General features: G+C 43.9%; 111 protein-coding genes, 3 pseudogenes and 1 riboswitch (2 of these 115 running past the window's edge). Of the genes and pseudogenes, 86 read left to right on the plus strand and 28 right to left on the minus strand.

What is annotated here, in order from left to right; genetic code table 11:
- The 6 genes and pseudogenes from AOU00_RS19345 to AOU00_RS19375 form a co-directional block, all read left to right on the plus strand.
- On the plus strand, positions 1 to 1,449 hold the 3' portion of the coding sequence (locus AOU00_RS19345) for a histidine kinase (RefSeq protein ID WP_069291390.1). The gene continues 879 nt to the left of window position 1, outside the view; 1,449 of the gene's 2,328 nt are visible here — the last part of the coding sequence; its start codon lies off the left edge, out of view; its stop codon occupies positions 1,447 to 1,449.
- Between the two features lie 537 nt (positions 1,450 to 1,986).
- On the plus strand, positions 1,987 to 3,144 hold the full coding sequence (locus tag AOU00_RS19355) for a P-loop NTPase family protein (protein ID WP_069291392.1): 1,158 nt from the start codon (positions 1,987 to 1,989) through the stop codon (positions 3,142 to 3,144).
- A 15-nt stretch (positions 3,145 to 3,159) separates the two neighbouring features.
- Positions 3,160 to 4,026 (plus strand): annotated as a pseudogene (locus AOU00_RS19360) (CpaF family protein); the annotation flags it as partial.
- A 368-nt stretch (positions 4,027 to 4,394) separates the two neighbouring features.
- Positions 4,395 to 4,637 carry a hypothetical protein gene (locus AOU00_RS19365; RefSeq protein WP_069291393.1) on the plus strand — a complete coding sequence of 81 codons (243 nt, stop codon included), beginning with the start codon at positions 4,395 to 4,397 and terminating at the stop codon, positions 4,635 to 4,637.
- Between the two features lie 25 nt (positions 4,638 to 4,662).
- The gene (locus AOU00_RS19370) at positions 4,663 to 5,604 is read left to right on the plus strand and encodes a DUF5677 domain-containing protein (RefSeq protein ID WP_069291394.1); all 942 of its coding nucleotides are present in this window, start codon (positions 4,663 to 4,665) and stop codon (positions 5,602 to 5,604) included.
- A 116-nt stretch (positions 5,605 to 5,720) separates the two neighbouring features.
- Positions 5,721 to 6,323, plus strand: coding sequence for a hypothetical protein (locus tag AOU00_RS19375; protein ID WP_069291395.1), 603 nt, complete (start codon positions 5,721 to 5,723; stop codon positions 6,321 to 6,323).
- A gap of 204 nt (positions 6,324 to 6,527) precedes the next feature.
- Here AOU00_RS19375 and AOU00_RS19380 read toward each other — a convergent pair whose 3' ends face one another.
- Positions 6,528 to 6,743: a helix-turn-helix domain-containing protein gene (locus AOU00_RS19380; RefSeq protein ID WP_069291396.1), complete on the minus strand. Its 216-nt coding sequence runs from the start codon at positions 6,741 to 6,743 to the stop codon at positions 6,528 to 6,530.
- A 161-nt stretch (positions 6,744 to 6,904) separates the two neighbouring features.
- Here AOU00_RS19380 and AOU00_RS26695 point away from each other — a divergent pair, with 161 nt between their 5' ends.
- The 14 genes from AOU00_RS26695 to AOU00_RS19445 all read left to right on the plus strand — a co-directional run bounded on the left by AOU00_RS26695 (position 6,905) and on the right by AOU00_RS19445 (position 20,821).
- Positions 6,905 to 7,552 carry a hypothetical protein gene (locus AOU00_RS26695; protein ID WP_172828304.1) on the plus strand — a complete coding sequence of 216 codons (648 nt, stop codon included), beginning with the start codon at positions 6,905 to 6,907 and terminating at the stop codon, positions 7,550 to 7,552.
- A 43-nt stretch (positions 7,553 to 7,595) separates the two neighbouring features.
- A complete protein-coding gene (locus tag AOU00_RS27500) occupies positions 7,596 to 7,730 on the plus strand; it encodes a hypothetical protein (RefSeq protein ID WP_257785349.1) in 135 nt (44 codons plus the stop codon).
- Between the two features lie 232 nt (positions 7,731 to 7,962).
- Positions 7,963 to 8,598, plus strand: a complete 636-nt coding sequence (locus AOU00_RS19390) for a restriction endonuclease (protein ID WP_069291397.1) — start codon at positions 7,963 to 7,965, stop codon at positions 8,596 to 8,598.
- A gap of 49 nt (positions 8,599 to 8,647) precedes the next feature.
- Positions 8,648 to 9,217, plus strand: coding sequence for a hypothetical protein (locus AOU00_RS19395; protein ID WP_069291398.1), 570 nt, complete (start codon positions 8,648 to 8,650; stop codon positions 9,215 to 9,217).
- A 47-nt stretch (positions 9,218 to 9,264) separates the two neighbouring features.
- Positions 9,265 to 10,173: a restriction endonuclease gene (locus AOU00_RS19400; protein ID WP_069291399.1), complete on the plus strand. Its 909-nt coding sequence runs from the start codon at positions 9,265 to 9,267 to the stop codon at positions 10,171 to 10,173.
- A gap of 42 nt (positions 10,174 to 10,215) precedes the next feature.
- A complete protein-coding gene (locus AOU00_RS19405) occupies positions 10,216 to 10,692 on the plus strand; it encodes a hypothetical protein (RefSeq protein ID WP_069291400.1) in 477 nt (158 codons plus the stop codon).
- A 663-nt stretch (positions 10,693 to 11,355) separates the two neighbouring features.
- Entirely contained in the window at positions 11,356 to 12,783 is a 1,428-nt protein-coding gene (locus AOU00_RS19410) for a 3'-5' exonuclease (protein ID WP_069291401.1), read from the plus strand.
- The gene (locus AOU00_RS19415; protein ID WP_069291402.1) at positions 12,773 to 13,459 is read left to right on the plus strand and encodes a DarT ssDNA thymidine ADP-ribosyltransferase family protein; all 687 of its coding nucleotides are present in this window, start codon (positions 12,773 to 12,775) and stop codon (positions 13,457 to 13,459) included. Before AOU00_RS19410 ends, AOU00_RS19415 begins: the two co-directional genes overlap by 11 nt.
- A gap of 4 nt (positions 13,460 to 13,463) precedes the next feature.
- Positions 13,464 to 15,134: an ADP-ribosylglycohydrolase family protein gene (locus tag AOU00_RS19420; RefSeq protein WP_069291403.1), complete on the plus strand. Its 1,671-nt coding sequence runs from the start codon at positions 13,464 to 13,466 to the stop codon at positions 15,132 to 15,134.
- A gap of 843 nt (positions 15,135 to 15,977) precedes the next feature.
- A complete protein-coding gene (locus tag AOU00_RS19425) occupies positions 15,978 to 16,304 on the plus strand; it encodes a hypothetical protein (protein ID WP_237166210.1) in 327 nt (108 codons plus the stop codon).
- Positions 16,305 to 16,539: 235 nt separating this feature from the next.
- Complete coding sequence (locus tag AOU00_RS19430; RefSeq protein WP_069291404.1) at positions 16,540 to 17,154, plus strand: recombinase family protein; 615 nt, start codon at positions 16,540 to 16,542, stop codon at positions 17,152 to 17,154.
- Positions 17,155 to 17,703: 549 nt separating this feature from the next.
- On the plus strand, positions 17,704 to 19,122 hold the full coding sequence (locus tag AOU00_RS19435; RefSeq protein WP_069291405.1) for a helix-turn-helix transcriptional regulator: 1,419 nt from the start codon (positions 17,704 to 17,706) through the stop codon (positions 19,120 to 19,122).
- 476 nt (positions 19,123 to 19,598) lie between these two features.
- Positions 19,599 to 20,459 (plus strand): nuclear transport factor 2 family protein, encoded by an 861-nt coding sequence (locus AOU00_RS19440; protein WP_069291406.1) that lies wholly within the window; start codon positions 19,599 to 19,601, stop codon positions 20,457 to 20,459.
- A 95-nt stretch (positions 20,460 to 20,554) separates the two neighbouring features.
- Complete coding sequence (locus tag AOU00_RS19445) at positions 20,555 to 20,821, plus strand: hypothetical protein (protein WP_069291407.1); 267 nt, start codon at positions 20,555 to 20,557, stop codon at positions 20,819 to 20,821.
- 324 nt (positions 20,822 to 21,145) lie between these two features.
- Here AOU00_RS19445 and AOU00_RS19450 read toward each other — a convergent pair whose 3' ends face one another.
- Positions 21,146 to 22,060 carry a TIGR01777 family oxidoreductase gene (locus AOU00_RS19450; protein WP_069291408.1) on the minus strand — a complete coding sequence of 305 codons (915 nt, stop codon included), beginning with the start codon at positions 22,058 to 22,060 and terminating at the stop codon, positions 21,146 to 21,148.
- Between the two features lie 300 nt (positions 22,061 to 22,360).
- Between AOU00_RS19450 and AOU00_RS19455 the strand changes: the two genes are divergently transcribed.
- The 4 genes from AOU00_RS19455 to AOU00_RS19470 all read left to right on the plus strand — a co-directional run bounded on the left by AOU00_RS19455 (position 22,361) and on the right by AOU00_RS19470 (position 27,375).
- Positions 22,361 to 23,488 carry a deoxyribonuclease IV gene (locus AOU00_RS19455; RefSeq protein WP_069291409.1) on the plus strand — a complete coding sequence of 376 codons (1,128 nt, stop codon included), beginning with the start codon at positions 22,361 to 22,363 and terminating at the stop codon, positions 23,486 to 23,488.
- 22 nt (positions 23,489 to 23,510) lie between these two features.
- Positions 23,511 to 24,410, plus strand: a complete 900-nt coding sequence (gene purU, locus AOU00_RS19460; protein WP_069291410.1) for a formyltetrahydrofolate deformylase — start codon at positions 23,511 to 23,513, stop codon at positions 24,408 to 24,410.
- Positions 24,411 to 24,801: 391 nt separating this feature from the next.
- Positions 24,802 to 26,847, plus strand: a complete 2,046-nt coding sequence (gene tkt / locus AOU00_RS19465; protein WP_069291411.1) for a transketolase — start codon at positions 24,802 to 24,804, stop codon at positions 26,845 to 26,847.
- A gap of 213 nt (positions 26,848 to 27,060) precedes the next feature.
- Positions 27,061 to 27,375 (plus strand): pyrimidine/purine nucleoside phosphorylase, encoded by a 315-nt coding sequence (locus AOU00_RS19470; protein ID WP_013309288.1) that lies wholly within the window; start codon positions 27,061 to 27,063, stop codon positions 27,373 to 27,375.
- A gap of 108 nt (positions 27,376 to 27,483) precedes the next feature.
- Here the strand turns inward: AOU00_RS19470 and AOU00_RS19475 are convergent, their stop codons facing one another.
- Complete coding sequence (locus tag AOU00_RS19475) at positions 27,484 to 28,383, minus strand: NAD(P)-dependent oxidoreductase (RefSeq protein ID WP_069291412.1); 900 nt, start codon at positions 28,381 to 28,383, stop codon at positions 27,484 to 27,486.
- Positions 28,384 to 28,633: 250 nt separating this feature from the next.
- On the opposite strand from AOU00_RS19475, the gene AOU00_RS19480 reads away from it, so the two are divergent.
- From AOU00_RS19480 to AOU00_RS19490, 3 genes are all read left to right on the plus strand, one after another.
- Positions 28,634 to 29,989 carry a glucose-6-phosphate isomerase gene (locus AOU00_RS19480; protein ID WP_061829551.1) on the plus strand — a complete coding sequence of 452 codons (1,356 nt, stop codon included), beginning with the start codon at positions 28,634 to 28,636 and terminating at the stop codon, positions 29,987 to 29,989.
- Between the two features lie 148 nt (positions 29,990 to 30,137).
- Positions 30,138 to 30,770 carry a YigZ family protein gene (locus tag AOU00_RS19485; protein WP_029516377.1) on the plus strand — a complete coding sequence of 211 codons (633 nt, stop codon included), beginning with the start codon at positions 30,138 to 30,140 and terminating at the stop codon, positions 30,768 to 30,770.
- Positions 30,771 to 30,775: 5 nt separating this feature from the next.
- Positions 30,776 to 31,357 (plus strand): TetR/AcrR family transcriptional regulator, encoded by a 582-nt coding sequence (locus AOU00_RS19490; protein ID WP_061829550.1) that lies wholly within the window; start codon positions 30,776 to 30,778, stop codon positions 31,355 to 31,357.
- Positions 31,358 to 31,529: 172 nt separating this feature from the next.
- On the opposite strand, the gene AOU00_RS19495 is transcribed toward AOU00_RS19490, so the two are convergent.
- On the minus strand, positions 31,530 to 31,931 hold the full coding sequence (locus AOU00_RS19495; RefSeq protein ID WP_069292090.1) for a secondary thiamine-phosphate synthase enzyme YjbQ: 402 nt from the start codon (positions 31,929 to 31,931) through the stop codon (positions 31,530 to 31,532).
- 219 nt (positions 31,932 to 32,150) lie between these two features.
- Between AOU00_RS19495 and AOU00_RS19500 the strand changes: the two genes are divergently transcribed.
- Both AOU00_RS19500 and AOU00_RS19505 read left to right on the plus strand, forming a co-directional pair.
- Entirely contained in the window at positions 32,151 to 33,212 is a 1,062-nt protein-coding gene (locus AOU00_RS19500; protein ID WP_061829549.1) for a sulfate/molybdate ABC transporter ATP-binding protein, read from the plus strand.
- Between the two features lie 165 nt (positions 33,213 to 33,377).
- On the plus strand, positions 33,378 to 34,148 hold the full coding sequence (locus tag AOU00_RS19505; RefSeq protein WP_069291413.1) for an MBL fold metallo-hydrolase: 771 nt from the start codon (positions 33,378 to 33,380) through the stop codon (positions 34,146 to 34,148).
- A gap of 15 nt (positions 34,149 to 34,163) precedes the next feature.
- Here AOU00_RS19505 and AOU00_RS19510 read toward each other — a convergent pair whose 3' ends face one another.
- Positions 34,164 to 35,657, minus strand: a complete 1,494-nt coding sequence (locus tag AOU00_RS19510) for an aminotransferase-like domain-containing protein (protein ID WP_069291414.1) — start codon at positions 35,655 to 35,657, stop codon at positions 34,164 to 34,166.
- Between the two features lie 132 nt (positions 35,658 to 35,789).
- Between AOU00_RS19510 and AOU00_RS19515 the strand changes: the two genes are divergently transcribed.
- Positions 35,790 to 36,701 (plus strand): DMT family transporter, encoded by a 912-nt coding sequence (locus AOU00_RS19515; RefSeq protein WP_013309297.1) that lies wholly within the window; start codon positions 35,790 to 35,792, stop codon positions 36,699 to 36,701.
- A 140-nt stretch (positions 36,702 to 36,841) separates the two neighbouring features.
- On the opposite strand, the gene AOU00_RS19520 is transcribed toward AOU00_RS19515, so the two are convergent.
- On the minus strand, positions 36,842 to 37,642 hold the full coding sequence (locus tag AOU00_RS19520; RefSeq protein WP_061829546.1) for a Cof-type HAD-IIB family hydrolase: 801 nt from the start codon (positions 37,640 to 37,642) through the stop codon (positions 36,842 to 36,844).
- 162 nt (positions 37,643 to 37,804) lie between these two features.
- Positions 37,805 to 38,806, minus strand: a complete 1,002-nt coding sequence (locus AOU00_RS19525) for a lipoate--protein ligase (RefSeq protein WP_069292091.1) — start codon at positions 38,804 to 38,806, stop codon at positions 37,805 to 37,807.
- A gap of 159 nt (positions 38,807 to 38,965) precedes the next feature.
- Here AOU00_RS19525 and cobD point away from each other — a divergent pair, with 159 nt between their 5' ends.
- From cobD to AOU00_RS19575, 10 genes are all read left to right on the plus strand, one after another.
- A complete protein-coding gene (gene cobD / locus AOU00_RS19530; protein WP_069291415.1) occupies positions 38,966 to 40,069 on the plus strand; it encodes a threonine-phosphate decarboxylase CobD in 1,104 nt (367 codons plus the stop codon).
- A complete protein-coding gene (cbiB, locus tag AOU00_RS19535) occupies positions 40,059 to 41,030 on the plus strand; it encodes an adenosylcobinamide-phosphate synthase CbiB (protein ID WP_069291416.1) in 972 nt (323 codons plus the stop codon). The genes cobD and cbiB overlap by 11 nt, the downstream gene beginning before the upstream one ends.
- A gap of 44 nt (positions 41,031 to 41,074) precedes the next feature.
- Positions 41,075 to 41,833, plus strand: coding sequence for a histidine phosphatase family protein (locus AOU00_RS19540; protein WP_155765253.1), 759 nt, complete (start codon positions 41,075 to 41,077; stop codon positions 41,831 to 41,833).
- Positions 41,834 to 41,955: 122 nt separating this feature from the next.
- A riboswitch (cobalamin riboswitch) is annotated at positions 41,956 to 42,150 on the plus strand.
- 207 nt (positions 42,151 to 42,357) lie between these two features.
- Positions 42,358 to 43,365, plus strand: a complete 1,008-nt coding sequence (locus AOU00_RS19545) for an ABC transporter substrate-binding protein (RefSeq protein WP_069291417.1) — start codon at positions 42,358 to 42,360, stop codon at positions 43,363 to 43,365.
- A complete protein-coding gene (locus AOU00_RS19550) occupies positions 43,362 to 44,408 on the plus strand; it encodes a FecCD family ABC transporter permease (protein WP_069291418.1) in 1,047 nt (348 codons plus the stop codon). The genes AOU00_RS19545 and AOU00_RS19550 overlap by 4 nt, the downstream gene beginning before the upstream one ends.
- Positions 44,405 to 45,238: an ABC transporter ATP-binding protein gene (locus AOU00_RS19555; RefSeq protein ID WP_069291419.1), complete on the plus strand. Its 834-nt coding sequence runs from the start codon at positions 44,405 to 44,407 to the stop codon at positions 45,236 to 45,238. Before AOU00_RS19550 ends, AOU00_RS19555 begins: the two co-directional genes overlap by 4 nt.
- A gap of 43 nt (positions 45,239 to 45,281) precedes the next feature.
- Complete coding sequence (gene cobT, locus AOU00_RS19560) at positions 45,282 to 46,352, plus strand: nicotinate-nucleotide--dimethylbenzimidazole phosphoribosyltransferase (RefSeq protein WP_069291420.1); 1,071 nt, start codon at positions 45,282 to 45,284, stop codon at positions 46,350 to 46,352.
- The gene (cobU, locus tag AOU00_RS19565; RefSeq protein ID WP_069291421.1) at positions 46,349 to 46,909 is read left to right on the plus strand and encodes a bifunctional adenosylcobinamide kinase/adenosylcobinamide-phosphate guanylyltransferase; all 561 of its coding nucleotides are present in this window, start codon (positions 46,349 to 46,351) and stop codon (positions 46,907 to 46,909) included. The genes cobT and cobU overlap by 4 nt, the downstream gene beginning before the upstream one ends.
- Positions 46,906 to 47,775: an adenosylcobinamide-GDP ribazoletransferase gene (gene cobS, locus AOU00_RS19570; RefSeq protein ID WP_069291422.1), complete on the plus strand. Its 870-nt coding sequence runs from the start codon at positions 46,906 to 46,908 to the stop codon at positions 47,773 to 47,775. Before cobU ends, cobS begins: the two co-directional genes overlap by 4 nt.
- Before the next feature lie 38 nt (positions 47,776 to 47,813).
- Positions 47,814 to 49,433 (plus strand): cobyric acid synthase, encoded by a 1,620-nt coding sequence (locus tag AOU00_RS19575; RefSeq protein WP_069291423.1) that lies wholly within the window; start codon positions 47,814 to 47,816, stop codon positions 49,431 to 49,433.
- Positions 49,434 to 49,530: 97 nt separating this feature from the next.
- Here the strand turns inward: AOU00_RS19575 and AOU00_RS19580 are convergent, their stop codons facing one another.
- Complete coding sequence (locus AOU00_RS19580; protein WP_069291424.1) at positions 49,531 to 51,231, minus strand: methyl-accepting chemotaxis protein; 1,701 nt, start codon at positions 51,229 to 51,231, stop codon at positions 49,531 to 49,533.
- Positions 51,232 to 51,728: 497 nt separating this feature from the next.
- Between AOU00_RS19580 and AOU00_RS19585 the strand changes: the two genes are divergently transcribed.
- The 3 genes from AOU00_RS19585 to AOU00_RS19595 all read left to right on the plus strand — a co-directional run bounded on the left by AOU00_RS19585 (position 51,729) and on the right by AOU00_RS19595 (position 55,526).
- On the plus strand, positions 51,729 to 52,964 hold the full coding sequence (locus AOU00_RS19585; protein ID WP_069291425.1) for a PTS transporter subunit EIIC: 1,236 nt from the start codon (positions 51,729 to 51,731) through the stop codon (positions 52,962 to 52,964).
- Positions 52,965 to 53,181: 217 nt separating this feature from the next.
- Entirely contained in the window at positions 53,182 to 54,579 is a 1,398-nt protein-coding gene (locus AOU00_RS19590; protein WP_061829066.1) for an L-cystine transporter, read from the plus strand.
- A gap of 248 nt (positions 54,580 to 54,827) precedes the next feature.
- Positions 54,828 to 55,526 (plus strand): queuosine precursor transporter, encoded by a 699-nt coding sequence (locus AOU00_RS19595; RefSeq protein ID WP_069291426.1) that lies wholly within the window; start codon positions 54,828 to 54,830, stop codon positions 55,524 to 55,526.
- Positions 55,527 to 55,593: 67 nt separating this feature from the next.
- Here AOU00_RS19595 and AOU00_RS19600 read toward each other — a convergent pair whose 3' ends face one another.
- Both AOU00_RS19600 and AOU00_RS19605 read right to left on the minus strand, forming a co-directional pair.
- The gene (locus AOU00_RS19600; protein ID WP_069291427.1) at positions 55,594 to 56,682 is read right to left on the minus strand and encodes a M24 family metallopeptidase; all 1,089 of its coding nucleotides are present in this window, start codon (positions 56,680 to 56,682) and stop codon (positions 55,594 to 55,596) included.
- A 72-nt stretch (positions 56,683 to 56,754) separates the two neighbouring features.
- Positions 56,755 to 57,483 carry an MBL fold metallo-hydrolase gene (locus AOU00_RS19605; protein ID WP_069291428.1) on the minus strand — a complete coding sequence of 243 codons (729 nt, stop codon included), beginning with the start codon at positions 57,481 to 57,483 and terminating at the stop codon, positions 56,755 to 56,757.
- 197 nt (positions 57,484 to 57,680) lie between these two features.
- On the opposite strand from AOU00_RS19605, the gene AOU00_RS19610 reads away from it, so the two are divergent.
- Positions 57,681 to 58,193, plus strand: a complete 513-nt coding sequence (locus AOU00_RS19610; protein WP_061829070.1) for a GNAT family N-acetyltransferase — start codon at positions 57,681 to 57,683, stop codon at positions 58,191 to 58,193.
- Between the two features lie 121 nt (positions 58,194 to 58,314).
- Here the strand turns inward: AOU00_RS19610 and AOU00_RS19615 are convergent, their stop codons facing one another.
- The 3 genes from AOU00_RS19615 to AOU00_RS19625 all read right to left on the minus strand — a co-directional run bounded on the left by AOU00_RS19615 (position 58,315) and on the right by AOU00_RS19625 (position 60,493).
- Positions 58,315 to 58,749, minus strand: a complete 435-nt coding sequence (locus AOU00_RS19615) for a threonine/serine exporter family protein (protein WP_061829071.1) — start codon at positions 58,747 to 58,749, stop codon at positions 58,315 to 58,317.
- A gap of 20 nt (positions 58,750 to 58,769) precedes the next feature.
- Positions 58,770 to 59,525, minus strand: a complete 756-nt coding sequence (locus AOU00_RS19620) for a threonine/serine exporter family protein (RefSeq protein WP_061829072.1) — start codon at positions 59,523 to 59,525, stop codon at positions 58,770 to 58,772.
- Positions 59,526 to 59,638: 113 nt separating this feature from the next.
- Complete coding sequence (locus AOU00_RS19625) at positions 59,639 to 60,493, minus strand: hypothetical protein (protein WP_069291429.1); 855 nt, start codon at positions 60,491 to 60,493, stop codon at positions 59,639 to 59,641.
- Between the two features lie 358 nt (positions 60,494 to 60,851).
- Between AOU00_RS19625 and AOU00_RS19630 the strand changes: the two genes are divergently transcribed.
- Both AOU00_RS19630 and AOU00_RS19635 read left to right on the plus strand, forming a co-directional pair.
- Positions 60,852 to 61,583, plus strand: a complete 732-nt coding sequence (locus AOU00_RS19630; protein WP_069291430.1) for an HAD family hydrolase — start codon at positions 60,852 to 60,854, stop codon at positions 61,581 to 61,583.
- Between the two features lie 137 nt (positions 61,584 to 61,720).
- Positions 61,721 to 62,401: a protein kinase family protein gene (locus tag AOU00_RS19635; RefSeq protein WP_069291431.1), complete on the plus strand. Its 681-nt coding sequence runs from the start codon at positions 61,721 to 61,723 to the stop codon at positions 62,399 to 62,401.
- Between the two features lie 85 nt (positions 62,402 to 62,486).
- Here the strand turns inward: AOU00_RS19635 and AOU00_RS19640 are convergent, their stop codons facing one another.
- Together AOU00_RS19640 and speD are read right to left on the minus strand one after the other, a co-directional pair.
- On the minus strand, positions 62,487 to 63,905 hold the full coding sequence (locus tag AOU00_RS19640; protein ID WP_081330736.1) for an NAD-dependent malic enzyme: 1,419 nt from the start codon (positions 63,903 to 63,905) through the stop codon (positions 62,487 to 62,489).
- A gap of 272 nt (positions 63,906 to 64,177) precedes the next feature.
- A complete protein-coding gene (speD, locus tag AOU00_RS19645) occupies positions 64,178 to 64,984 on the minus strand; it encodes an adenosylmethionine decarboxylase (protein WP_013309324.1) in 807 nt (268 codons plus the stop codon).
- An 815-nt stretch (positions 64,985 to 65,799) separates the two neighbouring features.
- On the opposite strand from speD, the gene AOU00_RS19655 reads away from it, so the two are divergent.
- The gene (locus tag AOU00_RS19655) at positions 65,800 to 66,648 is read left to right on the plus strand and encodes a hypothetical protein (RefSeq protein WP_069291434.1); all 849 of its coding nucleotides are present in this window, start codon (positions 65,800 to 65,802) and stop codon (positions 66,646 to 66,648) included.
- 86 nt (positions 66,649 to 66,734) lie between these two features.
- Here AOU00_RS19655 and AOU00_RS19660 read toward each other — a convergent pair whose 3' ends face one another.
- On the minus strand, positions 66,735 to 67,748 hold the full coding sequence (locus tag AOU00_RS19660) for an RluA family pseudouridine synthase (RefSeq protein ID WP_061829078.1): 1,014 nt from the start codon (positions 67,746 to 67,748) through the stop codon (positions 66,735 to 66,737).
- Between the two features lie 223 nt (positions 67,749 to 67,971).
- Here AOU00_RS19660 and recQ point away from each other — a divergent pair, with 223 nt between their 5' ends.
- From recQ to AOU00_RS19675, 3 genes are all read left to right on the plus strand, one after another.
- Entirely contained in the window at positions 67,972 to 69,870 is a 1,899-nt protein-coding gene (gene recQ, locus AOU00_RS19665; protein WP_061829079.1) for a DNA helicase RecQ, read from the plus strand.
- Positions 69,871 to 69,926: 56 nt separating this feature from the next.
- A complete protein-coding gene (locus AOU00_RS19670; RefSeq protein WP_069291435.1) occupies positions 69,927 to 71,795 on the plus strand; it encodes a B12-binding domain-containing radical SAM protein in 1,869 nt (622 codons plus the stop codon).
- A 185-nt stretch (positions 71,796 to 71,980) separates the two neighbouring features.
- Positions 71,981 to 73,294 (plus strand): alkaline phosphatase, encoded by a 1,314-nt coding sequence (locus AOU00_RS19675; protein ID WP_061829081.1) that lies wholly within the window; start codon positions 71,981 to 71,983, stop codon positions 73,292 to 73,294.
- A 209-nt stretch (positions 73,295 to 73,503) separates the two neighbouring features.
- On the opposite strand, the gene AOU00_RS27730 is transcribed toward AOU00_RS19675, so the two are convergent.
- The 4 genes and pseudogenes from AOU00_RS27730 to AOU00_RS19685 form a co-directional block, all read right to left on the minus strand.
- Positions 73,504 to 73,593 (minus strand): putative holin-like toxin, encoded by a 90-nt coding sequence (locus AOU00_RS27730; protein WP_367988533.1) that lies wholly within the window; start codon positions 73,591 to 73,593, stop codon positions 73,504 to 73,506.
- Between the two features lie 173 nt (positions 73,594 to 73,766).
- Positions 73,767 to 74,056 (minus strand): annotated as a pseudogene (locus tag AOU00_RS27170) (hypothetical protein).
- A gap of 990 nt (positions 74,057 to 75,046) precedes the next feature.
- On the minus strand, positions 75,047 to 75,652 hold the full coding sequence (locus AOU00_RS19680; RefSeq protein ID WP_069291436.1) for a DedA family protein: 606 nt from the start codon (positions 75,650 to 75,652) through the stop codon (positions 75,047 to 75,049).
- A 15-nt stretch (positions 75,653 to 75,667) separates the two neighbouring features.
- On the minus strand, positions 75,668 to 76,243 hold the full coding sequence (locus tag AOU00_RS19685) for a class I SAM-dependent methyltransferase (protein ID WP_061829083.1): 576 nt from the start codon (positions 76,241 to 76,243) through the stop codon (positions 75,668 to 75,670).
- 287 nt (positions 76,244 to 76,530) lie between these two features.
- On the opposite strand from AOU00_RS19685, the gene AOU00_RS19690 reads away from it, so the two are divergent.
- The 17 genes from AOU00_RS19690 to AOU00_RS19765 all read left to right on the plus strand — a co-directional run bounded on the left by AOU00_RS19690 (position 76,531) and on the right by AOU00_RS19765 (position 87,422).
- Positions 76,531 to 76,932, plus strand: coding sequence for a hypothetical protein (locus tag AOU00_RS19690; protein WP_069291437.1), 402 nt, complete (start codon positions 76,531 to 76,533; stop codon positions 76,930 to 76,932).
- A gap of 54 nt (positions 76,933 to 76,986) precedes the next feature.
- Positions 76,987 to 77,340, plus strand: a complete 354-nt coding sequence (locus AOU00_RS19695; protein WP_069291438.1) for a FlxA-like family protein — start codon at positions 76,987 to 76,989, stop codon at positions 77,338 to 77,340.
- Between the two features lie 295 nt (positions 77,341 to 77,635).
- On the plus strand, positions 77,636 to 78,064 hold the full coding sequence (locus AOU00_RS19700; RefSeq protein WP_069291439.1) for a GNAT family N-acetyltransferase: 429 nt from the start codon (positions 77,636 to 77,638) through the stop codon (positions 78,062 to 78,064).
- A gap of 65 nt (positions 78,065 to 78,129) precedes the next feature.
- Positions 78,130 to 78,537 (plus strand): hypothetical protein, encoded by a 408-nt coding sequence (locus AOU00_RS19705; protein WP_237166211.1) that lies wholly within the window; start codon positions 78,130 to 78,132, stop codon positions 78,535 to 78,537.
- A 36-nt stretch (positions 78,538 to 78,573) separates the two neighbouring features.
- On the plus strand, positions 78,574 to 79,386 hold the full coding sequence (locus AOU00_RS19710; RefSeq protein WP_069291441.1) for a helix-turn-helix transcriptional regulator: 813 nt from the start codon (positions 78,574 to 78,576) through the stop codon (positions 79,384 to 79,386).
- 105 nt (positions 79,387 to 79,491) lie between these two features.
- Complete coding sequence (locus AOU00_RS19715) at positions 79,492 to 80,448, plus strand: aldo/keto reductase (RefSeq protein WP_069291442.1); 957 nt, start codon at positions 79,492 to 79,494, stop codon at positions 80,446 to 80,448.
- Complete coding sequence (locus tag AOU00_RS26365; RefSeq protein WP_155765254.1) at positions 80,441 to 80,620, plus strand: hypothetical protein; 180 nt, start codon at positions 80,441 to 80,443, stop codon at positions 80,618 to 80,620. The genes AOU00_RS19715 and AOU00_RS26365 overlap by 8 nt, the downstream gene beginning before the upstream one ends.
- An 83-nt stretch (positions 80,621 to 80,703) precedes the next feature.
- Positions 80,704 to 81,195: an 8-oxo-dGTP diphosphatase gene (locus AOU00_RS19720; RefSeq protein ID WP_028542993.1), complete on the plus strand. Its 492-nt coding sequence runs from the start codon at positions 80,704 to 80,706 to the stop codon at positions 81,193 to 81,195.
- Between the two features lie 36 nt (positions 81,196 to 81,231).
- A complete protein-coding gene (locus AOU00_RS19725) occupies positions 81,232 to 81,429 on the plus strand; it encodes a hypothetical protein (RefSeq protein ID WP_069291443.1) in 198 nt (65 codons plus the stop codon).
- A gap of 41 nt (positions 81,430 to 81,470) precedes the next feature.
- On the plus strand, positions 81,471 to 81,992 hold the full coding sequence (locus AOU00_RS19730; protein WP_069291444.1) for a GNAT family N-acetyltransferase: 522 nt from the start codon (positions 81,471 to 81,473) through the stop codon (positions 81,990 to 81,992).
- 28 nt (positions 81,993 to 82,020) lie between these two features.
- Positions 82,021 to 82,470, plus strand: coding sequence for a hypothetical protein (locus tag AOU00_RS19735; RefSeq protein WP_069292093.1), 450 nt, complete (start codon positions 82,021 to 82,023; stop codon positions 82,468 to 82,470).
- Positions 82,471 to 82,494: 24 nt separating this feature from the next.
- The gene (locus AOU00_RS19740) at positions 82,495 to 82,851 is read left to right on the plus strand and encodes a hypothetical protein (RefSeq protein ID WP_237166212.1); all 357 of its coding nucleotides are present in this window, start codon (positions 82,495 to 82,497) and stop codon (positions 82,849 to 82,851) included.
- A 133-nt stretch (positions 82,852 to 82,984) separates the two neighbouring features.
- Entirely contained in the window at positions 82,985 to 84,019 is a 1,035-nt protein-coding gene (locus AOU00_RS19745; RefSeq protein WP_069291445.1) for an NAD(P)/FAD-dependent oxidoreductase, read from the plus strand.
- A 250-nt stretch (positions 84,020 to 84,269) separates the two neighbouring features.
- Positions 84,270 to 84,935: an HD domain-containing protein gene (locus AOU00_RS19750; RefSeq protein ID WP_069291446.1), complete on the plus strand. Its 666-nt coding sequence runs from the start codon at positions 84,270 to 84,272 to the stop codon at positions 84,933 to 84,935.
- Positions 84,936 to 85,105: 170 nt separating this feature from the next.
- Positions 85,106 to 86,167: an SPFH domain-containing protein gene (locus AOU00_RS19755; protein ID WP_069291447.1), complete on the plus strand. Its 1,062-nt coding sequence runs from the start codon at positions 85,106 to 85,108 to the stop codon at positions 86,165 to 86,167.
- Entirely contained in the window at positions 86,164 to 87,165 is a 1,002-nt protein-coding gene (locus AOU00_RS19760; RefSeq protein WP_069291448.1) for an NAD(+)/NADH kinase, read from the plus strand. The genes AOU00_RS19755 and AOU00_RS19760 overlap by 4 nt, the downstream gene beginning before the upstream one ends.
- Positions 87,166 to 87,242: 77 nt before the next feature.
- Positions 87,243 to 87,422 carry a hypothetical protein gene (locus AOU00_RS19765; RefSeq protein ID WP_013309345.1) on the plus strand — a complete coding sequence of 60 codons (180 nt, stop codon included), beginning with the start codon at positions 87,243 to 87,245 and terminating at the stop codon, positions 87,420 to 87,422.
- Between the two features lie 75 nt (positions 87,423 to 87,497).
- Here the strand turns inward: AOU00_RS19765 and AOU00_RS19770 are convergent, their stop codons facing one another.
- Positions 87,498 to 88,589 carry a LuxR C-terminal-related transcriptional regulator gene (locus AOU00_RS19770; protein ID WP_069291449.1) on the minus strand — a complete coding sequence of 364 codons (1,092 nt, stop codon included), beginning with the start codon at positions 88,587 to 88,589 and terminating at the stop codon, positions 87,498 to 87,500.
- 172 nt (positions 88,590 to 88,761) lie between these two features.
- Between AOU00_RS19770 and AOU00_RS19775 the strand changes: the two genes are divergently transcribed.
- The 11 genes from AOU00_RS19775 to AOU00_RS19825 all read left to right on the plus strand — a co-directional run bounded on the left by AOU00_RS19775 (position 88,762) and on the right by AOU00_RS19825 (position 97,500).
- Entirely contained in the window at positions 88,762 to 89,529 is a 768-nt protein-coding gene (locus AOU00_RS19775) for a class I SAM-dependent methyltransferase (protein ID WP_069291450.1), read from the plus strand.
- On the plus strand, positions 89,516 to 90,601 hold the full coding sequence (locus tag AOU00_RS19780) for a saccharopine dehydrogenase family protein (RefSeq protein WP_069291451.1): 1,086 nt from the start codon (positions 89,516 to 89,518) through the stop codon (positions 90,599 to 90,601). The genes AOU00_RS19775 and AOU00_RS19780 overlap by 14 nt, the downstream gene beginning before the upstream one ends.
- Positions 90,602 to 90,902: 301 nt before the next feature.
- On the plus strand, positions 90,903 to 91,460 hold the full coding sequence (locus tag AOU00_RS19785) for an SMI1/KNR4 family protein (RefSeq protein WP_069291452.1): 558 nt from the start codon (positions 90,903 to 90,905) through the stop codon (positions 91,458 to 91,460).
- Positions 91,461 to 91,504: 44 nt separating this feature from the next.
- Positions 91,505 to 91,675 carry a hypothetical protein gene (locus tag AOU00_RS26700; protein ID WP_172828305.1) on the plus strand — a complete coding sequence of 57 codons (171 nt, stop codon included), beginning with the start codon at positions 91,505 to 91,507 and terminating at the stop codon, positions 91,673 to 91,675.
- Positions 91,676 to 91,708: 33 nt separating this feature from the next.
- Positions 91,709 to 92,422 (plus strand): HAD family hydrolase, encoded by a 714-nt coding sequence (locus AOU00_RS19795; protein ID WP_069291454.1) that lies wholly within the window; start codon positions 91,709 to 91,711, stop codon positions 92,420 to 92,422.
- Complete coding sequence (locus AOU00_RS19800; protein ID WP_061829102.1) at positions 92,419 to 93,006, plus strand: GNAT family N-acetyltransferase; 588 nt, start codon at positions 92,419 to 92,421, stop codon at positions 93,004 to 93,006. Before AOU00_RS19795 ends, AOU00_RS19800 begins: the two co-directional genes overlap by 4 nt.
- 222 nt (positions 93,007 to 93,228) lie before the next feature.
- Positions 93,229 to 93,711, plus strand: coding sequence for a ribosomal maturation YjgA family protein (locus AOU00_RS19805; protein ID WP_069291455.1), 483 nt, complete (start codon positions 93,229 to 93,231; stop codon positions 93,709 to 93,711).
- 60 nt (positions 93,712 to 93,771) lie between these two features.
- Positions 93,772 to 94,983, plus strand: coding sequence for a rhamnogalacturonan acetylesterase (locus AOU00_RS19810; protein WP_069291456.1), 1,212 nt, complete (start codon positions 93,772 to 93,774; stop codon positions 94,981 to 94,983).
- A 115-nt stretch (positions 94,984 to 95,098) separates the two neighbouring features.
- Positions 95,099 to 96,043: a class I SAM-dependent methyltransferase gene (locus tag AOU00_RS19815; protein ID WP_069291457.1), complete on the plus strand. Its 945-nt coding sequence runs from the start codon at positions 95,099 to 95,101 to the stop codon at positions 96,041 to 96,043.
- 309 nt (positions 96,044 to 96,352) lie between these two features.
- On the plus strand, positions 96,353 to 96,910 hold the full coding sequence (locus AOU00_RS19820) for a hypothetical protein (RefSeq protein WP_069291458.1): 558 nt from the start codon (positions 96,353 to 96,355) through the stop codon (positions 96,908 to 96,910).
- A 29-nt stretch (positions 96,911 to 96,939) separates the two neighbouring features.
- Complete coding sequence (locus AOU00_RS19825; RefSeq protein ID WP_069291459.1) at positions 96,940 to 97,500, plus strand: GNAT family N-acetyltransferase; 561 nt, start codon at positions 96,940 to 96,942, stop codon at positions 97,498 to 97,500.
- 2 nt (positions 97,501 to 97,502) lie between these two features.
- Here AOU00_RS19825 and AOU00_RS19830 read toward each other — a convergent pair whose 3' ends face one another.
- A complete protein-coding gene (locus AOU00_RS19830) occupies positions 97,503 to 97,844 on the minus strand; it encodes a GIY-YIG nuclease family protein (protein ID WP_069291460.1) in 342 nt (113 codons plus the stop codon).
- A 33-nt stretch (positions 97,845 to 97,877) separates the two neighbouring features.
- On the minus strand, positions 97,878 to 98,636 hold the full coding sequence (locus tag AOU00_RS19835) for a DUF2087 domain-containing protein (RefSeq protein WP_069291461.1): 759 nt from the start codon (positions 98,634 to 98,636) through the stop codon (positions 97,878 to 97,880).
- A 208-nt stretch (positions 98,637 to 98,844) separates the two neighbouring features.
- On the opposite strand from AOU00_RS19835, the gene AOU00_RS27175 reads away from it, so the two are divergent.
- The 5 genes and pseudogenes from AOU00_RS27175 to AOU00_RS19855 all read left to right on the plus strand — a co-directional run bounded on the left by AOU00_RS27175 (position 98,845) and on the right by AOU00_RS19855 (position 105,025).
- Positions 98,845 to 99,372: a hypothetical protein gene (locus AOU00_RS27175; protein WP_061829110.1), complete on the plus strand. Its 528-nt coding sequence runs from the start codon at positions 98,845 to 98,847 to the stop codon at positions 99,370 to 99,372.
- Between the two features lie 407 nt (positions 99,373 to 99,779).
- The gene (locus tag AOU00_RS19845) at positions 99,780 to 100,994 is read left to right on the plus strand and encodes a hypothetical protein (RefSeq protein ID WP_061829111.1); all 1,215 of its coding nucleotides are present in this window, start codon (positions 99,780 to 99,782) and stop codon (positions 100,992 to 100,994) included.
- A 614-nt stretch (positions 100,995 to 101,608) separates the two neighbouring features.
- Positions 101,609 to 102,475 carry a hypothetical protein gene (locus AOU00_RS19850; RefSeq protein ID WP_061829112.1) on the plus strand — a complete coding sequence of 289 codons (867 nt, stop codon included), beginning with the start codon at positions 101,609 to 101,611 and terminating at the stop codon, positions 102,473 to 102,475.
- Between the two features lie 422 nt (positions 102,476 to 102,897).
- Positions 102,898 to 103,118, plus strand: a pseudogene (locus AOU00_RS27735) (hypothetical protein); the annotation flags it as partial.
- A 530-nt stretch (positions 103,119 to 103,648) separates the two neighbouring features.
- Entirely contained in the window at positions 103,649 to 105,025 is a 1,377-nt protein-coding gene (locus AOU00_RS19855; protein ID WP_069291462.1) for an AlbA family DNA-binding domain-containing protein, read from the plus strand.
- Between the two features lie 605 nt (positions 105,026 to 105,630).
- Here the strand turns inward: AOU00_RS19855 and AOU00_RS19860 are convergent.
- The gene (locus tag AOU00_RS19860; protein WP_069291463.1) at positions 105,631 to 106,902 is read right to left on the minus strand and encodes an MFS transporter; all 1,272 of its coding nucleotides are present in this window, start codon (positions 106,900 to 106,902) and stop codon (positions 105,631 to 105,633) included.
- A 664-nt stretch (positions 106,903 to 107,566) separates the two neighbouring features.
- Between AOU00_RS19860 and AOU00_RS19865 the strand changes: the two genes are divergently transcribed.
- From AOU00_RS19865 to AOU00_RS19875, 3 genes are all read left to right on the plus strand, one after another.
- Positions 107,567 to 110,458, plus strand: a complete 2,892-nt coding sequence (locus tag AOU00_RS19865) for a 2-oxoglutarate dehydrogenase E1 component (RefSeq protein WP_069291464.1) — start codon at positions 107,567 to 107,569, stop codon at positions 110,456 to 110,458.
- A 5-nt stretch (positions 110,459 to 110,463) separates the two neighbouring features.
- The gene (odhB, locus tag AOU00_RS19870; RefSeq protein ID WP_069291465.1) at positions 110,464 to 111,762 is read left to right on the plus strand and encodes a 2-oxoglutarate dehydrogenase complex dihydrolipoyllysine-residue succinyltransferase; all 1,299 of its coding nucleotides are present in this window, start codon (positions 110,464 to 110,466) and stop codon (positions 111,760 to 111,762) included.
- Between the two features lie 139 nt (positions 111,763 to 111,901).
- The gene (locus AOU00_RS19875) at positions 111,902 to 112,432 is read left to right on the plus strand and encodes a YfiT family bacillithiol transferase (protein ID WP_061829117.1); all 531 of its coding nucleotides are present in this window, start codon (positions 111,902 to 111,904) and stop codon (positions 112,430 to 112,432) included.
- Positions 112,433 to 112,528: 96 nt separating this feature from the next.
- Here the strand turns inward: AOU00_RS19875 and AOU00_RS19880 are convergent, their stop codons facing one another.
- From AOU00_RS19880 to AOU00_RS19895, 4 genes are all read right to left on the minus strand, one after another.
- Positions 112,529 to 113,536 (minus strand): alpha/beta fold hydrolase, encoded by a 1,008-nt coding sequence (locus AOU00_RS19880; protein ID WP_069291466.1) that lies wholly within the window; start codon positions 113,534 to 113,536, stop codon positions 112,529 to 112,531.
- 25 nt (positions 113,537 to 113,561) lie between these two features.
- A complete protein-coding gene (locus AOU00_RS19885) occupies positions 113,562 to 114,536 on the minus strand; it encodes a type I phosphomannose isomerase catalytic subunit (protein WP_023987749.1) in 975 nt (324 codons plus the stop codon).
- 169 nt (positions 114,537 to 114,705) lie between these two features.
- Positions 114,706 to 115,287 (minus strand): tRNA 5-(aminomethyl)-2-thiouridylate-methyltransferase MnmM, encoded by a 582-nt coding sequence (locus AOU00_RS19890; RefSeq protein WP_069291467.1) that lies wholly within the window; start codon positions 115,285 to 115,287, stop codon positions 114,706 to 114,708.
- Positions 115,288 to 115,343 carry the final stretch of a tRNA modification radical SAM protein MnmL/YtqA gene (locus AOU00_RS19895; RefSeq protein ID WP_061829120.1) on the minus strand. 898 nt of this gene lie beyond the right edge of the window, so only the last 56 of its 954 coding nucleotides appear in the window; its start codon lies beyond the right edge, outside the window; it ends in the stop codon at positions 115,288 to 115,290.

Here is a 115,343-nt window from a genome sequence, read left to right on the forward strand (position 1 = left end):
AAGCGTTCGATTGAGCAGTTGGCTGACAAGATCGGATCAACATTTGAAGAAATCCCGCTTTTTTCCCGCAGAAGGTTGCCTCGTCAACTGATTCATTATGCGGTGACGCACAATGTTACCCGAATTGTTATGGGGCATTCTCGGCAGACTCCGTGGCAGGAGCTGATGAAAGGATCGCTGGTGAACGGGATTTTAAAACGAATGAAAAATATGGATTTGCTGCTGATTGCGGACCGGGCCGAGCAGGAGGGTGAGCGGATCTTGCCAACAATGAGACAGGAAGAGGGAGATAATGATCCGTATCATCGTTTGAGCGTTGAGGAAGCACAGGCTGAGGCAGCCAAAATCCTGCGGGGCAAGCTCAAGGTATACATTGGCGCTGCTCCGGGGGTCGGTAAAACATACACGATGCTGAGAGAGGGGAATGATCTGCTGGAAAGCGGGATCGATGTAGTTATCGGACTGCTGGAAACGCATGGGAGAGCAGAAACATTGGCCCAAGTAGGCTCTCTGGAAATGATTCCCCGTCAGTCCATCGAGCGTCATGGTGCACATTTGGAAGAAATGGACACCGAAGCCATTCTCCGGCGTAATCCCGAGGTAGTGCTTATTGATGAGCTGGCACATACCAACGTGCCTGGAAGTATGAGATCTAAGCGCTATGAGGATGTGCTTACCATTTTGGAACAAGGTATTTCTGTGATATCCACAATGAATGTACAGCATCTGGAGAGCCTGAATGATGCGGTGGAACAGATTACTGGTATACGAGTGAGAGAGACTGTTCCCGACCATATGATGCGTCTGGCCGATGAAGTACAGCTTGTGGATGTGGCTCCTAAATCGTTGCAGCAACGCATGCGTGAGGGCAAAATATACGATCCTGCGAAGGTGGAACAGGCACTTAGCCACTTTTTTAAACTGGGCAATCTGATTGCGCTGCGTGAACTTGCTTTGCGGGAATTGGCAGATGACGTAGATGAGCGGCTGGAATCCTGGGATCGACACGAATCACTTCGGGGACCGTGGCGCAGGGAGGAAGTGATCTTCGTAGGCGTGACGCTAAGCGAAAATGCTGAAAGGTTGATTCGCCGTGGTTTTCGTATCGCCTTTCGTCTGAAGGCTGTGTGGATTGTGACTTATGCTCATGTCGGTGAGCGTATACCTGAGAGACTGAACCCTCGTCTGGAACAACTAAAGTTGCTGACCCACCGACTGGGGGGGACCTTTGAGATACGGCTTGTTTCCAGCCGACGCGAAATTGCCGACAGTTTGATTGCTCCGGTGGAAGGATATTCAGGTACACAGCTCATCGTGGGGCAGTCTTCCCGAAGTAGCCGTTGGGGTAAGGCTGCGGTTGTGCCGAGGATTCTCCGTCAAGCACGTCATATGGATGTTCTCATTGTGGCGGATTATGATCCGGATATTAAGCTGGAGGTAGATCATTAATTAGCCCAGTAAATTCATAAATAGTCATATGCTGGTTACCGATGGTTCGCTGCTTCCATAGTATATTCTATCTCAAAGAAATGGAGGCGAATTTGAATGTATAAACATCGTAAGCATGATTGTCATTTTCCAAAGCCAAAAAAACGTGTCTTTAAGAAGATCATTAAGGTGACTGTCATTAAGTTTAAACCTAAATTTAAACGTGATCACTGGAAACATGAAGATTTTGATAAGAAATGTCATTGCCGGAAACGTCGCCATCATCGCCATCATCGCCATCATGACTGTCATCGTCGTCACCACAAATTCTACTAAGATGAAGATAGTAGGAGGCGGGGCTAGACTGCCCGCCTTCTCCTAGTACGAGGATTTTGGAAGATACTTGCACAAAAAATACTTGCTCTAATATAAGCGCTATGCTATTCTACCAGTAAATAGATTGCACGTGACGGAAGCACCGTTCACCAACCGTATGTACTTACGGATGGATGAACGGTGCTTTTTTGCGTTGTTGTGTTAGGGAAAGGGATGAGCGTTATGATTCCAGTGAAAGTGGTATTGGCTGTAGAAGGCCGGGATTATATTGAGCCGCTGCTGAATTATGTTCACGGAAGCGAGTACGCCAGAAGGCTGAGAATAACGGCTTTTTCGCAACCGGAGGCATTTCATCAATACATGATGGAAACCAGCGGAATGAAAAGACCGGACGTGGTGGTTGGTGAAGCGGCTTTTTTGAATCTATGGACAGATAGGGAAGCTGCTGATATTCCTTGTTTGGTATTACATGAGGGAGAACAAGTGAGCGAATATGGACAGCCTTTATTAAAATATCAGCCCTTATCTGAGCTGGTCGGTTTTATTTTGGAAACGGCGAGACAGAAGTCGAACGGTCGGAAATGTGTAAACAGCCGGGAAGGTGGACTGATTATCGGCATGGTAGCAGCTTCCGGCGGACTGGGCAAGACAACGGCCGCACTCAATATGTCCAAACAGCTGGGGAGTGAGGGATATTCGGTATTCTATCTGAATCTGGAGACGGTGGATTCAAGCTCGTTGTTCACTGGTTCAGGCAGTGCTAGCGGAGCAGAAGGAGAAGGGCTGTCCAGGCTGCTCTATGATCTCAAGGCGGAGGGGAATGAGGGCATTCCATTATCCGTGGCAGCCTATTGTGTTCGCCGCCCTGAAATTCAGTCGGATACTTTTCAGCCTGTCTATAACCGTAAGGAACTGACGGACATGACTTGTGATGAAGCGAAAGAACTGATTCGAACGGTTGCCGAAAGCGGACAGTATGATGTAGTGATCGTAGATGGCGATTCTGAAAAAGGTGACCGGGCTCAAGCTGTGCTTGAAGCTAGCCATAAGCTGATCTGGCTGCTGGCAGACGATTTAATGAGCATGCACAAGTGCGGATTATGGCTGGATGTTTTAGAAACCACGCAGCCTGAAGGGCTTGAAGATATGATATGCAAAACCAGCTTTGTGGTGAACCGTTATATGGGAACTATGATCAACTCGTTACCTCGTGACTTCATGGAGCTAAACGGAGCGTTACCCTATATACCTTCATGGAAGCAGATGCAGCACCGTGAGCTACTGCTTAGTTCACCGATTTATCAGCGGGAAATTCGTCATCTGTGCCACGAGCTGCTGAATGTGGACAGTGTAACACATCCGCCCGCCGTTTGGTCTTAAAAGGGGCTGATGAACATGAATGAGGAACGGTTTAAGGCATTGCGAGCAGATATCCGAAACGGGCTGGACGTAACGTCTTCGGTAAAGGATGCCGATCTGGTACGGCATATTGAAAATCGAATTTTACACGATGTAGAGCTGGCGGGCTTAACTTCCCGTGAGAAGCACGCACTTGTCCGCAAGATTTTTAACTCTTTCCGTGGGCTAGATGTACTCCAGCCATTGATTGACGACCCGACCGTTACGGAAATTATGATCAACAGTCACCGGGAAATCTTTGTGGAGCGGGCTGGTGAGGTGATGCAGGTACCCGATCAATTTGAGTCCCGCGAGCGACTGGAGGATTTAATCCAGACGATTGTAGCCGGGGTGAACCGAATTGTGAATGAGGCTTCTCCCATTGTGGATGCCCGGTTAAAGGATGGGTCACGCGTAAATATTGTGCTGCCTCCAGTTGCTCTCAAGGGTCCGACGATGACAATACGGAAGTTTCCCGAGCGTCCTATGACGATGGATGACTTGATACGAATGGGTGCGCTGGATGCAGAAACCGCTGCTATGCTCAAGGACTTGGTACGTAGCAAGTACAACATTTTTATCAGCGGGGGAACGGGTTCTGGTAAAACAACTTTTCTGAATGCATTATCCCAGTTTATCCCGTCGTCTGAACGGATTATTACTATTGAAGACTCAGCAGAGCTACAAATTGTGACGGTCCCTAATCTGGTTTCCATGGAAACAAGGAATGCGAACACCGAGGGAAAGGGAGAAATCACAATTCGTGATCTGATTCGTTCCTCCCTGCGTATGCGGCCCAACCGCATTGTGGTGGGTGAGGTCAGAGGGAGTGAGGCGTTGGATATGCTGCATGACAAATCTATTAAAAGGTTATTAAAAAGGAGACAGATGTTTATGAGCAAAATGATTGTACGGTATAGCATTCTCCGTAACAATGGCTTTGGAAAGTTTATTCTAGAGAAAAAAACTGCAACTATGAATTATGAAATGAGATTAAAAGATTACGAATTTGAACAGCAGCGAATAGTCAATGAGATAAGCTCAAAGGAAAGCGTTAAGCCAACACAGGTTAGAGTTACGGGGATTTTGAGACTTCCCTATTCATAATGTGAATAATAGCCTTAAAACGAATGTGAGAGCCTCTGACATGCAAAAGAAAATACCGTGTTATAATATACTATAAATTAACGAACAACATCTTGTTTAAAGTAATTATTGCGGAGGATAAGAAAATGCCCAATAGAAAGAAGTATTTATTGGCTTTGGGTCAAATCTGGACTATTGGAAAAAAGACACATGATAATGTTGAGAATGGATTTAATCGTTGGTATATTTCTACTAACAAGCCTTTAATCAGTCTTGGGTACGAATGTGAAATACTTAAAGTCAGCGGTGTTCACATTGATGTGAAAGATATTAGTTCAGGTTTAGCTTATAGTGTTAAAACTCAGAATCTTGGTAAGAGAATCAAATGATTATTCTATAGGTGAGGGATTTAAAATGACAAATGCTAATAAGTTGATTGTAAAAAGAAGAATAGAGAACAAGGAACTTAGAGGTTTTTTTCATAATTCTGGGATTATGTTTGACGATATTGTCGATTACGGTTCTAACCTACTCGAAAAGTGCCAAGTTAATTTTAAGTTCAATGAGTTCCATGCTCCATTTCAAACAATGTTTATTCAATTTTTAAGTTTGATCGATGGGTTGTCAATTCTTATTAAACAGGGGCACGGGGATGCAATAAAGCCAGTTTTGCGTTCAATACTTGAATTGTATTTAAATCTTCAGTTTATGATAAACAATGATTTTGAGGATAGCTGTATTGCATATCAAGTTGTAGATGCTCATGAAAGAATTAAGGCTTACAAAAAATTCTCAGATACCTCCAAAGTAGGCAAAGAATACAGACAGATATTCAGAAACGTAAATCTATCTATTGATAGCATAAAGACTGAAGCTCCAATTCTAAATTTAGAGACACTCTTAAAAAGAGGTAAGTATAAAGATATGAACGAGCGTTATGAGGAGTTAAAGAAACAAAGGAAGAAACAGAAACGAAAAATGGGATTAAAGTGGTATTCAGTTATTAATCAAGATATAGAAGGGATAAGAGATTTAGCAAAATCTTTAAATAGGGAATTGTATTATGAGATTTTCTACAAAGATTTTTCGAACTATTCTCATGGAGGGAACTCTTTAAAACGGATTTCTGTTACTTATAATAAAGAGGCAGTACTACCACATATTCGTCATTTTGATGATATACCTTCTAATTCTAATATTGCAGTTGATTTAGCGATCACGTTGTTTGAAAAAATGCTTGAATTATTTAACAAAGAAGAGTTACGTGAATTTTGGGAGTGGTATAATAAAAAAATCGCAAAACCATACAAGTTACTTTGCCATGCTGAAGTAACAACAGATTATCAGGGTAAGTAAAAGCTGCTTCTCAAATTTCTTAAGATTCAATGTAGCTCATAGAAAGGCCAATCAAACATCAAATGTATTGCCTCTTTATGCGATATATAATTGAAAATGACAAAGGAGTTAAATACGTGATTTTATTTAAAATTCTTAGTATTATTTATCTTATTCATCTTTATTTCATAGTAAAGAAAGAATTCGCAGAGAAACCAACACAAAAACTGCTCGACGAACTACAGAATGTTCATCTAACCCGTTATACTAAATCAGATATTATAATAGGGCCAAATTTGGTACACATTAAACCGACCGATAATTGGGAAAGAAATATAACAGCTAAGTTTAAACCTGTAACATGGTTTTTTATAGGAACACCAAGTGCAAAAAATATTTCTAAGAACAAAATATCATCTAATGAAATCATGATAAGAATCCCTTTTTGTAACTTAGAACAAGATAAAATAATATATCGTAAGCATGATAATGTTATAGGATATCTAACTGAATATAGGGGCTATGCTGAAATAGAAGAAAGTAATATACCGCCAATAAAAAGATTTAATCTATTTAAAAATTTAACTGTTTGGTTTACAATTGCCTATTTTATACTACTCCTTCCAGCTACCTTTTGTCTCTTTGGAGATAAAGGCTTGTCGGTTCTAATGTTTATAGTATGTCTACTTCTAGTCTTAATTATTGTGAGTAGAATAAGATCAAAATTTCTTTACCTATGATGAAGTTACATTGAGGTACTCTAGTAGACCTCTTATTAATATCTCATTGTGTGGCTCTTATTATATGAAAGTAGAAGGGCAGGATGAAGCGGTTAGGGTGTCACGATTAAAATAGAGAATAGTATTTACAACAAACAAGCCTAGACAAGATCATCTAGGCTCTTTGCTGTGTCTATGTAGGTAATAAATTTAGTATACTGTGCGCTATTCCTCATTTTCTTCGAACTGCATCAATACAGATACATCTTTAATGTTTAATGCGTCAGCAATTCTTGTCAACATCGCTAAATTAACTTCTTCACGTTCATTCCTACACAATTCGGATATTGCTGCTTGTCGTACATTTGCTTTTTTTGATAATTCCATCTGAGTGACCCCCTTTTCTTTCATAACTTCCCTCAGTTTTAATTTTAGTTTCATAAAATTTTAATCCTCCAGAAAAAGATTGATTTTAAACGCCTAAGCGTGTATTATTTAATTGTGACAATATACGCTTAAGCGCATATTATATTGGATTTTATAGTACTTTCTTTGGCACTTTCATCACCATTCTACCAATTTCACAAGGAGGAAGATACCCAGTGAACAAAAAAGCCAACAAGCAAGCCATCATCGACATTGTACGCATGAATCTAGTTTGGGAATCAGAAGAAGCCACCGAAATGGAACTGCACTATTACCACATTACTGATGCATTAAATCGCAAATGGCAAACTATTGGCCTTAACGTGTCAGACGCTATCCAAGTGTTTGAGCATGGTAATGACGACAATTGGACTCGTATTATCGAGCCAGCACCGTACAATCCTAACTTGTCGATTAATGAGCTAATCAACATGCTCAATATTTCTCCTGAAGCAACTGGCATTCGAAATGACATGCACATTATATTGAACACAGTTGAACGCCGCAATGAGTATGTAAATCGTATCGTCAACGTTAATCGTGAAAGTAGATTTCTTTTACTACATCAAATGAAGGATGAATACCTTCTGCATAGCCAACTTACAGATGATCAGTTCATGCAATGGTATGCTGTGAATCCTGTAGAAGCCCTGTCCATATATTTCTTGCAGCCTATTGATATCATCACGTATTGGGAATGGGCTAACGCTAACGGTGCTGCTGAGAAGGCTATACAGTACAAACGTGAGGAACCTTTGTTGCCGTTTATTCGGGCCATTGAACGTTCTGAGGATGAAGCCAGAGGGATTATTTCATGCTTCTAGAGTGCCACATGACACTACTATTTCCCAAAAGGAGAAGATACATATGTCCACCATGAAAAGAACAATACCAATGTACAAAACTGGGAAGCTGATGGACGGTAAACTATACCTTAAAACAATAGATGGTAACTGGATCAATCTCAAGATGTTGGCTCAAGTTGACAGAAAGGCCATGTAAAATGAATTTGGACTAAATGTTATAAAAAGGAAGGGGGGATTAGAAGGAATGTGTATATAGGAATCAGAAAGGGTTACATTTACCCCCTTTGATAAGCAAATAAGCGCCTAGCGATAGGCGTTTTTTTGTTGCTTGACTACCATACTAATCCAAAATATATGGGAAATTGTACCTATCTGTAGTATTATAAGGTGGTGTGAAAAAGAGCCAGAGTAGCTAAGGAGGAGCAGAGTTGTCTATATTTGTGATTGTTGGTGTCATTGCTGTATTGCTTGCTTTGGCCCTGTTGCATTTTCTTAAAAAGCCTAAGATTCCAGAACCGTATAAAGTAACGCAGAATATTGACCCTTATAAAATTGGCATTGACGAAATAGACCGTATGGAGGATGGCAAGGACTTTGAAATGTATCTGTTCAGGCTGTTCCAGTGTTTAGGCTATGGTGATGCGTATAAAACACAAGACAGTAGAGATTTTGGAACAGATTTGGTATTTACGGACAGAGAGGGCTACCGTAATGTCATTCAGGCTAAACGGTATGCAATAAGTAATCCTGTTGGTTTGAGCGCAGTTCAGGAAGTTTATAGTTCTATGCGATTTTACAGAGCTAAGAAATCTATTGTCATTACCTCAAGCAAATACACAACTTCGTGTGAACAGTTAGCCAGTTATAATGGAGTAAAGCTGTTGGATCGCAACGATTTAATTAAAATGATTGAGCTATTCAAAGAACAACAGCACAGCAAGGTAAAAGATATTATTGAAGCAGAGCCATACTTGAGTTTGGATTCATGGGATGATTATATGAATAACAGTAAAGTGATTAAAAAGGATCGCAAGGCTGAAAAGTTTATCGCTTCAGGTAACTAGATACTGAATACTCCCGTAGTAAAACGATGATTTTATAAGGAGACATACCATGCCTTTCTTCGTTATAAACAAGATACCTGTATTTTTAACTTGGGATAGAGATAAAGAATTACGTGAGGAGATTTTTGGTATCGAGAATGTCTTTGGGAGTTATATTCAGAGATACGGACAAAAAAACAATGATTACAAAAAAATTAAGAAGGCATTGTATAAAAAGTATCTTCAAAATAAAATGGCTTTTGTTAAAGAGTGGTCGGAATTTGATTTATACGGTGAAGATGCGGCGAGTAATATGTGGGATTTAATCTATGATTATTGTGCTTATTATGGATGCGGATACACTTCAGACATTAGAGATGAAACATCCTTTTTTGTAGATGATTCTATGGGTCAAAGCTTTTTGTTTCCTCAAGGTAGAACGTTTATGCTGAATTATTATGTAGTTCCATATAATTGGCTATGGAAATATATTAGAAGAAAAAAAGGGATCACAATAACAACTGTAATTGATGCTACTAATGTAGAGAGAATAGTTGGTACTCTAGCAAATTTCACAATTTTTTATAAAGATCGCATTATTAAATGCGGAGAAGTGTTTGACATAACATTAATCCATTGATTTTTAGTATAAGTTTAGAAGATCATTTGAATGTCGAGGTATAAATTATGCACAACAATATTGAAAATATTTATAATAATTTAATTGCTGATGAGAAGCTAAAGAATGGAACAAAGTATGAAAGAATAACGGCTGTAGTTTATAAACTGCTGGATGAGACTAATACAGTTTTCCACGATCTGAGACTCAGAGGAAATGGTAAGAAAGCAAAACATCAGATTGACGTTACAATAGAGAAAGACAGTCAGACTAAAAGGATACTCGTTGAATGTAAGGAGTATGACAAAGTAGTTGGGATTGGAATTGTACGAGATTTTTTTGGAGCAGTTACCCAAATCAAACCGGATGAAGCAGTAGTTGTTACCACGAAAGGTTTTACAAAGGGTGCCATTGATTTTGCTAATGATGAAGGCATTAAGCTTGCTATTTTAAGAGAAGCTGAGGATTCTGATTGGAATGGTCTGATCAGAAAGGTTAAGATAAACGCAACAGTAATAACAATTGGTACTCCAACAATAACATGGTTAGCAATCAATGAAGAAGCTATAGAGGACGTTAGGAATTTACTGGGAGGGGATTGGGGGAAAGTTGAAACGAAAGGAACTTTTGATGAATATCTTTACAATAGCAATCATGAAGTTATTTCTAACTACGAAGAAGTATTAAACCCTGTTTTAAATAAAGCTAAAAGAATACCAAATGAACGAACAGAAGGAACATTTGAATTTGAAGAAACCGTATTTATTAAAATGCATGGACACTATATTCCAGTAATAGGTTTTGATTATGAATTTACTTCTGGAAAGAGTACACTTGAAGTCAATGTTGATGATGGGGGAAAAGTTGCTGTACTCTTGTTTGAAATTTTAAATAACGAATCTAGGAGTCTGATCTTTCAACATCAGATTGAAAAGTGGAAAATTGCTGAAAATGGAGAGGTTATAAACAAAATTTGAACTTTTTGAAAATCTTGCATAGATTGGGGGGAATACTTTCATATGAATACAAACCAGCATCACACAATGACCTACACGCTAAACAGCGGTATTAAAGGAACTATTAGCCTATCCACGAAGCAAATACAGGACTGGATAGAATCTTATCGTGTAGGCAGTAAATATGTAACCACAGTAGGCAAGGAGCATTTTGGTTTGAATCCTGAGCTTGTAGCAGATTTTAAGGTACATAATGAATATTCAGAGCAGAGGGAATATGTATCAGCAATACAGCAATCTACAGCAGTGAGCAAGGGCAGTGAACAGTTAGCAGATGCATATGGTCAGCATAAGGCGTTGATTCAGATAGAGTGTAAATGTGGAGCTTCTTATTCAGAGGAGTCAGCGTACAAGAGGAACAAATGGGGCTGTAAAGAATGTAGTGAGATTGTGTTTTTGGATAATAAAAAGGGTATGGTGGAAACAGTTAAGGGTAAGGCTTGGTATATGACGAATAGGTATTTTGTTGAGAGAGGTTGAGGATTTTGGCAAGCTAACAAAATCCTTGATATGACTGGGTTTAACGCAGTGTTTAACTATTGGACACTGCATACAACTTTGGCGTGTCATTTTGTGACACGATTAGTTTGGGATATCTCAAAACGGGAGTTCCGACTGTAGATGTGATATCTGTAATTATAGAGACAATCTATTATCAGTAGTTACGAAACGTTATATCTAAATTAGATTCATACACATTTCAAAATTCAAAAGAATCAGGACTAAATATTGTCCTCGCTGCATGGCTTAAAATGAAGGAGAGCCAAATTCATAATCCCTAAGCTTTATTCATTTGATGTAACCCCTCTAGCAGAGCCATTTTTTAGTGGGTGCCCCTGCCTAGCCATTTTGAAACGCTCTGTGATACATCAGGGGAATGAATATCTCCACCTATCATATACACACATCTTCCAATAGGGTATATTATCAAAAAAATTCACTTTGTCCAGAGCTTCGTAAATTCATGGATAGTAAGATAAGTAGGTTATGATGATTCAAGTTAATTCTCGATACATAGTGATTCAAGGTTATAGGCCATAATACCTAAAATAGTGAAAAAGTATTATTAAAACCTATGAAAAGGGTGTAATTTGTACTATAATTGAAAATAATTCCATAGACTGAAGAGTAAGGAGATAAACTATGACACTTCCAAATCCCATCGGTAAACAAGTAGAGGTTTTAGCTTTGCCAGAACATGGTCATTTTGTTGTTTTAGGTACAGCGGGTAGCGGAAAGACTACCCTTGCAATATATCGTGCAGCGTATCTAGCTAAAACACATTGTGCTGCAAACGAAAGAACGTTGTTGGTAACTTTTAATAAAGCACTAGTAACATTCTTAAAATCTATTTCAAGCGATCTACTTAAGAATGTCGATGTATTAAATTATCATAGATTTGCTAGGGGATATCTTGCTTTTCGTAATAAAATGGGGCGTAATGATATAGTTCCTCCTTACTCTCAAAGATACTTCACAAAAACTGAAATTATTTCTGAAGCTTATCGTGAAATACAAAACGAGAATAAAGGGGTTTCAACCCTTGAGCGGCCTGTAGAAGTATTCATTGAAGAAATTAACTGGATTCAGAAACACGGAATCACTAGTCTGGAGGAATACCAAGAAGTTGAACGTACTGGACGTGCAGGGACAAGAATAAGTAGGAGTACAAGGATTTACTTCTATATGGTATATGATAGATATTTGAGAATAAGAGATAATAAGGGATATTTGTATGACATGGAGGACTTAGCTTTTTATGTTCGTGAAGAGTTGAAAAATGATTCTTCTCAACGAATGTATAAGCATATCATTATTGATGAAGGACAGGATTTTTCACCTACTATGCTTCAATCATTGGCACTAGCTATTCCGAAAGGCGGTAGCTTAACATATTTCGGAGACGTGGCTCAACAGATTTATGGAAGTAGAATTTCCTGGCGTTCCGCAGGTTTTTTTAATCCATCAATTTGGGAATTTAGTCAAAACTATAGAAACACTAAAGAAATAGCTGCATTGGGATTAGCTATATCTAAGATGCCTTATTTTAAAGATGATACAGACTTAATAGAACCTCAATTTCCTCGTGCTTCTGGCCCATTACCTGCGATGATAAAGTTTAATAATGAGGAGGAAGAAATTAACTACTATCTAGAGACTGTAAAAGGTCTTTCAACAAACCAAATGGTAGCTATTTTGGTTCGAGATAGGGAGACGCTTAATTATGTCCGTAACAAGCTAGGGGAAAAGATGATACATTCCCAAAAACTTAGCGGAGATATGAACACTTGGATTTCTCGTCCTGGTGTTTGGGTAGGAACTTATCACTCAGCCAAAGGTCTTGAGTTTGACACAGTACTTATGCCGTTCTGCACAAGTGACAGACTTCCACCAGAAGAAAGAATTGTTTCCTTAGGTTCTGAAGAAGAGGCATTTAGTGAAGAAATAAAGCTTCTATATGTAGGAGTAACAAGAGCAAGACGTGGCCTAATTATTACATACGCTGATGAGCGTACAAAATTATTGCCGACAGATGCTGCCCTCTATCAGGAGGAAAACTATGGAGACTAATTTTGAACACGAGATTTCAAAACGAGGAATAACTCGGTTATGTCATTTTACTAAGGCAAGCAAACTACTCCATATTCTTAGAAATGAATCGGGTATAATTGCAAATTCCTTTTTAGATGACCAACTTGATTTGCTAGAAAAAAATGATGAAAATAGATATGATGGAAGAGAGGATTTTGTATGTTGTTCTGTAGAATATCCAAACACTTGGTATTTAAGAAGAATTAAAGATAACGATCCTGTTTTTAAAGAATGGGTTGTTTTGTTGATTAATCCTCAGCTACTTTTAGATGAAACCACTTTATTTTGTCATAGAAATGCTGCTGCAAATCGAGGGGCACATATTAAAGGTGGCTTTGCTGGCTTTAATGGGATGTTTAAGAACCCTGTGTTTGGCAAAACTACAATATATCGCTCGGAGAAAATGTTGACATGTTGTCCTACAGATGGACAGGCGGAGGTTCTAATTCATAAAAATATCTCCCGCTCCGATATCATAGGTATAGCTACACCTACAAAGGAACATGCCCGGAAAATGATAAGTAGAGTTAGCTTACTTTCAGATGCTCGTCAAGATATTAATTGGATTGTTTCGCCAGAACTATTCGATGTGAATTGGAATAACATTATTCGATTAGGAAGAAGGCCAATGGAAACTCCATATATTAAGGAGTGATTAGATGTCTGAACAACAGATGGTGCATAAGGTTGATAAGCAATTTGGCTCCCTTATTGGTGCTGCTATTGGAGATTCTTTAGGATGGCCACAAGAAGATAGGAGTTCTAAAATTGGTTCTTCTACCAATGTGCAAGTTGATTTTCAAAAGTGGATTAGGAAAGCAGGGGGGAGATATTACTCACATGAAGAAGAAATAAAAGCGGGTTCTTACAGTGACGACACACAATTAATTTTTTCTACTGCTCGAAGTCTTAAATATAAAAACTGGTATTCTCATTTTGTGAAAATTGAGTTACCTTCTTGGCCTTTATATGAAAGAGGAGGGGGAGGAGCTACTAAACGAGCTGCGGAAGCTTGGAGCAGTGGGAGTATGCCTTGGAATATTGAGAAGCAGGGCTTGCTCAATGTGAAGAAATACTTTGAAGCTGGCGGTAATGGGGTTTGTATGCGAATAATTCCCCATGTAATTTTCTCTAGTAGGAGTATTGAGGATATTGTCAATCAAGTGTTTTTAAATGGAATTTCAACTCATGGGCATCCTAGAGCTTTATTAAGTGCTATCTTGTATGCACACGCAGCACATTATTTGATGAATAAAGAGGGAACGCTTGGTTATGGTGAGTTGGTTACATACCTAATTGAACAAAAAAATAAATGGGGTGTTCAGCCAGTTCTTAACAACATGGATGATTGGCTGGAAGCTGCGAATATCTCTACAGAAAATAATTATGGTGCTATCTGGAATGAAACACTCGATGAACTTTTCAATGGACTGCATACGATCAATTCTGCTTTGAAACGCGGAATACTTGATACGGGTACAGATACTCTTAATAAACTTAATTGTTTTAATAAGAGTACTTTGGGGGCTGGGACAGTAGCAACACTTGTAGCTATCTACATGGCGTCAAAATATGCTTCTGACCCAGTTTCAGGTATCTTGGACACAGCATTTCTACGCGGTTCCGATTCAGATACAAACGCTTCAATGGTCGGAAGCCTATTTGGTACATTACACGGTACTGAATGGATAGTCCCTGAGTGGTTGCATGTTCAAGATTATGATTATGTTCGTAATTTGGTTGGCTCTTTTAGAGTAGACAGCTATAACGAATCTAAACAAAAATTGTGGGCTTTTTCTGACAACAAGCGTGTAAAAGATTTTATCACAAAAATGAAAATTGGAGATTACACTCAGATCGGGCCTTTCAATTCAGTATACTTGTCAGAAGTGATACGTCACAAAGTAAACGTGAGAAGTATAAATGCTATAACTTATAAGCTTTCTACTGAAGAGGGACAAACATTATATATAAAGTCGATAACTAAATTAAGTAAGAGGGAACTTATTACTTCTGTTGCATCAACAACTAAGAAAGATAGTTCTTTACAGTATAAAGAGTATGATTATTTAAAACACTCTTCTGGACAAAGACTAACATTCTCAGTAGAAGATTTATATGAACTCACAAAATTAATACCTTCAAAAATGTATGGTCGGAAATTAATTAGTTTATTAATTGAGTTACTAGAACAGATAAACAAAAAAAATATCACTACACTTAATCAGAGCGAAATAAAAAATCTGTGTGAAAGCTATATTCAAAAAGGGGTTAGTAAGGAACAGGTTTATCGAATCATAGATTTTATGCTGAGTAAAAAATCCAAGTAGTATGTGTGCACCGTCTTTTGATGAAAGACGGTGTTTTTTTTGGGGGCTCGGAGTTAGAAGGCCCTAAGGTGAATTCCCATTGAGCACCAATTTGGTATAGAGCATATCAGAACAATATATGATGAACAAAACTAGTTTAAACTGAGTTACAAATAAATAGATGGTCAGTTTGGGTGCTTCTGTCTTTGGGACATCTTGTCCTAGAGATGGTATATATATGAGATGAAACAACTTGATAGAGTGAAAATTGATGAAAATAAGTCTTACACTCCGATCCATCTCTTACGATTTGCGATTCGATTGACCCACGATACAGAATATAGATGAATAAAGGATTTTTTGAATTTTAGTTTTTCACAATTTAATTTATAAAAACTTAAAAACCATTGATAAATCAAGCTTTCTCGAACATTTTTCTCCTATACGCACGATACAGATTACGATATTGACTAAACTTACCAAAAGTACTTATTCCATCTACATTTTAGGTACTTTATCAATACGGCACGATACAAATTTTATTTGATACTAAATTTGGCTCGAACACGGCAAAAAGCTATATGGAATAAGTGTTTTATGCACATAAGACCAAGTTTCATGATTGAGCTTCGATAAGGGTGTCGATACAGGTTATAGTCGCTCATATGTTGATAAAGTGTTAACCTCAACCCTATCGCTATTCACTTACAAAATTTTTCTAGTCATGAGATCAAGGAATACAGAAATCTCGACCCCAGACTATTTGACTGTAAGTAGTCGAATGTATATGATTTCAATATATGGGTATACAAATCGATTAGAAGAGAAGGGATTACTGCGAGAGTAAAAACAAGAACTTGGGGCGTGGCTTTTCTCACTTTTAGTGCTATTGCGTTCGCTGTGGTAATTACTAATAGTGTTTTTGCTAGCAGCGATACTTCTGAAGAGTCAGATAGTGTTACAAAAGCAATAATTCCTGATAACGTATTAGAAGAACTTAATCATCCTGATAAAATTTATACTAAAGATGGATTATTTATAAAAAAATTGCAATCTCTCCATGATGAAGATAAGTTCAGTCAAGATGAAGTAGTCTACGATGGTTCGAAGACTACGAACAAAACAAAAGTGTCATTCAATATGATGCTACTTATATCAAGGAAGCAGACAGTAAATAGATTTGTGCACTAAAGCATTTGAAAAGTTAAGTTATATAATTAAAATATCTAGGGCGACTTCGGTTGCCTTTTTATTATGCTCAATTTAGACAAGGTCTTTTCCAACACTATGTCATAAAGTATGCTTTTAGACATATTAAAAATACACCTGTTTAATTGTGTCAATAAGTGGTATAATGAATTTAGTCACGCGACATGAATTGTGTATACTTTTTGGCACAATGTTGGGATAAGGGAGTGTAATTGTATTGAAAATAGCTTATGGTAGAGTATCTGCTAAGGATCAAAATCCAGAACGACAACTAGTAAAGTTTCGAGAATTGAAAATTGATGAAAGATATATTTTTGTGGACAAGTTAAGTGGGAAGAATTTTAACCGACCTCGCTATCAGGCAATGCGGTTAATGATTCGTGAGGGTGATTTAATTTACATAGATGCACTGGACAGACTAGGCCGAGATTATGATGGTATTATAGATGAATGGAAATACATTACACGGGAAGTTGGAGCAGACATTATATGTTTAGATAATGAAACTTTATTTGATAGTCGTAAGTTCAAAACAATGGGTGATTTAGGAAAACTCTTAGAGGATCAATTCCTAAGTATGCTTACATACGTAGCTGCACAGGAAAGGTTAAAAAATAAGCAAAGACAGAGTGAAGGGATAGAGGCAGCCAAAGCAGCAGGGGTGAAATTTGGCCGTCCTAAGCAGGAGATCACAGCTGAATTTGCTCGTGTATATGACAAATGGAAATCTGGAGCAATCAAGGCTGTGGAGGCAATGAAAGAACTAGGTATGAAAAACAGAACGTTTTATCGTAGAGTTAAAGAATATGAGCAACAGAAACAAGTAGGATAATATATTGTTCATGTGTATGGAGCCTAGATGATAATGTCTAGGTTTCTTTTTCATGTCTATTTTGATCAATACTAGCAGATGCAATAAAAAGGACGGGGGGTATTTTACCTCATAAACGTCTATTTAATTTCCAGAATTGCCCCTAACACATGCACTTCCATACTGAAGTTAAATTTTGACTCTCGATGCCATCCTAAATATTATTAAGGTTGCTTTTATGTCATACATTCAATCTAAGCTCAATTCATAGATTAAAACAATTGGGAATACGAACATGACTATTCAATAGAGTAACTTTGTATTGGATGAGTTGTATTATGATTTTTCCAATAAACTATACATCAATATGAGGACGATACTTTTAATCATAAAATCCTCGAAAACTATCCCAAAAGGTATCTTAAGCACATATATGAAAGGTATATGATTTTATTCCAAAAGATGGTATAATCAAGATCATTAGAGCATTTTACTACTTGTTTCACAACTACATAATAATTTTAACTATGCATCGTATTTGTTAGTCTACGTTGAAAGGGTGGTTTATCGATGAAAATTACACCCACGATTAGAGCAGAATTGGAACAATTTCTACAACAAGAAAGCTTAACATTATCGCAATTTGGACAAATCGCAGGGATGAATAGGGGAATAATAAGTAGCATTGTCACAGGTAATAAATCTATGTCTATTAATCAGCTTGATCGAATTACTGAAGCTATGGGCTTACCAGAGGGTCACTTTTATGATTTATTTATAGAAAACTATATCATCGACACGCCCCCGAATATGAGGCGAATCGAGCCGTTTTTATATCGCTGTGCGGAGTTGGAAAAGTTGGATGCGATTCGTCGAGTGGTGGGAGCCATCATGGACAATCTACTCTATTCGCCCAAACTGTTTGAAATTGCAGAAGGATTGTTGGCGCAGGGACGACTAGAAGCGGCATTGATACTCTATGAAGGGGTAGCTGAAGCGGAGAAATATCAACACTCTGAACGCCTAGCCATCTGTCAATATCGTATATTCAAAATTCAGGTTAGTGACGATCAAAGCCAAAATGTCGGGGCGGCAGCCGTATTTGAAGCTTTTGTCGAACGCCTAGATGAAATAGACCAACTTGACGCATTAAAGGATTTGGCAAACGTATACAGGTCTTTGCGTAAATGGGATAAGGTTGACGAGATAGCGAGGAAAATGAGAGCTAAAGCCGAGATCCAATATACAAGTAAACATCAACAGAACAGCCGAGAACAGACCGAATCTAGCGACAAGCTAAGTCGTCCCTTGTTTGTGTACATTGCTTATGCAGACTTGCTCTGTGCTAATGCATGTGAAGAGCATGGTAATTATGAGCAGGCATTACACTATACATATGCCTACTCCAATTTAGATTGGGTTAGAGAGACCGATGAGGATACCCAGCACTGGATTGATTTGTTTAAACATTGGTCACAAGCTAATATACTTGCCTATAGGCTTTTATCTGGTGATGTGAGTGTGCTTCATGAATATCTAAACTATATTGATGAATCATTAGATACGATTCAAGAAGATAGGGTTACTCAACTACTTAACATAATGATAGCGGCTAACCGTTATGAGCTTGATTTAAACGATATACTTAAACGATTTGAAACAGAGATTGCGTCTTTATCTCAGCGACCATCATCAGATGATATGTATACACAGCAAGTGATACCGGAATACTCTGCACTGTGTGGATATGAATTGGCTTATTACTATTTAAATCATGGGATGTTCAGTGATGGCTTTAATCATTTGTTTTGTGCAATGGTAAAAGCGCATATACTAAATAATGAGACATATTTTATAAATTGTATGGGGTTGTTTGTGCGTTTCAAAGCCCATGCGGTTGCTGAAACTAAAACAGAGTTTTACAATCTCATTGAAAAGGTGTGGTTAAACAATGTTGAAAAAAACGGTAATGTTGATCATTGCGAGTAGTTTTTTATTTACCTTAACTGTCCCTATTTATGTGGATAGACATAATGAGGGATTTCAAATCTTTGCAACACATGGAGGAGCTTAAACGCGAATTGATTTGAAAATTCGTTAAAACTTCACTCCTGAAATAGGTCTAATTACGAACCCAACAGCACATCACGGTGAAATTTAATCTTTCCTAATATGGATCAAAGGTAAACAGGGTAGCACACTAAAGTATATGATCAGTTTTGGAAAAGGTTAGATGGGATTGTCCTTCTAGCCTCTTTGATATGAAAATAAAGTACAATTTATACCACTAAATAGACTTTTTATTGAATTATATCGAAAAAATTACCTTTATTGTGAAACTTTTGGTTCGTTTTATGAGTATAATTAGTGTGGTAACCAAAAATTACAAAAAGGAGATGATACATAGTAATTTAATGGTATAAGGAGTTACCACATCAAACCATTTTCTGAAGGGAGTTTTTCTGTTGAAGAAAGGAAGTAAGTTTTTTGCATTATTGATATCGTCTTTGTTATTGGTTATTGCTCCTCTTTCTGTTACTGCTGCTTCTGCTCAGTCTGAAGAAGAATCTGCTAAACAAGCAGTTGTAAATTATATCGATGCTATTAATAACAAGGATGCCGATGAGTTAGCCAAGTGGGTTGATGATTCAAGATTTACATCTCCAGATGAGCAAAAAAAGCAATATAAAGAACTCTTTCAAAATGATGAATTTTCATCATATTCTATCGGGGATTTCAAGCAAGACGGAAAAGAATATGATGTGACTATTGATTTAACACGTAAAGATAGTGGAGAAGTAAACACCGTAACATTGCCTGTGGTTAAATATGGCGACCAATGGAAATTGGTTGTGGTCGGTGAAGAAACTAAAAGCGAACAGGTGAAATTGCAAATTCAAAAAGATAGAGAAGAAAATGATAAAATTGAACTAGACAAAAACAAAATAATTAAGCCACAAGCAAGCGCTATTGCTAACTGGGACTTTTCATTGACAAAAAATGATGGAGGACTTTATTCAAGGACTACGGCATACAGCACTAGTTCATTTAATATGACAGGCAATTCAGTAACGATGAATGGATGGCAGGAACTACCTGGCACCACCAGTGGTGTGAGTCTTGTATATCAAATTGTTAAAAAAGGTTTTGTGGGTGATGATGTATACGGAGAAAAAATGCTGTCGGGTAGATATCGTGAAAATGGTAGTTGGTATTCTTTCTCTTTAAGTAAAAGTGGCCTTGCACCTCAAACCGGGCTTTACATTAAAATTTCTAACTCAAGCGGTGAGCATGGCGCTATGGGCGCAGGAAATGCATATCAGTAATCTTAATTGGAAAATTTTAAATCTACCCTTTTTTGTGGGTAGATTTATTTTTATAATACACATAAATATTTTGAACAATTTAATGAGGTGAAAGTATGACAGATATTCAAGAAAAAAATATAGAAGGCTTACAGGATGAATTTCTGGATGAATTAATGAAGCATAATGAAAATGAACAAAAGAAGATTTTAGTCAGAGTCATAGAAGATGTTAAAAAGAAGAATTATTTGAAAAAAGAATCTGAAAGTTTAAGGGACATTCTTTCACTAAAGATGGTAGGAATAATTCTGATTATTGGAATATCTCTTCCAGTTGTTTTTTATGTTTTATTCATTTGGATTTCTCTGTTGGTTGAGGATTAATGCAGTTTTTACAACTTGTATGTAACAGTGACGAAACTAAAACTAAATAATATATCCTCAAAGTATAAATTATAGGAAAGATTAGTAATGCTTGTGACATCGTAGATGAAACTGCTGCCTTTGAAGGGTAGGTATTGGGAAAAAATACTTCAGTTCAACAAATATAGGGCAACCGAAAGCGCTTTTCATTCATGGAGATTAAAGTAGGCAGGCAAATTTATGATTCACAAGCTTTTTGTGTAGTAGTATTAGGGAAAAATGAACCCTAAGCTAGTAGAGATACAAAAATACTATCTATTCTCCATAGAGTTCATTTTTTTTAATTCAACGCTGCTTGTAAGGAGAATGAAGTTCCTCTAGCGCCTCCTTCAGTGAAGAATACTTAAACTTAAATCCGTGCTCCAGCGCTTTACGCGGTATTACTTTTTGACCGTCTAATACAAGCGTGCTCATCTCACCGAGCAGTTTTTGAACGAGAATGCCTGGAACGGGAAACCAATGCGGACGGTGGTATACCATAGCTACTGTCCTCCCAAACTGGTCGTTCGTCAAGGGATGTGGAGATGAAGCATTCACTGCCCCGACGATTTCCTTCGTATGGATGCAGTACGTGATCAGACGAACGATATCCGCAATATGAATCCAGCTCATCCATTGATGACCGCTGCCTATTTTGCCGCCGAATCCGAAGCTATAAGGCATCTTCATGAGTGGGAATGCTCCTTTTTTTCTGTCCAGCACAAGGCTAATGCGTAACTTAATTAAACGGGCATCAGAAGGGTAGGCATTGGTGGCTTCCTCCCATTGCTCCACCACCTGAGACAGAAAATCTTCCGAACGACGCGGGCCCGTTTCATCGAATGTTTCGGTCAGGGATGTACCATAGGCGGCGACAGCCGAAGCCTGAATGATAACTTTCGGTTTTTTTTGTAGAGTATTCAATGCTTGAGCCAAACGGGCAACAGATAGCAGTCGAGATTGAAGAATTCTTTGTTTGGATTTATCCGTCCAGCGCTGATTCAGCGTTTCGCCTGCTAAATTAACGACCGCATCGGTGCCTTCCAGTACTTCAGGCTTTTGTTTTAATTCGTTCCAACTCATATATTGCAAACGGGGGCTCGCTTCGTGTCCTACCAGTGGCTTGCGGGTAACGACTTTCACAGTGTATCCGTCGTCTAGCAAGCTTTTGACCAGTGCACTCCCCACCAATCCAGTTCCTCCACATACGATGATGTTCATGGAGCCAGCTCTCCTTCCGATTCACAAAAAAAAATACATCTGTTATAGAATATAACCCTTTTCGAGAAAAAAACTTCATATGAATGTACCTTTATACGGTTAAGGATGTCAATCCATGATTTTATTTACCCCTCGTTTGACTAACATATATTCGGATGTGTACTTTATCTACGTGTTCCCTTAATAGAGTCATTTAAGAAAGCTGCCATAAAAGCTATGTTGTTTGATTTCAATAATCACGTTAAAATGATTAAATTAAAATAAGACAAGTATAACAGGATAAGGGGATGAATCAGAATCATGCTGAAAATTGGTTCTCATGTGTCCTTCTCGGACAAGGGTCTGCTCAGCGCTACAAAAGAAGCGTTTTCTTACGGGTCCAGCTCCTTTATGATATACACGGGGGCACCGCAAAACACGCGCCGTAAGCCGATGGAGTCCATGTATTTGGAGGAAGGCAAGCAGTTAATGGCTGAGAAGGGAATGGAAGATATCGTGGTGCATGCCCCGTATATCATCAACCTTGGCTCTTACAAAGAAAATACCTATGAGCTTGCGGTCAGCTTTCTTCAGGAGGAAATTCGACGCACACACGCGATTGGTGTGAAAAATATCGTGCTACATCCAGGCGCTTTTACCGATAAGGATGCAGAATACGGAATTGGGCGTATTGCTGATGGTTTGAACGAGGTACTAAACGGCGTGAAGGAGACAGATGTTAACATTGCGCTTGAAACGATGGCAGGCAAAGGAACGGAAATGGGTCGTAGCTTTGAGGAGATTGCCTCCATTATAGATAAAGTAGAGCATAACGAGCGTCTTACAGTTTGTATGGACACCTGTCACATTCACGATGCGGGTTATGATATCGTAAATGATCTGGACGGTGTATTAGAGCAATTCGACCGTATTGTCGGCTTGAATCGCATCGCAGTTGTTCACATTAATGACAGTAAAAATCCAGTTGGCGCTCATAAAGACCGACATACTCCGATCGGATCAGGCTGGATTGGCTATCAGACGATTCATAATGTGGTGCATCATGAAGCACTTCAAGGACGTCCGTTTATTTTGGAGACGCCATGGATTGGGAAGGAAGCCAAAACTCAGCGTCCGATGTATGAGGTTGAAATTGCCCTGCTTCGCGGAAATGTAAAGGAGCGCTTTGGGGATGAGTTTTTGGGTCAGGTAGAGCAATTGCATTCGTTTTTCAAAAAACAGGATGTGGATGTCCGTAAATTTGTGCTGGACACCTGGGCTCTGCTGAAAAATGATGCCAAAGCAAGAAAAGCCGATCCACGTGAGCCGTTGGAGCGTCTGTATGACATGATAACGGAAGCAGCACTATTTCCAGAATTGAGCGAAGAACACATTAATCAACGGTTGATTGCCTGGTTTGCCGGCAGTCATTTGCCAGTGACGGTATAAGCTAAGGGGGATTAATAGCCACATGGAAATTCACGTAAAACATCAGCCGAATAGCACTCTATCAGCCCATGAAAACCGCGCGCGTATGCTTGTATCTTGTCCAGACGGACCAGGTATTGTAGCGGCCGTGTCCCGTTTTTTGTATGAGCATGGGGCCAATATCGTTCAATCTGACCAATATACAATGGACCCGTCCGGCGGTATGTTTTTTATGCGGATTGAATTTGATCTGCCGAATTTGAGTGCAACCCAGCCACAGTTGGAGCAGGATTTTGCCGCTGTTGCTGAGCAATTCCGTATGGAGTGGACGATTTCTGCGGTCAGCCGCAAGAAAAAACTGGCTATTTTCGTTTCCAAAGAAGATCACTGTCTGGTAGAACTGCTGTGGCAATGGCAGGCAGGAGATCTGGACGCGGATATTTCATTGGTAATTAGTAATCATCCGGATATGAAGGAGTATGTGGAATCGTTTGGCATCCCGTATCACCATATTCCGGTAACAGCCGATACCAAACCGGAGGCAGAGCGCCGTCAACTAGAAGTCATTGGCGAAGACATTGACGTTATCATTTTGGCCCGTTACATGCAGATTATTTCTCCCAAGTTTATTGAGCATTATCGCAACCGGATTATCAATATCCATCATTCCTTTCTGCCTGCATTCGTGGGTGGGAAGCCATATGCCCAAGCCTATAATCGCGGTGTGAAAATTATTGGTGCTACAGCGCATTATGTAACTGAAGAATTGGACGGCGGCCCGATCATTGAGCAGGACGTGCAGCGGGTAAGTCACGGAGATGATGTAAATGAGCTAAAACGGATCGGTCGCACTATAGAGCGGGTCGTTTTGGCAAGAGCCGTGAAGTGGCATGCAGAGGATCGTATTCTGGTTCATGAGAACAAAACGGTCGTTTTTAACTAATCCTAAAATTTTAGAAGAAAATTTGTGAATATATATTTTTTGTTGAACAAAGCCCGTCGCATAACGGGCTTTGTTTTTTTATGTGAGTTATTTGCCTTATAAACGGTCAGTACATAATATTTTTTGTGATTTTATAATTTTTTAAATGAGGTTAATACATTACGGGTATATTTATATGAGGACTCGGTACAACATTTCCACAATCATCTTTATAAACGATCTGGCAAACTTTCACGGCAAATGGTACAATACTTAAGAATGTATAAGTCATATTGAAACATTCAAGCAGATTCACTCACTTCAATAGACATCGTTTCTATATCGGACGGTGGTGTTGGAGAGTATGACCGAATGCAATTGACATACTTTATACAATATGAGGAGGCAAACCATGACTGACCAGAATCAAGCGATTCAAAAGGATGAAAACTCCACGATCGACAATTTGTCCATCACAACTATTCGTACGTTGGCAATTGACGCCATCGAGAAAGCAAACTCGGGACATCCTGGTATGCCGATGGGCTCCGCGCCAATGGGATACCAACTTTTTGCTAAAACGATGAATCATAATCCGGATCAACCTACGTGGGTTAACCGTGACCGTTTTGTATTGTCCGCAGGACACGGTTCCATGTTGCTATACAGCCTTCTACACCTGAGCGGCTATGATCTTCCTATGGAAGAACTGAAGCAATTCCGTCAATGGGGAAGCCTTACACCGGGCCACCCTGAGTTTGGGCACACTGCTGGTGTAGATGCTACAACTGGACCTCTGGGACAAGGTCTCGCAATGTCCGTAGGTATGGCAATAGCTGAAGCTCAACTGGGTGCAACATATAATAAAGACGAATTTAAAGTTGTGGATCACTTCACGTATGCAATCTGCGGCGATGGCGATCTGATGGAGGGTATTTCTCACGAGGCTGCTTCGTTGGCTGGTCGCTTACAACTGGGCAAGCTGATTGTATTGTTTGATTCCAATGATATTACACTGGACGGCAAGCTTAATCTGTCCTCTTCCGAGAGTGTTGCCAAACGCTTTGAAGCTTACAACTGGCAAGTACTGCGCGTAGAAGATGGTAACGATCTTCCGGCCATTCAAAAAGCCATTGAAGAAGCGCAAGGCGACTCGACACGCCCTACGCTGATTGAAGTGAAGACAGTTATCGGCTACGGAAGCCCGAACAAACAAGGTAAAGGCGGACACGGTGGTACTCATGGTTCCCCGCTGGGATCAGAAGAAGCTAAGCTGACTAAAGAATTCTACAAATGGGTATACGAAGAGGACTTCCACGTACCACAAGAGGTTCGCGAGCATTTTGCTAAAGTAAAAGAGCGCGGTATCGCGGCGAACAAAGCATGGGATGAACAGTTCGCGAAATACAAAGCAGCTCACCCTGATTTGGCAGCTCAGTTCGAAACAGCTGTAAACGGCGATCTTCCAGAAGGATGGGATCGTGATCTTCCGAAATACACGACTGGAGACAAAGCCGTTTCGACTCGTGTAGCTTCTGGTAATGCTCTGAACGGATTGGCTCCAAACGTACCTTTCCTGACAGGCGGATCTGCCGATCTGGAGAGCTCCACGATGACACATTTGAACAACCTGACGAACTTTACGCCAGAAGACTACGCCGGCCGTAACATCTATTTCGGTATCCGTGAATTTGGTATGGCTGCTGCGATGAACGGTATGGCGTTGCACCAAGGTGTAAAAGTATTCGGCGGTACATTCTTCGTATTTACAGACTATCTGCGTCCAGCCGTTCGTCTGGCAGCTCTGATGGGATTGCCTGTAACCTACGTTCTGACTCACGACAGTATTGCTGTAGGAGAAGATGGTCCGACTCATGAGCCGATCGAACAATTGGCTTCCCTGCGTATTATCCCGAACTTGACAGTAATTCGTCCAGCGGACGGTAATGAAACTTCTGCTGCTTGGGCTTATACATTGGAAAACAAGAAAAACCCGGTTGCTCTGGTATTGACTCGTCAAAACCTGCCAATCCTGGCTGCTAGTGCTGAGCATGCACGCGAAGGTATCAAACGCGGTGCTTATGTGGTTGCAGATGCAACAGACGGCAAACCGGTTGCTCAAATTCTGGCTACAGGCTCCGAAGTGCAATTGGCTGTTAAAGCTCAGGAAGCACTGGCAGAACAAGGTATTCAAGTACGTGTTATCAGCTTCCCAAGCTGGGATCTGTTCGAAAAACAAGACAAAGCATACAAAGATTCCGTTCTGCTGCCAGAAGTGAAAGCTCGTTTGGCTGTCGAAATGGCGTATCCACTGGGCTGGGAAAAATATGTTGGCGACCAAGGCGACATTCTCGGTATCAGCACGTTCGGTGCATCCGCACCTGGCGACCGCGTAATTAAGGAATACGGCTTTACAGTAGAGAATGTTGTTAGCCGTGTGAAAGCTTTGTTGAAATAAAACATTGGAAATTAAAACAGACAGTCGTAACCTGAGAAAGGCTTACGGCTGTTTGTTTCATACAGTTGATGTTTTGCAATGAAATCACTATTGAATTCCAATGTATAGGATACGGTGATACAGTGTGTATTTTCATACTGAAGCTGGAATCAAATCTATGTTATGATGCACCAATATTCATTCAACCATTGAGAGCAGATGAGGGGATAACGAATGACACAGTTCGATGGAGTAAGCGTAGTTAAAAAAGCAAACGTTTATTACGATGGTCAGGTTACAAGCCGTACAGTCATCCTGGGTGACGGCAGTAAGGTTACACTGGGTATTATGCTGCCAGGAACGTATGAGTTCGGCACGGATTCCCGTGAGATCATGGAGATTTTGGCAGGGGATTTGAGAGTGTTGCTTCCAGGTACTGAGGAATGGCTAGAAATACAAGGGACGGCAACCTTTCACGTACCTGCAAAGTCTTCATTCAAGCTGGAAGTACGAAGTGTAACTGATTATTGCTGTTCTTATCCCGAATAATAAGCTAAAAAAGGTAAGCACACTCAGCCTTCAAGCCAAGTGTGCTTACCCTAAAGCTATGCCATATGTACACAAGCACAGCCGTATGGTTACAAAGAAAGGTGCAGCTTATTCGAGAGGTTGACCACCAATGGTGTGGCCAATCCATGCTTCGTATGTCTTCACGACAGCGGATAAGTCTTCATCGCCGTAGCCTTGTGTTTGCCCGGCTTGAAACAGGCTTTTGGCAATGGATAACATAGGTGCAGGGATGGACAGGCTGTCTGTTAGTGAGGAAGCAAGCTTCAAGTCTTTAAGCATCAAGGCAAGTGAGAACTGGTTGCTAAAATCATGTTCAATGATTTTGCGCCCTTTCAGGTCAGCGGCCTTGCTGCCTGCCGATCCGAGTTGTACCAATTCAAGGAAGCTGTCTGCCGGGATGCCGGATTTAGCCGCGATAGCAAAGCCTTCAGCCAGAGCGAGGTTATGAATACCCACCATCGTATTATGAGCGAGCTTGGCTACGGCCCCGCTGCCATTAGGTCCCATATGAAGTACCTTTTTGCCCAGGGTATCAAAAACATCTGATTGTGCCGCAATGGCTTCTGCATTACCACCAACCATGAACACAAGTGTACCGTCTACAGCAGCAGGCTTACTGCCTGTTACGGGTGCATCAATGAAAGAGCAGCCCAGCTTGTCCGCTTCGGCGGCCAGTTGCTTGACCAGTTCAGGTGAAATCGTACTGTTGTCCATCACGGTTATGCCAGCCGTAAGTCCGGCAAACACGCCGTCATCGCCGTAATAGATGTCACGAATGGAGTGATCATCGCTGACCATGGTAATGACCAAGTGCTGACCTTCAGCTGCTTCACGAGGAGTTGAAGCTGTACGTGCACCTTGCTCTGCCAGTGGTTCGCAGCGCGAAGCGGTACGATTATAAACTGTGACTCCGAATCCCTGCTTTAGCAGATTGGATGCCATCGGGGCGCCCATGGTGCCCAGTCCGATAAATCCGATGTTTTTCATTGCTAATCACCTTTCTTGTTGGAAGTTGCCGTCCGATGCAGATTGCGAGTTCGGCTTGAAATGAATATAAAACAGGTTGATCTCAGTTAATTGTAGCATGGGCATGCTACCCTATCTACAGGAGGGGCTGTCAAGCACAGGATACACAGGTAACGCAAGCTTGTCAGGTCCCGCAAATTAAAGTATCCTATTCCTAAGTCCTTATGTTCGTATTCATGGTCTTAGTAATACCAAACAGGAGGTTCCAAACATGTCTAAAAAAGTTAATTTTGATTACACTAAAGCGCTCTCCTTTGTAGGTCAGCACGAAATTGATTATTTTGCAGAGCCCATCAAGCTGGCTCATGAGCAACTGCACAACCAAACAGGTGTAGGGTCCGATTTCTTGGGTTGGATTGACCTGCCTACCAATTATGATAAAGAAGAGTTTGCGCGCATCCAAAAGGCTGCTGCTAAAATTCAAAGCGATTCCGAAGTATTGATCGTAATCGGTATCGGTGGTTCTTACCTTGGAGCACGTGCTGCGATCGAAATGCTGTCGCATTCTTTCTACAATGCGCTGCCTAAAGATCAACGCAAGGGTCCAGCTATCTATTTTGCTGGTAATAACATCAGCTCTACATATGTGAATCATCTGTTGGAACTGATTGAAGGTAAAGACTTCTCTGTGAACGTCATTTCCAAATCAGGTACGACAACAGAGCCGGCGATCGCATTCCGCGTATTCCGTGCAGCTCTGGAGAAAAAATACGGTAAAGAAGAAGCACGCAAGCGTATTTATGCAACGACGGATAAAGAACGTGGCGCTTTGAAAAAACTGGCTAACGAAGAAGGCTACGAATCCTTCATTATTCCTGATGATGTGGGTGGTCGTTACTCCGTGCTGACAGCAGTAGGCTTGTTGCCGATTGCTACTGCAGGCATTAACATCGAGGAAATGATGCAGGGGGCGGCAGACGCTTCCAAAGAGTACAGCAACCCGAATGTAGCTGAGAACGAAGCTTATCAATATGCAGCTGTTCGTAACGCTTTGTACCGCAAAGGTAAAGCAATTGAAATTCTCGTAAACTATGAGCCGTCTCTTCATTTTGTATCTGAGTGGTGGAAACAGTTGTACGGAGAAAGCGAAGGCAAGGATTACAAAGGCATTTATCCTGCTTCTGTTGATTTCTCGACAGACCTGCATTCCATGGGACAATTCATTCAGGAAGGCAGCCGCAACATTTTCGAAACGGTAATCCAAGTAGAAAATGTACCAAGTCACATCACCATCGAAGCAGATGAGGATGATCTGGACGGACTGAATTTCCTGGCAGGCAAAACTGTGGATTTTGTAAACAAAAAAGCATTCCAAGGTACATTGCTGGCTCACACAGACGGACAAGTACCGAACTTGATTGTAAATATTCCTGACTTAAGCCCTTACTCTTTCGGCTATCTTGCTTATTTCTTCGAAAAAGCTTGCGGCATCAGCGGCTACCTGTTGGGTGTAAATCCGTTCGATCAACCGGGCGTAGAAGCTTACAAGAAGAACATGTTTGCGCTGCTCGGCAAACCAGGCTTCGAAAAAGAAAAAGCTGAGCTTGAAGCGAGATTGTCTGAATAAGAGTGCTGTAATCTCTGATGCGAAACAGGATTTCGGTCAGAAGTGTTATAGTGTATAGCATCAATTAAAGTACAGGAAAGCAGTTCACCAGCTGCCAGAAGCGGGGGACTGCTTTCTTGTAAAATGAAGTAAGGAAGGTTATACGTGTATGTTGGAACAATACCGAACCGTACGCGGTGCCGGCAACAAGGAAATTGTGATCCGAAAATCCCGTTTTATCGGCCATATTCAGCCTGTTCAAACTGAGGAAGAAGCAGTTGCTTTCATAGAGCGCATCAAAAAAGAGCATTGGAACGCTACCCATAATTGTTCTGCTTACATGATTGGCGAAAGAGACGAAATCCAAAAGCAATCGGATGACGGAGAACCGAGTGGTACGGCTGGAAAGCCTATTTTGGAGGTGATCCGCAACCAGAAGCTAAAAAATGTCGCTATTGTTGTTACCCGTTACTTTGGTGGGATTTTGTTAGGAGCAGGCGGTCTGATTCGCGCGTATTCAGATGGTGCTGTTGCAGCAATCGAGGCAGGAGATGCAATTACACGTGTGCTGCATCGCGAAGTCTTTGTAGAATTGGATTATACCTGGTTGGGCAAAGTGGAAAATGAATTACGCAATCGCAGCATCCGCACTGGAGAAACAATGTTTACGGATAAAGTTACCTTAACCTGTCTGCCGCTGGCTGGTGATGCGGAATCCTTCAGCAACTGGATAACAGACTTGACGCAGGGGCAATCGCTTGTGTCGGAGGGAGAGCAGCTTTACTTTATTGAAGGGGAATAAATAATATGGCTAGAAGAGCAGTAGAACAGGAGTTGTCAAGAGGGCGGATTCTGGAAGCGGCCAGGCACTTGTTTATTACCAAGGGCTACCGTGCGATTTCAATGCGCAGCATTGGCCAGCATCTGGGTTACAGTCATGGTTCGTTATATTATCATTTTAAAGAGAAGGCTGAACTGTTCTATGCCATTGTAATTGAAGATTTTAATACATTGCGTGGGATTCTACTGCAAGCAGCAACAGGTACGCCTGATGATGGCTTGAGCAGGTTGGAGTACTTGATGCTGGAATTTATCCGTTTTGGTTTGGAAAATCCATATCAATACGAAATTATGTTCATGATGCACGATGAAGAACTATTTGCATACTGTCGCACAGAGCAAAACCGTTGTGTGGAACTATTTGCGTCCATGATCCGTCAAGAATTGAGTGGTCAGGGGCATTCGGAGGAATATTGCTCTAGGGTACCGAAAAGTCTGTTTTTATCCATGCATGGCTTTGTATCATTTTATATTCAGGACGGTTTAACATTTGAAGAAATTAGGCCCGCTGCTTTAGCACATGTAAAGCTGCTGTGCAGACACCTATGAGCGTACCTGCATTCACACACTTCAGCCATGAACATGTAGGGCGCTTTTCTGGGTGTATGCACTTCATGACGGTGACTTATCATTACGGTACTTTGCGAAAGCGACTGAGAATTTAACAGACGATGATGCATCCAGTAGGAAAACATCATGGTCTGTTTTTTTACCCGGTCCGTCAGCCTTTCATGATCTTTACATGGTATTGGCGTCTGCGTGGTCCGTCGAATTCACAAAAATAAAGTCCCTGCCATCGTCCGAGCAACAGCTTTCCATCATGGATGATGATCGTTTGTGAGGGGCCTGTCGTAATGGATTTTAGGTGGGAAGCCGTATTTCCCTCCATATGGCGATATTGGGGATGCTCCCACGGATAAACTTCATCTAGTGTTAATATCACATCATGTTTGACGTCTGGGTCTGCATTTTCATTAATGGCGATGCCGGCTGTCGTGTGTGGACAATAAACAAGTGCGGTTCCTTGTTGTACCCCGCTTTTTTCGATCAATGAAGCAACCTCTCGTGTAATATCGCGCATTTCATCTCGCCGTGTAGTGGATAATTCTAAAGTATGCAACAATAACTCCATCTCCTTTCTTCCTAATACTTTACCCTTTTAATTCCTAATATAATATATAGTTGACGAAAATTACTTTCCTTTGATAAAGTATCACATAAGAAAAAACATAGTATATACATTGGAATAATTAAATGATTTCAAATGAGGTACGTGCTTTGCGGGAAGCAAGGCTGCTGCTGTTCCTGAACAGGTCCAGAAGCGGAAAGGAAGTGTACGGATATGCATGTGGAAGTAAGAGGATTAAACAAGCATTTCGGTAATTTTCATGCAGTAAAGGACGTATCTTTTGATATTCAGGCGGGCCATCTTATTGGCTTACTCGGTCCAAGTGGTGGGGGGAAAACCTCCATTCTTCGCATTTTGGCGGGTCTGGAGCAACCGGATGCGGGAGAAATTCATTTTCATGGAAAAAGGGTAAACGAGCTGTCACCGCAGGAACGTGGAATCGGATTTGTATTTCAAAACTATGCTTTGTTCAAGCACATGAGCGTCTACGACAATATTGCCTTTGGCCTGAAAGTGAAAAAAAGCTCCAAAACCCGCATCAAGGAACGGGTCACAGAGTTGGTCGAACTAACGGGGCTCAAAGGATTTGAGCATCGTTATCCGCATCAGTTGTCAGGTGGACAGCGCCAGCGGGTTGCCTTTGCGCGTGCTTTGGCACCAGAGCCTCAATTGCTGCTGTTGGATGAGCCTTTTGCAGCTATTGATGCCAAGATTCGTCAGGAGCTGCGCACCTGGCTGCGAGAGTTGATTGAGCGGGTGGGTATTACTTCAATTTTTGTCACCCATGATCAGGATGAGGCGATTGAAGTAGCGGATGAAATTATGGTGATTAATCAGGGACGACTGGAGCAGAAGGGAACACCTTGGGATATTTATAAAAAACCGGGTACTCCGTTCGTGGCTTCCTTTATTGGGGAATCTACGGTGATTGAACAGGCAGGCAGTCTCCGAGGCTTCGAAGAAGCTGCTGGAGTGGGAACACGTGCCTTGATCCGTCCAGAGTATATTGATGTCGGGCCAAGCGAGGAATTTACGCTTCTGTCGGCGACCGAGGAAGGCACAGTGAAGCATTTGCATTTTCGTGGAAGTGAGTGGATGGTTGAAGTACAGGTCGGGGATCATCGTCTCATGACATACCGCTCGCTGGAGAAGTCTACGCTGGAACCTGGTCAGCAGGTGCGAGTGTTGGTGCATCGAGCCTATCTCTATAATGACCAGTCCAGCTGGATGGTGGAAAACCGCCTGAAGGAAGATCCAATGCCTATCATCATTTGAAAATAAATACGATCACGCATGAGGGGATGTCTAGCCGGATTTCACGGCTTTGGGCATGCTCCTTTTGGCGTTGGACGCTGGAAGGATTTACGCAGATGATTTACGTAGAATCGGTCTGTTCGTTATAATAGTAGTAAAAAGACCCAGGTAGATAGGAGTTAAACCATGAATCGGCTTATTTTTCTTGGCACGGGGGATGCAATGGGGGTTCCGCGTGTATATTGTGATTGTCTCGTATGCACAGAAGCTCGCACGACAGGGGCGAATGTAAGATTGAGATCGTCTGTGCTGATCGAAAGCGAGACGGAGGACTTTATGATTGATTGTGGCCCGGACTGGCGCAGACAGCTAGAATTGCGCGGTCTGCGTTTTATCCCTACGATCCTTGTGACACATGCACATTTTGACCATATTGGAGGATTACCAGAATGGGCAGATGCCTGTCGCTGGACTGGGAACAGAGGTCGCTTGTACGCGCCACAGGAAGTGATTGACACGATCTTGCGTCAATTTTCCTGGCTCTCTGGAAACTTGGATCTTATTCCAGTAGACCAGGGAGTCCAACTTGGCGGATGGAATATCCGGGGATGGCGTGTGAATCACGGGAAGAACGGATATGCCTACGCTTATCGTCTGGAAAAGGACGGTTTCTCGTGGGCTTACTGTTCGGATTCGATTGGATTGAATGAGGCGGAAATTCTGCCCTTGCACAATCTGAATTTGCTCGTCCTGGGAACGAGTTTTTATCATGAGGAGGCCGAGTATGCCACCCGTTCCGTATATGACATGCTGGAGGCTCAGGAGCTTATAGGAAGGCTTAAACCCGAAAGCACAGTGTTTACACATATGTCCCATGATGTAGATGTCACACGCAACTATGGGCTTCTGGAAGGGATTAGCTTGGCACACACCGGCATGAGTTTGCCGTTAGAATAAAGGTGACCTTTACCTTTACATCGTTTGACTGATACGTAGAAGTGTGGAGATTCCTTCTTTGATTTGTAGCTCGTTGGCGTATGAATAGGACAGCCGTACATGCGTTTTACCCTCTGCGCCGATGGGATCAAATACATTGCCGGGGACAAAGGATACAGACTCTTGTAAACTTTTGGCAAGTAATTCATTAGGTTTCAACGTAGAAGGCAGCTGGAGCCACAGGTTGAGTCCCCCTGCCGGGCTGGTCCATGTCCAACCGGAGTCGCGGAGACTGTCTTCCATCGTTTCTTTACGAATCTGGAGCGCGATACATAGCTTTTTAATATGCTGCTGCATACGTGGAGATTGAAAGTATTCTAAAAACAGCTTTTGATTCAGCAGTGGCGATCCATTGTCCACTAACGCTTTGACGTTCAGCAGGCTGTTCATGAGCTGTGGTCGGCAGGTCACGGCTGCGATTCGTAGACCGGGTGCGACATATTTACTGTAACTTCGAATGTAGACGACGCTTCCCGAAACATCATAGGCGAAAATTGGAGAAGGGGGCTTTTGCCCAAAGCTAATGTCATAGGTGCTGTCATCCTCAACAATGAGGCAGCCATAGCGCTCGGCTAGTTCAGGCAGTCGTTTGCGCTGCTCATCGGGGACCGTAAAGCCCGTCGGGTTGTGGAATGTTGGATTCATATAAAAGAGGCGTGGTTTTTCCGTTTTCATGCACCACTCAATCTGGTCCATATCATAACCTTCTGGTCGAATATCAGTCATAGTCAGACGTGCGCCTAGTCTACGGAATATTTCCATAGCGGGGCCATAGGCAGGGCGTTCGATCAATACACGGTCTCCTGTACGGAGCAGAGATCGGCCAATTAAATCAATGGCTTGCTGTGCTCCGGAGGTAATCAGCACTTCATCCGGTGATAAAGCAAAATGCTTATCCACGCTAAAATGCTGTGCCATGGCCTCCCGAAGCTCGGCATCACCCTGCACAGCGGAATAGGTGGCCGCTACTTTCGGATGCTTTTCAAATACCTGCATCATTAGCTCTCCCCAAAATCGGTTGGGCAGGAGAGAGGGGTCAATCAGCGCTTTGGAAAACTGGAAATTCGTATTTACGGATTGAACGCGGCTAAGTCCATCCATTCCTCTCCAGGCTGAAACTGACGGATCATCTGCCGCATGGGCAGATTCGGAGTGAATCGTGAGGTCAATGGACGAATGTCCCGAGTAGCCAGCATATTTTGCATGCCCAGTCGCTTGGGAAGCATGAACGTAATATCCTGATTTGTCCTTTACATAGACCAGTCCCAGTTGCTTCAACTCCTGATATGCCCGGAAAACAGTTAGCCGATGTACACCCAGCTCCTGAGCCAAGCTTCGTACGGACGGCAGCTTCATGTCTGTTTGCCAATCCCCGCGATCAATCCGCACAGTTACATAATGGATAACCTGCTCATACAGCTTTAAGGCATGATCGGCTGCAAAGAGTAGTTCGGTGTTGTTCTTACCCATGCTATCCACGCTCCTTTCTGTGTATTGTACTATATAGCACTTCAAAAACGTATACAACTGTTCTGTAGTTATACATCTGTTCTGTTCGTCTCCCTGTATGCTTAAAAGCAACTGAAGGGAGAGGGACGTATCATGATAGGTATCGCGTTTACAGTAATGTGTCTTATTTTTGGCACAACGTTTTTGGCCATAAAAGTGGGAGTGGAAGCCGGACTTCCGCCATTCCTATCGGCAGGTGTACGTTTTTTCGCGGCAGGGGCGATATTGTTCATTGCTATGAAGCTGACCGGAAAAGTACGATGGTCGTTATTATGGCGGAAGGAAATGTTGCTGATTGGAGCAGGAACGACCTTCGGTACATTTTCAGCCTTGTATTGGGCAGAGCAATATGTCAGCTCCGGGATCGGAGCTATTTTGTCAGCTACCGGGCCGATGATGATCGTCATTTTGCAATCTGTACTGCTACGGCAAAAAACGTCACGGATTACGGTCGTTGGCTGCATGATCAGCTTTCTTGGTGTGGTGCTGGTTGTGCTGCCCGGATTGGCGGTTCAGATCAGTGGTCTGTGGCTGGCGGGATGCCTTGTCATTTTGCTGGGGGAGCTGTGTTATTCCGGGGGAGCTCTGTATTCCAAGCGAGTGATGGATGTATTTCGTGAAACGAACCCGATTGCCCTGAATGCGGCGCAAATGATCCATGGGGGATGGATGCTGCTGTTACTGTCTGCGATCACGGAACCGTGGAGTTCTGAGGGGTGGCAGTACCTTCCTGCCATGGGGTCTTTACTTTATCTGATCCTGTTTGGTTCGATGATTGCACATACACTGTTCTACTGGCTCATGGAGCGTACAAATCCCCTGTTTCCGACGACGTGGCTGTATATATCACCGCCGATTGCGGTCGGCTTGGGAGCGTTGTTGTATGGAGAGCATGTAAGCTGGTGGATGCTGGCTGGGGTGCTGCTCATTGTGACCGGATTAATCCTTATGAACAATGGAATTATCCGTCTGGTGAACAGGCGTAAGGTACGTTCTGCTGCCTGATATTTTAAAGGGAGGCAGGTTATTATATGATCTGACAGAAAAGGCCTCCAAACTGTCGTATGTTACTGAACATGCGACGTTTGGAGGCTTTGTTGTTGTACTACTTCATTTAAGTATTATGGGAACAGTCACTTTTTACTTTATTCAACGTTGAGTACGAATTTGTCGATGGCGTGCTTAACACCGTCTTCGTTATTGCTGCGAGTGATGTAATCAGCCAGCTTTTTCAAATCGGGAATGGCATTCTCCATCGCTATGCCGAGACCAGCGCATTCAAGCATCTCGTGGTCGTTCCAAGAGTCACCGATAGCAATTGTTTCCGACAGTTCACAGCCAAAATGATTTGCAAGGAAGGTAAGCGCATGGCCCTTAGTGCCTTCATGATGCATAATTTCCAGAAAATGAGGCTTGGATTTTGTAATGTGAACTTCATTGCCAAGCAGTTCGCGAAGTTCAGGAATTAATTCATCCAACACTTCAGGCTCGTCGATAATCAGCAATTTAGGAGCCGGCTGCTCTATAACTTTACTGAATACAGGCTCTACAAAATATTCCGTGTTGTTCAGCTCAGTGTAATCTTTGATTTTCTGATTATCTTCACGTGTGTACAATTTGTCATCAATATACGTTTGCAGATGCAGATTGCGTTCCACGCAGAATTCAAACAGACGACGTGCAGCCACGAGTGGAACATAACGCTCATACAGCACGTTTTCGTCCAGCAGGTTTTTAACCAAAGCTCCTTGGTACGTAATGATCGGCACGTTCAAACCCGTCTGGCGAGCAATTTTGTGTGCAGAGGCATAAGCTCGTCCAGTAGCGAGGGTAACCACCACACCTTTTGCTACAGCAGCTTCTAATGCCTGTTGTGTCGCTGGTGTGACTTCTTTCTGGTCGTTAATGAGTGTATCATCAATATCAATGGCAATTAATTTATACATATCGGTATTCTCTCCTTTATCTCTATCATGGGGCAATGCTAAAATTGTATCTTATAATATTCAAAATGACAATATCGCAATGAAAAGGGGACAGCTCCCATAAGAGCCTGTCCCCATATAACCACTGAAGTATTGGCTTGAAACGATGGGAAAAAGTAACGGTTAGTCTTCCAAAAATACAAGTCCAACAAAATCGTCCAGCTCAATATTACCAAAATAGTGCTTCAAATCGAGAGAGGATAAGGCTTGACGTACCTCACCTTCATCATAACGCTTGCCGCGCAGGATATTTTCAATATCAGCAACGTCACCCACACCAAAGAAATCCCCATAGATTTTAATATCACGGATGTAGCCTTCCTTAAGATCCATGCGGATATCAATAATACCGACCGGAAATTTACGTGTGTGCTTGATATTGCTCTCGGGGGATAGACCGTAGTTCCAATCCCACGATTGGTAGCGTTCTTTGGATATTTCATGGATTTTGGCCCAGTCGGCATCGGTGAGCTTATATTGAGGCACCTGATCCAATTCTGCTCCGAATATGGAACGTAGCAGTTCCTCGCGAAATTGCTCTATGGTCATCTCACGGTCCATCAGTTCGCTGATGTTAGCCACGCGACTGCGGACGGATTTTGTGCTTTTGGATTTAAACTTTTCGGGATTGGCATGCAACGATGCAGCCACATTATCCAGATTCAGGTTGAACATCAATGTACCGTGGCTGAACATACGTCCGCGTGTGGCAAATTGGGCGTTTCCTGAAATTTTACGTTCTCCGACCTGTAGATCGTTGCGGCCTGTCATTTCAGCTTCTACTCCCATTTGGCGCAGGGCGTCAATCACAGGTTGCGTAAATTTGAGGAAATTATGAAAGGACTCCCCGTTATCCTTAGTAATGAAGCTGAAATTTAAATTACCGAGATCATGATATACAGCCCCACCGCCGGACAGGCGACGAACGACTTGAATATTGTTGTCCCTAACAAACTCGGCGTTGATTTCTTCAATAGTGTTTTGATGCTTGCCTATAATAATAGAAGGCTGATTAATGTAAAACAGCAAATAGCTGTCGTCCAGCGGTAAATGCTTGAGCGCGTATTCCTCAATAGCAAGATTAATGGCTGGATCGTGTATCCCCTGGTTGTCGATGAACAGCATGTCCATTCCTCCGTATATAAACTGTGTAATTTATGTGTGCCTCCTTCTATTGTAACCCAAGTGAGCCATGTACAAAAGCTCATTTGCATTGACGGGACGCAAAAAGCAGCCTCATAATGGAGCTAAATGATTGGAAACGGGCGGAAAGGATGAGAGGCAATGATAGAGGTTTACGGTCATGGCGGAGACAGGGAGACAGCTGCCGCGACTTTTGGCGGAGCTGCTGCGGATTTTGTAGATTTTAGTGCAAATATTAATCCGCTTGGTCCACCGCCAGAGGTGCTTGAGGCGCTGCAACACTCATTTGACACTGTGATTCGCTATCCAGACCCTGGGCATCGGAATTTTAAAAATATGCTCGCACGGCGACTGCATGTTCCACCGGAGTCGCTAAGTATCGGAAACGGAGCGGCTGAAAGCATGGCGCTCCTACTATTGGGACTAGCTCCTAAGCGTGTGGGTACAGTGGAGCCGTGTTTTTCGGAATATGCCGAGCTGGCTGGCAAATTCGGAGCCGAGGTCAACCGGGTGTATGGGAAGGCCTCGCTTCAATGGAAGGCGGACGTGGAGGACATCCTTCAGCTCATGGAGCAGGTAGATGTTTTGTTCCTCGGACAGCCGAATAATCCAAATGGCGTACAATATAGTGAGCAGGAGCTGTGCGAGCTGGCAGAGGCGGCTGGCACAACGGGTACCGTGCTGGTGGTGGATGAAGCATTCATTGATTTTATTCCGCTGGAACGGCGAATCTCACTGCTGCCTGTGCTGGATCGCTATCCTCATGTGATTTTGATCCGGTCAATGACCAAATTTTATGCCATTCCTGGCTTGCGATTGGGCTATGCGATTGCTCATCCGGACTATATCCGGCGAATGACGGCCAAACAGGTGACCTGGAGTGTGAATGGATTGGCGTTGCTGGCTGGGGAGGCGTGTTTGAGAAGTGGGCAAGCATATGAGCGCCAAACACAGGAGCTGATTGCTGCGGAGCGCAACCGCCTGTTGACCGCCTTGGCGGAATGGGGCTGCGGTGTCGTTCCCGGTGAAGCCAATTACGTGCTGGCAAGGGCGCCGGGTACGTGGAGCGCATCGGCTATTCAGCAGGCGCTTGGACAACGCGGAATTCTTATACGTAGCTGTGCTATGTATCCGGGACTGACGACGAGCCATTTTCGCATTGCGGTCAAGGATGCAGAAGCCAACGACAGGCTGCTGTCTGTATTGGGTGAAGTGCTGGAGGAGGAGCAGCGGCGTGACAGTTAGCTTGATTATCCTGGCAGCCTACCTTTTGGACAGGCTGATCGGTGATCCGAGGTGGTTGCCGCATCCAGTCATCGGGATGGGACATGCCATTTCAGCATTGGAAAAAGCGATTCGTCGCCAGGTCCGCAGTGATCGGGGGCTGAAACGTGCGGGTATACTGCTTCCGCTCATTGTGGCGGGAGGCTCCTTTGCGCTCGCCTGGGCGCTGTTGCACTTGCTTGCCTGGATTCATCCGTGGTTGTCTGTCGGCGCAGAAATGGTGCTGATTGCGACCACGATTGCTTCCAAAGGACTAAAGGATGCAGGAATGGCCGTATACCGAGCGTTGCAGGCGGATGATCTGGCAGCGGCACGGCGGGAGCTGGGCATGATTGTCGGGCGGGATACGCAACAGCTTGATGAGCCTGAGATTGTACGTGGTACGGTTGAAACGGTCGCTGAAAATATCGTGGACGCGATTATTTCCCCGCTTTTTTATGCCCTGATCGGAGGAGCACCCTTGTCGCTGGCTTATCGTGCTGTGAATACGCTCGATTCCATGGTTGGCTATAAAAATGAAAAGTATCTGCATTTAGGCTGGGCTTCAGCACGTCTAGATGATGTGGCTAACTACATTCCGGCACGCCTGACAGCGGCAATGCTTGTCGTAGCGGCGTGGATGTACAAGCGAGATGCTGCTAGAAGCTGGCGCACAGTCAAGCGAGACGCTCGTCTGCACCCAAGCCCGAACAGTGGCTTCCCGGAATCAGCTGTTGCTGGAGCACTGGGGATTCGTCTTGGAGGCTATAATGTGTATCATGGCGTACGCTCTTTTCGTGCATACATGGGCGATTGGATACGACCGCTAGAGTCGAAAGATATACGGCATACAATCCAGCTGATGTTCGCCGTGTCCAGTATGTTCGTAGGATTGTGTTTGTTAGGAGCCGCAGGTTGTTTTGCCTTGGGATGGGTGCGGTGAGGGTGAGGCGTGACACACTGAATAATGATCGAGCAGGAAGTGACATGATCTTGAAGCAAGATATAGCAGCAAAAAGGACGGTAGAATACGTACAAAGTCCGAACTCACAGGAGGATAAGGTGCCATATGATGCTAAAGAAGATCTGCATTGGGACATGGAACTCGTGTTAGTTCGTCACGGCACAACCTTATGGAATAAGGAACGTCGATATATGGGACACTCCGACTTAGGTTTGCTACCAGGAGCAGAACAGGAATTAAAGCCTTTGCAAGAAGAATTGCAGGGGCAGTCCTTTGCTCGAATCTATTGCAGCGATTTAATGCGATGTCGCCAGACCTTGCAGATCATTGTGCCGGAGTCAGAATTGACGTCTGGAGGTTCCCTATCTACTATGTCTCCTATGATGGAACCACGTCTGCGAGAGCTTCATTTTGGCGAGTGGGATGGAAAAACGTATGACATGCTCAAGGATGTGTCGTTGTATCGCGCTTGGATTGATGAGCCGCAACGGATAACCCCTCCTGGAGGAGAGTCTTGGACAGATTTTGTGAATCGTTTGCGGAAATTTCTTGACTCTCTGTATGAATGGCGTGTTGCTATGGAAGTTCAACCCATGGATTTGACTGCTGCGCCGCCCTCTGTTTTGGTCGTTACGCATGGTGGCGTAATTCGTCAGTTAGCTTGCATGCTGATACCGGGCCATGATTTTTGGAGTCTGAATCCGAAGCCGGGAGAAGCATTTAGGATTCAATTGAGGCTGGCAGGACCGCACAATTACATAGCGGAAATGCTCCCTCATTAGGTTAGACACCAGCGGGTAAAGAGGCTGTTTGGGTTGTAAGCCGCCTCATTTTAACCTATAATCATCAAGTAAAAGAACGGCTTGACTACCACTACATCAAATATCCAGCAGACGAGGTCGGCGCAGTGTGATGAAACTATGGTTTCCCTTGCCTGCGCTGTTAAAAGGGAAGTCGGTGTAAGTCCGGCGCGGTCCCGCCACTGTAAATGGAAACATGCCGGTTAGTCCTGCTTTATGTGCTACTAAGCATATGAAGGAATTTCAGGACATGCATCTTACCATAAGTCAGGATACCTGCCCGTCCGCCTGTCACCATAATCCTTCGAGGAAAGGATGACGTGTTCGCAGTGACTGTCCGTGCGGAAAGAAGCTGCCGCCTGCGCACAATCTGCGCTAACGTGACCCCTGTGTCCTAATATGAGGATGCGGGGTTTTTTTGATAGGAAAAGAAGGCTGGATTTAGAAGATATCTGATGATGCTCAAGTAACGCTCTTAACGATTTTTTTATGAAGGGGTGCAAATCATGGCAGGAAAAAAAATAAAGGTTTGGACAACAGGTCTATTGGTTCTGATTTTGGCAGTTGTGCTGAGTGCATGTGGCTCTAATGGAAAAAATGCTGAAAATAAAGAGAATCAGACTTCTGCACAGCAGCCAGGAAAGACCGTAACCGCACAAGAGCCTCCGGGCAAAACAGTTTACCCACTCACAGTTAAGGATGCAACAGGACAGGAATTTACATTCAAAAAAGCGCCGGATAAAATCGTTTCCGTCTCCCCGGCAGAAACCGAGGCGCTGTTCGCCATCGGGCTGGATAAGGAAATAGTTGGCGTCTCCGACTACTCTGATTACCCGGCAGCAGCTACGAAAAAGCCTAAAGTGGGCGGTATTATGAAACCGAACGAAGAGGCGATCATTGCTGCTAACCCGGAAGTCGTTTTTGCAGGGATATCACTTAGTGAACAGGCTACGACCAAGCTGCGCGACATGGGAATTATGATTTTTAAAACGGAACCGAAGACAGTTGAAGATGTCATAGCTAACATCGAATTGTATGGAAAAATCACCGATCATCAGAAAGATGCGAGAGCGGTGACTGACAAGATGAGGGCAGATGTAGCGGAAGTGAAAGAAGGAGTTAAAAATATCGGTAAAGGGCAGAAGCTGCGGGTATACGTCGAGTTTTCACCAGGCTGGACAGTTGGTAAAGGCGAGTTTATGGACGAGCTGATTACGTTGGCGGGCGGCGAAAATGTAGGTGCCACGCAGAAGGGGTGGTACCAAATTAGTGAAGAAAATATTATTGCTGCGAACCCTGACGTGATTTTGTACAGCAAAAGTGTCAAGGACGACAAAACTGGCCAGACGCTCGGCGAAATCATTAAAGCTCGCAGTGGATGGGATCAAATATCGGCTGTTCGCCATAACCGGGTGTTTGCCGTGGATGATAATTTGATCAGTCGTCCGGGTCCACGCGTAACGGAAGGTCTCAAGGAAGTGGCCAAGGGCGTGTATCCTGAAATTTTCAAATGAACCGTAAACTGATCGGCTTTGGAGGGACAGGTCTTGTCCTGCTGTTGCTGACGCTGCTGCTCTGTCTTGGCATCGGCTCGGCCAAGCTTCCGGTCAGCCAGATCACGGGCATTCTGGTTAACCACCTTCCGTGGTTAGGCGATACGTTTACACCGGATTGGAATACATCCTCAGAGCAGATTATTTTGAAGGTCAGATTGCCACGAGTGTTACTGGGAATGTTGGTAGGAGCAGCGCTGGCGCTGGCGGGAGCCGGATTTCAGGGTGTGCTGCGTAATCCTTTGGCTGATCCGTATACACTGGGGGTATCCTCGGGGGCTTCGGTAGGAGCGGCAGTACTGATCTATTGGGGCCTTCAATTTTCATTTGTTGGCATATGGACGCTGCCGCTAGTGGCATTTACGACCGGAATGCTGACGCTGTGGATGGTGCTAACGTTGGCACGGGAAGGTGGAAAAATTCCGACACAAAGTCTCATTTTGTCGGGTGTGGTGATGCAATCCTTTCTAGGAGCAGTTGTTTCCTTTCTGACAGCCATGTCGAAGGAGACGGTCAATGAAATATTGTACTGGACGATGGGAAGTCTTAGTCTGCGCGGTTGGTCATATACAGGAATCCTTTTACCTTATGTGGTCATAGGACTGGTATTTCTATGGAACCGGGCACGTGTGCTGAATATTTTGGCTTTGGGTGAACGTCAGGCGGCTCACATGGGAGTTCATGTAGATGCGACGAAGCTATCTGTCCTGATCATTTCCACGCTGCTGACAGCTGCCGCTGTCTCGGTATGTGGAGTGATTGGCTTTGTGGGACTTGTTGTACCGCATATCATTCGTCTGGTGACAGGTCCTGATTACCGGATGATTGTTCCATTATCTGCGCTCGGTGGAGCCATTTTTATGGCTTGGGCGGATACGGCGGCTCGCACGTTGTTATCCCCCACGGAAATTCCTCTGGGCGTGATGACGGCCTTTGTTGGGGCACCGTTCTTCGCATATCTCCTGTATCGGAACAAGAAGCTGCGCAGGGGGGAACTGCTGTGACAGAAGAAAGTGAATCACAGAAAGTGCGTGATCGGGCATTAGAGGTAGCGGGTCTGACACGTGCCTATGGAGAATTCCATGCGTTAAAGAATATAAGCTGGAGCGTCGACGAAGGAACTTGGTGGGGGATTATTGGTCCGAACGGCAGTGGAAAATCGACCTTGCTGCATCTGCTTTCGGGTGTAGATCAGCCAACTTCGGGAAACGTTCATATCTATGGCAAAAAGGTCGGTAGCTACAGCAGAAAAGAGCTTTCCCGACTCATAGCCGTACTCCAACAGGAAGGGCTTCCTCCAGTGGGATACACTGTCAGGGAAGTCGTAGAAATGGGACGTTTTCCTCATCAGGACTGGTTAGGCAGGGAAAAGGGTGTTGATGTGGAGGCGATCACGGATCGCGTGCTGGAGCGATTGGGTCTTACCACGTTGGCGGACAGAGCATTGGACCGCTTGAGTGGGGGACAGCGACAGCGTGTAGCTTTGGCAAAAGTAATGGTGCAGGAGCCACGAATATTGCTGCTGGACGAGCCTACGACCTATCTGGACTTGCGCTATCAGCTTGAATTTATGGAACTGCTGGCAGATTGGCGCCAAGAAACGGGTATGACGATCATTGCGGTCTTGCATGATCTTAACTTGACAGCCCAATTTTGCGAAGATTTGCTTGTACTCAAGGATGGAATGGTTGAAGGATTGGGAGCTTCATCGAAGTTATTAACCGAGGATCGGATTCGACGAGTATACGGTGTTGAGCCTGTGATGCTTCCGCATCCTGATAGCGGTGTGCCGCAGCTCTTGCTGCGCAGAAGTGCTTCGGATACAGCAGATTAAATAAATGATGAAACACACTTAAAAAGAGCAGGGAGTGGAAGGTATGAACAACAAGCTGCGTCAGCTGATCGATAGCATTGCCCAGCCGGATGGGGTGGCGGCCTCGGCAGCTTCAGCCCATTTGGACCAATTAACAAAGCCACCGGGAAGTCTTGGAAAGTTGGAAAGTGTGGCCATCAAGCTAGCAGGAATTACAGGAGTGGACAAGCCTGAATTTGATCGTAAAACGGTTATGGTCATGGCTGCGGATCACGGGGTGTGTGAAGAGGGAGTCAGTGCCTTTCCGGCTGAGGTTACACAGCAAATGCTGTATAACATGCTGTCAGGTGGCGCGGCAATTAATGTGCTGGCACGCCATGCGGGCGCAGATGTCAAGGTGGTGGATGTTGGCGTGAATGCGGATGTCACTCACGAGAATCTGTTGGATCGTAAGGTACGCCTGGGTACTTCGAATATAGCTAAAGGGCCAGCAATGCTGCGTACGGAAGCGGAACAGGCGGTTTTGGCCGGAGCTGAAGCCGTAGCAGAAGCGGTCAAAGGTGGCACACGGCTATTCGTTACCGGAGAGCTGGGCATCGGGAATACGACAGCCAGCGCTGCGGTCGTATGTGCTCTTACCGGGCTAGAGCCGGAAGTTATCGTAGGCCGGGGGACGGGTGTAGATATGGCTGGGCTTACCCGTAAAATATCGGTTGTCTGCCGCGCATTGGAGGTGAACCAGCCAGATGCAAATGATGCGCTCGACGTGCTCACTAAGGTCGGCGGTCTGGAGATTGCCGCCTTGGCAGGAGTCATCCTCGGCGCAGCCGCACATCGCTGTCCAGTCGTGTTGGACGGCTTTATTTCAGGCGCAGCCGCCCTTGCAGCGCGTGCGCTTGCGCCTGCTAGCGCTGCGTACATGCTCGCATCGCACGCCTCGGACGAGCGCGGGCACGCGGCGGTGCTCCGCGAGCTCAAGCTGGAGCCCATGCTTTATTTGGACATGCGGCTCGGGGAGGGCACAGGCGGTGCGCTTAGCTTGCACCTGATTGATGCGGCGTGCCGCATCATGCGCGGAATGGCGACCTTTGCCGATGCAGGCGTATCGGACGGTCAGGGAGCCGCGCAGCGATGAAAGCGCTCGTGACCGGCGGGGCACGCAGCGGGAAAAGCGGCTTTGCCGAGCGATTATGCATGTCGCGCGCTTCGCGCGCCTGCTACATTGCAACGGCGCAAGCCTATGACATGGAGATGAAGGAGCGCATCGCCCTTCATCGGGTCCAGCGCGAGTCTGCCGGATACGACTGGCAGACGCTGGAGGAAGCGCAGGCGTTACCGGAGCTGCTACAGTGGCTTGGTGGCGATCAAGCGTCGCAGCCCGCGCCTATGGTGCTAGTCGACTGCCTGACCCTGTGGCTGTCGAATGTGCTGCTGGCTGCAGGCGAGGACGGCGAAGCTGCGTCCAGAGCTGCCATTAATGAACTGGCGGCAGCTGTGGAGCAGTATCCAGGGCAGCTCGTCATCGTAACCAACGAGGTTGGTGACGGTATTGTGCCCGAATATCCGCTGGGTCGGCTGTATCGGGATTTGAGTGGGGTTATGAATCAGCGGATTGCCCGTCTTTGTGGTGAAGTATTTTTGGTGACGGCGGGCATTCCCGTAGAACTCAAACAGTTGGAATATAAGCTATGAGCCGCGAACGTCAGGCTGTTGCGGCGGCTTTTCAATTTTTAACGCGTCTTCCGGTGAAGGCGGAAATAGATTTTTCCCCGGATTTGCTTAAACGCAGTGCAAGTTATTATCCGCTGGTGGGAGTGGTTATTGGCATCATTGTCTGGGGCTTTGCGGCGCTTACTTCTATGGTATTGCCGCCGTTGCCGTGTGCGATTCTTACGCTTGTTGTCTGGGTTTGGTTGACGGGCGGATTGCATTTGGACGGGTGGATGGATGCGGCCGATGCCTTGTTCAGCTACCGATCTCGTGAGCGGATGCTGGAGATTATGAAAGATAGCCGTGTAGGGGCTATGGGCGTTATTGCTTGTGTGCTGCTACTCATGCTCAAGGCTTCTTTGCTGTATACGGTGCTGGTTGAACGGAATGTGTCTGGCTTGCTGCTGCTTCCGATGGTTTGGAGCCGCTGGTTTATGGTACATGCAATGAAACGCTGGCCTAAAGCCCGTAATGATGATGGGCTGGCTGCGCGTTTTGCTGATATGAGTGGTGGCCGCGTAGGGTTGGCCGTATTCTGGGCAGTATTAGTGACCCTAAGTGCTGCCGTAGGACAATATCTTCTGGCAGATTTGGCTACAGCAACAAGGGGGACTGGGAATCTGTCGTTGGCAGGATCCTACTTACAGACGTTCCTTTCGTATTCTGAGAGCCTTCCAATCTCGCTAGGTTTTGTGTTGCTTCCGGTCTTGGCTTACGGTGTTGGAACCTTCACGGCAAACCGTATTAACCGCCGACTGGGTGGACTTACGGGAGATATATACGGAACTTTAAACGAATTGCTGGAGACTGTTTTATTGTTGTTTATTGTCATTTTGTACGGGTTGTGACCAGATTTGAAATGAATTCGTTAAAGGGGAAGAGGCAATTGTCAACTTTCGAACCGTCCTACACAAACCCGGCAGCCGTATTGATGCTTCAAGGAACAGCGTCGGATGTGGGCAAAAGCGTGGTGACGACTGCGCTTTGCCGTATTTTTACGCAGGACGGATATCGTCCCGCACCGTTTAAGTCGCAAAATATGGCGTTAAACTCTTATGTTACCGAGGACGGCAAGGAAATTGGACGCGCTCAGGGGGTGCAGGCTGAGGCCTGCGGTATTGAGGCCACGACTGACATGAATCCGATTCTGATTAAGCCGGTCAAAGATATGCACTCACAAATTGTTGTACACGGTGTACCTTATGCCTATATGAGCGCCTCCGATTACCGGAAGGATTTTTTGCCAAAAGCCAAACAGACCGTTATGGATGCTCTGAGTCGGTTGCGTGATACCTATGATATTGTCCTTATGGAAGGGGCAGGCAGCCCGGCAGAGATTAATTTGAAGGACCGCGATATCGTAAATATGAATCTGGCAGGATGGGCGGATGCTCCAGTGTTGCTTATTTCAGATATCGACCGGGGCGGTGTTTTTGCCTCTCTCGTAGGAACTATCGAATTACTGGAACCCCATGAAGTACAGCGTATCCGCGGATTTATCATTAACAAATTCAGAGGTGATCTGTCTCTGCTTCAGCCGGGACTAGACTGGCTGGAAGAACGGACAGGCATTCCTGTACTCGGTGTATTGCCCTATCTGCCAGACATTCGCATTGAAGCAGAGGATTCGGTAGTACTGGATAAGAAGCCCAAACAATCTGCAAAGGATAAAGAACTGGATATTGCGGTGATACGATATCCGCGGATTTCCAATTTTACAGACACGGATGCTCTGGCCGCAGAGCCGGATGTGAGTGTTCGTTATGTCACTGAAGCCGGACAGTTGGGCGTACCGGATGCCATTATTTTACCGGGAACCAAAGACACCATTGGAGACCTACTGGAATTGCGTGAACGAGGTCTGGAGGAGGACATTCAGCAGGCCATGAATACGGGACGCACGCAGCTCGTCGGCATTTGTGGAGGCTATCAGATGCTGGGTACCGCACTATTTGATCCCGAAGCCGTCGAATCTGGGTTGCCGCAGCAGGCAGAAGGGTTAGGTTGGCTTGCTCTATCCACGACCTTTTTAAAGGAAAAGCAAACCGTACGCGTACAGGGAACCCTGTCTAATCATTGCCCGCTTTTGCTTAGCACTGCGACTGATTCAGGTTCTGCCTGCAAGCCAAGCATTGAAGGTTATGAAATACATATGGGGGTTACGGAGTATGTTACGGAACCATGCGCACCTACAGATAGAACTTTAAACCTAAGCGAAATGAAAAGGTTATTCCATATCCGGCGTGGCGAAGGAACAGCTTTTGAGGAAGGCTGGGGTACAACAGACGGTAAAGTATGGGGAACCTATTTGCACGGTGTGTTTGATAATGACCGTTTTCGCCGTTGCTGGCTGGATGGATTGCGACAAGCCAAGGGCTTGGCACCTTTAGAAAGCACTTTTACTGTACGTGAAGCCAAGGAACGAGAGTTTGACCGTGTCGCAGAAGTGGTACGGGCTCATTTAGATATGGAGCAAATTTATCGTATTATGGGAATGAATTCATAAACTTCATGGATGATTATTAAAATCGATTTTAAAAAATAAAGAGGTATCTCTACAGCCATTTTTAAGACTGTGAGATACCTCTTTTTATTGTATCGGCTTACGTAATTTTAAATTTTTGGACAGCCTTTTGCAGTTCGGTTGCTTGTTTGCTTAATTGGCGAACAACCTCGCTGTGGCTTTCCATTTCATTCAGTTGCTCATCGGCATTTAAACCGATTTCTTGAATCATATGCTGTGCATTGGCTGCGATGAGAGCTGTCTCTTCCACGGAAGCAGATACTTCCTCCGAGCTGGCGGATACCTGCTCCGTTGCTGCAGATACCGTTTGAATCGTAGCATTGATCTTTTGCATAAGCTCACTTAGCTGGTTAAAGGCTGAGCTCGCTTGTTGAACCATTTCCGTTCCCGAATGAATTTCACGGCTCACCTGGGTCACAGAGTCCACAGATTGTTGCGATACTTCTTGAATGGTAACCAAATAGTCGGAAATTTCTTGTGTGGCTTCTTTAGATTGCTCGGCAAGCTTGCGTACTTCTCCAGCTACTACGGCAAAGCCCCGTCCATGTTCGCCCGCACGGGCGGCTTCAATGGAGGCATTCAGGGACAACATTTGAATTTGCTTCGTAATATCGAAGATAGCCGAAACGATACTGCCAATGGCTTCTGAGCGCTCATTCATACTATGGATGTATCGAAGCGATTCATCGGCAGCATGTCCTACCTGTGACATTTGAGCTACAGCTTTTTGAGCGAGCGTATTACCGTTAACCGTTTCTTTTGTCGCTTCACTGATTTGATCGGATACATCATTGGCAGAGGAGGCAATGTGCTGAACACCTTGAGCGATTTCCTCCATAGCCTGTGCATTTTCAGCAGCAGCTGTAGCTATGCTGGTACTGCCCTTTGCTACTTCCTCTGCGGCAACTGTAGAGTCCTGCACTTTTACACTTATAGCCTCAGTCCGACGAAGTAGCTCGTCCGATCCTTCAACAACCGCACCGGATGTAGAAAGCACATGGCCGATCATTTCTTTCAAGTTATGAGACATGGATTGGAAGCTGCGGGCAAGTTGGGCAATTTCATTAACTCCATGAACCTTCGCTTCTTGTGAAAGATCACCTTGAGCAATTTTTTCGCTATGACGAACCAATTCAGCAATGGGTTCTACAACTTTACGTATCACGAGGGTAGAAATAATGCCGCCCAGCAGGAGCGTTGCCACTGTAATACCTATGCAAATCCATAGAATTTGTTGGGATTTTTCCTGTACAAATCCGACGTCTTCGTTCACACCCAGAACTAGATTACTACCTGATATAGCAAAGAAGGCGGTTTTGTGTACTCCGTATGAATCGCTGTAAATTTCACTGATATTCATCTCGCCTTGTTTTGCTTTTTTAATATCCTCAACAGGAATGAGTGCATCCTTGACCTTGTATACTGATTTTACATTCCGTGCGACGACTTCGGCTTTATCATCCTTCACTACCGCGATATATGCCGATTCTAATTTGAGGGTATCGACCTTGTCCTGAAGATAGGATTCCATCTGTATAGCGGAGCCGGAATCAGAACCGCTTCCTTGCCCAGCCTGAACAGCTAAGGAAATATTGAGATCCTGATACACATTTTTAGCTCCAGTTTCTAGCAATTGGTCTACCTGAGGCATGACACTGTTATTAATGATACTCATGGATATTGCATAGAAACTGATGCTGAACAAAAGGGACGCAAAGAGCTGAATCAGCAAAAACATAATTCGTAATTTCGCGCCAATGGAACGATTAAAACTCTTCATGAAAAATCTCCTCTCACATGATGGTAATAAAATCAGACGAATTCCCTGCTTGAAGTAGGCCGCTTGTCCAATAGATACTTGACACGCCATGATCTACTTGTGTTCCTTTCCTTGCTTGAAGAAAAGACTGAAAATGTTCGGATTCTATGTATATTTCAGCTGAATTCAAGGGACAAGAATGTGAAAGGGAAGTAATCCATGATTTACTAAAAAGTAGGTTAGACCTATTTTACATAATTAACAGACGGTTGAATAGTCATATTTGCCCAAAAACAAACAAAAAATATATAACTATGGTCTTAGGTGTTTAGATGTAAGTTTGATGTAAATTATCAGGTGCATAAAAACGAATAGATTACTCCTTCTTTAAAACTATTGTAAAAAAGAAGTAATATAAGTAGCATAAGGAATACGGCTTTTTTACAATATTCTTCTAAGCTTGGTTTGTAAGTTCGAAAGTGGTCTTCAATATACATATAAAAGGGGAAAAGGTTGTTATGAATCGGGATTTACTTTCCAAAGAAGTGATTTCGCAGGTCAGAGGAGAAGATACACAGGAGCTGACTTCCGGCAGTTATAGAGCTGCCACAGGGAGAAATCCGATAAGTCGACTATTAGATTATGTATCAGGCGTATTTACCCCGATCTTGCCGGCAATGATTGGTGCGGGAATGGTCAAGGTAATTATATTAGTTTTAATATCCTTCGGTTTATTGTTGTTTGATCCGCAGGTATATACTATTTTAACGGCTATCAGCGATGGGATATTTTATTTTTTACCTATTTTCGTTGCGGCAAGTGCGGCAAGAAGGCTGCGCAGCAATGTGTTTGTTGCAGCAGCCATCGCAGCATCCGTATTCCATCCCCAATTAACAAGTTTACTCCAGTCTGGTGAGGAGGTACGTTTTGCCGGTCTGCCAGTTATAGACCCACAAGCTGCTTCATCTATAGTACTCATACTTGTTGTTGTCTGGATAGCATCGTATATCGAAAAATGGTTAGACAGGTATATCCCTTATTCACTTAAATTAATGGTTGTCCCGACTTTGACACTGATGATCACTATACCTTTAATGGTGTTCGCTTTCGGGCCACTGTGGAGTTATCTCGGCCAACATGTATCCGATGGACTAGGCTGGTTGTTTGACAATGCAGAAGTATTTACAGGGTTGTTGCTCGGAGGCACGATGTCTTTGCTTATTATTGCAGGTATGCAATATATAATGCTACCGATTATGATCAGCTCGCTGACAACATTGGGTTATGATCACCTTTTTCCCGTGGTCATTGCAGCGGCTTTCGCTCAGGCTGGCGCAACATTTGGCGTATGTGTTAAATCCAAAAATGCCAAAGTCAAAACGCTGGCTGCGTCCACAGGTTTGTTGGCCATGCTAGGAATCATTGAACCGGCCATGTATGGTGTCAATATCCGTTTCAAAAAACCGTTAATAGCAGTTATGATCGGTGGAGCCGTTGGTGGGGCTTGTATGTGTCTGTTTGAAACGGAGCTTACTAGTATTGGTGTCTCTGCTGGGCTGCTCAGCTTACCTTTATTTTCTGAACCCACGCTTGTGTACGGTATTGTGGGTATGCTGATTTCGTTTGTTACAGCTGGCGTAATTACGTATTTTATGGGCTTTGTGGATGAAAAAGATGAGCATTCGCAAGGAGTATCTACATCTGGCATGAATGCTTCTCCGAACTCGGTTGTGGAAAAGAGCCCCGGCAGCTAAGTTGAATACATGTCGTTCTGTTCAGGACAAAAAACAGCAAGCCTTCGAAAGATGAAGGCTTGCTGTTTGGCGTTTTCGATAAAATCCAAATTTGAAGCTGCTTAACTATTTTATTGTTATAAAACCTACAAAAATAGTTGGTTTTGTGATATAGTATTCTTCGGATTGAAGGACACCTTATAAAACATATTAAGTATAAGTTTGGAGGAAATAATACATGGATACCTTCTTTATTATTTTAAATGTAATCGTGCTGCTTTTGCTGCTAGGCGTATTGGTCTGGATGCAGAAAAAGCACATCTCCTTTACAAAAAGGGTATTTGCCGGACTTGGCTTCGGACTGATCTACGGGGCTATTCTACAATATGCTTATGGTGCAGGCTCAGAGGTCATTACAAAATCGGTTGATTGGTTCAACCTCGCAGGTAACGGTTATGTCCGTTTGCTGCAAATGGTCGTTATTCCGCTTATCATGGTGTCGATTATTTCGGCTATTATGAATTTGAAGGGAAGACAGAACCTTGGCAAAATCAGCGTGTCCATTATTGCAGTACTACTGATTACAACGGCAATTGCTGCTTCAGTTAGTATTGTAACCAGCCTGTCGTTTGACCTAAAGGCAATTGAGATTCAAGGTGGGGAAAAGGAACAAGCACAGGGCTTGAAGATGGAAGAGCGCCTTGGAACAGTTCAGGACATGACCATTCCACAGCAGGTGCTGGAATTTATTCCTTCAAATCCTTTTGAGGATATGACGGGAGCACGTCGTACGTCGACGCTGGCGGTGGTTATTTTCTCGGCTTTTATCGGGGTGGCTGTACTCGGATTGGATCGTAAAAAACCGGAACAGGCGCAAACCTTCCGTAAAGTGATTGATGCAGTGTACGCTGTAGTGATGCGAATTGTAACTCTGGTGCTGAGATTGACTCCTTACGGTATTTTAGCACTGATCACTAAAGTAGTAGCTACGACCAATCCAGATGAAATTTTGAAGCTAATCAAGTTTGTGCTCGCTTCTTATGTGGCTCTGTTGGTCATGTTTATCATTCATCTTATTTTGCTGGCCTTGTTCGGCTACAATCCGGTGACGTATGTGAAAAAGGTATTGCCTACACTGGTTTTTGCTTTTACTTCTCGTTCCAGTGCGGCGACCATTCCGTTAAATGTTGAAACACAAACGAAAAAGCTTGGTGTGTCCGACGGCATCGCGAATCTGTCTGCGACCTTGGGAGCGACTATTGGGCAAAACGGCTGTGCTGGTATTTATCCGGCAATGCTGGCGGTTATGATTGCTCCAACCGTGGGTATTGATCCAACGAGCTGGGATTTTATCCTCACGCTGATTCTGGTCGTTACGGTCAGCTCGTTCGGCGTGGCGGGTGTAGGCGGTGGTGCCACTTTCGCTTCCCTGATCGTGCTTTCCACCATGAATCTTCCAGTGGCATTGGCAGGATTGCTCATCTCAGTCGAACCGTTGATTGATATGGGACGCACAGCGTTAAATGTCAATGATTCTATTACTGCAGGTCTCATTTCAGGCAAGGTGCTCAAGGAGAACGATCAAGACGTATTCAATAATCATGGTATGGATTTGGATGCAACGGCACACTCTTAAGTAATGATAAATGAAGGGTGTACGATCAGTCTCATATCACATCTGTAGCCTATATAACACACGTACTGTATGTACGCTGTACAAAGAGCCGGCCATAAGGTCGGCTCTTTGTATTGAGTTTAGGGCAGTGTAAATTATGGCTGTTCACAAATCCTAATCTATGATACATTAAAATAATGTTTTTCCGGCTTGCTTCGGATGAACCGCGGTTCGCAACCATCCCGCGCTATCAAAACTAGGAGGATTTCATGTTTAATCTGTTATGGGGGGCAGCTTTTGTCCTCGTCAATTTTATGTTCTTTTTGTTATGTTTTCGGTTGTTCGGTAAAAAAGGGCTGTACGCCTGGATTGGTGTTGCTACTGTACTAGCCAACATTCAGGTAACCAAAACGATTGATCTGGTCGGCATTACCACGACATTGGGAAATACGATGTATGTTTCTATGTATATGGCCAGCGACTTACTGAATGAAAAATATGGGCCTAAAGAAGCGCGTAAAGCTGTGTGGTTCGGCTTTTTCACTCTGATTATGACGACGATAACGATGCAGATGGTGCTGCAGTTCCAGCCTACTGCAACGGATTTTGCCCAGACACCGATGCAACAGCTGTTCGGATTGTTGCCAAGACTTGCGCTTGCCAGCTTGACAGCCTATGCGGTCAGTCAATTGCTGGACGTGCGTCTGTACGCCTGGATTCGCAAGTTCTTCCCGGAACGTCATCAGCTCTGGATTCGCGGCAATGGCAGCACGATGATCAGCTCGTTTATAGATACGCTCATTTTCTGTACTATTGCCTTTTACGGTTATGCGTGGGGGATATGGCTCGAGATATTATTCACCACCTACATCTTAAAATTTGTACTGACCGCGGCGGGTACACCCATTTTGTACATCGCACGCAATTTCCGCTTTATAGAAGAGGAGGGGCAAACCCTCAAGCCATGATGGCTTGGGGTTGCCCCTCCTTTTTTTCATCCTTTTTTACATACCAATATAATGAATAGCGATGGATTTATCCGAGCACTGTCAGTTCTTTTGGAAAAGAGGTAAGCACTTCAACACCATTAGAGGTGACCAAAACGTCATCTTCAATCCGCACACCGCCGAGGCCTGGCACATAGATGCCGGGTTCGATGGTGAACACGAAGCCTTCATGAAGCAGATCGCTATTGCCTCCGTGTACAGATGGATATTCGTGAACACTCATACCAAGGCCGTGTCCAACTCGATGGTTAAAGGCAGGGCCGTATCCAGCGGCTTCAACAACAGCCCGTGCTGCCTGATCTACGGATGCGCAGGAAACTCCCGGGCGAATGGCGGCAATTCCCGCTTCGTTGGAGCGAAGAACCGTATTGTAAATCGTTTCCAGCTCAGCCGACAGCTTTCCAAAAGCAAAAGTACGCGTAATATCCGAAGCATAGCCATCGGAATATACGCCCATATCAAACATGAGCAGATCGCCATGCTGTAGCTTGCGGGTGCCTGGAACACCATGAGGCAAGGCTGTTTTGGGTCCAGACAGCACTGTTGTGTCAAAGGACGGGCCATCTGCGCCGATTTTTTTCATCTGATATTCGATTTCGGCCACCAGCTCGACTTCCGTCACTCCTTCGCGCACATGGGTGAGGCCGTGGCGAAGAGCATCTTCCACCAAACGAGCTGCATGTTTCAGACGTTGTACTTCCTCAGGAGTTTTTCTCACACGCATTTCTTGAAGCACAGGACCCAGATCCACATATTGAGCCGCGCCAATAGCAGTATGTAACTGTTCATAACGGAGGACGGAGACGTGCTCCTTTTCCAGCGCGAATGTTTTCACTCCGGTGCCTGTACATTGACGCAACAGATCATATGGATTGTCCGTATCGGTGTGGGTGGATATACGAGTCACAGAAGAAGCAGCTTGGGCGGCTTCTGCATCCAGAGCGGGTACGATCAGTTCTGGTTCTTGGTCTCGAAGCAGCACGAGACCAAGAAAACGCTCATGCGGATCACTAGCAAAGCCCGTCAGGTAGTAAATATGTTTGGGATCGGTCACAAGCAGGCCATCCCAAGATTGTGATTTCAATTCATCATATAATCTTGTAATTTTATCATTCATAGAGTCTCATTCCTTTCTGTCCATGTATTCATTATAGCTCTTATTACATCATAATTTATAGCTTTGAATGGCTTACTCTCTTGCTTGACTTAATGTTTGCAGACGTGCTTGTACGTTCTGATCATAGTAGCCGCCATGGAAGCAGATTACCTTTTCAACATCCAATACCGTCAGCTTTTCGAGGCTCTTCAGAGCCAATGGCATATCCGGCGTAGCCGACTCAGCGGGACCGACCAGTTCACCTTCGACTACCAGCAGTTCATCTGCCGCCAATAGTAGCTTTTGTGCGGGCACATACAAGCTGATATGCCCGGGCGTGTGACCGGGTGTATGAATAATCTGTATGCCCCCACCATAAGGCAGATGCTCACCGTCCTCAAGAATATGAGCAAAGCGCAAATCTGGCAGGCGGCGAATCATATCCTCTGCTTGCTGCTTGAACACAGTATCCATTTGTTTAATCCGTTCCGACGTCAGCTTCACAAACGGTCGCTCTCCTGTCATGTAAGGAACGTCATCCTTATGGGCTAACAGGGCAGTATTCGGCAGCAGATCCAGCAGTGCATGAACATTTCCGATATGGTCAATATCCTGATGTGTTAAAATAATTCTTTTCACGCGGCTGATATCCTCACCCACATCTGAGATAGCCTTGCGTAATGGCTCAAATTGGCCGAGCATTCCCGTGTCAATCAGTGTAAGTCCATCCTCGTCCTTGAGCAGTACAGGATAAATAGTCGTTTTTCCAAAAAAAGATTCCATAGGTATTTCCAAAATCAAGAGTTGAGTTCCAATATTCATATTAAGCTGCTTCAGAATCCTTGACTCCGAAACATACCTCCCGTCTCATGGTGTTAAATCGCTTACCCCGTTTTTATTTTCCCTCAAGCTCTATTATAAAACCCTTTGGGACTAATCCGCAAAACAACTCGATATGGCTGATCGGGCGCTTGTCTTGTACAATAAATAAATCACACCATAGGAGGCGGATATGAATAATGAATCAGGACCAATCTTTTTCCATTGAATTTGCGTGCAGAGAGGATCTTCCCGATATTGTGGATATTTATAATTCTACGATTGCAGGACGAATGGTCACCGCAGATCTGGAACCGGTGACAGTGGAGAGCCGCATTCCATGGTTTGAGGCTCATCAGGAGAACCACCGCCCTTTGTGGGTTTTAAAGCAAAAGGGGACCATTGCCGGTTGGGCCAGCCTTCAGTCCTTTTATGGGCGTCCAGCTTATAACGGTACAGCAGAAATTAGCATTTACGTCCATGAGGATTCTCGTGGAACCGGAACAGGAAGTCGACTGGTACAGCATTTGCTAAATGAATGTCCGAGACTGGGGATTACAACGTTGTTGGGATTTGTTTTTGGTCATAATGAGCCAAGTATTGGGCTGCTGCGGAAGTTTGGTTTTGAGCAATGGGGGTACTATCCGCGTGTAGCTGTGCTGGACAGCATAGAGCGAGATTTGGCGATATTGGGCAAGCGAGTGGATGAATAATAGTTTATGACAGTTAAATATTTTTTTGTAATGTGTACAGAAAAAGGCTGTTTCCAAAATCGTCTCTACACTGCGGATGATTTTGGGAGCAGCCTCTTTTATTTTGCTATTTTCATCGCTTTTAACGCTGAGGTCTAAAACGTATGTTGTGAAAAATTTGATTAAGCACCTCAGACAGCACCAAACCGACAGCAATAGCTCCTGCGATCATCAGCGTGCTCAGGGCCAGCTCCAGTGCCTGAGGATAATGTTGTTGTACGAACTGGCGCATGGCATTATAGGCCATTCCCCCTGGAACGAGCGGAATCATGCCTGCTACGCTGAAAATAATCACAGGCATTTTGTACAGCCGCGCAAAGCCTTGACTGACGATGCCGATGAGGATCGTTGCTAAAAGGCTGGCGCTCACAGGTCCCATGCTGTCCGTGGTTGAATAATAGACCAGCCAACCTAGCATACCAACAAAACCACATTGCAGCAGCGAGCGCCGGGGGGCGTGGAAAAGTATGCCGAAACCAGCGGTGGCAATAAAGCTTGTGAATAATTGTGCAAGCATAGACTTGAATCTCCTCCGAATCACATATAAGAAATGATAACCGCAACGCCAGCTCCAATGCCGAAAGACGTCAGGCAAGCATCGGCTCCCTTGGAAAGACCCGAAACAAGGTGCCCTGACATTAAATCACGAATGGCATTTGTAATTAACAAGCCTGGAACCAGTGGCATGACGGAGCCAATTATAATTTTATCCATCATCTGTCCCCAGCCTACTATCGTTAACAGAGCCGCCAGCAAGCCGATTAGAAAAGATGCAGAAAACTCTGAGAAAAACTTGACCTTAACGAGCCTGTGAAAATACTGTACGGCTGCAAATCCGATACCGCCGCATAACACAGCTGCGGGGAAGTCTCGCCAGACACCACCAAACATAATCATAAAGCAACCGCTGGCCAACGCAGCAGCCATCAGCTGTACACGGTTGGAATAGCGGAGGGGGCCACGCTCAATCTCCGCAAGCTCCTTGACGGCAGCGCGGGGAGACAAATCACCTGTGCTGATTTTACGTGAAATGGAATTGACCTCTGTCACCTTGTGCAAATCGGTGGTCCGCTCTACGATGCGGATGAGCTTGGCAGGCTCCGAATCATTAATGGCAAAAAAAATCCCAGTTGGTGTTACATAGCTATGGGACTGAGATATGCCATAGGCTGAAGCAATGCGGGACATCGTGTCTTCAACACGATAGGTTTCGGCTCCATTTTGCATCATCAGTTTGCCCGCCAACAGACAAACTTCAATGATTTCAGGAGTAGGATAGGAATGATTATTCATACTCGCTCTCTTTCATTCGTACCGGGCCGTTCGACCCTATTATTTTCATTTATTGTAGCACAAAAAGCCGCCTTTTCAGAGGCGGTTATGTTAGGGGGAATCGAAGGTTTTCGTCAAGATTCTATCATATCGGGAATAACGGTATAGTAGGACTCTTCCAGATATGTTGCGGCCTCAGATAGGCCCATCAACTTAAGCTGTCCAGCTACAAAAGCACGAAGGGCAGAATGGGTGAACAGATGCCGTGTCTGGGCATCCCGAATAAAGGCCAGTCTGGCTTCACGCGAACCGTTATAGAACAATTCACGTACAGCTTCGCCTTGTTGTTCCCAAAGGAAAGGCTCCGTTACGGTCAAGAGGGTACTTTCCATAGAAGAGCTATGTTTCGCGGAAGAAGATACCTGAATGCCCAAGCCGTTCAGCGTAGGAGCTGCTTCATTGTGCTTCCGTTCTGCTCGCAAGCTGTCGATATAGGCAGCCATATCCTGAATCGGTTCGATACCAAATCGTTCCCGAAAGCATTCGCGTACAAACGCGGTGCGTTCATCTACAAGCTGAGGCAGTCGCTGACCTGCATGTCCAGAATAGTCGTCTCCGCTGGCGTAGTATCGTTTTAATGAACTGTTCTCTGTATAAACAACGTTTAAAAAATCCTGCAAATGACGGGCAACCACCCATACACCCGTCCAATCGACGGGAGATACGCATACGATAGGGGCCTGTGAAAGGTCCTTTTCAAGACCAAAATCCGTTAAAAAGCCATAATGTATTCCGTCCACTCCTGCGTGGGCAAAAGGAATAACATCTGGTGGTGTAGCCATATATCGTGGCGCGCGGCCCTGCTCCATAATCAATCCCAAATCAAAACTCAGAGAATGCCGGTTCGCTTCGAGCTCCTTTTCAAATTCTATAAGTGCCTCAATCAAAGGTGTAGCTGATCCATAGGCTAGGTTAGAACCGGAATCCATCGTGTATGCCTCCCTTATCCAATACATCCATAAAGCGTTCATCCCTAAAAGGTACGTGATTTTACACGAAATGTAAACCTGTATGACGAATATTTTCAAAAATGTGACCTTTTACCCGTGTGTTGTCAAATAAAACGCTTTCGGGCAAAGCAGGACAAGATACCTATGTTAGCTCGGTAGAGAAGTAAAGTGGGTTTGCGAAAATGCGGTCTTTTCAGTGTATGTTAGCAACCGTGAAGTGTGATTGCAGGATGCGCGGTGTGAAGGATAAGGTGCAACGTAACAGGCCAACGGGTATAATATCAGGACAAGGTGAAAAGGAGCGTCATCCGAAGATTTAACAGAAAGAAGTGGGCATATGAACTTGCAAAAGAAGGCTGTTTTTTTTGATGTAGATGATACGATGTACGATCATTTGCACCCTACACGCGATGCATTGCGTACAGTATTAGGATTGAGTGAACGTTTTCCTTATGAGAAAGCCTACCATCGTATTCGCTATTACAGCGATGTACTGTCGGCTAAAGGAGGACTATTGGAGGGGAAGGCAGGGCCGGATGAACTGGATGAGATGAGGGAAGGCCGTTTCATTCTGGCTTTACAAGAATTCGGGGTAGAAATTACCCGTGAGCAGGCAGTACATGTTCAGGAAGAATACTTGGATCGTCAGTACCGAATTGAGCCTTTTGAGGGGGCTACCTCGTTAATAAATGATTTGAGCTCGGCTGGCTTTTTAGTTGGATTAATTACAAATGGTCTTGAAGAACACCAGATGAGCAAGATCAAGGCGATGGCGTTGGAAAATCATGTTGCGGCAGAGCACATCTTTGTATCTGGGACCGTTGGCTATGCCAAGCCTGATCCGCGCATCTTCGAAGTAGTGAATGAGCGGACAGGAACGTTAGCAGAGCATTGCTGCTACATTGGGGATTCCTGGCGTAATGACGTGGCGGGAGCTATAGCTGCAAATTGGCAGGTGATCTGGTTCAATCACAGGAATGCTCTCCCGGAAACTGATGTGCTGGGGGACTATAAAACAGCAGCAAGCTATGCAGAGTTAAGAAGGTTGCTGCTGCCGGACGCTCGTTAGACACGGTACATACCGTATTTTTTTAAAGAATTAACCTATTTTGAAGCCATTCCAAAAGATAAACCGTAATACTATTTATCTGTTATAGAACTAACTTCATTGGTAAAGGTTTAGAACAGAGAAGGAGGGGATCGCGCATGGTAGAACAATGGAGGCAGGCAGAAGACATCATAAGTCAAGTGACCGTATACAGTACAGAGGATAATGATCCGGTTACCATTAAAACAGCTACTCAAGACGTCCGCTGTATTGGCATCGGGACAGATGCGGCCGTATTTACGCTCGATACGTTGCCAGGCTACGCGTTCAAGGTGTACTCAGACATGGCGATCGAGAAGAAAGATGCGGAGGCCGACGTATATGAGCGTTTGCGAGGGTCTGACTTTTTTCCTCATTATTACGGAAAAGGCGACAAGTATATTGTCATAAGTTATGAATCCGGTATTACGCTGCTGGATTGTTTGCTGCAAGGAATTCCTGTGCCAGAGCAGGTCATTCTGGATGTGGAAAAGGCGAGGGAATTTGTCCGATCCAAGGGGCTGAATCCCCGTGATATTCACCTTAAGAATGTACTTATGCAAGATGGGCGTGCCAAGGTATTGGACGTATCGGAATACGTGAAGGAAGGCGATGACAAGCGCTGGGAGCATTTGGTGTGGGCATATCATACGTTTTATTCCGGTATCTCGGAGGTTAAGGTGCCCTCATGGATTTTGGATACGATTAAAAAATGGTACTACAAACTGGATAACTCCAACTTTAATCTGGAGGAGTTTGCTCAGCGTGCCAGTCAATTGTTCTCTAAATGGAGGTCATAACCGCTGTAAAGATAACGGATATGAAGCTTGATCTCTCGATAGCAAAAAGGATTGCACCCGCATTTAGGGGAGCAATCCTTTTCTTTTATCTGAAATCCCGAGGCACTCTTCTGGCTGTACCGCTCGCAATGGCGGCTTGAATCACCTTTTCACGAACCCGTTGAACCGCACTCTCGTTAAATACACCTGGGATAATATACAACTTGTTTAGTTCTTCAGGACGGATCGTGCCTGCGATGGCCTCTGCGGCCGCCAGCTTCATCTCTTCGTTGATTTCACGGGCACGGCAGTCGAGCGCTGCTCGAAAGATGCCAGGGAAACAAAGTACATTGTTAATTTGGTTGGGATAGTCCGAACGTCCGGTGGCGATGACACCTGCAATGTCCTCGACGTCCTCTGGCGCAATTTCAGGAACCGGGTTAGCCATAGTGAACAGCACCGGGGCTTCTTTCATACGTTTCACGTCTTCTCGTTGCAGTATTCCACCTGCCGACAGACCGATAAACACGTCAGCGTCCTTCAGAACCTCGGACAGCGTACCCGACAGCCGATCAGGGTTGGTATGCTGTGCATACCAGTTCCACATCGGATGCTCGTATGTTTCATCAGCTGTAAGAGCCCCATGGCGGTCTACGCCAATGATGTTGACAGCCCCTGCAGATAGCAAAATTTTGGTGCAAGCCACACCCGCAGCCCCGATACCACAGACGACAATTTTGACGTCAGACAGGGCTTTGCCGACAACTTTGAGCGCATTGATCAGCCCTGCGTATAAAACGACAGCTGTGCCGTGCTGATCGTCATGAAAAACAGGTATGTCCAGCTCTTTACGTAACCGCTGTTCAATCTCAAAGCATCGTGGCGATGAAATATCCTCCAGATTAATACCGCCAAAAGCTGGGGCCATTTGCTTAATGGCCTTAATGATCTCTTCGGTGTCCTGCGTATCCAGACAGATTGGAAAGGCATCGACGGAGCCGAGCTGCTTGAACAGCATGGCTTTGCCTTCCATAACCGGCATGGCTGCATAGGGACCGATGTTACCTAGCCCGAGGACAGCGCTTCCGTCAGAGACGACAGCGACCGTGTTGCGCTTGATCGTCAAACGGAAAGCTTTGTCGGGTTCCTCGTGAATCGCCATGCATACGCGTGCCACATCGGGGGTATATACCCGGGATAAGTCATCGCGGTTTTGAATTGGGACTTTGGGCTGCATTTCAATTTTGCCTCCGAGGTGTAATAGGAAGGTACGATCAGAGATGGATAATACCTTAACACCTTGTGCTTTTTTAATTCGGGCAATCATACGGTCGATTTCTGCTGGATCGGCAATGGTCACCGTAATATCCCTCACGGTGACCTTCTCAGAGGTGCTAATGACGTCAATGGCAATCACATCTCCGCCATGTTCGTTTACCAGCGTAATCAATTGACCAAATTGGATGTGCCCGGTGGAAATTTCCAATCGTAAAATGATGTTTTTACCGCCAATACCGCCTTGCATACAAATTCCTCCTTTGTTTTCCATAACAAAATCATACGTAGAATCAATTGATTGCGCTTACAATAAGGAGCGGATGTAAAATCCATGCTGTTATTTTAAATTAGTGGTTTCTTCCCCTATCATAGTGAACAATCTCTCGCTTGTACAGATCAAGTTGAGTAATATCTATTATTTTGTATTTAAAAAAGGACGAAAGCCCGGCTATATCCCAGTCCAAGCGATCCTCCTTTTTTCAATGAAATGATCTATTTTATTTTTACGCATTCGATCTGTTATGTCATATTTTTACCGTAGTAAATTTCGTCCATTTCGATTTTGAGACGTGTTGATATATTTTGTTGCTCTTTTTCACTCAGGCTTTCCTTGGTGTAGCCGAACAGGTAATTGTCCAGATCGAATTGTTTTAGCTTACATTTGGTATGGAAAATATTTTCCTGATACACATTCACGTCGATCATGTCATACTGACTGCGCACTTCGTCCGGAATATAGTTTTGAATGGAGGCGATATCATGGTCGATGAAAAGCTTATGTCCATTCGTATCACGTGTGAAGCCGCGCACCCGATAATCAATCGTCATAATGTCGGTGTCGAAAGAATGAGTCAAATAGTGGAGTGCCTTGAGCGGGGAGATTTCCCCACAGGTAGAGACATCAATATCTGCTCGAAACGTACTGATCCCCTCGTCTGGATGATATTCCGGGTAGGTGTGAACCGTAATGTGGCTTTTATCCAGCTGTATCACGACAGATTCAGGTAGGGGGCCGGGTGACTCGGCATAAGATTCAGTCGGTACCTCCACAATGGGTCCTTCTGATATAAGTACGGTCACGCTGGCTCCTTGAGGTACATAATCCTGCTGGGCTACGTTGAGCACGTGGGCGCCGATAATGTCAGATACATTTTTTAAAATAGCTGTCAGTCGATCTGAGTTGTATTGTTCATCAATATATTCAATATACGCCTCGCGTTCTTCTTTGGTTTTGGTGTAACAAATATCGTACATGTTGAAGCTCAATGATTTGGTCAGGTTGTTAAATCCGTGCAGGGTAATCCGCTGTTCCGGTGTTATGGTCATAGGCTATTTCCCCTTATAGTCGCAGTATTCGTACATAATATTCCCAACACGCCTTTTCATATACCGATTCATAAAATCAGTTTTGTAGTGAATCCATTTCATAATACCTTTAGTAGCTTTAATAAAGAGTACATATAGATCAAAATGGTTCAATTTGTCTATATGTAGTATACACTTCGTTAGTTTAATCATTTATGAAATCGATTCTTAACTGTTAGATTAAAGGCTTGAACAAGTATGTCTTACCCGTTTGGCATAATTAAAAACAGGTAGGGGAGTGGCTTTGTTTTTACATGTATGGAAATTTTAATGTATATATATTTTATTTCTTACTCAGCAATTTTTAAGTAACAGGACTTATAATGTGGACTATGCATACGAAGAAGGAACTGAATGGACAGAGGAGTCGTAGTAAGACATAAGAACCGGGTTAGTAATTCATTAATTCATTAATTTAATGTGTTTCACCTTCACAATGCCGAAAGCTTAACCGAATATGATTATAGACCCAAAAAAATAGTGATTTTGTATATTGCGAAAATCGAGAAAAGCAACTTCAGCTAATAATATGCGTATAATGAAATAAACGTAAGAAGCTGAGAATTATGAAGTTAAAATGAATTTTGATAGCAAAATTCATTTTATAAACCGATCAAATATTACTATAAGGATTTTACAAAATTCGATTCCAGTCGCTCCGAAGTGCAAGTTATAGACGAACTAAACCATTTCGATCTATATGTTGTTCATTGGAATTTGCTTATTGGATTTTTGCAAAATCCTCTACTGTAAAAAACGGTGGAAGGAGTATCAAGATGCTGGCTTTGTCCGATCCGGCCTGGACTCTACTCCAAGGCCCCTACGGTTCCTCTCAATACGTCCCAGAAATGTTGAAACAGCTCCAAGCCGGATATGACGGCGAAATGGCTGACACCTTGTATTGGGAGGAACTGTATCACCAAAATACATTGTATACTTGTACATTTGCGGCTGTTCCTTACCTTGTAGACATTGCGTTAAAAAGTTCTGATATAGGGATTCGTGCAGATATATATAACATTTGCGGAATATTCGAAGCGAAGAATAACAATCCCTTACATACCAAAGTTCCATTGGAATTTACAAGGGATCAGGTGAAAGTGGATTCTAGTGTGGCTGAATATATTTATGCGCAATATCGGTGTGCCATTGTCCGACTTGCAGAATTGACTGAAGAAATGGTGCTCTATGCGAAAGAACACGAAGGAGATGTAGGTAAACGCTATGTTCTGGCTGCGGGTGCCGCTTTTCAGGGTTATCGCAGCATAGCTTATATGCTACAAAGTTTCGATACAGGTGACGAATATACGCTGGATTGTCCGCATTGCGGTACCCCGCTCTATATTTGGCCTGATGAACAGAATGACACCCTGGTTGTCTATGATAAGGACCCTGTAAATTCAGACAATCTGGTTCCCCACCCAATCCGCCCCCGTTCATTGGACCATAAAGGTGCTAATATACAGTGGTTACACGAATATGCCCAAAAAATTGAAGAGAACAAGCTTCTTGCTCAATTACCCTATTTAATCGGTTGGCTAGATTGTCCAGCGTGTAATACGCCCATATATATATGGGATGAGTTGATGAAAATGGCTGATGGTGTTCGGAGGTATACCGCTTAATCAATCAAAAAAAGGGTGCTGTTTTCTACAGCCCCCTCATTTCCTCTTCTATTTTTCCATCTAATCTCCGTATGCTTTGCTCAATTCTACTCCCGAAACGGATTCAAAAAAGTTTTAGGAATATCGGATTCAAAACGCAGCAATACTCCGGTGACGGGATGAATAAATGACAATACCCTCGCATGTAGGCCAAGGCGCCCAATCGACTTGGATTTGGAACCGTATTTTTTATCTCCAACAATTGGATGACCGATATCCTCCATATGTACGCGGATTTGATTTTTGCGTCCGGTTTCCAAACGTACTTCCAGCAAAGAAAAATGACGATTGGCTTGAAGTAGCTTGTAATGAGTGACTGCGTGCTGTCCGTCATTCGGATAAGGACTGGAATACATTTTTAGCGTCTTGCTTTCTTTCAGCCATGAGGTGATTGTACCCTCAGCTTTTTTAACCTGTCCTTCTACAAGAGCAATGTATGTTCGTTCATACACAACTTCCTTCCACGCTTTTTGCATTTCCTGCTGTATGGCTTCGCTTTTTGCAAACATCATCACTCCTGATGTATCACGATCCAAACGATGCAGTACAAAAATACGATTGTACGGATGTTCGCGCCTCACATGGGCCGTAAGCTGGCGATAGGCTGTTACTTCCTGCTCCTGCGCTGAAGCCACGGACAGCAACCCGGCATCCTTATGGATAACGATAATGGCTTCATCCTCATGCAAGATACGTAGCCCAGTCAGTGGTACGACGGGAGTTACTTTTTCCTTGGAAAGCGCGACAGTCTGACCTTGCTCCAGTGGAAAATTGTGCACGGTACGCGGAATGCCGTTGACGGACACCTGCCCACGAGCCAGTGCTGATTTAATGGAGTTACGACCCATGCCAGTCACATGCTCTACTAAAAAGCTTAACAGCTCGGCAGGCTCCTGGACGATGTATGTTTTGGCAGGGGCTTTATCAAAAGCATTCGTTCTCCGTTGAGCTTCCGGTCTATGGGAGCCAGATCTTCCGGCAGGTTTATGACTGCGTTTGGAATGGCTTGCGTTTGACGTAGATTTTGTATGATTTTTCCGTTGGGGTTTCCGATTGTTCATGGGTTCTTTCTCCTTCTTGGAACCGTGTCTCTTCATAATTATGGACAAATTTGCGGCACCGTGTTCACTATATCATGAGAAAACAGCGAACGCCATAAGGGACTAAACCAGATTGGCAGTCTTCTAGCGGTTGAACATTACCCTGAACCCCGGTAAACTAAAGGTAACGAAAGAAAAGCCGATATGCGTCAAGGACGCTAGAAATATGAGGAGTTTTGAAACTATGAGTGTACAAGCACCAACATTGGAACGGGCGCAGGACTTGCTGCAAAAATTTTATGGCTATCCCGATTTCCGGGAGGGACAAAAGAAAATTGTGGCCAGTATGCTGGAGGGCAACGATACGTTGGGCATCATGCCGACAGGGGGCGGAAAATCGATATGCTACCAGATCCCCGCGTTGTTGCATGAGGGGCTGACCATTGTCGTGTCACCGCTCATCTCGCTGATGAAGGACCAGGTGGATGCGCTGACCACAATGGGGATTGCTGCTGCCTACATCAATAGTACGTTGAGTGGTCGAGAAGTGAATGATCGCATACGAGCCGCACGGAATGGTGACTTGAAGTTACTGTATGTCGCACCGGAACGACTGGAATTGGACTGGTTTCGCGATGAAATGGCTCAGTTGCCGATTTCCTGCGTTGCGGTAGATGAGGCTCACTGCGTATCCCAATGGGGCCATGATTTCCGTACCAGCTACCTGGCGGTGGCTCCATTCGTGGACGGGCTGTATGAACGCCCAATCGTGGCGGCGTTTACGGCAACGGCGACACCGCAGGTCATGGATGATATCGTGCGTCTGCTTCGTCTGCGCTCACCGGAGACGTTCGTTACAGGCCTTGGACGGCCCAATTTGGCGTTCAGTGTGCTGCGTGGGGAAGACAAACGCAGCTTTTTACTGAATTATACCCGTGAGCATGAGGGTGAATCGGGCATTATTTATGCGGCGACACGTAAGGACGTGGACGATTTGTACCAACGGCTACGTGACGCAGGCATGGCGGCCGGACGCTATCATGCCGGGATGACAGATCAGGAACGTGCAGATAGCCAGGAAGGGTTTCTGTACGACGATATCCGTGTCATTGTAGCAACCAATGCCTTTGGCATGGGGATAGATAAATCGAACGTACGCTATGTCATTCACTACAACATGCCTAAAAATATGGAGGCTTACGTACAAGAGGCGGGACGAGCAGGACGTGATGGCGACCCGAGTCAATGTATTTTACTGTTCGGACCGCAAGATATTGTGACGCAGAAGTTCCTGATTGAGCAAAATCCACAGGATGAAGACCGCAAGCGCAACGACTACCGCAAACTCCAGCAGATGGTTGATTATTGCTACACGACTCGTTGCCTACGTACGGCACAGCTTGAGTATTTCGGAGAAGCGGAGGAGCATGAAGCTTGCGGCATATGCAGTTCATGTACAGATGAGCGGGAATTGGTTGATATGACCATAGATGCGCAGAAGATTTTTTCGTGCATTCATCGCATGCGGGAACGTTATGGGGTCTCGATGGTCGCTTCGGTGTTGAAAGGATCGCGTAACAAAAAAGTGCTGCAATATGGTTTTGACAGCCTGCCGACCTATGGCGTGATGGGCAACCGGACGGAAAAAGAAATTGCCGAAATTATCAATGTTCTTGTTTCGGAAGGCTATCTGATGTTGTCCGAGGGACAATATCCGGTTGTACGCTTGCAGCAGCTTGCGGCTGAGGTGCTGAAAGGCCAGCGAGAAGTCATGCAGCGTGTGGTGCGACATGCCACGGCTTTTGCAGGTGGAGCAGGTTCACGCGGACGACAGGGACGCGATGCATACCCGGCTGCAGTCAACGAAACCGTGTTCGAGCAATTGCGCCTGATTCGCCGCGATCTGGCCGCTCAGGAGCATGTACCGTCTTATATCATTTTCAATGATGCAACGCTGCGTGAGATGAGCGTAGCGAGCCCGCAATCCGAGGCAGACATGTTGCGGATCAAGGGTGTCGGCGAAGTGAAGTTCCGCAAGTACGGCAAGCCGTTTCTTGATTTTTTCCAAAATCAGGGGAATATCGGGGGGACGGTAAGTGAGGATGAGATTTATGCAGACGATGTGTACGAGGATTTTGAATAGCTATACTAAGGTAAGGGGATATAACAGTTCATGCAAACTATAGAAGGTTGTGACCTATGAAAGTCATTTTATCAACGTTAAATGCAAAATATATTCATACCTCGCTGGCCATTCGATGCCTCAAAGCCTACAGTGAAAAGGACTTTGATATCGAGTTGGCGGAGTACACGATTAAGGACCCGGTGATGAACATCGTATCCGATTTGTTTCAACGCGGGGCAGATGTCATCGGCTTTTCTTGTTATATTTGGAACATTGAAGAGACGATCAAAGTCATTGATGTGTTGAAAAAGATTATGCCCGAGGTCAAAATTGTTCTGGGTGGTCCAGAGGTATCCTACGATACGGATCACTGGATGAAGCGCTTGGCGAATGTGGATTTTATCGTGGTTGGAGAAGGAGAGGAAACCTTCCATCAACTGCTGCAGGAGCTGGAAGGGGATGGCAAGTTCCATTTTGTGTATGGACTGGCTTACCGTAAGGGAGAAGAGGTTATTCAGATGCCCGGTCGCCCGAAAGCGGACTTGAACGAGCTACCGTCGCCCTATCGTTTTGCAGAGGATATACCGGAACTTGGGAAACGGGTTGTTTATTTTGAAACGAGCCGAGGCTGTCCGTTCAGTTGCCAGTTTTGTCTGTCGAGCATCGAAGTTGGGGTGCGCTATTACGATATCGAGCGTACAAAGTCGGATATTCTGTATCTGATCGACAATGGAGCCAACCTAATTAAGTTCGTGGATCGGACGTTTAACATTAAACGCGATTATGCGCTGGAAATGTTCAAATTTTTGATTGAAAATCACCGTGGTTGTGTCTTCCAGTTTGAGATTACGGCAGATATTATGCGTCCCGAGGTGTTGGATTATTTGGCGGAAAACGCGCCGCCGGGCGTGTTTCGTTTTGAAATCGGCGTCCAATCAACGAATGATCCTACCAATGAGTTGGTTAAGCGTCGCCAGAACTTTACCAAACTTTCCCGTACTGTTACCAAGGTCAAACAAAGCGGTAAAATCGACCAGCATTTGGATTTGATCGCCGGATTGCCTTTGGAGGACTACAACACATTCCGTAAAACGTTTAATGACGTTTTTGCGCTCGGCCCGGAAGAGCTTCAACTTGGCTTCCTCAAAATGCTGCGTGGCACCGGACTGCGTATCGACGCAGACAAGTATAACTATACGTATATGGATGTTGCGCCGTATGAAATGTTGAGCAATGACGTCCTTTCCTTTGCCGATATCGTCCGGCTCAAGCGCTTGGAAGATGTATTGGAAAAATACTGGAACTCTCATCGTATGGATCATACAGTTAACTATCTGATCGAGCGCGAATTCTCGTCCGCCTTTGATTTCTTTCAGGAATTCGGAGACTACTGGGAAGGACAGGGCTGGCAAAAAATCGGACATCAGCTCGAAGACTTGTTCACGCGTCTCCAGTCCTTTCTAGAATCGCGTGGAACAAAGCGAATGGATATGGTGCTTGGACTGATGAAGCTTGATTATTTCCTTAACCATAAATATAAGCCGCGTAAAATTTGGTGGGAGCATACCTTGGAGAAGAATGATTGGTCCAGCTATATGAAAATGGTTCTCCAGCATCCGGATGCGCTGTTGTCACCTGTGGTTACAGATTTTGTGGCAGATGCGAGCAAGGAGAGTACAGGTGGGACGGATGTAGGCAGTCAACAGCCGCAGCCATACCGCGAGATTATTCCAGCCTTTGCTTCGTTGAAGCTGAGTGAAAAGGAACTGCAAAAGCACGCTGTGCTGGATGTACTGCCGTTCAGTTTGGATCATATTCTAAGCGGAGGAAGCCCATTGACAGCCGAAGGCCGCACCCTGCTGCTTGTAGTCTATCAGCAAAATGGACAGCAAAAACCGCTCTACTACACCATGCCGATCGGCAAAAATATCGCCGCCATTTAAATAAAAACGCCAGAGGGCATCGACTTTGATATACCAAGAGTCGGTGTCTTTTTTTGTTTTATAAATAAACAGGCGCTCATTCCAAATTTTACATTCGCTTAATCTATTGCTTTACGATGCTTTACAAAACAAATATATGATTACTTTATCATATATGAATATCAAATTTATTGGAGTGTGACCTTGTGAAAAAGCGTTCGATGAAAAAGAGTATCCTTGCTTTAGGTGCCATTACCGTTTTGAGTGCGCCATTGTTATCTGCTAATATCCCTAACGCTTTTGCAGCCTCATCTAATACCAAGTCTACTACCGCACAGGTATCCAAAGGACTGAAAACTTCGTCAGCGAAAGTCGATGCTCCTAAGAATGTCATTCTTTTTATCGGCGATGGTATGGGAGAAGCAAGTCGCAACGCGATTCGCTTGGCGACGGTAGGGAAATCGGGATTACTTGAAATGGATAACATGCCTGTAACCGGCCTGGTTAGTACAAGTTCAGGGGATAACCTGGTTACGGATTCTGCCGCGGCTGCAACTGCCATTGCAACAGGTGTGAAAACGTATAACGGCGCAATCGGAATGGATTTGAATAAAAAACCAGTGACAACGATTATGGAGCTGGCCAAAAAAGCAGGCATGTCTACAGGTGTCGTGACGACAAGCCAAGTGACAGACGCAACCGGGGCCGCCTTTGGTGCGCATGTCGAAAAACGCTCCGCTCAAAGCGAGATTGCCAAGCAGTATCTGGAGAAAAGCAAGCTGGATGTTATTCTGGGCGGTGGTGAGGATTTCTGGTACCCTGCCGGAACAGTAGGCAAACATCCAGATGCTCCGGCAGAAGATCCTGAGGAAGCTAGTAAGGGAACTCAAGGGAATTTGGTAGAACAAGCGAAGAAGCTGGGTTATAGCTATGTGACGGATCAGGCAGGAATGAAAGCAGCCAAAGGTTCTAAGTTGCTAGGACTGTTCGCCAATGAAGAGATGTTTCAAGCTCACAACAAGCTGGGTAACTCTTACAACCCAACGGTTTCTCTACCGGATATGACGGCTAAAGCGATTGATGTTCTTTCCAAAAACCAAAAAGGTTTTTTCCTGATGGTAGAAGAAGAAGGAACGGATGAGATGGCGCATGACAATGAAGGGGAGTTAACGATTAAGGCTGGGCAACAACTTGATAAGGCCGTTAAAGTAGCTAAAGAGTATGCCAAAGCGCATCCAGATACATTAGTGTTGGTGACGGCAGATCATGAAACGGGCGGTTTGGCGATTGAAGGCGAAGATGCGGAGGATGAATCCGGTGAAGGCATTTCCAAAGAGGATGGTCCTTTTACTGTAAAAGGCTCCGATGAGAAGTTTTATATCGACTGGACCACGGGTGGACATACATCTGTTGATGTGGCATTAACCGCGATGGGACCTGGGTCTTCTCAGTTTAGCGGGAATTATCCGAATACTGCCATTCATGACAAGTTAGTAAAGTTGCTTCAATTAAAGAAGTAACATGGTGTGAAAGGAAAGCCGCCCCTTAAAAAGATTTGCCATATTGGCAATATGGATTTTCCTGTGATAAACTAAAGCTAATAAGTATATACTGAAAAAGAGTAAGGATGCTGCCAACATCCTCACTCTTTTACAACAGCCGCTTATAAGGGCGGTGGCTGTAGGGTTGGATTAGTAAAATAGACCGCTAACCTTTTCCAGAGGGCGGTCTATTTCTTTTTGTTGAAGGAAAGAATCAAGATCACCAATGTCGCAAATTGAATCATCAACATCAATGTATCTTTAACCTCCACAGGCATCACCTCCTTTGCAGGAGACTAGCCGACCGCCCATCTAAGCCATTCTGTTGTTAGTTTATAGTATATCATATGGATAGTATTGCTAAAAAGGACGAAAATGAAAACGCCTGTTTCTAGGTGTTTTTTGTTTTTTAAAAGATATATTTTTAAAGTTGAAAATTATTATGTAGTTCTTAACCAGTATAGGTGTTACGTAACTCATCTAAAAATTGCATAGCATCTTTAAATCCCTGTAAATATATTTGGTTCTCCAGAATAGATTGCAGAGAGATTTGGGCATCTTCATATAAAAACAGGGTATGTTCGAGATGCTTGGGAACGGATTCACAGATTTTTTGAAATACTGGTTGCATTCCGTGGAAAATTGGTTGTATTCTGGTATGGTTTTAGAAAGATTACTATACAATGTTTCTAATCGGTTTCTGATTATGGGTTCAATTAATATTTCTAAAGAATTAGACATGATTTGCAAACCTCCAGAGTGAAAATGTTTTGATGTGGAATGACAAAATATCATGTAAATATTGTATCATTACATAGCGATTTGGTATACCGAAAGGTGACATCATAGTGACATCATAGTGACATCAAATCAATAGGAAATTCCAAGAAAAATCGAATATTTTGTGAATATCCTTGATTGGACTTAAAATTATAAGTGAAAAAGGGGAATTATATCTTTTGCAGTCGGTCATTAAGGATATAGAAAAAGATAAAATGATGAGTTTACACAATTGTTTCCTTCTATTTCTATAAAATGATCTTGGATGTTGATGGTTTATTCGTGGATGAAGAATACCCAAAACGAGGGATCTCCCAACTATTATTGACTGTAGCTCAGCAACAAGGCACACTGACAGGATTCAAGGGAATTGGGTATCGATAGGAAAGAATAATGTTTCAGCACAAAGAGAGTATGAAGGAAATCAAAATATCAATGATGGGGGATTTTACCATTATGAGCTGATCCTATAGCTCTGTCCTGTCATGTGAGGAAATAAATTCTATATAGGCTGAACTAAAAAAATGTACATGGAAAACGGAGTAGACGGAATGGTGCTGTACAAGCGAAGCGATCGCTTTAAAAGCTTTCCGTAGGAAAGCTCACTTCGGAAGCATCACCTCCCCGGATTTCTACCGATGAAGACTTTATTTCAGAAATCCGGGGGCGGTGGCGATGAGAAGCACCATCTCCATCTGCGTAGCGGCACGACAGGTAACTTTTAAATTCGCTTATATAATTATCCAAGCAATAAAAACACGCAATTACATAAAATCGATTATAATGAGGTAAGAAATAAATAAGGAGCCGTGCTCTGACACGGCCCCAGCATACAACAACTGCATAAAGAGCAGTCGGCCATCAGGTGGTCGAGAGTAGACCGTTTACTTTAGTGAGTGCGGTCTATTTCTTTTTCATGTAGGTAATGAACATGCCGAATATACTTAACCTTTACTCCTCCGTTGTTTTCTTCCCCCATACAAATTTCATTATACGAAATATAATTGTCAGCATGATGAGAAGCAATACCATCTGCAAGCCATAACGATGGATTAGTTCTCCTACTGCTTGTACATGATCGCCAAAGGTACGTCCGAGCAGAAAGAAGATCAGCGTCCAGATCAAACCTGTTGAATAAGAGAAGAGGGCATAGCGTTTGAAACTCATTTTATTGATTCCGACAATATAAGGGATAATGTGACGGACGATCGGCAGCAAATAACTGATGCAAATAGTGAAATTTCCATACTTATGTATCAATTTTTCCGAAAACGTAATGTACCTGTCCATTTTTTTCTTCCGACGCAAACGTTCTAGAATCGGTGTGCCCACGGTTCTCCCCAATACATAACCTAAGGACAAGCCTGATACAACCCCAAGATATACAATTAAAAAAGCGGGTAACGGGTGAAGTATGCCCATGCCTGTTACAGCCCCGCCAGTCATCACGATGACTTCATCCGGGATGGGTAGACCCACAATCCCCAGCCATAGAGAAAAGAATAATGCGGCATAGCCGTATTGTTCAATGATGGAAATTAAATATTCCACGTCCATACCCGTACTCCTTTCTTAGGTTTTCTTTCGACATACATACACGAATGCGGGTGGAACATTCATTGGCACAAACTTGATTTCTTCAATATCAAACCATTCACCTAACTGTTGTTTCATCTGTTTAGAGTATTGAAAGGCCACAAACATTCCTCCATCCCTGAGCGATAGATGAATTTGTTCTACAATTTGATTCCGCATCGCTTGTGGAAAATTGAAAAATGGCAGCCCGCTGATTATGCAGTCAAGCTGTTCTATTTGGGCATTTTTCATAGCAAGCTGAAGCTCACGCGAGTCGGAATAGCACAGATAATTCGGGAATCTTCTTTTTAAACTCTGCTGCATGGTTTGGTCTTTCTCAAAGAGTAAAACCTTGGGTTGAAATTCAGCAGCAGACGGGATGTATTGGGTAATTGCCCCTGTTCCAGCACCAAGCTCGGCAACAGCATGAACTTCACTCCATGGAATGGATTCTATCATATTTTTAGCTAAAAATCTGGAACTTGGTGTTACACTACCCACGTATGCAGGCGAGTACAAAAATTTGACTAGGAACATAAGTCTCTCGTGAACCAAATGGCTAATACGGATCATACATCATTTCCCTACTTTCAATTTTTAAAATACGTTCATTTATTCTTTGCTAAGAGTAACAAATTATCCCTTTACTTACTCCTGTCTCAAGTAGGGTTGATCCCCCCGTCTTGCGGAGGGGATTTTCCTTGACTATGGTCTAGGAAATAATAAAAGGGTTACGGTATTAATGAGTTTGTATTTATTCAGTTATCATTCAGCATACCCTCAGGTTGCATTCAGATTTGCTACCGATGAAAGGTAGGTGGGCAGCTAAAAACATTATGTACATTGAGAGGGGATCTACTTTGTCACTATCCATTAACAGGCATCTCATCACGACTTCCTATGATCAATCGAATACGGTGAAGTCAAATGAGAATGGACTAAATACCGCGGGTCATACCACACATAAGAAATCTAACGATTCACTCGAATTGAGCAAGGAATTCATGGAATACACGGGAGGAATGCAGATTCCATTCGCATGGAAAATTCAAGAGGCTTCCAATCAAGAGGATAACAGCACTACATCTGAAAAAGAGCTTACAGTAGATGAAAAAAGATCCTTGCTGAGTGATTTGCAGAGCGTTCTGAGTTCCAGTCTTATATCCGGGTCAACAGCTTCGGACAAAGATCAGGAAACAGATCTGCTTTCTGCGTTAAAAGACGCGTGGGGAAATACAGATGAATCGAATGCCACAGCTTAGAACTGGTTAGCCCACACGTGTAAAACTCATACTTTTATAAAGGGGAAATCTCGTATGAACATTTCATCCACATCCAGCAGTTCAATATCTATTGCAAGCACTTCATCTTCATCCAGTACCAACGATACAGTTAGTCTGGAAAAGCAAAAAGCTCAACTTGAAGCGGAGTACAACAAGGTACAGCAAAGTAAGGATAATAAAGATACAAAAGAAACAAAAATGAAGCAGCTTCAGCAACAAATTAAACAGATTGAAGCTCAAATTGCACAGCAAAGTTCGCAATCCAGCAGTACGTCAACTCCAAAAATGGAAAAGCCTGCTCCAAGTAACACAGAAACAACTCGTATCAACAGCGCTAACAGCAGCGATATTACGGGAGTTGGGAAATCACTGGATATTTCAATTTAATCATCCCCTCTCTTCTCCTGTATGACAGACGATGTATAAACGATAGCAGGTTCTCCGTTTCATAGGGGCCTGCTTTTTTCGTTTACTAAATATTTTGCATGAATCCAGGGAGCGACTTTAATCAGCGATATTTAGATTAGAATAATTCTGTCCATCTAAATTGAATCATGTGACTAAACATAGAAAAGTATATACAATATATAACAGTAGGAAGATGAAAGTATGTTAACCCTGTTATTTTCTATATTTAAATCAGTAAGTGTTAGTAATCATTTCAAATTGGAGGATTTATGCCATGACGCTGGAACCTCAGATGAATCGAAGTAGTAGGGATGAAGCGCGTTTAGTCAGAAACAAGTTGATTGAGTTTAATGCGAAATACGTCCCAGCAGATATTCGAACCCGATACGAAGAGATTAATCTTACGCTCAAAGATGAAGACGGTCAGGTCATGGGCGGTCTCCTAAGTGTACTATGTTGGAACTGGGTGGAGGTTGATATTTTGTGGGTAGATCAGCGTTACAGAGGAAAGGGCTACGGTTCACAACTGCTTGGTGAAATTGAACAGATTGCTAGAGATAAAGGGTGTAATTTTATACAACTTAATACGTTTACTTTTCAAGCGCCTAAATTCTATGAAAAGCATGGGTATGAAGTCGTTGGTGTCATTGACGATGCTCCGAGAGGCTTTAAACACTATTATTATAAGAAAAGTATCTACTGAGGACTCTATATATGCGTGTACAGATCAAGGAAATAAATAAAGATCAGTATATCATCATTCGTAGTATGGGCGAGGAAAAAGTATACGGCTACTGGACATATTTTTGGCATGAACTGACTTCCGGATATGCGTATGTTGTCCCATATGAACAAAGCTTGAATAAGATGATTCCTGGTTGTGTAATTTCGGTCGAGACTTCTCAATCCAGTATAGAGGGGTTCAGAAGGCTGAAGTCTACTGAAGAGACAGGGATTTTTCGACCTCAACCAAAGCTAGGCGACTATTGGATTCAAGGAACGATACATCAAGTGATGCAGGGCGAAGCAGGCGAGATAGAATGTCTGGAGATTGTAGTAGGAGACACTACGTTTATTTTGGATTCTAAAGAAATGAATGGTGATGTCAACGTTAAAGCGGGTGAAGGTGTCGCCTTTGAAATCATAGGTCTGCAGTTGTTTGACGAGGGACTGTGATTGTTCTATGGCGATTGATTGGAAAAGAGGTGACACATGTCTAATGATTATAGTAAATCGAAAACGTTGGGAGCTTTTCTGAAATCACGTAGAAATCGACTTCAACCAGAGCAGGCAGGCCTTAGACTTTCACAGGGTCAGCGAAGAACACCGGGGCTTCGCCGAGAAGAAGTTGCTATGCTGGCAGGTGTCAGTGCGACGTATTATACATGGCTGGAACAAGGTAGAGAAGTAACAGCATCTAAGGAAATTATCGAAAGTATAGGAGAAGCTCTACAATTAACTCATGATGAGAGAGCACATCTAATTCAATTGTGGAATCCCAATGAGACGGTTGCTATTTCGCCCATCCATACAACGCTGAATCCACAGTGGCAACATATTATTGATCAGTTGTCCTATCCTTCCTTCATCAGCAATGAGAAAGCGGAAGTGCTTGCTTGGAATAGCGCGGCGAATGAGGTCATTACCGATTTTTCTTCCCTGTCTATTTCTGAACGTGTCATGATTCGTTTATTGTTCGTGGATTCCGAATTACGTCGTCGAATGGTTAACTGGGAAGAATTTGCGTCCTATTCGGTAGCTGTTTTTAGAACCTATTATGACAAGTATTTAGGAGATCCTTGGTTTGAGGAGACGGTAGAACGGCTACGTGTGGAAAGTATGGAGTTTGACACCATGTGGAAGCTGCATCATATCCAGCTCAAAAAAGTGAATCGGGTTTCCTTTCAAATCCCTGGCGCTGTGGAGGCAGTTTCCTATGATATTAATTCTTTAGCAAGCATTACGGACCAACCGGGTCTGCACTTTTGTATCTACACGCCAGTAAGTCAATCCTCTGCCTGGTAATCTTGTTACTAGTATAAACGTACTGTGGTTGCCTCCATATGGGTCCATTAGAATGAGTACATGTTCATTCCATCCATTTACCCAAAGAAAAGAGGGAACCATGATATGCTGAAAAGGAAATTGGGACATGAAGGGCTGGAGGTATCAGCTCTGGGCCTTGGCACGATGATGATGCCGAACAACGAGGAGTCGGTGCGTACACTTCAGGGAGCGCTGGACCTTGGTGTAACGCTGTTTGATACAGCAGATCTTTATGGTGAGGAATACGCACAGCAGAAGTTCGGCGGCAATGAGAAGCTGGTTGGACGTGCGCTCAAGGGTCGTCGGGAGGAGGCCGTGATTGCCACTAAATTCGGAATCACGCACACTCAGGGGTCCAAAGGAGATCCGGCATATATTAAAAAATCCGTGGACGCCAGTCTATTTCATCTGGGGATTGATTATATCGACCTGTATTATCAGCATCGAGTCGATCCCAATACTCCGATTGAAGAGACCGTCGGAACGATGGCCGATTTGGTTAAGGAAGGGAAAATCCGTTATATCGGCTTGTCGGAAGCGTCGGCTGAACAGATCCGCCGCGCGCATGCGGTGCATCCAATTAGCGCGGTAGAAACCGAATATTCCTTGTGGAGCAGAGAAGTGGAAGATGATGTTCTTCCGCTACTGAACGAATTGGGAATCGGCTTCGTACCCTACAGTCCACTGGGTCGAGGTTTCCTCACGGGACAGATCAAGAAATTTGACGATCTACCAGAGGATGATTACCGCCGTCATTTTCCACGCTTCCAAGGAGAGAATTTCAACAAAAATCTAGAAGTTGTCCTCCTGATCGAAAAACTGGCTGCCCAAAAAGGCTGTACTTCTGCTCAGTTGGGGCTGGCATGGCTGCTGGCGCAAGGCGACCATATCGTTCCGATTCCGGGAACGAAGAGACTGGAAAGAGTGCGTGAAAATCTTGGTGCTCTACAGATCTCCTTGTCGGAAGCAGAGCTTCAAGAGATTGAGCGCATTTCGCCTAAAGGTTTCGCAGCAGGTTCTCGTTATCCGGGGCGTGTCTAGAAAACTGATTATTGGCATGATGGATAAGACCGTTCCTTTCTGGAGTCACTTGGTAGTACCAACGGCTTTGCAGAAAGGCGGTCTTTTTTTGCTGATTTTGACCGACTTAGGCATGAGTCTTCTAATCCAGTCTATGGTTAGAGTTATTGCGCTCTACAAAACAACGAGTTAAAGTATGAGAAATGCCATATTTAACCACAGTTTGTCGGTGTGAAAGTAAAGCTAGATTATAGTGAATCGTGAATAAAGAAAGGTATGATCGGATTGACAACAGAAGTGACACACAAAATATATACCATGTGTATGATTCAAGACGGAAGCAAGGTATTGCTTATGAATAGACCCAATCGAAAGGGGTTTCCGGGTTATATTGCTCCAGGAGGAAAAGTAGAGTTTCCAGAAAGCATTGTGAATGGGGCCATTCGTGAAGTAAAGGAAGAAACGGGCTTAACCGTGACGGAAATTGTATTTAAAGGAATCGACGAATATTGTGATCCAAGTCAAGGGCTGAGGTATATGGTCTTTAACTATTTGGCTACAGCCACTGAAGGTGAACTATTAAAAAATCCCCCTGAGGGAGAATTGCTGTGGGTGGATATGAAGGAGGCGCTAAATCTGCCGATGCAGGATTGGTTTAAGCGGAGATTTCCATTGTTTTTCGAGCCAGGAACGTTTGAGGTTAGTTTCGTTTGGCTGGCAGATACGGATGAAACCCTGGAAGCAACGATTAAGAGCTATGGTGTGTAGAGATGACAACGACATCTGGAGAATGGTGAAGAAGAGTTGGCAAAAGGGTTTCTTACTGCTTACGCACAAGGGATGGAAGCCAAAAAAGGATTTACTGAGCGTTTCCGGGTGCATATGCTGCATCAGCAGGTTCTAAACTGGGGATGTGCCAAAGCGATGAAGCTAGTCACTTGGGATGATAAGCTCTCTTTTGCAGATTGGGCGCAAAAATTTATGGATATTGAATATAAGTAATAGCAGATGAATTGAACGTTTAAAGAGGAGGCCGTGAGTGGATGCAGACCGTCAGATTGGTAAAGCCGGATCAGGACTGGAAGGAGGCTTATCTTTCATTTTATGAGGAATGGAAAAAGAGTCAGGAGCATATGGTACCTTGGGTGATCTCTGTAGAGCCATACGATTTTGAAGGTATGTTGACGCTTTTAAGTAATCAGGAAAATGGAATGAACCTGTCTGAAGGCTGGGTCAAAAGCTCAACATACTGGCTTGTCAATGCGAATGAACAGGTTGTGGGAGCAGTGAATATCAGGCATGACCTTAACGAACACCTAATGAATGCCGGAGGTCATATCGGTTACGGTATCCGTCCTTCTGCACGAGGGAACAGGTACGCTGTTACAATGCTGGCCTTGGCGTTAGAAAAAGCAAAAGAGCTGGGGATTTCCCGAGCCCTGGTCGTATGCGACTCCGATAATATTGCCTCCAAAAAAACAATCATACAAAACGGCGGAACGCCAGACAAGGATTACATAGAGGAAGACGGAAACCGTGTAAACCGGTTTTGGATCGAACTGTGAGTGAGAAAGAGGGGAACGCGAGATGCTCATGAAATTATGGCCTGAATATGCACAAAACATCATTGTTGGTGTTATTTTTGAAGGGAAATGGAATTGGTATGTGACGGAAAGAGAGTATTGGTTTTTGAATACCGAGATGGAGGAACGGTTCGGTATCGCTATTTTGGATGAAACCACAGCGGGAGCATTTTTGGATCACATCTGTGAATATAAGGTGGCTACTGGTGAACTAACTTCAATGCTCCAGTTACTGGATGATGCTATCCGGCATCAGGATGAATTGTTGGAGTTCTGTCCTGCTCTGTATGTTAACTTTGATGAGAAAGTTCTCTATTCGCTATTTCCTGAGCCAGCTTCGTTTGAACACTATGTCCCAGCGGGGTGGAAAGGGGAATATCAAAACTTTTTGAACGAGGTACCTTCACCTGAACAGTATTGGATGATTGATGGAAGTAATTTTTTTGAAACATTCACTTGATAGGACGAAGGAGAAAATGAATATATGGATTCTTCCATGCACGAATTTATAATCATATCCAAGCACAGAATGTACGATCAATATTTGGTAAAGTTGCGGGCATGCATTGTGCTTTTGGATGAACAGGTGCTATGGCGCGTGGGTGAGGCCGAAACGAACAGTATTGGTGGGATCATCAACCATATCATGGTGCATGTGCGCAGAAACGCAGCCAAGCTCATGGATCCGACGATTACATACAAGCAAGGAATGGAGGATAGCTTTATACCTTCCATGCAAAACAAGGAACAACTGATGGATGAGGTAGAAGAAGCTTTTTTATCCTTCTGTGCAGCAATCCTCGCAAAATTTACGAGAATAACGGAAGTAGCAGTTATATAAACCTATAAAATATAGTTCTAAGGTCACGAAAAACTCTGTAATGGTCATGTTTTTATTTCTTAATTGATATTGATAATTATTATCACTTATAATAGGAGCAGACATATTACGCTATGATAGGGAGAGTTGCAGAGTGACAGTATCCTTGGAATTATATGATGTAACGATCATCGGCGGTGGTCCTGCCGGTATGTATACCGCATTTTACAGTGGAATGAGAGATATGAAGACCAAGCTGATCGAAGCCAAGCATGAGCTGGGCGGACGGATGCGCATATACCCAGAGAAGATGATATGGGATGTCGGGGGGGTTACCCCGGTTTTATGTGAAAAGCTGATTGATCAGCTGGAGCAGCAGGCGCGGACGTTCGAGCCTACCATTGTGTTGGGACAGCAGATCACTGGTTTGAATCGGCAAGAGGATGGCACGTTCCTGCTAACTTCTGCCACAGGGGAACAGCATTGGACACGCACGATCGTTCTGGCAGTAGGCTATGGTATTCTCAAAATGGCTAAGCTGGAGATTGAGGGGGCGGACCGCTATGAGGTTACGAACCTGCATTATACGGTACAAGAGCTGGAGCCATTCCGGGGCAAGCACGTCCTGATTTCCGGTGGGGGCGACTCGGCGGTGGATTGGGCGAATGAGCTGGAGTCTATTGCGGCGAGTGTGACCGTCGTACATCGTCGGGATCACTTTGGCGGACATGAGAAAAATGTAGCTCGTATGAAATCATCTTCGGTCCGTGTTCTCACACCATACGCGGTGAGTCAGCTACATAGCAACAATGGAGAGACGATTGAACAGGTGACGATCAGTCATGTAGATACGGACGAAATACAGGTGTTGAATGTCGATGCAGTCATCGTAAATCATGGACTAAAATCCGATTTCGGCCCGCTTCGGGATTGGGGGCTGGATATGGGTGAGTGGCATGCCCGAGTGAGTGAAAAGCTGGAAACGAATCTACCAGGGATTTTCGCGGCAGGCGATTTTGTTGAGTACGGAAGCAAGTTGTATCTGATTGCCGGTGCGTTCACAGATGCCGCCCTTGCACTGAACAGCGCGAAGCTGCACATTGATCCAGCAGCTGACAAAGCGGCATATGTATCTTCTCATAACAGCCGCTTTAAGGAGAAGAACCGCGAGCTTGGTGTCGTGGAGTAGAGTAAGATACGGAATTAAGTTAAAGAGGATCGGGTTTAGATAGACAAACGAAAAAGAACTTCCGCGACTACGATTGATGTGGTTTTGGAGGTTCTTTTTTTGTCAGGTTACTGACTTCTCGTTCTAAAGGTTGGATACCATACACCCTTTAGAATAAAATGAAGAATGATTCGTAGTAAGCAAATGGACAAGCATTAAAAAATTAAACGAACCTACCATAGAAAGTATGGACGGGATTGAAAGGTGACATATGAAGAGACGAACGGAGCAACAGGAAGCGATTTTGGCAGATGTTATTCAAAAGGCGGAGCCCTTTGTACAGCAGCAGTTGGAGCATGATCATAGTGGTCACGATTGGTGGCATATAGACCGGGTGAGAAAGCTGTCCCTTAAAATTGCTGCCAAAGAAGGCGCAGATTCATTTATTTGTGAACTGGCAGCGCTGCTGCATGATGTAGCGGATGAAAAATTAAATGATTCCAAACAAGCCGGGTTAGATAAAGTAGAGCAGTGGCTGCGTCTGCATATCAGCGATCCGAATGTAATCACGCACGTGATGACTATTATAGCTACGATGTCCTACAATGGTGGACAAAACCCGCCTATGGAGACGCTGGAAGGTCAAGTTGTGCAGGATGCGGATCGGTTGGATGCTCTTGGAGCGATTGGGATTGCAAGAACCTTTATGTATGCAGGCTCAAAAGGCAGTATGATGCATCACCCGGATAAAGACTTTTCACAGCATGAGTATCGTGCCGCAGGTAAAAGTGCCATATACCATTTTTACGAAAAGCTACTCAAGCTCAAAGATTTAATGAATACCACTTATGCCCGAGAGCTGGCGGAGGCCCGGCATCAATGGATGGAAATGTACTTGGAGCAATTTTATAGAGAATGGAATGTGGATAATAAATAAAGTGTTTCAATAAGGCTGTTTCCTCTAACCGAGTATATCGGAGGGGAAACAGCCTTTATTTTTTTATAAATGTCATATTGATATTATCGAAAATGTGTGTTATTTTATTGTTAATAACAAAATGATAATAACAAAACATTATAAACTATAAAGAAAGCGGGGAAGCGGCTATGTTTGGATTTAATTTTGTTAAATTTCAGCCCAGTGAATATGTGATGAAGGTGAAAAACGGGAAGGTGGTTCGGGAGGGTGTTGGATTATCTTTTTATTATTACGCCCCGACCACCTCGGTCGTCGTCGTGCCCGTCTCTTCCATTGATGTACCGTTCATGTTTGAGGATATGACGAATGATTTTCAGGCGGTGACGGTGCAGGGGCAACTGACTTATCGAATTGTAGATTATCGGAGAACGACGCAGATTTTAAACTATACGTATGACTTGAAGGAACGACGCTACATTTCGGATGATCCGAGTAAGCTGGCCCAACGGGTGATTAACATCGCCAAGGTGCTTACCAAAAAGTATTTGGAGCGTGTCCCGCTCAAAGAAGCTGTTCAGTCCAGTGAACGTCTGGCCCAAAACATGACGAAGGATATTGCTCAGCATACGGAAATGGAAAAGCTCGGCATTGAGGTTATGGGGTTGTCGATTTTGGCGATTCTACCCAATAAGGAGACGATGAGAGCGCTGGAGGCTCAAGCGAGGGAAGAGATTCTTCGCAACGCGGATCACGCTTTGTATGAGCGTCGTAATGCATCTATTGAGCAAGAGCGGCGTGTGAAGGAAAACGAGCTGAACACCGAGATTGCAGTGGAGACGAAAAAGAAACAAATCCGCGAAACTCAACTCGATGCCGAGCGTTCTGTGAAGCAAAAGCAAAGCGAGATGAAAGAGGAGCAGCTACGATTTGACACAGCCTTGGAGGAGAAAAAACGCGAGCTGATTGAGCTGACCGTAACGAATAAAAAGGCAGAAGCCGATGCCAAGGCCTATGAGCTGACAGTAGTTATGAAATCGTTGCAGGATGTTGAGCCGAACGTACTTCAAGCTATGGCCAACATGGATATGAGCCCCGATAAGCTAATTGCGATAGCATTTCAGGAGCTTGCAGAAAATGCAGGGAAAATCGGTCAGCTGAATATTACACCGGATCTGCTGCAAGGTCTCATGTCAGATACGGGAGCAAACGGATCAGCAGGATCGAGAGGGTCTGGAGGAAGAACACGATGAGCAGCCGAATGACAGAGCAAAAGATCATTTTAGTGAAGCGTAAAACGCGACTGGAGGAACTGATTGTTCGATACAATACGGTGCAGCAGGCTCGCTTCTTTATGGAACGGCTGGGTGCTGATTTCAGTGATTATGTGCTGGAGGACGAAAATTACCGCAGGGCGGTGGCAACGGCTACGTCGGAGTTAACGGCTTTGGGTCGAGTTCAGATTGTGGAGCGGGAGCATGTGCCGAACTTTATTTTTGGTGAGCAGGATACAGTGGTGGTGCTGGGTCAGGATGGGCTGGTAGCCAACACATTAAAATATTTGACCGAGCAGCCGCTTATCGGTGTGAATCCAGATCCATTGCGCTGGGACGGGGTATTGTTGCCGTTTACTGTATCCGATCTGCGCTGGGTGGTGCCGGATGTGTTCGTGCACAGACGGCCAATTAAGGAAGTTACGCTGGCTAAGGCCCAATTAAATGATGGCCAATCCTTGTATGCTGTAAATGATTTGTTCATTGGGCGCAAAACTCATGTCTCCGCGAGATATGAGTTAAGACTGGAGGATCAGGTAGAGCAGCAATCCTCCAGTGGTATTATCGTTTCAACCGGATTGGGAGCGACAGGCTGGCTGACCAGCGTGCTTGCTGGAGCGGCCGGGATTGTCGGCAGTGCTACACGGCATCCCATCTCGCTGACTCCAGGCCAGCTGATGCCAGGTGCAGCCTTCAGTCAGGAAGGGGCAGTAGACGGAACGAGTCAGGATCATCGTGCAACCTGGAGTTTGCCATCGCTTTATTTTACAGTGAGAGAACCCTTCCCCAGTCGAACGACTGCTGCGGATCTTGTGTTTGGTCAGGTAGCAGCCGAAAAGCCGTTACGGATTGCATCGCAGATGCCGGAAAATGGAGTTATTTTCAGCGATGGAGTGGAAAGCGACTTTCTGGAGTTTAATGCTGGCATTGAGGCAACCATTGAACCAGCGGAGAAAAAAGGGCATCTGGTCGTGTAGAGGTTTGTACAGGACGGCAATGGGTAATTATGAGTAAGGTACAACCATCAGATGAAATTAAAAAAGGAGGAATCAACATGAGCGATCACACTCAAGACGAAGCGAAAATCCGCAACAAGAAGGACGAGGACGGAGATTCCTTGATGGAGAAAACGAAGCTGGAAAATGGCGTGGATATCGAGCCTGAGGCTGATGAATGGATTGCGAAGCCCTCACCAGTGTCATACGATGATACGAACTCCTCTTCGAAGAAATAAGGCTCTTGTGTCCAAATAGAGCAGTGAAGCAAAGACAGATGACCACTAATTGGGTCATCTGTCTTTTTACATAGGTTAGTTGAATCTGGAATATACCTTCCATACGAGCTCACGACGGCTGCTTACATCTGTTTTCAAGAAAATCGCTTTCAGATGATCCTGCACCGTGTAGGCAGTAATATGAAGTGCGCTGGCCAGCTCCTTGGTCGAAAAGCCTTGAACAATGAGCTGGACAATTTGTCTCTCTCGTTCGGACCATGAGTACACCTCGGTCATAAGCGGCAGCATGTCAGTTGCTTTAGCAGCCTCAAACCATACGGCTAGCTGTTTCTGGCCCGTATGCTCCTGTCCGCCTTGCAAAAGGGTGGCCCTGATGGTTACCCATGGGGTTCCTGCGTCTGCGGAAGGGATACATAGTCGGGCTGGTGCAGTGGCAGTGGATAGCGCTCGCAAGCATACCGCCCGGACAGGAGCCGGAAGGCTGTCTTCATGGATTCCCTCCTGCTGCCGAAGCAGCTGTAGCCACTGCTCTGCTACTGTATTGGATGAGATCGGTTCTAGCTTATCAGAAAGTATGAGAACTCCTGGTTCAAGTTCATTTTCCGTAATCATGGCAGGGGCTGGAGATAGACCGACACTGGCCTGACGCAGATGGTAGGCAATGGATGGCGCTAACGCTTCAAGCAGTTGTTGCTCTTCCTCGCTGAATACAGGTTTTCCATGATGACGGAACAACGTAAGAAATCCCCAACAGCTCCCTTTGTACATAAACGGAACACGTAGCTCGTCCCCGAATCCGGCGGGTTGCAAAACATCTCTATATCGTGTGCTCCGATCCGGTTGGCCTTGTGTAGACCCATGTAGCGTCGCTACAGACTGTCCTTCCCGCACCAACTGATCATATTTCATCATATCGTCGTGCAGATATTCGTATTCTAGCAGTTTGTTATGAATGTCCTCCACACCCGATTCTGTAAATGCCCCCGTGGAAAGCAGCGTACGCGGATCTACTGAGGTACAGCACGCCGCATCGAAAGCAACCTGAGTACGCAAGCGTTCGATTAGGGTGTGCTTGTACGTTAGGGATGAGGGGGCTTTTTTCCCCAGATCCATGATCTGCTGTCGAGCGTCCTTAAGCTGTGCAAATTGCGTGTAATGTGCGTTCATCATTTACTCCTATCGTGAAAGCTGGAGGTTCTCAAGCGCGATTATTAAATCCCACATTTATGGGATGGTGGATATTCGTATTGTCTTTATAATTGAGAATGATTCTTAATTAAATCAACAATAAACGAATGGTCTGAGAAGATCAAGGCTAAATGTTTGGAGGAAAGCACATATGAAACAAACCCCTATTGGAAATACGGACTCAAATCAACCGATGAGCTGGAATCATCCGAATGTGCATAAGTACGCGGATACGATTGCTTTAAAAATACCTGGATATGCTCATTTGTACGAGATGACAGACTGTTTGATAGCCGCACAACTTGGGGCACAAGCTCATATTCGAAATATAGATCCAAATGTGCTAATTGTCGGAGCTGGAGGCGGCCAGGAATTGATTACGCTCGGAGAGCGCCATGAAGCATGGTCCTTTACGGCAGTTGATCCCTCCGAGCACATGCTGGATTTGGCACGCAAGCGTGTGACACATGCGGGCATCAGTTCAACAATATCGTTTGTTGCAGGTACGTTGGAAGAGTCATCCAGAGGACCGATCTATGACGCTGCAACCTGCCTGCTGGTGCTTCATTTTCTTCAGAGCTTGGAAAGTAAACAGGCATTGCTACGCCAGATATCCGCTCGACTCAAGCCGGGTGCACCTTTTTGTCTAGCTTCTATTAATGGGAATTCGCAGGAGCCTTCTTTTTCTATCCAAATGCAGGCGTGGAAGGGTCATATGCTGAGTCAGGGCATTTCACTGGAGGATTGGGAACGATTCGCTGCTTCCATCGGTCGTGAGTCAAACCCGGTGTCCAATGCGGCAATACAGGAACTGTTGATAGATGCAGGCTTTACCCATATCACCCGGTATTATGGCGCTTTTTTAATAAATGCATGGTTTGCGGTTAAAGAGGGAGAGACGACTTATGACAAAGGATAACATCATCACCATTGGCGGGTATGGCCATGTTGGAAAAATTATATGCACGGAGTTAAGTGAAATGTTTCCCGGCAAGGTATTTGCCGCAGGTCGTAGTCTGGAGCGGGCCACTGAATTTAGTAGACAATCGAATGGTGAGATACGGCCCTTGCAGCTAAATATTCATGAGCCGATGGACCCGTCGATATTAGAGCAAGCTAAATTGGTTATCATGTGTCTGGATCAGGACAATACGGCCTTGGTACGTGCCTGTCTACAACATGGGGTACATTATATGGATATTACAGCGAATGCGGCCTTTTTGAGTCAGGTGGAGCAGTGTCATCAAGAGGCCCGAGCTTATCAGGCCACAGCCCTGTTAAGTGTAGGATTAGCTCCGGGGCTGACCAATTTGTTAGCACTGCAAGCGACGCAGCTCATGGATCAGACAGATGAGATGAACATATCTTTGATGCTAGGCTTGGGAGATCAACACGGTCAGGCTGCCATTGAGTGGACAGTAGATCAGATTCATGCCGATTTGGAGGTTATAGAACAGGGACGCCTGGTGACTCGAAAAAGCTTTACCGACGGCATAGTGGCAGACTTTGGTGCAGGAGTGGGGCGCCATCGGGCGTATCGATTTCCTTTTTCGGATCAGCAGACACTTCCTCGTACGCTCAAAGTTCCTACCGTTAGCACACGCCTTTGCTTTGATTCGCGCTTGACCACCCGGCTTCTGGCAGGGCTTCGAACGATAGGAGTATCAGGTTTACTCCGACAGCAAACCGTGCGTGATGCGGTGGTTCGCAGCTTTGGCAAGGTACATATAGGAGGGAATGCTGTAGCGGTCAAGGTAGATGCTCAAGGAACTCTCAATGGCAAAGAGACGAAGGTTGAATGCCGGCTAAGGAGCCACCATCAGTCTGATTTAACCGCTAAGGCAACCGTCTTTGCAGCGCTCGCCCTGTACCGTTCAGAACTTCCATATGGTGTATTTCACATGGAGCAGGTTTTTTCGTGGAATCGCATGCAGGCTTGGTTGGGGCAGCAAGTAGCCGTAGATATTCAGGTGAACGGACAGCAAGTATAGAAGTCATATATTATAATAAAGGACTCTCATATAATCCAAGCTTATTCAGCAATGTATTGCGGATAAGTCTTGGATTTCTTTTCCTATTGAATTACACTAGAAAGAAGTACATATTTTTGGAAAAGCCCTAAGGGGATGATATGAAATGTGGAACCCCTATGAAAACAGCAGACAGCATACGCAGGAACGAGGGGATATTTTATAGAAGGCCCGCGCCGTGTTGGTGAAGTTGAAGTTATAAGCCTGGTAGGCCTCTTGACCAATCCGGTCAACTAGCTAGCTGCTGAGGAGTTGATAAGAGATGGATATCGCTTATATCATAGATTTATTACGTAAACACGATGTGACCTTAGCTCCAGGCTTATCCATGCAAGAGGTTACCGATGTCGAAGGCAGGTATGATATTCACTTCCCGCCCGATTTGAGGGAGCTTCTGATGAGTGTTCTTCCCATCGGTAAAAGCTTTATCCCTTGGAGAGATACGTCACCACAGCGGATGGGTGTAATTCAGCAAAGGTTGAATTGGCCGCTGGAAGGTATGATTTTTGATGTGGAGCAACATATATTCTGGCCTCCCGAATGGGGCGAAAAACCGACAGATTCGGCGGAAGCCGTTGATATATGTAAACGTGAGATTTTACGTGTGCCCAAGCTAATCCCTATCAACGGCCATCGATATATCCCAGAGCAGCCATCTGAAGAAGGAAATCCGGTATTTTCAGTGTATCAAACGGATATTATCGTGTATGGGGAATGTGTTCAGGAGTATTTCAAGCTGGAATTTGGAGAGAAGCCTTATGAACAAATTGATTTTAATGCCGTAAAAAAGGTGCGTTTTTGGAGCAACTTTTGTGAGTGAGTGTCAGGAAGATGAATAAGTCGAAACGAAGAAAGGGGAGCATGATGAAGATGGAGCAGGATTTGGAAGAAATCAAAGAAAGGTTGACCCAGATCGAGACCAAACTGGAACAAAAGTCGACCTCCAAGAGAATCTTGAAGTACATGATCATCATTTTCTTGTCTATTTTTTTTCTTTTATTTCTAATAGGAATTATTCAATTTGTCTCAACCTAATCGGTGCAAGAGGATGAAGGAAGGGAGCTATTTATGTCCATAGAAGCGATTATTTTTGATCTGGATAATACTCTTATTCATCGCAAACAGGCGTTTGCGGCATATACAGAGCGCTTTATAGAACGATTTATTGTGGCAGAAGAACCTGCGATCCGCGCGGCTGTCGTTGAACAGATACGTTTGGCGGATCAGGACGGATATCGGGATAAGAGGGAACTGTATACCGAGCTGCATGCAGACTTGGAACTGAAAAATCCCGATACGTCAGTACAAGAGATGTTGGGCTTTTGGTATGGTGAATTTCATAAGTTTACGGTGTTGATGGACGGGGCCAAGGAAGTGCTGTCCGAACTGCGGTCGCGTGGCTTGAAGCTTGGTATTATTACCAACGGCTCACTCCGTACGCAGCAAGCGAAAATCGACCGAGTTATGCTGAGGGATTATGTGGATTCTATTATCGTATCGGGCGGCGTCAACATCCAGAAGCCTAATCCTCGAATTTTCGAGTTGGCTCTGAATGAGCTGGGCATTGTCGATCCCGGTCATGCCTGCTATGTAGGCGATCACCCGACAAATGATATTCGTGGTGCACAAAGTGCAGGATTGCATACCATCTGGCTGGAAGGCTTTATGACGTGGCAGGAAACGGGCATTGTACCGGACTATCAGATTGGGAGTTTGCGTGAAATCACAGGTTGGTTGGATCGTCGCAGTTATTCAACGAATAAGGAGGAGGGTGCATCATGAGTATGGAGCAGCAACCGAATCCCATTCTCTTATCGTTCCCTGACCAATTCCAGACGGAACGATTGACCATACGTGCCCCGCAGTGGGGGGATGGGGCGGCAGTCAATGAGGCGATGCGAGAGAGTGCGAATGAACTGCGGCCTTGGCTTCCGTTTGCAAGAAATCTTCCTACGGCAGAGGAATCTGAAATCCGTTCGCGCCAAGCCAGACTTAAATTTCTGGATCGGTCTGATATGATGTTGTATATATTTGATACGGTTTCGGGAGAATTTGTAGCTAGCAGCGGTCTACATCGCATCGATTGGGATGCACGAAGATTTGAAATTGGGTATTGGCTCAGAACATCATGGACCGGAAAAGGCATTATCACAGAGGCCGTGCACGGTATTACGAATTTTGCCATACAGCATTTGAATGCCAATCGGGTGGAGATTCGTTGTGATTCCAGAAACACGCGCAGCGCCAAGGTAGCGGAACGTGCAGGTTTTACACTGGAGGGGATTTTAAGAAACGTCGAGTATGATGAAGAGGGAAGCATGGCACACCAAATGGTTTTTGCCAAGGTGCGTGGTATTGAATTTTAGTATCCTCACATGAACAGTTTGGAAGTTGCTGATGGTTTGTACGATATTACGGAGGCTCATTATGATTAATTATATTATGAAAAATACAGACAAGTTAGTGTGCATACAATATGTCATCAGCAAAAGGTTCAGCAATCTTGCAAGCGCTATCCAAAAGAGGATGCTTTACGAATTTCCAGCAGCTTGGCGAAGATGTCCCAGCATTAGGACAGGTGATTTAGCATGAGGAGCGTTCGTAAGAGCGTCATTAGAAAGGCCAATCGGGAAATAAAGGCGAAATTCCGCTGGAAGGCCCGCGCTGCGTACCTAATTGCTGTGCTGGTCACGATTTTGTTGGGTTTGGGAAGCCGGGTTTTCTCCTCCCAGTTGCCTGAATTCGTTGCTAATCACTTTGGGGATGCTTTGTGGGCGTGCATGATTTATTTTGGGCTGAGAATGTTGTGGGTGAATCGTCAATTGTCTGTATCCCTGTGGGGCAGCTTGCTGTTTTGCTTCGCCATTGAGTTCAGCCAGATGTACCAGGCTCCCTGGATTAACCACATTCGGGCAACGACGCTGGGTGGCTTGGTGCTTGGGAAAGGGTTTCTGACCGCGGATCTGATCAGGTACACGGTTGGCATTGTGGTATCCTGGGCGATGGATCAAGGCTGTCAAAAGCTGGCGGGGAGCAATACACGTAGAGACAATGACAAACCACTCAAATAACCTGAAAAGCGAGGGTTGCGCTTGAAACAAAAGGGAAAGCGTCACAGGTTGTTCGGTAAGATGATTGGATTATGCGCAGGATTCAGCTTGTTGTTTGCAACCATACTTATCCCAGGGCAGGCACTGGCCGAAAGACAGCTTGCGGCGCCTCTTCGATTCGACTTTGGCCCAGGGAACGTAGCTGACGGCTACACCCAAGTCACTGCCAAGGATGTTTACACGCCTGAGCGAGGCTATGGATTTACCGATCTTTCCAAGGTGGATGAAGAGGATCGTGGTGGAAGTGATGCTATACGCTCAGACTTTGTTCGTGTTCAAGGATCATCATTTGTTGTCAATTTACCACCTGCGGATTACACGCTTTCCCTTATTGCCGGAGATACTGCCGGAAACACAGACATTACGGTTAAAGCCGAGTCCATTGTCAAGGTAGAACCTATTACCAAAACAGCAGGACAATTTGTCGAGGCTGGATTTGAACTTGCACTCATCGACGGTCAGCTCGAATTGTATTTCTCAGGTAATGAAGCGAAGATTAACGCTTTGGTTATTACTCCAAAGGATGCTCGAACGGCTGGAGAACGCCCTTCGGTATATCTTGCGGGAGATTCTACGGTTCAAACCTATAAATCCGCGACGAAGCCTCAGGCGGGCTGGGGACAAATGATTGCTCCGTTCTTCACAGATGAGCCTATTTTTGTGAACCGTTCTATTGGTGGACGAAGCACGAAAACCTTTCTGGTACAAGGGCGGTTAGATGATATTTTACGCAATATCCGTCCAGGAGATTATCTGCTCATTCAGTTTGGACATAATGATGCCGCGATCAACAACCAAGAGCGTTATGTTTCACCCGCGGATTACAAAGTTTACTTAAAAACCTACATCCAAGGAGCCATCCAACGCGGTGCAACACCTGTGCTAATTACTCCTGTTGGCCGCCGGGATTATGATGCGGCAAGTGCCTCGTTTCGGATTAGTTTCCCGGAATATGTGCAGGCCATGAAGGAAACAGCATCGGAGACAAATGTTGCACTGGTCGATCTTAGCCGCTTGAGTGTAGCGTACTATGATACACTTGGCCTCGAAGGAACACTTCCGTTATTTTTACATGTGGAGCCAGGGGTGTATCCTGCATTTCCTGATGGAGTGAAGGATGATACACATTTTCAGGAATACGGTGCGGAGCAAATAGCTCGGCTGGTAGCTCAGGGAATACGTGAGTTGAATATTCCTTTATCCTCTTATGTACAGGCGGAAGATTCGCAATAAAACATTATTTCCATAGTCATGGTATACTTAGAAAATAAGCTGGCCCTACCCAAAGATAGCATTGCTTAGGCTTGGGTAGGGCTTTAATGTTCTGGATCTTAAGGAGGAAGCGAGAATGACAGTCGCTCAACTTCATAATCTTATTAACGGTCAACTCCTGTACAATCAGCATCGGAGTTTATTTTATTTGCGTGAGGGTTCTGTTCTGTTAGGACCTTCAACAGAAATGACGTACTGGCTGACGCAGAGAAGCTCGGAGCTGATCCTCATGCTTCAAAGCTTGAAGCGCCAGCATACGTATAACGCTTTTGTGACGGATGTAGCGGCTAAAATACTGTCCCAGTTTGTAAATACCAATCAGTATCTACATTTTCACACAGATCATGCGAGGGAGCTTACGGAGCTGTATGATCGACTCTTCACCCGGATTGAAAAGTTGTTCCAGAAGAAATCTATAGATAGAGCAACCCTGGACTTGCTGCTGCAGCAGCATTATGGGCATTTGAGAGATTTTTTAACTCGTACCAACGGACGTGAAATGTTTGCTAAGTATGCAGAGTGTGAGTATACCTTTTGGATACCTTGTGAGGAATATACGCCGGAGTTGCAAGCCAATCTACTAGGATTGGACATTGCTCGTTTGCAAGAGCCTGTTCTAGATGTTGGTTGCGGATCTGAGGCACGGTTAATTACTTATTTACGTGCCTGTGGAATTGAGGCTTACGGAACAGATCGGCTGGCTGAAACAGAAGGTTGTGTCACTCGAGGAGATTGGTTAGAGACCACCTTTGGAGAAAGTGCATGGGGGACGATCATTTCACATATGGCATTCTCCAATCATTTTATACATCATCATCTGAAGGCAGATGGTAATATTCATGAGTACGCTCGCAAATATATGGAATTGCTTAGAGCCATTCGGCCAGGAGGGAGTTTTATTTACAGTCCGTGCCTTCCGTTTATGGAAGAGCTTTTGGATGCCCGAATGGGTTATCAAGTAGAGTATATCCAGTCATCTGAAGGTTACAGGGCCACGAAAATAACGCGTGTACATTCATAAGCGCGAGTAGTAGTCCATTCATTTGTCAGATTCATTCTTGGAATGGTAGTATAAGGATAGATATTACTCTATTTGGGATTCTGTTAATGATAAAGATTCTCATGACGCTAATTAGATACCATTAGAGGATGATCATTAGCAGTATGGCTGCACTGAATAATAATGATTAGCTTACGGATAACGGAATTTTCAGGAAAGATTAAATCATATTTTCCTAAAAGCCGATATATGGGAATGAGGCGAGAACATACTGTTATTATACCCGCCCGAAAATGGAAGTATATAATTTGGGTTAGGAGAGTAGAAGAAGTGTCAGATCTGTATACGAAAAAAGAAGTAGAAGATTATGTAACGAACGTGGTTTTCGAACGACCTTTAGGTGTAAGCATTTCAGCCATTTTATTGATCTTTAATGGGGCACTTCTGTTGGTGACCCAGCTATTGACGCTTAATGCATTAAATGAGGCTTCTACGTTAGTAGGCATTTGTAGGGGCATGTTTCAAGGATTTATCGCGTTACTCGGTTTGGCAGGGACGACTGCCGGTGTCGGTATGTTATTTGGTAAGAAGTGGGCTTGGTGGCTGGCAGTATTTTATTTTACATATGAGACCATGCGTTATACGTGTGCAATTCTGTTTATTCCAGATGTCCCTCCAACGTTGGGCGGTGTACAGCTAAACCCTGCTCTATACTACGTAAAATATGGTATGCGTATTATTTGGAATTTGTTGTTTACGTTGTTCATGTGTCGTAGTAAAGTCACAGGTTTTTTTCAAACAAGTGGAATCAGCAAGTGGAGAGCATGTATTGTATTATTCTTCATAAATGGAGTGATGGTTGGGATTGGCTGGTGGCTGATAAGATAGGTTCTTCGATGTGAAGGAGGAGATGAATAATGTCAATGGAAACGTTTCCGATTTTAGAAACCGATAGGCTTCGTTTAAGACAGCTTACAGTAGGGGATGCGGCGGATGTGTTCGGCTATTTTTCCAAGGATGAGGTCACACAATATTATGACTTGGAAAGCTTTACAGAGGTAGAGCAAGCCGAAAAATTTATTCGTTCGATGCTAACCAGATATGAGAAGCAAGAGGGCTTTCGTTGGGGGATTACGTTAAAAGAAGCTCCTGAGCGGATCGTGGGTACAATTGGATTCCATAACTGGCACAAGGAGCACTCCCGTATTGAAATTGGGTATGAGCTGGCACCGGAATATTGGCGGCAAGGTCTGATGACAGAAGCGATGAAGGTGGTCGTGAATTATGGCTTTCAATTGCCGCAGGTTCACCGTATAGAAGCCTTCATTGATCCAGATAACGAAGGCTCCAAACGGCTGCTGCTCAAAAGTGGCTTTACTAAAGAAGGTCACCTAAGAGACTATTTTTATGAAAAAGGTCAATTTGTCGACGCTGTTATTTTTGGCTACCTTCGGAAGGAGTTTTCCGTGGATCGGTAAGTTTACAAATATCCCTTGTCTCCGTATGGCTGGAGTCGATCAAGCCAGGTCTGCTCCAGCTTTGTCAGTGCATCTTTGACATCAAAGAACGCTGAGTCCTTTTTCTTCAAAACGTCCAGCACTTCAAATTCAAACGAATCTTCGCCATACTCATTCCATTCCTGTTGCAGTTGTTTATTCTTAAATCCACCCATGTTCAGCTCAAAACGCCGTCCATTCAGCGACTTTAAATTCGGCGTGGAAGAGACGAAAATTTTCCCATTACGTGTATTTCGGATGCAATAGATTCCTGCCTCTGTCTTCATCTCCATGTACTGCTGCACCAATTCTTTTCTTCGATTCATTGTCGAATCCTCCTATTGTATAAACGTTGAGATTCAAGATTCCTTCAACCAATATTCACTGCCATCCGGCTTACGATCCAATAGATTGTATTCAATCATATATCTTCGCACCGTGACATAATCGTCATATACTTCCTGTAAAATCGCATTGATATCCTTCTCATGATATATTTGTCCCTTTACAAAACGGCCCGCAATTTCACGCAGCACAATCAGCTTGTGCTTTTCTTGCATTTTAAAGGTCTTTAGGCGTCCGTCTGTCCCATTCGGAAAATACTTCGTGAGTACCTTCTGCCGCTCGTTTTCCGTAATGTTGTAGCGTTCGTCCACCATCCGTGCTTGTACTGGTACTTCTACAATGGCGGGTGCGTGCCGATCTTTCTCCTTTAACAGCTCCATTAATGTGAGAAAAACCTTGGCCTGTCGTTCTTTTTCTTTGAGACCAAAGCGATGATTACGTATGGTGGATGCGCTGCCGATTCCAGTTTCCTTTTGAATATCCGCATCGCCCATGCCTTGATAAAATAACTGAAGCAACCGATTCTGATGATCCGTCAGTCCAGTCAGCTTTTTGTCCAGACCGATCAAATAGTCAAAGACCGAACCGTACGTCCGCTCAATATGAAGTCGCATGTACCTCTCCGCGTCATAAAATACCCCTTGATCCTGATATATGATGCCTTGCTCAAATCGCTGTCCGTCCAGCAGGCAAATTACCTGTTCTTCTTGGCGAATATATCCTCGCTTCAGTTCTTCGATTCCAGCATTCCAGAACAGTTCGGAATGATCCATTTTAGTAAACACCTCAATTAAATGATGATTATTTTATAGACAATATAACATTTTGTTTATTTTAAATCAATGAGTGGATATTTATTTAGGGTCTCGACAATGTTCGCTATATACAAAAGAGACATCGGATTGTTATCATATGTAAATTATTGAATTGCATTAAGACTGGATAGTTGCTATATATTGTAATAAGGTGGGTTGGTAAACTATGAACAAAATGCGATTAGAAGAAGTCATAGAAAGTGGAGATTTAAAGGAAGCGGTAAAGATTATAGAGGAGATAGGTGAAAAGCTGGATTATACATTCACTCCATCAAATATCCCCTTCTGTCATAATTGTAATAGTGATAAGGTGCTAAATCAAAAGTTAGAACTTCCTTTAATCACTAACAATAAACGCTTCAAAAGAGTCAAATTAATTGGCTCTATTTGTTCCGGATGCGGTGAGGAATATATTAACGAGCAAGAGGTTAGGCATTTAGAAGAAATTGTGAAGTTAATAAATTCATACTGTAGTAATGAAAATAATGTTGAAGTTGTTGAAACTAAGAGTAACTGCGATGTTTGTGCAAGTAACAATGTTGATAGTGTTGAATTTGAAGTTTATCTTTTTTCAAATGATTCAAAAGTTATCTCTATTACTATACAAGAGGATTATTGTGTGGCATGCAACGCAGTTTATTATGCTGATGAAGGTGATCAATTAGCATTGGAGCATTTGCGGTGTTTTTTCTAACACAGTAATTTTCGGAGTTTTTCCGAACGTCTAAAGTCTATTTGACATTAGAATAATTTAGTATTAATCAAAACGCCATTCATATATGACGTTTTTGTATGCTTAGATTCGGGTTTAATCTCATAATTGTGTATTCTGAGAACTGGAATGAGAATGCATAGTTTCTGCTTAAAATTTTGGAACTTGAATCGCTAATTTTGAATGTCTTTGTTTATATAAACCCCACCCAGTGCCGATTAAAACGGGTCCGACCCCTAACGGGTGGTTAACCGTCATTCTAGCCGTACCCATAATGCAAGGTTAGTAATACTTTTGCCCTGTTCAATTTGATTGGTCTCAGCGATAATTATGCTAGATACACATTCTTACAGTTTAAACTCATAGTTAAAGGTGGGGGACGGTTAAAGATGAATTTTGAAGAAGCTTATATATATTCCAAAGAACAAGGGCACATTCGACCTATAAAACTACATAATAAAAAGAAGTATTATACTGCTCTCTCTAACCTTGAGGATAGCTGGACAGACAGAGTAGATGCTAAACTTGTAAATACATTTATTTATGAGTCAGTGCGTTTAATTATAAACTCAATCGTATTGTTTGAGAAAGGTTATACTGACTGCGCTTATTATTCATTGAGACAATCTTTAGAGATCTCTACTACAATGGTTTATTTGACGGAGCTAGACGCTGACAAGAAAAGAGAAACACTGGTTAATTGGCGAAATCAAAGTAGCTTCCCAATGTATAGTCAAATGTTAAAATTCTTGAAAAATAACGGAAATGCATTCTCTGACTTGAAAAATAAAATGGATAAATATTTTGAGAAAATACAAGAGGTAAAGCAATATATGAACAAATATGTTCATAAGCAGGGATTCAATACATTTTATATTGAAAGGAATCTTAGTTCTTCGGGTGAAAATGATAGTTCTCGTGTTATCAAGGATTTTGAAGGTTGTTTAGTAAGTTGCATCGGGGCTATTGCTGTGTTAAGACTTGCTATTGACCCCTTTCCTGTTCTTTTAATGGATGAAGATATCTATTCTAGAACTATTGATTTGATGACAGAACCTTATACGCATGAATTTGTGAAAGAATACATTGGGGAAGAAGCAATTGAAGCGTATAAGACTACAGATGTATACCAAGACTACTATCAATTTTTAATGCATGAAGAAAAACGGTTTTTTTCAGTCCTCGATGTGACTAAAAATCAGCATATAGATAAAGAAAGAATTGATGAAATTCTTAATCAAGCGCATCTGTTAACAAAAACAGATTTTATAGCTGTTGCAGTTACTAATTTGTCAGAGAAAGTAGCTAATATCTATTTTTTTAATGGATGGCCTTATTATACGACTAGCAATCGTTCGATTCGGAGTAATCTAGGTTTCCATAGTAAGACATTCAAGAATATTAAAAACTCAAAAAATCATTTGAATGTCCCATATGACGAAGCATTCGTGACTTTTGTATCTATTCATTCACAAGAATTTTTCTTAGAGCATAATGAAAAATATGAAATTGATGAGTATGAGTCACTAGTAGCTCAGGTAAGTGTACTACTCAAAATTATTCAGAATAGGACAACTAGTGGCGAAGCGAATGAAGTTCCTTAAAAGAGTTGAAATAGAGAAAGGGGAGTTTATATTTAGAATGTATGGTGGCAAACTATAGAGGGATGAGGAGGAGCACTTAACACGAATTGAGATAGTAGCTCTATATAAAGAAAAAGAGAGTGTTATAATAACTAAAAGGGAACGTTTGTTTTGTGTCTGAGAAGCTCTAAAATCGTTTCTAAGACATGTCGTTCCAAAGGTAACTAATTTGTGCAGAGTTTGTTTTAGGAACGCTAAAAAGGTCATTTCTGTTGACCTGAGAGGTGCAGATAAGAAGAAATTGACAACATAAATAGACCATGATATATTGTAATCAAGGTCAATGAAAAATATTCAATTCCACAAATTGGATTAGTCACTGCGAATGGTGCTGTAACACCATTTATTTATGTTGAATTAGCTAAGTATTAATCTGTGATCTACAAAACAGATAATATCAGATATTTTCCTGTTAATCAAGACTTTTTGTGTGATTAGTGTGAATAACAGCTATATTGTTACATAAGACCTAGTGGATTTTCCCTTCAAAAAAAGGATGATACTAATTGAAAGAAGCTGTGATTAAGTATCTTTCACCTGACCTAATAGAAAAATTAAAGAGGTGATAGGTAATTATGTCAATCCTAAACGCTATTTTTAGATATGAGGGTAATGAGGGTTTGATTGATTTGGAGGATATTTCCTCAAATGAAGATTATGAAGTGTTAAAAGAAAATTTATTTTGCAGTTCCAATAGTTGTAACTGCCCTTTGCAATATATTCCAAGAGGTAAGTATAGTGAATATTTGAAGAAACGAGCTGGCGAAAGTCATATTGAAAGTTGTAGATATTTTGCTGATACAAGTTTAAATGGACGTTCAAGAAGAATTGCTGGAACCAGTAGTTCAATTTTAAGAGATGATCATGTTGCGAATATACTCCGTGGACTTTATGATGCATATAATGAAACTGATGAAGAACGTGAATTAAGATTAGCTCATCAAAGAGAATATGCAAGACGGCGTAGAAATATTAGAGTAGATAATAATTCAACTGAAAATGAGTACGATGAAGTCTATGTAAACAATGCTACTACATCAGCAAGTGGTGAGGTATTATTGGAGGGAGAAAGGAATCCACCTGTGCGTAGAAGATATTCATTATTAGACTTGTCAAATGAAGATATCGGACAAACTCAAGGAACTATAGGTCAATTAGTTGAAGTACACAATTATGAAAAGCGGTCTCTTTTATTACTAAGTGACAAGAATAGAAGAATGAGACTTTACTTGTACTTAGAAGAAGTTTTTTTTGATAACTCTCCAGTAAACATTGACAATTATTTGTTGATGCTAAATGAATTATTGACTTTAGGTAGAGAGATTCAGATTAGTTGTGTCGGAGAGGTAGTGTTTAGGAATGATAGTTTAGGAATTTTAGTGCTGAGAGAAAAAGATTTAAGGGTAAATAGGGTTCCATTGGGTGTCTTTATAAATAGTTGATTTTAGTGTGGTTTAATAATAAAGCGAGATAACATATATTTCTATAGTGTGTATGTTTCAATCTTTTACAATATGGTAAGTGCGTTTTGAAATAAAAGTTTGTTTTTATATATTTACTCACTCACCAAATTGAACATAAACTCTGACTGTGTAACAGTTCGACAAAAAAGTGCTATAATCCTATTCAAATAAGGGATGGTATTTTTCAATTAATGTCATTATTGAAAATCGTTAGTGAGTAAGATGTGTTGGTAGTTTTCTTCCTAATTTAATTCTCACTATAAACTTAAAGAGGATGTCATAAATTTTTTTAGGCCTCCTCTTTTAGCTTTTTATACTTGAAAATGCTTAATCTGCCCGCTACAATTGATGTACAAAACAACTGGATAATTGACCAGTAATTACATTCAAAAGTTCTCATGTATTCCTACACTGTAGGTATTCGTGCTGTTACTTCCATCGACGGTATGACTGCCGACTGGGCACGTATCCCTTGGGATGTGTATGTAGATCTCTAATGAAGTGGACAATGAACCATATCGTGTATGACGTAACATCCAAACTACATGTAACAATTGAGTGGGAATATGGTAAGTATATAAACATTCTCAACGTAGTTGTATTCAGTGTTTCAGAACTGTGACTTTCCTTTATTCATGTTCTTCATGATAAAAGGGAGGTCTTTTTTATGCGTAGAACGACTGAATTGATTCGTGATTTTAAGAGGAACCAAGAGACTCTTGGACGTAGACCTACGTATGAAGATGGAAGCGTTGGAAGGACTATATAGGGTCAGAGTTTGAGATAGAGTCGATTGATGATATATAGCTGAATGTCCAAGTGTCCACGGAAAGGACTTAATATAAAAAGATGTGTCCCTTAGCAGGAAAGTTCAATGCCATAGTGAGTGACACAAAGAGCGCACGTTAAGAGCGTTATTTTTAGATGGGAAGCTATTTTCATAATAAAGACTGTCATAAAAAATCCTAAAATTAATGAATCGAGTAAACAAATTGATTTTTAATAAGCATTAAAAGAGAGTCTAACTAATATAAAGAAAAGAATGAAATAGAGTTTGAGATTAGAATAGAGATATATTCATTAATCGATTAAAGGATTTAATTAAAATAGAAATGTTTGATAATCGTGTTAAGAGAAAAGAGGAGGATTTATATGTATAATTCTTTAGATAAATTTTATGATTTAGTGCAAAAGGGAACAGAGAATAATAAATGGGATTATAAAAGAGATATTCACTTAAATCCCAATAATTCTTTTGCAAATATCTTAAAGGACATATTAGCTTTTGCAAATAGTGGTGGTGGCTGGTTAGTTTTAGGTGTGGATGATGATTCAAGAATAATAGGGGTGGATAAAATGATTGACCCGACATCCTTAGGCCAAAAAATATTAGATATAACTGGTGAACAAATTATGTTTGATTTAAATTATTATCGTATTCATACAGACTCAGAGATAGCAGTGGGTTTATTGTATGTGTACGATTCTGAAAAGGTATTGGTATCCCCAGTAAACTTGAATAATGATAAAGGAAAGGCCATAGTCAGTGAAAATACAATCTATTATCGTAGAAACGCTAGTTCAATTAAGGCAAATAAAGATGATTTAAATAATCTTATCTATAAAATAAGTCAGATAGGTAAATATGAATTAAAAAGAGAAGATATTAATCTAATTGAACGTAAAAAGTCAGAGTATTCATTCTTTAAAAGTGAAGACGACTTTCTTAGAGGTGATTTTAAATTTAGTGCAGATACTTTTGCAGATAAGATGAATACTATATTTCACTTTTATCAAAGTAAGTACACTAAATATGAGATTGGAATTTTATTGGGTTTTGAGTTGAATGCTATTGATGATTATTTTGAGGGTAAGAGATTTCCTAAATTAGAGCATCTATTGCGTGCTGTTGAAATTTTTGATTTACCTCATGATTACTTTTTTCAGTCTACAATTTTGACGAACAGACCTTTCATACAGAATCCTTTGATTACATATGTTATTTTAGAGAAAAGCGAAGACAAATTAGGATTGTATGATTATGGTTTTGGTAAAGCAGTACAAGAAATATTTTATGATACAGCAAAAGAGTTCTCATTTTTTAAAAAATGGCTATATTCTGAAAGAGAGGATTTAAAACCTCAAGTAGATGAATGGAGTAGGTTAACCGATCGAAATGTGATTCTCTATGAAAAATATGAAAAGTTTTTGGGATATGTCGATCTATCTGTGTACGATACATTTAAAGAGCATCTAAAAGTTCAATACTATAAGGAATTAGAAAAAACACCTGACGAGAACGAAAGATTTTTAAATGAAAAAATCCTGACTCATTTAACAACTAGCGACACTGAATATGTGTGTAAATTCATTTCAGAATTGATTAAAAAAATTCAAATAACAGATGATAAACTATGTATTGAGTATAATTTTATATATGAAGTACAGAATCAATTGATACGTTATAGAGATTATGATAAGCAGAATATGAGAGTGATTTTTAGTAGTGAACGATCGTTGGATGATTAATTAGAAATTGGTTACTAGATCTTGAAATTTCAGTTTACCTGCTCCAAGATAAACAAAAATATAGTAAGCTTCTCTATATTCCTACATTGTAGGTATCTGTGACGATATCAACGAAGTTAATAATATAAACGTATCGTATATGGTATGACAGTCTATTGATTGATTATCTCTATTTAACCATGGTTTAAGCAACTATATTTCAAATATGTCAATTCTCTTTGACTCGACCACACTCCAAGAAAAAACTTGTGACTACTTTACAAGTCAAACTGACCACTCTACAATTAACAATAACGATAAGATTTAGGTAGTGGTTTGTGTGTTTGAATATATGAGCTAAGTATTGTTTCTGGAGAAATTGTCAATCGAGGTAGCGCGCACCCTTGGGGTGGGTGAGGTCGTGGGTTCGAATCCCGCTACTCTGATTTCAATCAAAATGTCCTGCTGATGCAGCTAATGCGTCGGGCGGGCATTTTTTTGGTTTGGAGCCTTGTTCACCAATTTAAATCCTTTAATGAAGCCACCTCTGCACTGGATTCGGAGGCAGAAGTGGCAACTCAACAATCGCTGGCGGAATGGTCTGCTGTTTGACTTTTTTAATTTAACTATAAAGATTCCTGAAGGGTCTTGGAAGAAGTGCTGTAATCAGCATAACGGGGAAGCACAATAGTGTAGTATATTCCTACAATAACGGTACAGACCCCAACTAATAAAAACAAGAACTCAATTGAAATAAATGAAGGAAAGCTTATAGCAATGAAACCTAATGTGAGAGATTGGGACAGCATCATTAACGGATTAATCAAACCTTGCACACGTCCCATCATTTGAGGATCTACAATACGAGGAAGCCATCCTCCTATGCCAATGTTAATGAACGGAAGTATCAGTGCAATGACAAAATTGATAATCAGAAAAGCGTAGATGTGGTTAACAAATCCTAGTATGCACATACCTATTCCGGCTACCAGAACTCCCGCTGCAATCATTTGGTGTAGCTTTAGCTTGGCGGAGATGAGAGAAGCGATTAGGGTACCAAGCAACACACCAGCTCCAAAAATAATACCTGTCCAAACCATATACTGCTCATAGTTGCCTGGAGCTAGCTTATATTTAAGAATAAACATCGGTAAAACGCTAAAACCACCATTTAAAATACCGAACATAAAAAAGCCTGAAACCAACCAAAGCAATAGTCTGTTGCGTAATATGTAAAGAAACCCTTGTTTAAAATCGATCATGACAAGTTTGAATTTTAATTGTTTGAATTGATGTGCCCCGTTCGGAAGGCGTACTTCCTTTGGAATTTTGCAGGAACGAATAAGCAGTGCAGACACAATAAAAGAAATAGCATCAATTAGGATGGCTCCAGTAATTCCAAAGTGCCAGTAAACGACGGCCCCCAGAGTTCCTCCAAATAACATGAAAAGACTCCCCATCATTTGATTGAGGCCTGCGGCAATAGTGTAATCATCTTCGCTTAATATTCCCTGTATAATGGCACTTTCGGCTGGGAAGAAAAATTTGGAGGCAGCACTACGAATGAAGAGGAGGGCAAATATCAAAGGAATCGAATCGATCCAAATAAAAATAAGCAAACATAAGGATAAAAAAGCGCTGATCCAGTCACAATTAACAGCAATTTTTTGTCTGTCCATCCGATCTGCCAGCACTCCAACCACGAGAAACACTACCAGCATCGGGAGCGAATACATTAACTCGGCAAGCGTTGCATAGTATGGCTGATTTGTAAACCGTTTCAACAAATAAAACATGAATGCAGTAACCCCGATAATTCCTCCCATTTGTGAGGCGAAGGTTGCCAGAAAAAACCTGACATAATTCTTGTTTCTGAGTACTTGTTTTAATCCAGTCACAGTTCCATCCCTTTCGCTTTCAAAGCGGTTTTTAGATGCCTATTAAAATAATAGTGAAAAGTAGGAATATTGTACAGAAAAGTGACTTTAATGTCACTTTAAGTTTGAATTTGCATCGTATCAGACCCTCTGCCTTTTAAATTCTGCTGTTAACGATAATCATAGTGGGGTGGACTGGGGAGTTGTTTTCAAAATGGTTTGGCGTAGTATGAGGAGCAATATAAACTTAAGTAACCAGGTGTTTGATTCCTGACTTACAAATGGGTGTCAGTCTCCAATGTTAATTAAGCTAAATCCTCGCCATTTGTGGCAATTACTTTTTTATACCAGTCAAAGCTCTTCTTCTTTTTGTGGAATGGCTTGTTTTAATTGTCCGATATGTTATCTGAAATAATCCATACGGTAATTGTCTATAATGGGAGGGAGAATTACAGAATAGCCCGATTCATCTCATTTACGCATGGATATGTTGAGAAAAAGGAAATGCTCATAGCTAGAAAACTTTATACAATGGAAGAGGAATAAGAATTGTGAAATTCGACTTTTGATGAAGGATTTCATATAATGTGAGCATATTGTGAACAACTTAAATTGAAGACTTAATAAAAAAATGAAAATGATTTCCGTCCAGCTATGAATTTCAAAATTTGACGGAGGGAACGAGATGACAATGGAAGAGAGCAGCAGACAGGTACCTTGGCAGTCGTATTATGGACCTAATCTAGGTTATGTGCAGGACCAGTATGAAAAGTATGTAGCGGACCCCGGAACGGTTGATCCGGCTTACCGCGAGCTGTTTGATCAATGGGGTGAGCCGCCACAATCCGAATATTCGGCTGCTTCCATGATAGACAACAAATTGCAAGGCCCCCCCACAAGTGCTTTGGGGCACCTTGATTCAAACACATTACAGAAAGCGGTTACAGCGGGGAAAATGGTGTGGAATATCCGTGAATATGGACATTTAGCCGCCCAGATTGATCCGCTGGGACTGGATGCAGAGCAGGATACACGCTTGCTTAATCCAGCATCTTACGGTTTAACTGAACAAGACTTGAAGGCTTTTCCAGCCTCTTTAATATGGGATAACGCTCCTGCGGGAACACTTAACGGATGGGAAGCCATTCAACGGTTACGTGTAGCATACACAGGACCGATTGCCTATGAATTTAGTCATATTCACAACGAGGAGGAACGCCGCTGGCTGAACAGCTATGCAGAATCTGGCTGGTCCTCCAAGCCACTTACAACACAGGAACGCAAGTCGTTGCTAGGCAGATTGGTAGAAGTAGAACAGTTCGAAGAGTTTTTGCATAAAACATTCGTCGGACAGAAACGTTTTTCCATCGAGGGTAATGATGTGCTTGTCCCTGTTCTCGACGAGATTATTCGTCTAACGACAAATGCAGGAGCAAGTCATGTCCTGATGGGTATGGCGCATCGCGGCCGTTTGAATGTACTGGCTCATGTGCTGGGCAAGCCTTACAGTAAAATTTTCTCTGAATTTCATCATTCGCCGAATAAGGATTTGATCCCATCGGAAGGTTCCACGGGAATTAACTACGGCTGGACTGGAGATGTGAAATATCATCTGGGTGCTGATCGTTTTGTAAAAGATGGGGGAGCAGTGCAAGCCCGTCTGACATTGGCGAATAACCCGAGTCACCTGGAATATGTAAATCCGGTAGTACAAGGATTTTCACGAGCTGCACAGGAAGACCGCAGTGAGGCTGGTTATCCGAAGCTGGATGTGAGCAAGGCAGCTACAATTATTATGCATGGTGATGCGGCTTTCCCAGGTGAAGGTATCGTGGCAGAATCACTTAATTTCACAAATTTGCGTGGCTTCCGTAATGGCGGCACGGTCCATATTATTGTGAATAATCGTCTGGGTTTTACAACGGAAAGTGTCGATTCCCGTTCGACCCGTTATGCCAGTGATCTGGCTAAAGGCTATGAAATTCCAATTGTACATGTGAACGCGGATAATCCTGAAGCCTGTATTGCAGCAGCTCGTATGGCTGGCGAATACCGCAATCGTTTCAAGAAGGATTTTCTGATTGATCTGATTGGTTACCGTCGTTATGGTCACAATGAATCCGATGACCCGGAAACGACACAACCGCTGGTATATCGTAAGGTGAAGAATCATCCGACGGTGAGCAAATTATATGCTCAAAAGCTGATGAAGCAGGGGGTTGTGGATGAAGAGTTTAGTGCCGGTCTCATTGAAAAGGTCCAAAACAGACTGAAGGAAGCGCATGAGCATGTGAAGAATCAACCGGAACAAGAGCCGGAAATGAGTCCTGTGAAGGCGAAAAAGAATCAGAATTCTATGGTACGTACTGCAGTGGAATTGAAAAAGCTGCGCCAAATCAATGAAAACTTACTCAAATGGCCACAGGCTTTTCATGTATATCCGAAGCTGGATCGAATTTTACAGCGTAGAAAAACCGCTCTGAACGAAGGGGAAAAGGTAGATTGGAGCTTGGCGGAGACGCTGGCTTTGGCCACCATTCTTGCAGACGGCAAGCCTATTCGTATGACAGGTCAGGATGCGGAGCGAGCTACATTTGCTCACCGTAACCTTGTGCTGCATGAGCCTGAAACAGGCCGTACACATTGCCCGTTGCATACATTGCCGGAAGCACGTGCTTCATTCAGTATTCATAACAGTCCATTGTCTGAGGCATCTGTCCTCGGCTTTGAATATGGCTATAACGTGTATTCTCCTGAAACGTTAGTGATTTGGGAAGCACAATTCGGCGATTTTGCTAACTGTGCACAGGTTATTTTTGACCAATTCATCTCCGCAGGCCGTGCCAAATGGAGACAGAAATCGAGTCTAGTGATGCTGTTACCGCATGGTAGCGAAGGACAAGGACCAGAGCATACAAGCGCACGTCTGGAGCGTTTTCTCCAGTTGTCCGCACAAAATAACTGGACTGTCGCTAATTTGAGCAGTGCCTCACAGTATTTCCATCTGCTGCGCCGTCAGGCTGCATTAAGCGAAAGTGAGGAAGCCCGCCCGCTTGTGATGATGTCGCCGAAGAGCCTGATTCGTAATAATCGTGTCGCTTCGCCTGCTTCTGAATTCAGCGAAGGAGCGTTCCGTCCTGTGTTGGAACAGCCTGGTCTGGGTGCACGTCCGGATCGTGTAGAGCGCATTGTACTGTGCAGTGGCAAGATTGCCATTGATCTCGAAGAAGCATTGGAAAAGGATAAGAATGAGGCAGAAGAGCGTCTGCATATTATTCGTGTGGAGCAGCTATACCCTTTCCCGGAAGAAGAAATTCGGAATATTTTCGGTCGCTTCCCGCATGTTAAGGAGTTCGTATGGGCTCAGGAAGAACCTAAAAATATGGGGGCTTGGAGTTACATTGAACCTCGTCTGCGGAATGTTGTGCCACAGGGAGCGGAAATTCGTTACGCAGGCAGACCAGATCGTTCAAGCCCGGCCAGCGGTTATCAGCAAGTACACAGCCTAGAACAACAGCGAATTATTCAATCGGCGTTGAAGCAGGATTCCAAAAACAATATTACACTTGGGAGGTAGCGGCTGTGAGCGATATTATAGTGCCAGCAATGGGAGAATCCATCACGGAAGGAACAATTTCCAAATGGCTTGTGAAGGAAGGGGATTCCGTAGGACAGGGAGATGTTCTACTGGAGCTGGAAACCGATAAGGTCAATCTGGAAATTAGTGCGGAAGAAGCAGGTGTGGTCCAGAAAATCCTTCGTCAGGAGGGAGATACTGTGGTCATCGGTGAAGCTGTTGGCTTGATCGGAAGCGGCAGTGGTGGTGCGGAATCAACCGGTGCTGGAGAAGTTGCAGCGACTCAAGCGCCTGAAGCACCGTCCGTAGCGACTTCACCGTCTTCCGTAGAAGGCGGCGGTAAAGCTGAAGAAAAGTCTGCACCGCCTATTTCATCGAATGGCGACGGGAATGGCCAGACGGCATCACCATCCGCCCGGAAGTTGGCGCGTGAGCGCGGGATTGATCTTGAGCAGGTACAGGGAAAGGACCCGCTCGGACGTGTTTTCCAGGAGGACGTAAAAACGCATAACAGCTCTGAAGTGTCACGTGCAGCATTTGTACCTGCGTCTCCCGCTACTAGCAAGCCTGCGCCTCCGTCTCCAGCACAAACGGAGTACAGCAAGCCTGTGGAACGCCAGCGGATGTCTCGGCGCAGAGCGACGATCGCTAAGCGTCTTGTTGAAGCACAGCAAACAGCTGCCATGCTCACCACTTTTAATGAAGTGGATATGACCGCCATTCTCGATGTGCGTAAACGCCGTAAAGATAAGTTTAAGGAAAAACATGATGTAGGCTTGGGTTTTATGTCCTTCTTTACAAAGGCAGTGGTTGGTGCACTCAAGCGCTTCCCTACCGTGAATGCAGAGATTAATGGCGATGATATCGTACTGAAAAAATACTATGATATCGGGATCGCTGTATCTGCCAAGGAAGGTTTGGTCGTGCCAGTTGTGCGGGATGCCGATCGTCTTGGCTTTGCTGAGATCGAGAAAAGTATTGCAGATTTGGCTGGCAAAGCACGCTCCAATTCGCTTTCTCTGGCCGACTTGCAAGGAGGAACGTTTACTATAACCAATGGAGGTATTTTCGGCTCCCTGCTGTCTACGCCAATTCTCAATACGCCGCAAGTGGGTATTTTGGGCATGCATAAGATCCAACTTCGCCCGATTGCCATCGACGAGGAACGCATGGAAAATCGTCCGATGATGTATATCGCGTTGTCCTACGATCACCGGATTATTGATGGTAGCGAGGCGGTTCGTTTCCTGGTAACGGTCAAAGAATTGCTGGAAGATCCGGAATCATTGTTACTCGAAGGATAAAATAAATCGGGCAAGTGTATCTCCCCTTTACGTGTATGACAAAAGCAGACTCTTGCGAGTCTGCTTTTTTTCCTGCATAGTTATAACATAAGGCAACTGACATTACAGGCAGTAAATGTAGAGAAGGGCGGGAACTGTTTTGGACAAAGACTTGCGCTATCCGATAGGATCATTCGTTGTTCCAGATACCATTACAAAAGAACAGCTTATCGCATGGATTCACGACATTGCTGAATTGCCTGCACAGCTGCGTCAGGCGGTCGAAGGACTGTATGAGCAGCAGCTCAATACGCCTTATCGCGAAGGGGGCTGGACGATTCGGCAGGTAGTTCATCATGTGGCAGATAGCCATATGAACAGCTATATCCGTTTTAAGCTGGCACTGACGGAGGATACGCCGACGATCAAGCCATATGATGAGGGGCGTTGGGCCGAAATACCAGACGCCAGGGAGCTTCCACTGGAACCTTCGTTGCAATTGCTGGAAGGACTGCATGAACGGTGGGTGACCGTGTTACGATCGTTGGGAGAGGATCAGCTACACCGAACATTTATTCATCCTGAATCGGGCCAGACGATCCGCCTGGAACGAAACATCGGCATCTATGCCTGGCATGGCAAGCATCACACAGCTCATATTACTTCCCTGAGAGAACGGAATGCATGGTGATTTTTAAAACTATATCCAAATGAATATAAGGGAATAAAAAAGAAACCTTCAATCCCACGTTAATCGTGGTTTTTAAAGGTTTCTTTTCTTATTTCCTCACAAGGTTGATGACTTGGACGAGGTTGAATGTCCAGGTGCCTCGGAGTCTCCAGTCAATGCGGAAACAGAGGTCACCCCTGTGTTAACATGACGGTCGAGCCAGTCCACGATGTCACTCATCACCTCGTCGCGGTTTGTTTCATGAAGCATCTCATGGCGACCGTCAGGATAGAGGCGGTATTCGATGTCCTGAAGCTCTAAGCTTCGATACATTTCCACTAGTGACAACACACCTTTACCGAACAAACCCACTGGATCACGATCCCCGGCAAAAATATAAACTGGCAGTTTGGGATTGATGTGTTTCAGCGAGGAAGGCCAGTGGATTTCTTGTAATAGCCTGAAAAAATCCAGAAAAAAGCCTGTCGTACATATAGCTCCACATAATGGGTCGTGCACGAATTGATCTACTTCCTCAGGATCACGGGACAGCCAGTCGAACGCCGTACGCACCGGACGGAAGGCACGGTTAAAGCCACCAAAGACCATAGCGTTGAGCAGCATGCTGCGATGATCCATTCCTTGCAGTTTGGCTTGCAGTAGAGCAACTTGCTCTCCGAGTTTTAGGAGACCACGTCGTCCGTTGGTTCCCGATAAAATAAACCCGTGATACGTTTGCCGATCATCATACATAATTTTCTGGGTTAAAAAGGACCCCATGCTGTGACCCAGCAAAAAACGAGACTGATCAGGGAATTCCTTAGCCGCAATTTCGCCTAGCTCCAGCATGCCGTCTGCCATTCGATTAAACGCATTAGCTCCCGGCATACCCAGCTTATCAGGATCACCAGCCGTGCGCCCGTGACCGATATGATCGTTGGCATACACGCCATAACCGCAAGCAGTAAGTTTTTCGGCCAGTCGGATGTAGCGATAGGACGTCTCGCACATACCATGCGAAATTTGAACAATCCCCTTAATGGGCAAATTCTGATCAGGCAGCCAGCGGTAGGCAAAAAGCTCTGTTCCGTCATTTTCAGCGATGGTGAAGGTGTATTCCCGCATAATTAGACATCACATCCTTTAAGCATTAAGGAAGATAAGATCTAAGTACGGTCATTCCGTCATTCAGCGTGTAACCGCTCAGGTTAGCGGGCAACAGGAAGCAATCTCCAGCTTTACAGGAAAGAGACTCGGTATTATTGTTCCATGTTATGGTCCCACTGCCTTCACAAATCACGAGAATGGTGAAGCTGTCTTCCGTTGTAGAAAGTGCCCAACTTCCATCTACGATACCCTTTTCCACAACAAAATACTCACAGGCTGCCAACTGGAGCCATTTACCAGGCTGTAAGCCGTCCGTTTTCATCGTTGTTGCGCCTGCACCTTCGTAGGAGGTTACATTGAGGGAATCCTCGATATGCAACTCACGAGGCTTGCCGTCCAGTCCGGGGCGATTGTAGTCATATAAGCGATAGGTAGTATCCGAATTTTGCTGGATTTCAGCAACGACAACGCCTGCACACAGTGCATGTACGGTTCCGGCGGGGATGAAGAACGTATCGCCTGCTTCGACTGGAACCTGGCGCAAACTGCCGAGGATATCCCCACTTTCAAGAGCTGTGCGCAGACTCTCGCGGGTTACACCTTCGGTCAGACCATAAATAATCTTGGCATCTGGCTTGGCATCAAGCACGTACCACATTTCAGTTTTTCCTAATTCTCCGGCTGGAAGTCCTGCGTAATCATCTGTCGGATGTACCTGAACGGATAAGTCATCATTACAATCCAGTAGTTTGATCAAAAGTGGGAATCGTCCGCCTTTTTCCGATACACCCTTGGCCCCGAGCCAATCCTGCCCGTAGGTCTCGCGGATTTCATCCAGTCCTTTGCCTGCCAGCTCACCATTGATAACCGTTGTTGTTCCGTTTGGATGATCGGCAATCATCCATCCTTCCCCGATATGTCCTTCTGGTGGGGTTAGACCAAATTGCTCTAAGGCCCGTCCTCCCCAAACTCTCTCTTTGAACTCAGGTTGAAATTGCAGCGGGTATGGCTTTAGCATAATTTCTCTCCTCCATATTGAGTAATGAGTGCGACCTAACAGAATAAGGAAATGAATAACGTGCCGCTGGGGCAATGAACTGGGATGAATAGTACCCAAACGAGCTTAAAAAATAATATATGTAAGGCGGCTTAAAAAGCCGCTCATAACCTGAGTTTAAAATCCAACATTATTTCTTCTCAACCGCCACTACGTAAGGCGAAGCGGCTCGTTGTAATTGACGATAAATAATGCTTTGACCGCTGGAGACCGGGAGAGCAGAAGCCCATTGAAGAACGGCATCTGCTTCTTCACTGCCTCCGGCGTGTCCTGGATATAACACGGCAGTCAGAATGCCGCGTGGTCGCAGCAATTGTAAGGCAGCATCAAGTGCGACGAGCGTGCTGTCTGTTTGGGTGATGACAGTAGGATCGGCGCCTTCGGAAGGCAAGTAGCCCAGGTTAAACATGACCGCAGCGACTTTGCCATGCAGCATGTCTGGAACGGCCTCCTGCATTTGCTCATGACCTTGTAGCAGTAGCGATACTTCTGCTAATGAAGGAGAAGCGTTTTCTTCCAGTCGACGACGGGCGCAATGCAGTGCTTCTTGTTGGATGTCGAAGCCATAGACACGGCCCCGTTTGCCAGCAGCTTTTGCCAGAAACAACGTGTCTGCTCCTGTGCCGACGGTGGCGTCTATAGCAGTATCGCCTGGCTGCACCCGCGCAGCCACCAATTGATGAGCGTAGCTCAGGACGGATAGGAACCCCATTTAAGGTTGCCTCCAGTATTTTCCCTGCCACGTTTCACGTGACTTCAGTTCATGAT

The sequence above is a fragment of the Paenibacillus polymyxa genome, assembly GCF_001719045.1.
GTDB lineage: Bacteria > Bacillota > Bacilli > Paenibacillales > Paenibacillaceae > Paenibacillus > Paenibacillus polymyxa_B.

Bases quoted from the DNA above. Each gene is read 5' to 3' on its own strand.
- AOU00_RS19370 (WP_069291394.1), top strand. From the start codon at position 4,663: ATGACAAATGCTAATAAGTTGATTGTAAAAAGAAGAATAGAGAACAAG.
- AOU00_RS19835 (WP_069291461.1), bottom strand. From the start codon at position 98,636: ATGGATCATTCCGAACTGTTCTGGAATGCTGGAATCGAAGAACTGAAG.
- AOU00_RS19505 (WP_069291413.1), top strand. From the start codon at position 33,378: ATGAATCGGCTTATTTTTCTTGGCACGGGGGATGCAATGGGGGTTCCG.
- AOU00_RS19830 (WP_069291460.1), bottom strand. From the start codon at position 97,844: ATGAATCGAAGAAAAGAATTGGTGCAGCAGTACATGGAGATGAAGACA.
- AOU00_RS26700 (WP_172828305.1), top strand. From the start codon at position 91,505: ATGAAGATGGAGCAGGATTTGGAAGAAATCAAAGAAAGGTTGACCCAG.
- AOU00_RS19500 (WP_061829549.1), top strand. From the start codon at position 32,151: ATGCATGTGGAAGTAAGAGGATTAAACAAGCATTTCGGTAATTTTCAT.
- AOU00_RS19715 (WP_069291442.1), top strand. From the start codon at position 79,492: ATGCTGAAAAGGAAATTGGGACATGAAGGGCTGGAGGTATCAGCTCTG.
- AOU00_RS19550 (WP_069291418.1), top strand. From the start codon at position 43,362: ATGAACCGTAAACTGATCGGCTTTGGAGGGACAGGTCTTGTCCTGCTG.
- AOU00_RS19615 (WP_061829071.1), bottom strand. From the start codon at position 58,749: ATGCTTGCACAATTATTCACAAGCTTTATTGCCACCGCTGGTTTCGGC.
- AOU00_RS19785 (WP_069291452.1), top strand. From the start codon at position 90,903: ATGGATATCGCTTATATCATAGATTTATTACGTAAACACGATGTGACC.
- AOU00_RS19590 (WP_061829066.1), top strand. From the start codon at position 53,182: ATGGATACCTTCTTTATTATTTTAAATGTAATCGTGCTGCTTTTGCTG.
- cobS (WP_069291422.1), top strand. From the start codon at position 46,906: ATGAGCCGCGAACGTCAGGCTGTTGCGGCGGCTTTTCAATTTTTAACG.
- AOU00_RS27730 (WP_367988533.1), bottom strand. From the start codon at position 73,593: ATGCCTGTGGAGGTTAAAGATACATTGATGTTGATGATTCAATTTGCG.
- AOU00_RS19775 (WP_069291450.1), top strand. From the start codon at position 88,762: ATGAAACAAACCCCTATTGGAAATACGGACTCAAATCAACCGATGAGC.
- AOU00_RS19890 (WP_069291467.1), bottom strand. From the start codon at position 115,287: ATGGGGTTCCTATCCGTCCTGAGCTACGCTCATCAATTGGTGGCTGCG.
- AOU00_RS19815 (WP_069291457.1), top strand. From the start codon at position 95,099: ATGACAGTCGCTCAACTTCATAATCTTATTAACGGTCAACTCCTGTAC.
- AOU00_RS19620 (WP_061829072.1), bottom strand. From the start codon at position 59,525: ATGAATAATCATTCCTATCCTACTCCTGAAATCATTGAAGTTTGTCTG.
- AOU00_RS19470 (WP_013309288.1), top strand. From the start codon at position 27,061: ATGACACAGTTCGATGGAGTAAGCGTAGTTAAAAAAGCAAACGTTTAT.
- AOU00_RS19825 (WP_069291459.1), top strand. From the start codon at position 96,940: ATGTCAATGGAAACGTTTCCGATTTTAGAAACCGATAGGCTTCGTTTA.
- AOU00_RS19365 (WP_069291393.1), top strand. From the start codon at position 4,395: ATGCCCAATAGAAAGAAGTATTTATTGGCTTTGGGTCAAATCTGGACT.
- AOU00_RS19780 (WP_069291451.1), top strand. From the start codon at position 89,516: ATGACAAAGGATAACATCATCACCATTGGCGGGTATGGCCATGTTGGA.
- AOU00_RS19455 (WP_069291409.1), top strand. From the start codon at position 22,361: ATGCTGAAAATTGGTTCTCATGTGTCCTTCTCGGACAAGGGTCTGCTC.
- AOU00_RS19485 (WP_029516377.1), top strand. From the start codon at position 30,138: ATGTTGGAACAATACCGAACCGTACGCGGTGCCGGCAACAAGGAAATT.
- AOU00_RS19595 (WP_069291426.1), top strand. From the start codon at position 54,828: ATGTTTAATCTGTTATGGGGGGCAGCTTTTGTCCTCGTCAATTTTATG.
- recQ (WP_061829079.1), top strand. From the start codon at position 67,972: ATGAGTGTACAAGCACCAACATTGGAACGGGCGCAGGACTTGCTGCAA.
- AOU00_RS19880 (WP_069291466.1), bottom strand. From the start codon at position 113,536: ATGCGGGAATACACCTTCACCATCGCTGAAAATGACGGAACAGAGCTT.
- AOU00_RS19685 (WP_061829083.1), bottom strand. From the start codon at position 76,243: ATGATCCGTATTAGCCATTTGGTTCACGAGAGACTTATGTTCCTAGTC.
- AOU00_RS19410 (WP_069291401.1), top strand. From the start codon at position 11,356: ATGACACTTCCAAATCCCATCGGTAAACAAGTAGAGGTTTTAGCTTTG.
- AOU00_RS19680 (WP_069291436.1), bottom strand. From the start codon at position 75,652: ATGGACGTGGAATATTTAATTTCCATCATTGAACAATACGGCTATGCC.
- AOU00_RS19435 (WP_069291405.1), top strand. From the start codon at position 17,704: ATGAAAATTACACCCACGATTAGAGCAGAATTGGAACAATTTCTACAA.
- AOU00_RS19670 (WP_069291435.1), top strand. From the start codon at position 69,927: ATGAAAGTCATTTTATCAACGTTAAATGCAAAATATATTCATACCTCG.
- AOU00_RS19720 (WP_028542993.1), top strand. From the start codon at position 80,704: ATGATCGGATTGACAACAGAAGTGACACACAAAATATATACCATGTGT.
- AOU00_RS19580 (WP_069291424.1), bottom strand. From the start codon at position 51,231: ATGAAGAGTTTTAATCGTTCCATTGGCGCGAAATTACGAATTATGTTT.
- AOU00_RS19405 (WP_069291400.1), top strand. From the start codon at position 10,216: ATGAATACAAACCAGCATCACACAATGACCTACACGCTAAACAGCGGT.
- AOU00_RS19395 (WP_069291398.1), top strand. From the start codon at position 8,648: ATGCCTTTCTTCGTTATAAACAAGATACCTGTATTTTTAACTTGGGAT.
- AOU00_RS19740 (WP_237166212.1), top strand. From the start codon at position 82,495: ATGGATTCTTCCATGCACGAATTTATAATCATATCCAAGCACAGAATG.
- AOU00_RS19515 (WP_013309297.1), top strand. From the start codon at position 35,790: ATGATAGGTATCGCGTTTACAGTAATGTGTCTTATTTTTGGCACAACG.
- AOU00_RS27175 (WP_061829110.1), top strand. From the start codon at position 98,845: ATGAACAAAATGCGATTAGAAGAAGTCATAGAAAGTGGAGATTTAAAG.
- AOU00_RS19635 (WP_069291431.1), top strand. From the start codon at position 61,721: ATGGTAGAACAATGGAGGCAGGCAGAAGACATCATAAGTCAAGTGACC.
- AOU00_RS19525 (WP_069292091.1), bottom strand. From the start codon at position 38,806: ATGCTGTTCATCGACAACCAGGGGATACACGATCCAGCCATTAATCTT.
- AOU00_RS19655 (WP_069291434.1), top strand. From the start codon at position 65,800: ATGCTGGCTTTGTCCGATCCGGCCTGGACTCTACTCCAAGGCCCCTAC.
- AOU00_RS19800 (WP_061829102.1), top strand. From the start codon at position 92,419: ATGAGTATGGAGCAGCAACCGAATCCCATTCTCTTATCGTTCCCTGAC.
- tkt (WP_069291411.1), top strand. From the start codon at position 24,802: ATGACTGACCAGAATCAAGCGATTCAAAAGGATGAAAACTCCACGATC.
- AOU00_RS19625 (WP_069291429.1), bottom strand. From the start codon at position 60,493: ATGGATTCCGGTTCTAACCTAGCCTATGGATCAGCTACACCTTTGATT.
- AOU00_RS19765 (WP_013309345.1), top strand. From the start codon at position 87,243: ATGAGCGATCACACTCAAGACGAAGCGAAAATCCGCAACAAGAAGGAC.
- AOU00_RS19355 (WP_069291392.1), top strand. From the start codon at position 1,987: ATGATTCCAGTGAAAGTGGTATTGGCTGTAGAAGGCCGGGATTATATT.
- AOU00_RS19845 (WP_061829111.1), top strand. From the start codon at position 99,780: ATGAATTTTGAAGAAGCTTATATATATTCCAAAGAACAAGGGCACATT.
- AOU00_RS19480 (WP_061829551.1), top strand. From the start codon at position 28,634: ATGTCTAAAAAAGTTAATTTTGATTACACTAAAGCGCTCTCCTTTGTA.
- AOU00_RS19520 (WP_061829546.1), bottom strand. From the start codon at position 37,642: ATGTATAAATTAATTGCCATTGATATTGATGATACACTCATTAACGAC.
- AOU00_RS19400 (WP_069291399.1), top strand. From the start codon at position 9,265: ATGCACAACAATATTGAAAATATTTATAATAATTTAATTGCTGATGAG.
- cobT (WP_069291420.1), top strand. From the start codon at position 45,282: ATGAACAACAAGCTGCGTCAGCTGATCGATAGCATTGCCCAGCCGGAT.
- AOU00_RS19700 (WP_069291439.1), top strand. From the start codon at position 77,636: ATGACGCTGGAACCTCAGATGAATCGAAGTAGTAGGGATGAAGCGCGT.
- AOU00_RS19540 (WP_155765253.1), top strand. From the start codon at position 41,075: ATGATCTTGAAGCAAGATATAGCAGCAAAAAGGACGGTAGAATACGTA.
- cobD (WP_069291415.1), top strand. From the start codon at position 38,966: ATGATAGAGGTTTACGGTCATGGCGGAGACAGGGAGACAGCTGCCGCG.
- AOU00_RS19865 (WP_069291464.1), top strand. From the start codon at position 107,567: ATGACAATGGAAGAGAGCAGCAGACAGGTACCTTGGCAGTCGTATTAT.
- AOU00_RS19380 (WP_069291396.1), bottom strand. From the start codon at position 6,743: ATGAAACTAAAATTAAAACTGAGGGAAGTTATGAAAGAAAAGGGGGTC.
- speD (WP_013309324.1), bottom strand. From the start codon at position 64,984: ATGACCATAACACCGGAACAGCGGATTACCCTGCACGGATTTAACAAC.
- AOU00_RS19730 (WP_069291444.1), top strand. From the start codon at position 81,471: ATGCAGACCGTCAGATTGGTAAAGCCGGATCAGGACTGGAAGGAGGCT.
- AOU00_RS19585 (WP_069291425.1), top strand. From the start codon at position 51,729: ATGAATCGGGATTTACTTTCCAAAGAAGTGATTTCGCAGGTCAGAGGA.
- AOU00_RS19810 (WP_069291456.1), top strand. From the start codon at position 93,772: ATGATTGGATTATGCGCAGGATTCAGCTTGTTGTTTGCAACCATACTT.
- AOU00_RS19605 (WP_069291428.1), bottom strand. From the start codon at position 57,483: ATGAATATTGGAACTCAACTCTTGATTTTGGAAATACCTATGGAATCT.
- AOU00_RS19475 (WP_069291412.1), bottom strand. From the start codon at position 28,383: ATGAAAAACATCGGATTTATCGGACTGGGCACCATGGGCGCCCCGATG.
- AOU00_RS19805 (WP_069291455.1), top strand. From the start codon at position 93,229: ATGAGGAGCGTTCGTAAGAGCGTCATTAGAAAGGCCAATCGGGAAATA.
- AOU00_RS19850 (WP_061829112.1), top strand. From the start codon at position 101,609: ATGTCAATCCTAAACGCTATTTTTAGATATGAGGGTAATGAGGGTTTG.
- cobU (WP_069291421.1), top strand. From the start codon at position 46,349: ATGAAAGCGCTCGTGACCGGCGGGGCACGCAGCGGGAAAAGCGGCTTT.
- AOU00_RS19795 (WP_069291454.1), top strand. From the start codon at position 91,709: ATGTCCATAGAAGCGATTATTTTTGATCTGGATAATACTCTTATTCAT.
- AOU00_RS19705 (WP_237166211.1), top strand. From the start codon at position 78,130: ATGGGCGAGGAAAAAGTATACGGCTACTGGACATATTTTTGGCATGAA.
- AOU00_RS19445 (WP_069291407.1), top strand. From the start codon at position 20,555: ATGACAGATATTCAAGAAAAAAATATAGAAGGCTTACAGGATGAATTT.
- AOU00_RS19640 (WP_081330736.1), bottom strand. From the start codon at position 63,905: ATGCAAGGCGGTATTGGCGGTAAAAACATCATTTTACGATTGGAAATT.
- AOU00_RS19510 (WP_069291414.1), bottom strand. From the start codon at position 35,657: ATGGGTAAGAACAACACCGAACTACTCTTTGCAGCCGATCATGCCTTA.
- AOU00_RS27500 (WP_257785349.1), top strand. From the start codon at position 7,596: ATGTCCACCATGAAAAGAACAATACCAATGTACAAAACTGGGAAGCTG.
- AOU00_RS19420 (WP_069291403.1), top strand. From the start codon at position 13,464: ATGTCTGAACAACAGATGGTGCATAAGGTTGATAAGCAATTTGGCTCC.
- AOU00_RS19415 (WP_069291402.1), top strand. From the start codon at position 12,773: ATGGAGACTAATTTTGAACACGAGATTTCAAAACGAGGAATAACTCGG.
- AOU00_RS19450 (WP_069291408.1), bottom strand. From the start codon at position 22,060: ATGAACATCATCGTATGTGGAGGAACTGGATTGGTGGGGAGTGCACTG.
- AOU00_RS19735 (WP_069292093.1), top strand. From the start codon at position 82,021: ATGAAATTATGGCCTGAATATGCACAAAACATCATTGTTGGTGTTATT.
- AOU00_RS19760 (WP_069291448.1), top strand. From the start codon at position 86,164: ATGAGCAGCCGAATGACAGAGCAAAAGATCATTTTAGTGAAGCGTAAA.
- AOU00_RS19600 (WP_069291427.1), bottom strand. From the start codon at position 56,682: ATGAATGATAAAATTACAAGATTATATGATGAATTGAAATCACAATCT.
- AOU00_RS19630 (WP_069291430.1), top strand. From the start codon at position 60,852: ATGAACTTGCAAAAGAAGGCTGTTTTTTTTGATGTAGATGATACGATG.
- AOU00_RS19855 (WP_069291462.1), top strand. From the start codon at position 103,649: ATGTATAATTCTTTAGATAAATTTTATGATTTAGTGCAAAAGGGAACA.
- AOU00_RS19695 (WP_069291438.1), top strand. From the start codon at position 76,987: ATGAACATTTCATCCACATCCAGCAGTTCAATATCTATTGCAAGCACT.
- AOU00_RS19770 (WP_069291449.1), bottom strand. From the start codon at position 88,589: ATGAACGCACATTACACGCAATTTGCACAGCTTAAGGACGCTCGACAG.
- AOU00_RS19610 (WP_061829070.1), top strand. From the start codon at position 57,681: ATGAATCAGGACCAATCTTTTTCCATTGAATTTGCGTGCAGAGAGGAT.
- AOU00_RS19710 (WP_069291441.1), top strand. From the start codon at position 78,574: ATGTCTAATGATTATAGTAAATCGAAAACGTTGGGAGCTTTTCTGAAA.
- AOU00_RS19750 (WP_069291446.1), top strand. From the start codon at position 84,270: ATGAAGAGACGAACGGAGCAACAGGAAGCGATTTTGGCAGATGTTATT.
- AOU00_RS19490 (WP_061829550.1), top strand. From the start codon at position 30,776: ATGGCTAGAAGAGCAGTAGAACAGGAGTTGTCAAGAGGGCGGATTCTG.
- AOU00_RS19660 (WP_061829078.1), bottom strand. From the start codon at position 67,748: ATGAACAATCGGAAACCCCAACGGAAAAATCATACAAAATCTACGTCA.
- AOU00_RS19885 (WP_023987749.1), bottom strand. From the start codon at position 114,536: ATGCTAAAGCCATACCCGCTGCAATTTCAACCTGAGTTCAAAGAGAGA.
- AOU00_RS19545 (WP_069291417.1), top strand. From the start codon at position 42,358: ATGGCAGGAAAAAAAATAAAGGTTTGGACAACAGGTCTATTGGTTCTG.
- purU (WP_069291410.1), top strand. From the start codon at position 23,511: ATGGAAATTCACGTAAAACATCAGCCGAATAGCACTCTATCAGCCCAT.
- AOU00_RS19755 (WP_069291447.1), top strand. From the start codon at position 85,106: ATGTTTGGATTTAATTTTGTTAAATTTCAGCCCAGTGAATATGTGATG.